General features: G+C 59.5%; 109 protein-coding genes and 10 pseudogenes (1 of these 119 only partly in view). 55 read left to right on the top strand and 64 right to left on the bottom strand.

The window, feature by feature from the left end; all coding sequences use genetic code 11:
• Nucleotides 1–413: 413 nt before the first annotated feature.
• Together ISN39_RS36745 and ISN39_RS24915 are read right to left on the bottom strand one after the other, a co-directional pair.
• Nucleotides 414–604: pseudogene (locus ISN39_RS36745) on the bottom strand (iron ABC transporter permease); the annotation flags it as partial.
• Nucleotides 605–626: 22 nt separating this feature from the next.
• Nucleotides 627–1594, bottom strand: a pseudogene (locus ISN39_RS24915) (ABC transporter substrate-binding protein).
• Between the two features lie 448 nt (nt 1595–2042).
• Here ISN39_RS24915 and ISN39_RS24910 point away from each other — a divergent pair.
• From ISN39_RS24910 to ISN39_RS24890, 5 genes are all read left to right on the top strand, one after another.
• Nucleotides 2043–3299, top strand: a complete 1257-nt coding sequence (locus tag ISN39_RS24910; protein WP_194730873.1) for an MFS transporter — start codon at nt 2043–2045, stop codon at nt 3297–3299.
• A 784-nt stretch (nt 3300–4083) separates the two neighbouring features.
• A complete protein-coding gene (locus ISN39_RS24905; RefSeq protein WP_246763501.1) occupies nt 4084–4908 on the top strand; it encodes an N-formylglutamate amidohydrolase in 825 nt (274 codons plus the stop codon).
• A complete protein-coding gene (locus ISN39_RS24900; protein ID WP_194730872.1) occupies nt 4905–6791 on the top strand; it encodes a flavohemoglobin expression-modulating QEGLA motif protein in 1887 nt (628 codons plus the stop codon). The genes ISN39_RS24905 and ISN39_RS24900 overlap by 4 nt, the downstream gene beginning before the upstream one ends.
• Complete coding sequence (locus tag ISN39_RS24895) at nt 6792–7835, top strand: glutathione synthetase (protein ID WP_194730871.1); 1044 nt, start codon at nt 6792–6794, stop codon at nt 7833–7835.
• 181 nt (nt 7836–8016) lie between these two features.
• A complete protein-coding gene (locus ISN39_RS24890; protein ID WP_194731913.1) occupies nt 8017–8925 on the top strand; it encodes a LysR family transcriptional regulator in 909 nt (302 codons plus the stop codon).
• Nucleotides 8926–9323: 398 nt separating this feature from the next.
• On the opposite strand, the gene ISN39_RS24885 is transcribed toward ISN39_RS24890, so the two are convergent.
• Nucleotides 9324–9545, bottom strand: a complete 222-nt coding sequence (locus ISN39_RS24885) for a DUF2798 domain-containing protein (protein ID WP_194730870.1) — start codon at nt 9543–9545, stop codon at nt 9324–9326.
• 210 nt (nt 9546–9755) lie between these two features.
• On the opposite strand from ISN39_RS24885, the gene ISN39_RS24880 reads away from it, so the two are divergent.
• The 4 genes and pseudogenes from ISN39_RS24880 (at nt 9756) to ISN39_RS24865 (ending at nt 12466) form a co-directional block, all read left to right on the top strand.
• Entirely contained in the window at nt 9756–10547 is a 792-nt protein-coding gene (locus ISN39_RS24880; protein ID WP_194730869.1) for an SDR family NAD(P)-dependent oxidoreductase, read from the top strand.
• 141 nt (nt 10548–10688) lie between these two features.
• A complete protein-coding gene (locus tag ISN39_RS24875) occupies nt 10689–11483 on the top strand; it encodes an SDR family oxidoreductase (RefSeq protein WP_194730868.1) in 795 nt (264 codons plus the stop codon).
• A gap of 22 nt (nt 11484–11505) precedes the next feature.
• A pseudogene (locus ISN39_RS24870) lies at nt 11506–11911 on the top strand (organic hydroperoxide resistance protein).
• 96 nt (nt 11912–12007) lie between these two features.
• Nucleotides 12008–12466 carry a DUF6130 family protein gene (locus ISN39_RS24865; protein ID WP_246763422.1) on the top strand — a complete coding sequence of 153 codons (459 nt, stop codon included), beginning with the start codon at nt 12008–12010 and terminating at the stop codon, nt 12464–12466.
• Nucleotides 12467–12662: 196 nt separating this feature from the next.
• Here the strand turns inward: ISN39_RS24865 and ISN39_RS24860 are convergent, their stop codons facing one another.
• Entirely contained in the window at nt 12663–13553 is an 891-nt protein-coding gene (locus ISN39_RS24860; RefSeq protein ID WP_194730867.1) for a LysR family transcriptional regulator, read from the bottom strand.
• A 95-nt stretch (nt 13554–13648) separates the two neighbouring features.
• Here ISN39_RS24860 and ISN39_RS24855 point away from each other — a divergent pair, with 95 nt between their 5' ends.
• Nucleotides 13649–14644 (top strand): aldo/keto reductase, encoded by a 996-nt coding sequence (locus tag ISN39_RS24855; RefSeq protein ID WP_194730866.1) that lies wholly within the window; start codon nt 13649–13651, stop codon nt 14642–14644.
• Nucleotides 14645–14705: 61 nt separating this feature from the next.
• On the opposite strand, the gene ISN39_RS24850 is transcribed toward ISN39_RS24855, so the two are convergent.
• Entirely contained in the window at nt 14706–15476 is a 771-nt protein-coding gene (locus ISN39_RS24850) for a glucose 1-dehydrogenase (RefSeq protein ID WP_194731911.1), read from the bottom strand.
• A 266-nt stretch (nt 15477–15742) separates the two neighbouring features.
• Here ISN39_RS24850 and ISN39_RS36740 point away from each other — a divergent pair.
• Nucleotides 15743–15863, top strand: a pseudogene (locus tag ISN39_RS36740) (dihydrofolate reductase); the annotation flags it as partial.
• Nucleotides 15864–15902: 39 nt separating this feature from the next.
• Here ISN39_RS36740 and ISN39_RS24845 read toward each other — a convergent pair.
• Entirely contained in the window at nt 15903–16277 is a 375-nt protein-coding gene (locus ISN39_RS24845; RefSeq protein WP_194730865.1) for a hypothetical protein, read from the bottom strand.
• 238 nt (nt 16278–16515) lie between these two features.
• A complete protein-coding gene (locus tag ISN39_RS24840) occupies nt 16516–17007 on the bottom strand; it encodes an Lrp/AsnC ligand binding domain-containing protein (RefSeq protein WP_074072277.1) in 492 nt (163 codons plus the stop codon).
• A 586-nt stretch (nt 17008–17593) separates the two neighbouring features.
• Here ISN39_RS24840 and putA point away from each other — a divergent pair.
• Nucleotides 17594–21301: a trifunctional transcriptional regulator/proline dehydrogenase/L-glutamate gamma-semialdehyde dehydrogenase gene (gene putA, locus ISN39_RS24835; RefSeq protein ID WP_194730864.1), complete on the top strand. Its 3708-nt coding sequence runs from the start codon at nt 17594–17596 to the stop codon at nt 21299–21301.
• Nucleotides 21302–21379: 78 nt separating this feature from the next.
• Nucleotides 21380–21571 carry a hypothetical protein gene (locus tag ISN39_RS24830; protein ID WP_194730863.1) on the top strand — a complete coding sequence of 64 codons (192 nt, stop codon included), beginning with the start codon at nt 21380–21382 and terminating at the stop codon, nt 21569–21571.
• A 98-nt stretch (nt 21572–21669) separates the two neighbouring features.
• On the opposite strand, the gene ISN39_RS24825 is transcribed toward ISN39_RS24830, so the two are convergent.
• Entirely contained in the window at nt 21670–22560 is an 891-nt protein-coding gene (locus ISN39_RS24825; protein WP_246763421.1) for a LysR substrate-binding domain-containing protein, read from the bottom strand.
• Between the two features lie 201 nt (nt 22561–22761).
• Between ISN39_RS24825 and ISN39_RS36735 the strand changes: the two genes are divergently transcribed.
• Entirely contained in the window at nt 22762–23586 is an 825-nt protein-coding gene (locus tag ISN39_RS36735; protein WP_246763420.1) for a hypothetical protein, read from the top strand.
• On the opposite strand, the gene ISN39_RS24815 is transcribed toward ISN39_RS36735, so the two are convergent.
• From ISN39_RS24815 to ISN39_RS24775, 9 genes are all read right to left on the bottom strand, one after another.
• The gene (locus ISN39_RS24815) at nt 23583–24593 is read right to left on the bottom strand and encodes a GlxA family transcriptional regulator (RefSeq protein WP_194731910.1); all 1011 of its coding nucleotides are present in this window, start codon (nt 24591–24593) and stop codon (nt 23583–23585) included. The genes ISN39_RS36735 and ISN39_RS24815 overlap by 4 nt on opposite strands.
• Nucleotides 24594–24692: 99 nt before the next feature.
• Nucleotides 24693–25544 carry an ABC transporter permease subunit gene (locus tag ISN39_RS24810; RefSeq protein WP_194730860.1) on the bottom strand — a complete coding sequence of 284 codons (852 nt, stop codon included), beginning with the start codon at nt 25542–25544 and terminating at the stop codon, nt 24693–24695.
• Nucleotides 25541–26389 carry an ABC transporter permease subunit gene (locus ISN39_RS24805; RefSeq protein ID WP_194730859.1) on the bottom strand — a complete coding sequence of 283 codons (849 nt, stop codon included), beginning with the start codon at nt 26387–26389 and terminating at the stop codon, nt 25541–25543. Before ISN39_RS24805 ends, ISN39_RS24810 begins: the two co-directional genes overlap by 4 nt.
• 23 nt (nt 26390–26412) lie before the next feature.
• Nucleotides 26413–27504 carry a glycine betaine/L-proline ABC transporter ATP-binding protein gene (locus ISN39_RS24800; protein WP_194730858.1) on the bottom strand — a complete coding sequence of 364 codons (1092 nt, stop codon included), beginning with the start codon at nt 27502–27504 and terminating at the stop codon, nt 26413–26415.
• Nucleotides 27505–27591: 87 nt separating this feature from the next.
• Entirely contained in the window at nt 27592–28443 is an 852-nt protein-coding gene (locus ISN39_RS24795; protein WP_194730857.1) for a glycine betaine ABC transporter substrate-binding protein, read from the bottom strand.
• Nucleotides 28444–28522: 79 nt separating this feature from the next.
• Nucleotides 28523–29869, bottom strand: a complete 1347-nt coding sequence (locus tag ISN39_RS24790; protein WP_194730856.1) for an FAD-binding oxidoreductase — start codon at nt 29867–29869, stop codon at nt 28523–28525.
• Nucleotides 29866–31383, bottom strand: a complete 1518-nt coding sequence (locus ISN39_RS24785; RefSeq protein WP_194730855.1) for an aldehyde dehydrogenase — start codon at nt 31381–31383, stop codon at nt 29866–29868. The genes ISN39_RS24790 and ISN39_RS24785 overlap by 4 nt, the downstream gene beginning before the upstream one ends.
• On the bottom strand, nt 31376–32287 hold the full coding sequence (locus ISN39_RS24780) for a dihydrodipicolinate synthase family protein (RefSeq protein ID WP_194730854.1): 912 nt from the start codon (nt 32285–32287) through the stop codon (nt 31376–31378). The genes ISN39_RS24785 and ISN39_RS24780 overlap by 8 nt, the downstream gene beginning before the upstream one ends.
• Nucleotides 32284–33000, bottom strand: coding sequence for a GntR family transcriptional regulator (locus tag ISN39_RS24775; protein WP_183926676.1), 717 nt, complete (start codon nt 32998–33000; stop codon nt 32284–32286). The genes ISN39_RS24780 and ISN39_RS24775 overlap by 4 nt, the downstream gene beginning before the upstream one ends.
• Nucleotides 33001–33269: 269 nt before the next feature.
• Here ISN39_RS24775 and ISN39_RS24770 point away from each other — a divergent pair, with 269 nt between their 5' ends.
• From ISN39_RS24770 to ISN39_RS36730, 3 genes and pseudogenes are all read left to right on the top strand, one after another.
• Complete coding sequence (locus tag ISN39_RS24770) at nt 33270–34523, top strand: aromatic ring-hydroxylating dioxygenase subunit alpha (protein ID WP_194730853.1); 1254 nt, start codon at nt 33270–33272, stop codon at nt 34521–34523.
• Nucleotides 34513–35601, top strand: a complete 1089-nt coding sequence (locus ISN39_RS24765; RefSeq protein ID WP_194730852.1) for a hybrid-cluster NAD(P)-dependent oxidoreductase — start codon at nt 34513–34515, stop codon at nt 35599–35601. Before ISN39_RS24770 ends, ISN39_RS24765 begins: the two co-directional genes overlap by 11 nt.
• Nucleotides 35602–35683: 82 nt before the next feature.
• Nucleotides 35684–35947, top strand: a pseudogene (locus ISN39_RS36730) (hypothetical protein); the annotation flags it as partial.
• Between the two features lie 94 nt (nt 35948–36041).
• Here ISN39_RS36730 and ISN39_RS24760 read toward each other — a convergent pair.
• Nucleotides 36042–36647 (bottom strand): XRE family transcriptional regulator, encoded by a 606-nt coding sequence (locus ISN39_RS24760; RefSeq protein WP_194730851.1) that lies wholly within the window; start codon nt 36645–36647, stop codon nt 36042–36044.
• 204 nt (nt 36648–36851) lie between these two features.
• On the opposite strand from ISN39_RS24760, the gene ISN39_RS24755 reads away from it, so the two are divergent.
• Entirely contained in the window at nt 36852–37757 is a 906-nt protein-coding gene (locus tag ISN39_RS24755) for a pyridoxal-phosphate dependent enzyme (RefSeq protein WP_246763500.1), read from the top strand.
• Between the two features lie 411 nt (nt 37758–38168).
• Here the strand turns inward: ISN39_RS24755 and ISN39_RS24750 are convergent, their stop codons facing one another.
• A complete protein-coding gene (locus tag ISN39_RS24750) occupies nt 38169–38720 on the bottom strand; it encodes a MarR family transcriptional regulator (protein ID WP_246763419.1) in 552 nt (183 codons plus the stop codon).
• 174 nt (nt 38721–38894) lie between these two features.
• On the opposite strand from ISN39_RS24750, the gene ISN39_RS24745 reads away from it, so the two are divergent.
• The 3 genes from ISN39_RS24745 to ampC all read left to right on the top strand — a co-directional run bounded on the left by ISN39_RS24745 (nt 38895) and on the right by ampC (nt 41093).
• Entirely contained in the window at nt 38895–39230 is a 336-nt protein-coding gene (locus tag ISN39_RS24745; protein WP_194730849.1) for a cupin domain-containing protein, read from the top strand.
• Between the two features lie 21 nt (nt 39231–39251).
• Nucleotides 39252–39656: a VOC family protein gene (locus tag ISN39_RS24740; RefSeq protein ID WP_194730848.1), complete on the top strand. Its 405-nt coding sequence runs from the start codon at nt 39252–39254 to the stop codon at nt 39654–39656.
• A 354-nt stretch (nt 39657–40010) separates the two neighbouring features.
• On the top strand, nt 40011–41093 hold the full coding sequence (gene ampC / locus ISN39_RS24735) for a class C beta-lactamase (protein WP_246763418.1): 1083 nt from the start codon (nt 40011–40013) through the stop codon (nt 41091–41093).
• 92 nt (nt 41094–41185) lie between these two features.
• Here ampC and ISN39_RS24730 read toward each other — a convergent pair whose 3' ends face one another.
• From ISN39_RS24730 to ISN39_RS24710, 5 genes are all read right to left on the bottom strand, one after another.
• A complete protein-coding gene (locus tag ISN39_RS24730) occupies nt 41186–42313 on the bottom strand; it encodes an S-(hydroxymethyl)glutathione dehydrogenase/class III alcohol dehydrogenase (protein ID WP_194730846.1) in 1128 nt (375 codons plus the stop codon).
• Nucleotides 42314–42374: 61 nt separating this feature from the next.
• A complete protein-coding gene (locus ISN39_RS24725) occupies nt 42375–43070 on the bottom strand; it encodes a dimethylsulfonioproprionate lyase family protein (protein ID WP_074072299.1) in 696 nt (231 codons plus the stop codon).
• 93 nt (nt 43071–43163) lie between these two features.
• Nucleotides 43164–44093: an electron transfer flavoprotein subunit alpha/FixB family protein gene (locus tag ISN39_RS24720; protein ID WP_194730845.1), complete on the bottom strand. Its 930-nt coding sequence runs from the start codon at nt 44091–44093 to the stop codon at nt 43164–43166.
• Nucleotides 44094–44114: 21 nt separating this feature from the next.
• The gene (locus ISN39_RS24715) at nt 44115–44864 is read right to left on the bottom strand and encodes an electron transfer flavoprotein subunit beta/FixA family protein (RefSeq protein ID WP_194730844.1); all 750 of its coding nucleotides are present in this window, start codon (nt 44862–44864) and stop codon (nt 44115–44117) included.
• A gap of 199 nt (nt 44865–45063) precedes the next feature.
• Nucleotides 45064–47100, bottom strand: coding sequence for an NADH:flavin oxidoreductase (locus tag ISN39_RS24710; protein ID WP_194730843.1), 2037 nt, complete (start codon nt 47098–47100; stop codon nt 45064–45066).
• 147 nt (nt 47101–47247) lie between these two features.
• On the opposite strand from ISN39_RS24710, the gene ISN39_RS24705 reads away from it, so the two are divergent.
• From ISN39_RS24705 to ISN39_RS24680, 6 genes and pseudogenes are all read left to right on the top strand, one after another.
• Complete coding sequence (locus ISN39_RS24705; protein WP_194730842.1) at nt 47248–47877, top strand: TetR/AcrR family transcriptional regulator; 630 nt, start codon at nt 47248–47250, stop codon at nt 47875–47877.
• A 10-nt stretch (nt 47878–47887) separates the two neighbouring features.
• Nucleotides 47888–48597: pseudogene (locus ISN39_RS24700) on the top strand (pyrroline-5-carboxylate reductase dimerization domain-containing protein).
• A gap of 66 nt (nt 48598–48663) precedes the next feature.
• Nucleotides 48664–49665: an ABC transporter substrate-binding protein gene (locus ISN39_RS24695; protein ID WP_194730841.1), complete on the top strand. Its 1002-nt coding sequence runs from the start codon at nt 48664–48666 to the stop codon at nt 49663–49665.
• Nucleotides 49666–49759: 94 nt separating this feature from the next.
• Complete coding sequence (locus tag ISN39_RS24690) at nt 49760–50647, top strand: proline/glycine betaine ABC transporter permease (protein ID WP_194730840.1); 888 nt, start codon at nt 49760–49762, stop codon at nt 50645–50647.
• The gene (locus ISN39_RS24685; RefSeq protein ID WP_194730839.1) at nt 50640–51683 is read left to right on the top strand and encodes a glycine betaine/L-proline ABC transporter ATP-binding protein; all 1044 of its coding nucleotides are present in this window, start codon (nt 50640–50642) and stop codon (nt 51681–51683) included. The genes ISN39_RS24690 and ISN39_RS24685 overlap by 8 nt, the downstream gene beginning before the upstream one ends.
• Nucleotides 51684–51722: 39 nt before the next feature.
• On the top strand, nt 51723–51956 hold the full coding sequence (locus tag ISN39_RS24680) for a DUF3422 family protein (protein ID WP_348651988.1): 234 nt from the start codon (nt 51723–51725) through the stop codon (nt 51954–51956).
• A 184-nt stretch (nt 51957–52140) separates the two neighbouring features.
• On the opposite strand, the gene ISN39_RS24675 is transcribed toward ISN39_RS24680, so the two are convergent.
• From ISN39_RS24675 to ISN39_RS24665, 3 genes are all read right to left on the bottom strand, one after another.
• The gene (locus ISN39_RS24675; protein ID WP_074072308.1) at nt 52141–52809 is read right to left on the bottom strand and encodes a DUF2161 domain-containing phosphodiesterase; all 669 of its coding nucleotides are present in this window, start codon (nt 52807–52809) and stop codon (nt 52141–52143) included.
• Nucleotides 52810–52876: 67 nt separating this feature from the next.
• On the bottom strand, nt 52877–53977 hold the full coding sequence (locus ISN39_RS24670) for an S-adenosylmethionine:tRNA ribosyltransferase-isomerase (protein WP_194730837.1): 1101 nt from the start codon (nt 53975–53977) through the stop codon (nt 52877–52879).
• On the bottom strand, nt 53974–54696 hold the full coding sequence (locus ISN39_RS24665) for an SDR family oxidoreductase (RefSeq protein ID WP_194730836.1): 723 nt from the start codon (nt 54694–54696) through the stop codon (nt 53974–53976). The genes ISN39_RS24670 and ISN39_RS24665 overlap by 4 nt, the downstream gene beginning before the upstream one ends.
• 86 nt (nt 54697–54782) lie before the next feature.
• Between ISN39_RS24665 and soxR the strand changes: the two genes are divergently transcribed.
• Both soxR and ISN39_RS24655 read left to right on the top strand, forming a co-directional pair.
• On the top strand, nt 54783–55217 hold the full coding sequence (gene soxR / locus ISN39_RS24660; protein ID WP_194730835.1) for a redox-sensitive transcriptional activator SoxR: 435 nt from the start codon (nt 54783–54785) through the stop codon (nt 55215–55217).
• Nucleotides 55218–55775: 558 nt separating this feature from the next.
• Nucleotides 55776–56418 (top strand): annotated as a pseudogene (locus ISN39_RS24655) (recombinase family protein); the annotation flags it as partial.
• Between the two features lie 15 nt (nt 56419–56433).
• Here ISN39_RS24655 and ISN39_RS24650 read toward each other — a convergent pair.
• The 3 genes from ISN39_RS24650 to ISN39_RS24640 all read right to left on the bottom strand — a co-directional run bounded on the left by ISN39_RS24650 (nt 56434) and on the right by ISN39_RS24640 (nt 58294).
• Nucleotides 56434–56952 (bottom strand): RES family NAD+ phosphorylase, encoded by a 519-nt coding sequence (locus ISN39_RS24650; protein WP_194730834.1) that lies wholly within the window; start codon nt 56950–56952, stop codon nt 56434–56436.
• Nucleotides 56949–57338 (bottom strand): antitoxin Xre/MbcA/ParS toxin-binding domain-containing protein, encoded by a 390-nt coding sequence (locus tag ISN39_RS24645; protein WP_194730833.1) that lies wholly within the window; start codon nt 57336–57338, stop codon nt 56949–56951. Before ISN39_RS24645 ends, ISN39_RS24650 begins: the two co-directional genes overlap by 4 nt.
• A gap of 305 nt (nt 57339–57643) precedes the next feature.
• Nucleotides 57644–58294 (bottom strand): GntR family transcriptional regulator, encoded by a 651-nt coding sequence (locus tag ISN39_RS24640; RefSeq protein ID WP_194731908.1) that lies wholly within the window; start codon nt 58292–58294, stop codon nt 57644–57646.
• A gap of 160 nt (nt 58295–58454) precedes the next feature.
• Here ISN39_RS24640 and ISN39_RS24635 point away from each other — a divergent pair.
• The 3 genes and pseudogenes from ISN39_RS24635 to ISN39_RS24625 form a co-directional block, all read left to right on the top strand.
• Nucleotides 58455–59839, top strand: a pseudogene (locus ISN39_RS24635) (malonyl-CoA decarboxylase); the annotation flags it as partial.
• A gap of 24 nt (nt 59840–59863) precedes the next feature.
• The gene (locus tag ISN39_RS24630; protein ID WP_194730831.1) at nt 59864–61378 is read left to right on the top strand and encodes a malonyl-CoA synthase; all 1515 of its coding nucleotides are present in this window, start codon (nt 59864–59866) and stop codon (nt 61376–61378) included.
• A 96-nt stretch (nt 61379–61474) separates the two neighbouring features.
• On the top strand, nt 61475–62821 hold the full coding sequence (locus ISN39_RS24625; RefSeq protein ID WP_194730830.1) for an SLC13 family permease: 1347 nt from the start codon (nt 61475–61477) through the stop codon (nt 62819–62821).
• A gap of 352 nt (nt 62822–63173) precedes the next feature.
• Here ISN39_RS24625 and ISN39_RS24620 read toward each other — a convergent pair whose 3' ends face one another.
• The 3 genes from ISN39_RS24620 to ISN39_RS24610 form a co-directional block, all read right to left on the bottom strand.
• A complete protein-coding gene (locus ISN39_RS24620; protein ID WP_194730829.1) occupies nt 63174–64064 on the bottom strand; it encodes a dihydrodipicolinate synthase family protein in 891 nt (296 codons plus the stop codon).
• 17 nt (nt 64065–64081) lie between these two features.
• A complete protein-coding gene (locus tag ISN39_RS24615) occupies nt 64082–64720 on the bottom strand; it encodes a LysE family translocator (protein WP_194730828.1) in 639 nt (212 codons plus the stop codon).
• Nucleotides 64721–64897: 177 nt separating this feature from the next.
• Complete coding sequence (locus tag ISN39_RS24610) at nt 64898–65506, bottom strand: LysE/ArgO family amino acid transporter (protein WP_194731907.1); 609 nt, start codon at nt 65504–65506, stop codon at nt 64898–64900.
• 97 nt (nt 65507–65603) lie between these two features.
• Here ISN39_RS24610 and ISN39_RS24605 point away from each other — a divergent pair, with 97 nt between their 5' ends.
• From ISN39_RS24605 to ISN39_RS36725, 3 genes and pseudogenes are all read left to right on the top strand, one after another.
• A complete protein-coding gene (locus ISN39_RS24605) occupies nt 65604–66503 on the top strand; it encodes a LysR family transcriptional regulator ArgP (RefSeq protein ID WP_194730827.1) in 900 nt (299 codons plus the stop codon).
• A gap of 222 nt (nt 66504–66725) precedes the next feature.
• Entirely contained in the window at nt 66726–67025 is a 300-nt protein-coding gene (locus ISN39_RS24600; RefSeq protein ID WP_194730826.1) for a type II toxin-antitoxin system RelB/DinJ family antitoxin, read from the top strand.
• Nucleotides 67025–67315: pseudogene (locus ISN39_RS36725) on the top strand (type II toxin-antitoxin system RelE/ParE family toxin). Before ISN39_RS24600 ends, ISN39_RS36725 begins: the two are co-directional and overlap by 1 nt.
• Before the next feature lie 4 nt (nt 67316–67319).
• On the opposite strand, the gene ISN39_RS24595 reads toward ISN39_RS36725, so the two are convergent.
• The 5 genes from ISN39_RS24595 to ISN39_RS24575 all read right to left on the bottom strand — a co-directional run bounded on the left by ISN39_RS24595 (nt 67320) and on the right by ISN39_RS24575 (nt 72953).
• The gene (locus ISN39_RS24595; protein ID WP_194730825.1) at nt 67320–68729 is read right to left on the bottom strand and encodes a flagellar biosynthesis protein FlgA; all 1410 of its coding nucleotides are present in this window, start codon (nt 68727–68729) and stop codon (nt 67320–67322) included.
• Between the two features lie 38 nt (nt 68730–68767).
• Nucleotides 68768–70282, bottom strand: a complete 1515-nt coding sequence (locus ISN39_RS24590; protein WP_074072324.1) for a tripartite tricarboxylate transporter permease — start codon at nt 70280–70282, stop codon at nt 68768–68770.
• A 17-nt stretch (nt 70283–70299) separates the two neighbouring features.
• Nucleotides 70300–70794: a tripartite tricarboxylate transporter TctB family protein gene (locus ISN39_RS24585; RefSeq protein WP_194730824.1), complete on the bottom strand. Its 495-nt coding sequence runs from the start codon at nt 70792–70794 to the stop codon at nt 70300–70302.
• A 57-nt stretch (nt 70795–70851) separates the two neighbouring features.
• Complete coding sequence (locus ISN39_RS24580) at nt 70852–71844, bottom strand: tripartite tricarboxylate transporter substrate-binding protein (RefSeq protein ID WP_246763417.1); 993 nt, start codon at nt 71842–71844, stop codon at nt 70852–70854.
• Nucleotides 71845–71915: 71 nt separating this feature from the next.
• Nucleotides 71916–72953, bottom strand: coding sequence for a 4-hydroxythreonine-4-phosphate dehydrogenase PdxA (locus ISN39_RS24575; protein WP_194730823.1), 1038 nt, complete (start codon nt 72951–72953; stop codon nt 71916–71918).
• Nucleotides 72954–73117: 164 nt separating this feature from the next.
• Here ISN39_RS24575 and ISN39_RS24570 point away from each other — a divergent pair, with 164 nt between their 5' ends.
• A complete protein-coding gene (locus tag ISN39_RS24570; protein ID WP_074072327.1) occupies nt 73118–73801 on the top strand; it encodes a GntR family transcriptional regulator in 684 nt (227 codons plus the stop codon).
• Between the two features lie 86 nt (nt 73802–73887).
• Here ISN39_RS24570 and ISN39_RS24565 read toward each other — a convergent pair whose 3' ends face one another.
• The 3 genes from ISN39_RS24565 to ISN39_RS24555 are packed head-to-tail and all read right to left on the bottom strand — an operon-like array spanning nt 73888 to nt 76425.
• Nucleotides 73888–75150, bottom strand: a complete 1263-nt coding sequence (locus ISN39_RS24565) for a HAMP domain-containing sensor histidine kinase (protein ID WP_194730822.1) — start codon at nt 75148–75150, stop codon at nt 73888–73890.
• A 2-nt stretch (nt 75151–75152) separates the two neighbouring features.
• The gene (locus tag ISN39_RS24560) at nt 75153–75851 is read right to left on the bottom strand and encodes a response regulator transcription factor (RefSeq protein WP_194730821.1); all 699 of its coding nucleotides are present in this window, start codon (nt 75849–75851) and stop codon (nt 75153–75155) included.
• Between the two features lie 37 nt (nt 75852–75888).
• A complete protein-coding gene (locus tag ISN39_RS24555) occupies nt 75889–76425 on the bottom strand; it encodes a Spy/CpxP family protein refolding chaperone (protein ID WP_194730820.1) in 537 nt (178 codons plus the stop codon).
• A gap of 310 nt (nt 76426–76735) precedes the next feature.
• Here ISN39_RS24555 and ISN39_RS24550 point away from each other — a divergent pair, with 310 nt between their 5' ends.
• The 7 genes from ISN39_RS24550 to ISN39_RS24520 all read left to right on the top strand — a co-directional run bounded on the left by ISN39_RS24550 (nt 76736) and on the right by ISN39_RS24520 (nt 82532).
• Entirely contained in the window at nt 76736–76942 is a 207-nt protein-coding gene (locus ISN39_RS24550) for a hypothetical protein (RefSeq protein WP_074072331.1), read from the top strand.
• Nucleotides 76943–77773: 831 nt separating this feature from the next.
• Entirely contained in the window at nt 77774–78034 is a 261-nt protein-coding gene (locus ISN39_RS24545) for a hypothetical protein (protein WP_040115879.1), read from the top strand.
• A gap of 468 nt (nt 78035–78502) precedes the next feature.
• A complete protein-coding gene (locus ISN39_RS24540; protein WP_194730819.1) occupies nt 78503–79048 on the top strand; it encodes a GXWXG domain-containing protein in 546 nt (181 codons plus the stop codon).
• A gap of 78 nt (nt 79049–79126) precedes the next feature.
• Nucleotides 79127–79888: a hypothetical protein gene (locus ISN39_RS24535; protein WP_194730818.1), complete on the top strand. Its 762-nt coding sequence runs from the start codon at nt 79127–79129 to the stop codon at nt 79886–79888.
• Between the two features lie 308 nt (nt 79889–80196).
• Nucleotides 80197–80640: a PPC domain-containing DNA-binding protein gene (locus ISN39_RS24530; RefSeq protein ID WP_074072335.1), complete on the top strand. Its 444-nt coding sequence runs from the start codon at nt 80197–80199 to the stop codon at nt 80638–80640.
• A gap of 586 nt (nt 80641–81226) precedes the next feature.
• The gene (locus ISN39_RS24525) at nt 81227–81619 is read left to right on the top strand and encodes a DUF1236 domain-containing protein (protein ID WP_194730817.1); all 393 of its coding nucleotides are present in this window, start codon (nt 81227–81229) and stop codon (nt 81617–81619) included.
• 121 nt (nt 81620–81740) lie between these two features.
• Nucleotides 81741–82532, top strand: a complete 792-nt coding sequence (locus tag ISN39_RS24520) for a DUF1236 domain-containing protein (protein WP_194730816.1) — start codon at nt 81741–81743, stop codon at nt 82530–82532.
• A gap of 355 nt (nt 82533–82887) precedes the next feature.
• Here ISN39_RS24520 and ISN39_RS24515 read toward each other — a convergent pair whose 3' ends face one another.
• The 5 genes from ISN39_RS24515 to ISN39_RS24495 form a co-directional block, all read right to left on the bottom strand.
• Nucleotides 82888–83127 carry a hypothetical protein gene (locus tag ISN39_RS24515; RefSeq protein WP_194730815.1) on the bottom strand — a complete coding sequence of 80 codons (240 nt, stop codon included), beginning with the start codon at nt 83125–83127 and terminating at the stop codon, nt 82888–82890.
• A 73-nt stretch (nt 83128–83200) separates the two neighbouring features.
• The gene (locus tag ISN39_RS24510; RefSeq protein WP_074072339.1) at nt 83201–83509 is read right to left on the bottom strand and encodes a hypothetical protein; all 309 of its coding nucleotides are present in this window, start codon (nt 83507–83509) and stop codon (nt 83201–83203) included.
• Nucleotides 83510–83854: 345 nt separating this feature from the next.
• Entirely contained in the window at nt 83855–84766 is a 912-nt protein-coding gene (locus ISN39_RS24505) for an ABC transporter substrate-binding protein (protein WP_194730814.1), read from the bottom strand.
• A gap of 31 nt (nt 84767–84797) precedes the next feature.
• A complete protein-coding gene (locus ISN39_RS24500; protein WP_194730813.1) occupies nt 84798–85823 on the bottom strand; it encodes an amidohydrolase family protein in 1026 nt (341 codons plus the stop codon).
• The gene (locus tag ISN39_RS24495; RefSeq protein WP_194730812.1) at nt 85823–87013 is read right to left on the bottom strand and encodes a cytochrome P450; all 1191 of its coding nucleotides are present in this window, start codon (nt 87011–87013) and stop codon (nt 85823–85825) included. Before ISN39_RS24495 ends, ISN39_RS24500 begins: the two co-directional genes overlap by 1 nt.
• Before the next feature lie 257 nt (nt 87014–87270).
• On the opposite strand from ISN39_RS24495, the gene ISN39_RS24490 reads away from it, so the two are divergent.
• Nucleotides 87271–88380: an alcohol dehydrogenase catalytic domain-containing protein gene (locus ISN39_RS24490; protein WP_194730811.1), complete on the top strand. Its 1110-nt coding sequence runs from the start codon at nt 87271–87273 to the stop codon at nt 88378–88380.
• 311 nt (nt 88381–88691) lie between these two features.
• On the opposite strand, the pseudogene ISN39_RS36720 reads toward ISN39_RS24490, so the two are convergent.
• From ISN39_RS36720 to ISN39_RS24430, 13 genes and pseudogenes are all read right to left on the bottom strand, one after another.
• Nucleotides 88692–88978: pseudogene (locus ISN39_RS36720) on the bottom strand (adenylate/guanylate cyclase domain-containing protein); the annotation flags it as partial.
• Nucleotides 88979–89178: 200 nt separating this feature from the next.
• Entirely contained in the window at nt 89179–90573 is a 1395-nt protein-coding gene (locus ISN39_RS24485; protein WP_194730810.1) for an NAD(P)(+) transhydrogenase (Re/Si-specific) subunit beta, read from the bottom strand.
• 10 nt (nt 90574–90583) lie between these two features.
• The gene (locus tag ISN39_RS24480; RefSeq protein ID WP_022715897.1) at nt 90584–90982 is read right to left on the bottom strand and encodes a proton-translocating transhydrogenase family protein; all 399 of its coding nucleotides are present in this window, start codon (nt 90980–90982) and stop codon (nt 90584–90586) included.
• Nucleotides 90972–92129, bottom strand: coding sequence for a Re/Si-specific NAD(P)(+) transhydrogenase subunit alpha (locus tag ISN39_RS24475; RefSeq protein ID WP_194730809.1), 1158 nt, complete (start codon nt 92127–92129; stop codon nt 90972–90974). Before ISN39_RS24475 ends, ISN39_RS24480 begins: the two co-directional genes overlap by 11 nt.
• A gap of 54 nt (nt 92130–92183) precedes the next feature.
• Nucleotides 92184–92501: a 2Fe-2S iron-sulfur cluster-binding protein gene (locus ISN39_RS24470; RefSeq protein WP_194730808.1), complete on the bottom strand. Its 318-nt coding sequence runs from the start codon at nt 92499–92501 to the stop codon at nt 92184–92186.
• Between the two features lie 27 nt (nt 92502–92528).
• The gene (locus tag ISN39_RS24465) at nt 92529–93740 is read right to left on the bottom strand and encodes an FAD-dependent oxidoreductase (RefSeq protein ID WP_194730807.1); all 1212 of its coding nucleotides are present in this window, start codon (nt 93738–93740) and stop codon (nt 92529–92531) included.
• Between the two features lie 73 nt (nt 93741–93813).
• A complete protein-coding gene (locus ISN39_RS24460; protein WP_194730806.1) occupies nt 93814–94371 on the bottom strand; it encodes a cupin domain-containing protein in 558 nt (185 codons plus the stop codon).
• Nucleotides 94361–95035: a 4-carboxy-4-hydroxy-2-oxoadipate aldolase/oxaloacetate decarboxylase gene (locus ISN39_RS24455; protein WP_194730805.1), complete on the bottom strand. Its 675-nt coding sequence runs from the start codon at nt 95033–95035 to the stop codon at nt 94361–94363. The genes ISN39_RS24460 and ISN39_RS24455 overlap by 11 nt, the downstream gene beginning before the upstream one ends.
• A gap of 199 nt (nt 95036–95234) precedes the next feature.
• Nucleotides 95235–96476 (bottom strand): ABC transporter substrate-binding protein, encoded by a 1242-nt coding sequence (locus tag ISN39_RS24450; RefSeq protein WP_194730804.1) that lies wholly within the window; start codon nt 96474–96476, stop codon nt 95235–95237.
• 1 nt (nt 96477) lies between these two features.
• Nucleotides 96478–97488 (bottom strand): branched-chain amino acid ABC transporter permease, encoded by a 1011-nt coding sequence (locus ISN39_RS24445; protein ID WP_194730803.1) that lies wholly within the window; start codon nt 97486–97488, stop codon nt 96478–96480.
• Nucleotides 97485–98366 (bottom strand): branched-chain amino acid ABC transporter permease, encoded by an 882-nt coding sequence (locus tag ISN39_RS24440; protein WP_194730802.1) that lies wholly within the window; start codon nt 98364–98366, stop codon nt 97485–97487. Before ISN39_RS24440 ends, ISN39_RS24445 begins: the two co-directional genes overlap by 4 nt.
• Before the next feature lies 1 nt (nt 98367).
• Nucleotides 98368–99078 carry an ABC transporter ATP-binding protein gene (locus ISN39_RS24435; protein WP_194730801.1) on the bottom strand — a complete coding sequence of 237 codons (711 nt, stop codon included), beginning with the start codon at nt 99076–99078 and terminating at the stop codon, nt 98368–98370.
• Entirely contained in the window at nt 99075–99872 is a 798-nt protein-coding gene (locus ISN39_RS24430) for an ABC transporter ATP-binding protein (RefSeq protein ID WP_194730800.1), read from the bottom strand. The genes ISN39_RS24435 and ISN39_RS24430 overlap by 4 nt, the downstream gene beginning before the upstream one ends.
• A gap of 395 nt (nt 99873–100267) precedes the next feature.
• Between ISN39_RS24430 and ISN39_RS24425 the strand changes: the two genes are divergently transcribed.
• On the top strand, nt 100268–100684 hold the full coding sequence (locus ISN39_RS24425) for a DoxX family protein (RefSeq protein WP_194730799.1): 417 nt from the start codon (nt 100268–100270) through the stop codon (nt 100682–100684).
• A gap of 186 nt (nt 100685–100870) precedes the next feature.
• On the opposite strand, the gene ISN39_RS24420 is transcribed toward ISN39_RS24425, so the two are convergent.
• Nucleotides 100871–101473 carry a TetR/AcrR family transcriptional regulator gene (locus tag ISN39_RS24420; RefSeq protein WP_194730798.1) on the bottom strand — a complete coding sequence of 201 codons (603 nt, stop codon included), beginning with the start codon at nt 101471–101473 and terminating at the stop codon, nt 100871–100873.
• Between the two features lie 63 nt (nt 101474–101536).
• Entirely contained in the window at nt 101537–101893 is a 357-nt protein-coding gene (locus tag ISN39_RS24415; protein WP_194730797.1) for a DoxX family protein, read from the bottom strand.
• A 370-nt stretch (nt 101894–102263) separates the two neighbouring features.
• On the opposite strand from ISN39_RS24415, the gene ISN39_RS24410 reads away from it, so the two are divergent.
• The 6 genes from ISN39_RS24410 (at nt 102264) to ISN39_RS24385 (ending at nt 105909) form a co-directional block, all read left to right on the top strand.
• Nucleotides 102264–103376, top strand: coding sequence for an S-(hydroxymethyl)glutathione dehydrogenase/class III alcohol dehydrogenase (locus ISN39_RS24410; RefSeq protein WP_194730796.1), 1113 nt, complete (start codon nt 102264–102266; stop codon nt 103374–103376).
• A 22-nt stretch (nt 103377–103398) separates the two neighbouring features.
• A complete protein-coding gene (locus tag ISN39_RS24405; RefSeq protein WP_074072340.1) occupies nt 103399–103710 on the top strand; it encodes a DUF3861 family protein in 312 nt (103 codons plus the stop codon).
• A 400-nt stretch (nt 103711–104110) separates the two neighbouring features.
• Nucleotides 104111–104413: a BrnT family toxin gene (locus ISN39_RS24400; RefSeq protein WP_074072341.1), complete on the top strand. Its 303-nt coding sequence runs from the start codon at nt 104111–104113 to the stop codon at nt 104411–104413.
• Nucleotides 104397–104675 carry a BrnA antitoxin family protein gene (locus ISN39_RS24395; RefSeq protein WP_074072342.1) on the top strand — a complete coding sequence of 93 codons (279 nt, stop codon included), beginning with the start codon at nt 104397–104399 and terminating at the stop codon, nt 104673–104675. The genes ISN39_RS24400 and ISN39_RS24395 overlap by 17 nt, the downstream gene beginning before the upstream one ends.
• 211 nt (nt 104676–104886) lie before the next feature.
• Entirely contained in the window at nt 104887–105693 is an 807-nt protein-coding gene (locus tag ISN39_RS24390) for an MBL fold metallo-hydrolase (RefSeq protein WP_194730795.1), read from the top strand.
• Between the two features lie 33 nt (nt 105694–105726).
• Entirely contained in the window at nt 105727–105909 is a 183-nt protein-coding gene (locus ISN39_RS24385) for a hypothetical protein (protein ID WP_194730794.1), read from the top strand.
• 6 nt (nt 105910–105915) lie between these two features.
• Here the strand turns inward: ISN39_RS24385 and ISN39_RS24380 are convergent, their stop codons facing one another.
• Genes ISN39_RS24380 through ISN39_RS24370 form a run of 3 tightly spaced genes read right to left on the bottom strand, consistent with a single transcriptional unit; the run spans nt 105916 to nt 109009 of the window.
• Entirely contained in the window at nt 105916–107016 is a 1101-nt protein-coding gene (locus ISN39_RS24380) for a D-TA family PLP-dependent enzyme (RefSeq protein WP_194730793.1), read from the bottom strand.
• A complete protein-coding gene (locus ISN39_RS24375) occupies nt 107017–108492 on the bottom strand; it encodes a M81 family metallopeptidase (protein ID WP_194730792.1) in 1476 nt (491 codons plus the stop codon).
• A gap of 31 nt (nt 108493–108523) precedes the next feature.
• On the bottom strand, nt 108524–109009 hold the full coding sequence (locus ISN39_RS24370; protein ID WP_194730791.1) for a hypothetical protein: 486 nt from the start codon (nt 109007–109009) through the stop codon (nt 108524–108526).
• A gap of 109 nt (nt 109010–109118) precedes the next feature.
• On the opposite strand from ISN39_RS24370, the gene ISN39_RS24365 reads away from it, so the two are divergent.
• The 4 genes in view from ISN39_RS24365 to ISN39_RS24350 are tightly spaced (at most 29 nt apart) and all read left to right on the top strand, a layout consistent with a single transcriptional unit that may run on beyond the window.
• The gene (locus tag ISN39_RS24365) at nt 109119–109508 is read left to right on the top strand and encodes a RidA family protein (RefSeq protein ID WP_074072347.1); all 390 of its coding nucleotides are present in this window, start codon (nt 109119–109121) and stop codon (nt 109506–109508) included.
• 24 nt (nt 109509–109532) lie between these two features.
• Complete coding sequence (locus tag ISN39_RS24360) at nt 109533–110396, top strand: MurR/RpiR family transcriptional regulator (RefSeq protein ID WP_194730790.1); 864 nt, start codon at nt 109533–109535, stop codon at nt 110394–110396.
• A gap of 25 nt (nt 110397–110421) precedes the next feature.
• Nucleotides 110422–111198 carry an SDR family oxidoreductase gene (locus ISN39_RS24355; protein ID WP_194730789.1) on the top strand — a complete coding sequence of 259 codons (777 nt, stop codon included), beginning with the start codon at nt 110422–110424 and terminating at the stop codon, nt 111196–111198.
• 29 nt (nt 111199–111227) lie between these two features.
• Nucleotides 111228–111938, top strand: the beginning of a protein-coding gene (locus ISN39_RS24350; protein WP_194730788.1) for a beta-N-acetylhexosaminidase. Its footprint extends 1206 nt past the window's final position; the window shows 711 of its 1917 coding nt (coding positions 1–711); its start codon is at nt 111228–111230; its stop codon lies off the right edge, out of view.

The raw sequence follows: 111938 nt of genomic DNA, 5'->3' as shown, positions 1-111938 counted from the left end.
ACAGCCCGAAAACACCCGCGTGGCACGCTCCCACCTGCAAACCTCAAAATGGGAGACTGAAGATGGCTAATACGGAAACTCGCGCTGGCGGCAGCGCGTCGAAAACACAGTTGTTTGGATCCACGCTGAAGTGCGCCGCAACCATAATCGCTGCCTTGCAGGGGTGGCGGCGGACCGTCGCTAGACGGACGGCGCTGGCAGACTTGACGCCCGATCAGCTGAAGGACATAGGTCATCCGGAGGCCAATCGGCCCGTGCTCGTAATTAGAGCAGGTCTGATCACGAACTTAACGTCGATGCGGTAGTCAGCAAAATTCAGCCGCGCGGAAGCGTCAGTTGCTGGTCAAAAATGAGAGGACCCAAACAACCGGTGCGGCGCTAATGTGCGTTCCTGCTCAAGCGGCTGCTTGTCGAAGGCTTCGCGGCAGCCTCAGGGTCCAGACAAGACAAGGATCGAGTCGATCTTGCCGTCAGGAGCCCAAAGCACGCGCAGGACGCTCTCGAGAGATAGCATTTTCGCGCCTGGCAGCAGCCCCAAGACGATGATCAACAAAGTCGCGGCGACGACGAACCCAATGACTATTGAGGATTTCCGTGCGTCCATCGTCGTCGCGATCATCAGCCTTTTAGTTCTGGGCTTCACCCGGAATGATCTTCGTAGCTTCCGCCCTCACGTCGACGGCAGAAAACGCATCGGGATAGAGATAGTGGGCAGCCTCACGAAGGACGATCTCGCGGGCGATCGGACCGTTCGTCTCACCCACTGGTCGCCGACGTAGAAGACCCGCTTGTTCTTCACGGCGGTGAGCTCCTGCCAAATCGGGTTGTTCTCATGCGGCCGGTCTGGACCTGAGTCGTAGATGAAGAGAACTTCGGGATCCTTCTCGAGCATGGTCTCCGGGCTCAAATCGATGCCGAACTCCCCGCCCGGCGTCATGTTTCCGGCGATGTTGTCGCCGCCGACCGCAGTAACGATGGAGGCAGCCGTATTTTCGGTGTGAAACGCAAAGGGTGTTTCGCCACCCCACATGATCGCGAACCGGGGGCGCACGTCCTTGGGTGCCTTTGCCGCAAAATCGACAAGATGCGCGCGGAACTCCTTGTTGAGATGGATGCCGCGCTCAGGGTTGCCGAGGATTTTTGAAAGCTCTGCGATCTCGCGGTCGCTCGCGTCCAGGAACTCCATGTTAAAGGCGACGAAGGGAGCAATCTTTTAGAGTTGCGGTGCGTTGCCGACCGTGTAGCGGCGGATCGCGACGATCAGGTCGGGCTTAGCCTCCGACAAAAGCTCGAGATTGGGCTTGGCGCGCTGGCCGACCTGCTTCATACCCGCAGTCGTGCCAAGAAGAAAGTCAGGTTCGCGGCCAGCTGTCATGTAGGGGCTGGCGACGGGCTTGATTCCCAATGCGAGCGCTACGTCATCCGCAAAATACGAGATCGAAGCAATTCGCTTCGGTTGAAATGGAACCTCGACTTTAACCCCGCGGCCATCGGTAACTGAAAGGGTCTTGCCGTCCTGGGCATAGACAGTGCTGCCCGTCATCATAGTCAGCAGACCAAGAAGTGTGACGATTTTACGTGCGTTGTTCGTCATTGCGATATCCCCCCAGAATGTGCGACATCGCTTTAGCCGCTAAACTGCAATCCACTTTGATGCGATGCGCGCCGTGGCAGTAAAGTGTTTTGCCAGGAGCGGGAGCTCGGCGAGCTCAGCACATAATTCTGGTTCCTCTATGCGGTCGGACCTATTGCGGGCATAAGCGAGTGGCCGCAAGCAATCATCGCCATACGTGGCCTGGGCGTTTCCTGCACTGAAAGGACGATGCATTGACGACGTGCAAATTCCTGTCTAGCTGTATCGTCATGAAGATCGCAATGGTTCTCGTCGTGGTGATAGGGCGCATGGGCAGGATGGTATAGCCATCCGGCGAAAGCACCCATGCGCGGTAAGCAGGCTCCTGACGGGGCCTTTTTTTATGCCCGGAGATTGGGCCGCGCCTCGTCAGACTTCCGCAATCACTCCTGACAAGACGGACAAAACCATGACGAGCGAAAATCCCATTCAGACGTCGTGCACCCAAGTGACCGGCAAAACGGATATCACCCTGACGACTGCCCCGCCCCGGCTAGCGACCCTCATCTTGCTTTCGGCGCTTGCGGTGCTGCCGGTGAACATGATCTTGCCGTCGCTTCCGAACATTGCAGCCACGTTCCAAGCTGATTTCGGGCTCGTCAATCTTTCGGTTGCGGGCTATGCAACCGTATCGGCGCTGACAACGGTCATCGCAGGGGCGATGACGGATCGATATGGGCGCAGGCCGGTCGTATTAATGGCTGTCTCCATCTTCATTGTCGCGTCCGTTGGCTGTGCACTGGCGACCAATATTGGCGTTTTCCTTCTGTTTCGAGCAATGCAGGCGTCCATTGCTGCGTGTTTTTCCGTGGCCCTCGTCCTGATCAAGGAGACATCGGGCGAGCGCGAAACCGCAAGCAAAATCGGTTACGCCGCCGTGGGATGGGCACTTGCGCCGATGCTCGGTCCGATGTTTGGCGGGACGGTGGACGAGTTGTTCGGATGGCGGGCGAGCTTTGTTGTCTTTGCGGTCCTTGGTTCAGCAATGCTCGCTTTGGCCCTTTGTGATTTAAGGGAAACGACCGCGCGCTCACAGAGACCGCATGGGAACTATCTTGCCGCCTATGGACAGCTCCTGAGTTCGGCGCGGTTCTGGGCCTACACCCTGTGTATGGCCTGGTCCATGGGGACGCTTTACATCTTCCTGGGCGGAGCACCATTGGCCGTCGGTCAGACGCTCGGCGGCTCAAGTGCGAAACTGGGCTTGTACATGGGGTTGGTCCCGGCGGGCTTCATCCTGGGTAGCTATTTGGCTGGCCGCTACGCCTCCAAGCACGCGCTGGGCGCTACCCTCATTGTCGGGCGCCTCATAACGTGCATGGGGCTGGTGGTTGGCCTGATCCTATCGATGTTGGCGACAGCCCACGTTCTTGCGTTCTTTGGGCCTTGCATGCTCATCGGCATCGGCAATGGACTGACCATGCCCGCCGCCAACACAGGCGTGCTGTCGGTGCGCGCCGATCTCGCCGGTACCGCGGCGGGGCTGGCCGCTGCAATGACAACCGCTGGCGGAGCGCTCATAGCCTCAATCGCCGGCTTGTTCCTTGTGAAGTCAGGTGCAACCCATGTACTGCTCGGTATGATGCTGATATCGGCATCACTCGCATTGCTGGCAGCACTTTTGGCCGCTTTTGTCGATTGGCGTGCCTCCAAGATGGTTTCCTAGGGAGTGGCTGATTTCTATCAACCCTTGCTCAGTCCACTTTAAGCCTTGGGGTTTCTTCTCGCAAAAACATGCTCGTCTTCTGGCTCGCGCGCACTCTTTCGCGAGCCCTGGTCGGCCAATCGTCTGGCGATCTGGCCCTGCAACTGGTCCTTTTTCCGACACCAGCGCGCGCCAAATGACCGCTAAGATCAGTGACGGCCGAATGCGGTGCCCGCGTGCCGGAGCAACCACCGACGATCAGATAGCGAGCATATTCCACCTGCCGGCGCGCATAGCCAATGCGCCCTCGCTCAACATGCGCTGTCCATCTAGCTCCTGAACCTGCCCAAAACGCATCTCCTCACATCAAAACCTGACCGGGCTTGGCTGTTCCATAAATTTCGCAGCCAAGGTCGCGAACCTCAAGTTTTCAAGATGATCAATCCGTCGGTGTTCAGGCAGGCTTTGTATCCTCGACATCAATGCCCGCCCGTCGAAGTGTTCGTGCCCTCCTGCAAATGCCTCGATGCCTCCCACCTTGATCAAGGTGAACGCCGATCTACCTTCTTCTCTAAGAGGCGAGAGCCCTGCAATCGGTAGATAATATGTGTCCGGAAACCTCCTGCAACCATCGACCAGTCGTCCCTCCATTGAAGGATCGTCCCGCCATCGTTGGTCCTGATTGTGATCCACTCTCTTTCAGATCGCCAAAAGGCAGAGGCAACCAAGGAGCGCCGGCGTGTCCGGCTGGCGGAAAAGCAATCCCGACAACTTTAGGCAGGGCTTAGTTCAGAAAGGTCGATCACTGACAAACCAAATCGAGGTTCCAAACAGCGCGTGTTCCGACACCGGTTCTTTATGGAGCGTCAGGAGGGGCCAATCTCCGGTCATCGCGACGGCAATCCATGACGGTCGGCTTATGCGGCAGGACTTGCTGCCGCTTTGTGCTTTGAGCGAGTCCGAGCGTCTTCGTGAGGAAGACCCCTTCACAGCCTTCCTGATCAGTGGCGTGCCGAACCAGGTCGTCTTTCATCGTTCTCGTTTTGAGATCGATCTCAACCGGAGTCGCGAACAGGCGGTCTATTTCCGTCCTGAGCAGGCTTGGGGGCTAACCGTCTGGAAAAATGGCCTTCCCGCCTCCGAACACTTGGCCTCGCTGATGGTTTACGATGACTACTATGAGATGCTTGGCTCCTTTCTAAGGGGTATCGAGCGAAACCACGGGGAGTTCGTCCTTCTCGACGTCCACAGCTATAACCATCGCCGCGCCGGTCCCGACATCCGGACCGATCCCGAGCAAGCCCCAGATATCAACATCGGTACCTTCTCGATGGACCGCGATCGCTGGGCGCATGTCGTTGATCCGTTGATGGAGCACTTCCGAGCCGTCAAGACCGGAGACAAGCCGCTGGCTGTGAGCGAGAATATCGCCTTCCAGGGCAAGGGAGAGCAAACCCGGTTTATCCATGAGCAGTTCCCCAAGACGGGATGTGCCATCGCCATCGAGTTCAAGAAGATATTCATGGACGAGTGGACCGGGCAGCCGGACAACGCCGTACTCGGCAAGCTTCGCGACGCGGTAACGGCGGCGGTTCCGCTTCTGGAACGCATTGTGGGGCAGCCTCGATGATGCGACAGACGTCGGCAGTTCAGGAGAGTTGGCTGGAGGAGGTCACACAGTGTCTGCGTGATGATAAGCCGATCCGCAAGGAGCTGCCGGAAGGCGGGCGACTTCATATTGATCGACTGCTGCCCTTCCTCTTCATTTACGTTGAGACCCGCAAGACCGAAGAGGTTGCCCGGTCGGTAACACAGTCAAACGCTTCGTATCTTCTCGCATCGACTCCAAAGCAGGTCATGCCTGTCATCCAGGCTCTTAGCGCCATCGCGGTCGAACGATTTGGATCATTCCTGGTCATCAGAATCGGAGAGCTCGGGCGCGACAAGTTCCTTACCGATGACGCGCCCTATCTACCGCCCTTCGAGGTTTCGGTCTGGTCAACCGAGAATGCCGTTGTAGCCAAGGAGACATTCTCGCAGGCGGTCATGGCGAGCGAGGCTCGGTTTCGCACGCCAAGGGTCGAGGAACGAGGCGCTCCGCCATCGATAATCGACGAGGAAATTTCTGCTTTATCCGGTTGCGCCGTCCTATCGGCCGAGTTTGCTCCGATTTACCGCGCGCCCGAGTCCGCAGAGATATACCCAGAGCTTCGAGATCAGCTGATTGCAACCCTGTTCGATGCCGGGCTACGGGCATGTGCCGCATTCATTGGCTCTCGTGGCATCTTGAAACTGACATCGCATCGATCCTTGGGTCGACGCGCCTTTGTTGATGCCGTGAGCCGTGTTGACCGGGGCATCGATGAAATTGCGTCGGCCTTTGACGTGCTCCTTGCGGTTACGCCCATCAACGCTCAGCAGGCGTTTCAACAGTTCAAGTCGAACAGTTTCAGAGGCGAACCCGCCTTCCTCTACCGCCCTTTGACCATCCAGGTCGAAAGCGCAAAGCAGCACCTCTTTTCGGTTTCCTTTGATCATATGGAAGACCCGGTTCTCTACGATCTCTATCGGGAAAAGCAACGCGAAGTGGATTTGCAGCTTTCCTTGATCGCGTCGCGCCAGGCAGCCAGCTTCATAGAGTTCGGAAGAGCGCTATACGGGCCTGTCGAACCGTCTCTCCTTGCCGAAGCCGAAAGCATTCTCGGCACGCTTTCGAACGGCGGCCCGGCTGATTTTGACGACCGGGTTTCCGAGGCGCCGAATGCGGACGCCAACTATGTTTCGCGACGGGCACAGGCGATGATCGCTATGTATCGGCGGGCGTGGCCGGACTTCAAAGTCGATATCGAACTTCGCGATGATCTTCCATCAGGGTTGATGGTGACCAATCATCGCCTTCTGATATCAAAGACGACCAATATGGATCGACGGCGCGTGGAGCCACTTCTTTCCCATGAGATCGGCGTCCACCTGCTCACCTACTTCAACGGATCGTCGCAAGGCCTGCGGCTCTTTCGCTCTGGCCTTTCTGGCTATGAAGGGATGCAGGAAGGCCTTGCGGTTTTCGCCGAATACCTCTCGGGCGGTATGACCGTGGAACGGCTGAAGTTGATTGCTGCCCGCGTCGTCGCATGCGCCGACATGCTTGCGGGAGTGCCCTTTGAACATACGTTCTATCGTCTGGTCCAGGATTACAAATTCACCCACTTCGGGGCATTCAATCTTGCGCTGCGGATTTACCGAGGCGGCGGTCTCGCCAAAGATGCGATCTACCTGAGAGGACTGCTTCAGCTCCTGGATCACCTCAAGCGCGGCGGTGCGCTTGAACCCTTCTGGATGGGAAAGATCGCCTCTTCTCATTTTGGCGTCATGGAGGAGCTTGCAGCACGCGGGTTGCTGAAGCAACCGTCTGTCTATCCGCTGTTTCTCGCCACCGGTGAAGGGCGCGAAAGGCTCGACAGGGCCAGACAGGGAATGCGGCCCATCGACATGGTCCAACCAAAGGAAAGCTAGATGCGCATTGCGTTCTTCGTGAACTCCATCGAGGGCGAGGCTCCGTCCTATACGACGACCTCTCTGGCGATTGCGGCGATGGCCCGTGGCCATGATATCTGCTACGTCACGCCCGATGGTTTTGTGCTTCGACCGGATGACAGTCTCTCTATGCGGGCGATCATTCCGGGTGTTGGAAAACCCAAGAACGCCGAAGCATTCATCGCGATCCTTAATGAGAAAACCTCGACCGAAACGATTGACGTGGTGGATGTCGATGTTCTCTTCCTGCGCAACGACCCATCCCTGGACGCCGATGAACGGCCTTGGGCAGCGCATGTCGGGGCAATGTTCGGACGGCTTGCGGTTGAGCGCGGCGTGATCGCCGTCAATGATCCCGACGCCTTGGCGAAGGCGCAGAACAAGCTCTATTTTCAAGACTTCCCCGAGGTCATACGGCCGACTACTCTTATTTCCAAGAGCCTGGACGAGATCAGGGCCTTCATCGACAGCCAGAAGCGTGGCGTCGTCCTCAAGCCGCTTCAAGGATCGGGCGGCCGGCACGTGTTCAAGATCAAATCAAGCAAGGAATCCAATCTTAATCAGATATTCGAAGCAGTCAGCGGCGAGGGATACCTGATCGCCCAGGGCTATCTTCCCGATGCCGTCGAAGGCGATATTCGATTGTTTCTCATGAACGGCAGGCCGCTGGAAAAGGATGGTTCTTATGCGGCATTTCGCAGGGTCCCGGCAAAGGGCGAGGTCCGCTCCAACATCAGCGCGGCTGGAACTGCAGCCGCAGTGATGATCACGCCAGAAATCCTTGAGGTCGCCGAAATCGTAAGACCGAAGCTCGTCGCCGATGGCATGTTCTTGGTCGGTCTCGATATCATTGGTTCCAAGATATTGGAGATCAACGTATTCACGCCGGGAGGGCTCCAAAACATTGAGCGGCTCTACGGCGTGGATTTCTCCTCCGTGGTGATCGAAGCGCTGGAAAAGAAGGTGAGCACGCGTGCGAATTACGGCAGCCGGTTGTCGAACGCAGTCCTGGCGACATTGTGATCGGCCAATCGTGCGAATGTCAAATGTCACGCCAAGACCGGTCGGCCCCAGAGCGTATAGATGACCTGCACGAGCCAGTCCGGTACAAGTGCTCGCGGCAACGATTGCCGCCGAGGCCGCCATCTAGGCACCGGACGTGATTTCGGCTACCTTTGAACGGTCATTCCAGTCGTTGGGGCCTATGGATCGATTTGATGCGATGCGGGTACTGCTTGCGGTCGTCGACGCCGGCAGCTTGTCGGCTGGCAGCCGCAGGCTGAATGCTCCCCTGCCCAGCGTCAGCCGCAAGGTCGCTGATCTTGAACGGCACCTCGGCGCAAGTCTCATCATCCGAACAAGTCGCAATCTGCAGCTTACCGACGCCGGGCGCGACTATGTCGAAGCCGCACGCAAGATTATGGCAGACCTCGAAGAGGTTGAACGCCGAGCCTCCGGCGAATATCAAACGCCGCGTGGAATGCTCACGATCACAATGCCAGTGGAGTTCGGAAGTCGGTACGTGTTGCCTATTGCGCTGGACTTCATGAAAGAGCACCCGGAAGTGACGTTGAACCTCCTGTCGCTCGACCGTTCAGTTCATCTTGTGAATGAGCAGGTGGATGTTGCCTTTCGGCTTGGCGAACTCGCCGACAGTTCCCTCTATGCGGTCAAGGCCGGCGAATTTCGCCTGCTGACATGTGCCAGCCCAGCCTATCTGGAGCGGCATGGCGTTCCTCAACATCCCACCGATTTGTCGAACCATGAGGGCATCATGTTCAACAACCGGTCATTCTTCTGGGGATTCGAAGTCGAAGGCAAACCAATCGAAGCGGTGCCGCGAAGCCGCATCGAGGTCAACACCGCGGCCAACTGTGTTGCCGCGGCGTTAAGCGGAGTCGGGATCGCCCGCCTCTTCGACTACCAGGTTCCCGACGAATTATCCTCTGGCGCGCTTGTGCCGATCCTGAAAGGCAACGGTAGCGAGCCGAGGCCGATCCATATCGTCTATTCGCGTCAAGGGCTTCTTGCCTTGAAGGTGCGCACATTCATCGACTGGGCTTTGCCACGGTTCCGCGCGACGTGCAGTAACTATGGTGGCATTGCGCACTGACCGCAATGACGCGCGGACGTCGTCGATTGTCCGCTCCGGGTCTTGAAGATGGGGGGAGTGCCCGATGCCGGGAAGGAGCGAGAATTCCGCATTGACCCTTTCGGCAAGCTCGATTCCCATTTCTTTCTTGATATAAGAGTCTTTCCTACCCCAGACCACCTTCACCGCTGTTTGTGAGCCGGCCGAGATTCGCCTCGACGTAATCCTGGTCCTTGTAAAATGCGCGTAGTCACTGGAGAAAGCATCTGCCGTGGTCATGTGGTCATGGCTCCATCCGCGGGGCATGTCTTGTTTGAACTCCCGGGAAACCTCGAATTGAGCTTGCCTGGCCAGTCCTCTCCGTGATGAGTCTTCTCAAAGACCATTGTCATGTCGGTGATCCTTTCCCCTCGACCGGATCATCGGACCAGTCGATCGACGTGCACCTGAAGTCGCGGTCCGATCAGCAGGACGGCGGGAATGACGATTAGATACCCGATGCTCCACGAGCGCAGCCATGTCAGGACAAATCCCTTTGAGGAGCCGAGGTTGAGCGCAAGAAGGACGAAGGAGATAATTCCGGTTGTGATGATGCCCATCGACAGGGCGAAGGCGATCTTCCGTTTCAATTGCGTGTTCATGTTCTTCTCCAATGAAGGTTCAAAGCCTCGATATGACCGCTTTGCACTGATCGAACCGGGCGGTCACGATCTGGTTGATGATCGGCGCCGAGAAATCGAGCATTGCCACCCGGGGCGGTAGAGCAAGAATGCGAGAGGCAGCCTCTTGAATCCGGCAAGTCCCAAACGGTGGGGAACGGACTACATCTGTCGCGAAAGGACCGAAACGTCATGTCGCGAACTCACCCCAAGGCTCTCGTCACCTACGCGTCCTGCGCGATCGGCTTGCTATATGCCGACCGCCTTGCTCGCCGCGGATATGATCTCGTGTTGCTCGCAAATAACCCTGACCGGCCAATTGCCCTTGCGCGCATTTTGCAAGCTGAGACCGATGTGGCGGTCGAGGTGGTCGCTGTCGACCTTTCGACGGATCAAGGCCTCCAAGACGTGGAGGCTAGGTTCGTGGAGGAGAAGGGCTTTGACCTTGTCGTCAACAATCTCGACTTGCCAGCCGGCAAACCGCTTCTGGAAGACCGGGCGCTCAACCTCGACCGCCTGATCGGAATGAACGTTAAGGCATATGCACGCCTCGCAGCAGTGGCCGCACATGGCATGGCTCGGCGACGTCAGGGTGCCATCATAAACGTGGCATCCGCAATTGCCTTTGCGCCAGAAGTTGCGACGGGTGTCTACGGCGCGAGCAAATCCTTCCTTGTCGCCCTGACCCGCACGATGCAGGCCGAACTGACGCATCAAAACGTCTATGTTCAGCTCGTTCTGACCGGCGCGGTGCGCACCGATGTCTGGCCGTTCCCCGCTTGCGTGCCTGAAGCAATACCCGGAATGATGACGGCTGCCGATCTCGTCAATGCCGCGATGGTGGGTTTCGACCGTCGCGAGGCCATCACCATCCCCTCGCTGGTAAAGACCGGCCGCTGGGCGAGTTATGAGCGCGCGCGCAAGGCGCTGCTTGACGACCTCATGAACAGTGAGCCGGCACCTCGGTATCTACGCCAACGCTGATCAAGTCTGTCAAACGAGAGGCTGGCTCTCATTTTTGCTCGCTACCGGGCCAACTTTACCGAGCTCATATTCTTACCCATCGCAGTCGACAAGTCGCAACTGACGCTTGGCTGTGTCCACGACAACCCGAAAGGAAATGCCATGCAGGAAACGTTAGGAATCGCCGTCGTTACCGGCGCATCGGGCGGCATCGGCGCCCTTTATGCAGATCGACTTGCCCGGCAGGGCTATGACTTGATGCTCGTTGCGCGAAACGGCGACCGGCTGCAACGAGTAGCGGCTGCTATCCGCGAACAGACGGGCCGCACCGTCTTGATCGTCACTGCCGACCTCACGACAACGGACGACGTAGCCCGGGTCGCAGCGCTGATCGCTGAGGACCCGCGGATCACGATGCTGGTCAACAATGCCGGTGTCGGGGCGACCGCGCCGCTCGTCCAGTCCGACGTCAACGCCATGAGCGCGATGATTGCGCTCAATGTCGATGCGCTGATGCGGCTCACTTACGCCGCCGTCCCTGCGTTTGTCGAGCGGGACCGGGGTACGATCATCAACATTGCTTCGATCGTGGCGGTCGCGCCGGAAAGATTGAACGGCGTCTACGGCGGCACGAAAGCCTTTGTTCTCGCCTTCAGCCAGAGCCTGCGCCAGGAACTGGCCGACAGCAACGTCCACGTACAGGTCGTTCTCCCAGGTGCCACCGCGACTGACTTCTGGGATGTCGCAGGGCTTCCGGTTCAGCACTTGCCGCAAGAAATGGTCATGCCGGCTCAAGACCTGGTCGACGCTGCCCTACTGGGGCTTTCGCGCAAGGAGTTCGTCACCATCCCGAGCCTTCACGATGCCGGCCAATGGGATGCCTTCGACGGCGCCCGGCAGGCGATGGCGGGAAATTTGTCCACCAACAAGCCAGCAGCCCGCTATCAGGCCGGCTGACATCCGATCAGGAGCAAATGAAATGTCGAAAGTCGTCTACACGGGTAAAACCCACACCACCGGCGGGCGCGACGGCGCCTCGCAGCTTAGACGGGCGTCTTGATATCAAGCTGTCGCCACCCGGATCGACGGGCGCTGGCACCAATCCCGAGCAGCTCTTTGCGGCGGGTTGGTCCGCATGTTTCCTCGGCGCGGTCGGAAAGGCAGCCGGCGAGCGCCACCTCCGCCTGCACGCCGATGCTTCAATCAATACCGAGGTCGACCTCGTCTTGGGTGATGATGGCTATTTGCTACGCGCGCGGCTGAGTGTGAGCCTGCCGGGCATCGCGCCTGAACTTGCGACCACCCTCGTCGAACGGGCGCACCAGCTTTGCCCTTACTCGAAGGCCACCCGCGGCAACATCGAAGTCGAGCTCAGCGTGGCTTGATCGGCATCTCGGTTATTTCCTTCAACCAGACATCGCGCCGGCGATCGGAAATCTCCCGGTCTCGACCGGCGCGGCTATCACGGGATGATATTTGTCATGATCACGACCATTAGAGCCCTCGGCCTTGCTGCAACCGCCCTTCTGACTGTAGCGACCGCGACTGCCCAAGCCCAAACGCCAGGCAGTGTCCAGACTCAGTTTTTACCTGTCAAGGATGAGCCCGAGCCGAAACTTCTTGTCGATCAGCCCCTTGCAGAACCACTCACCACGCGAGGGGTGGCCATTATTCCATATCGGACGGAGAATTTTCGCATCCTGCCGATTTTCGGTCCCGGTGCAAGCGACGTATCGCCACGGGTGGGCCACCTGCACGTCAACGTCGACGATCTGCCGTGGCGCTGGGCGGACGCAGGCGGCACAGGTGCAATTGTTCTGACCGGACTGCCGGCTGGCAAACATAAAGTGCTGATCGAAATTGTCACGCCTGAACACCGTGTGATTGGCGGTCAGGCCGTTTCGTTCACTGTTCCGGCGATCCATGGCCAGCATCATTAGAAAGGCCATCGCTCCTGAGTTCGGATCAGATGAACGCGCAACGCCTTGTGGAATAGTCTGATCAATGTTGCCGGCCAGATCGCGCCATGGGTCGGTGTCCACACCTCCAACGTCATCCCGCAAGGCTGGGAGGCTCCCCCCGTTTGCAGGCAAAACGGTCCAGGGCAACTTGCGCATTTGCACCTTGCATGACCTGTCAGCCTGCATGCTTGAAGAACTCGATGAAGGCGCGCAGTGCTGGGCGCATCTGACGCCGGCTTGGGTAGTAAAGATAGACACCGGGAAACGGCGCGCACCAATCGGCAAGAACCCGGCGCAGCCGCCCTTCATCAATGGCGGCGTTCGCCATGTTTTCTAGCAGGAACGCGATACCGGCGCCGTCTAGCGCGGCCTCGATCACCAACCGGTCGTCGCCTAGAATAAGCGGTCCATCGACATCAAGGACCAGCTCTTCGCCATCTTTTTCGAATTCCCATCTATAGACCTGTCCGCTGGCAAATCGCCGCCGAATGCAAGCGTGATCCATCAGCTGACGCGGATGGACCGGCACGGTCTTTTGCTCGAAATAAGAGGGTGAAGCAACGACGCTTGCCCGTATAGGAGCGCTCATTGCGACGGCGATCATGTCCGGCTCCAGACTCTCTCCGAGGCGCATGCCGCCATCAAGGCCCGCAGCGACGATGTCGTTGAACGGCTCCTCGACCCGGATTTCCAGAACGACGCCCGGGTAAGCCCTGCTGAAAGCCGCAAGGCGTGGCGCCAGAAGCCAATGCGCCGCAAAGGGCGGCACGCTGAGTCGAAGATTGCCGGCTACACGATTGTTGATTTCCTTTACCGCATCAAGCGCCAGGTCGATCTCGCCCAGCGCCGGCCCCAGCCGTTTGAGAAGCAGTGCGCCCTCTTCCGTTACCGCGATGCTTCGGGTCGTACGAGAAAAGAGTCTAACTCCCAGACCAGCCTCCAGGCTCGAGACGGCGTGGCTTACAGCAGAAGGCGCTATGCCCAGCTCCTTGGCCGCCCCCCGAAATCCCCCGCATGCGGCCACGGTAGCGAAGATTGCAAGTTGAGGTAGGCGACTTCTGTCCATTGTTCCATTCTATAGAACAGCGTGTGAATTTCCAGGCGAATTAACGAACAACCTTCCTTGTCCTATCTTCCATTCATCACAGAAGGAGATCAGTGATGAAAAAACGGAAGCTCGGAAACGAACTCAACGTCTCGGCGGTAGGCCTCGGATGCATGGGCATGACGTTCGCCTATGGCGGTCAGGATGAGGCAGACGCCATTCGCACGCTGCACCGCGCTGTCGAGATCGGCGTAACCTTCTTCGATACCGCAGAGGTCTACGGTCCTTTCGATAATGAAATTCTGGTGGGCAAGGCTTTGAAGCCGCACCGGGATCGCGTCGTGATCGCAACCAAGTTCGGCTTCAAGATCACCGATGAGGGCGAAGGGCCGTCGCGCATGGTCGGCGTCGACAGCCGCCCTGAACATGTAAAGGCAGTAGCCGAAGCCTCTCTCGGACGGCTCGGCATCGAGCAGATCGACCTCTTCTACCAGCACCGCGTCGACCCCAACGTGCCGATTGAGGAAACTGTCGGAGCCATGGCGGACCTCGTCAAGGAAGGCAAAGTGAAAGCGCTCGGCCTTTCGGAGGCAAGCGCTGCCACGATAAGGCGCGCTCATAATGTGCACCCAATTGCGGCGGTGCAGAGCGAATACTCGCTGTGGAGCCGGGATCCGGAGCAGGAGGTCTTGGCGGTGTGCCGCGAGCTTGGCATCGGCTTTGTCCCTTACAGTCCGCTCGGTCGTGGTCTCTTGACCGGCACAATCAATAAGCCCGATGAACTTGGTGCCGATGACTGGCGCAAGAACCTGCCTCGCTTTCAAGCTGATGCCATGGCCGCGAACGCTGCCCTTGTCGCAACGTTGAAGGACATGGCGCAGGCAAAGGAGGTAACGGCGGCGCAACTTGCACTGGCCTGGGTGCTGCATCAGGGCGACTTCATCGTGCCGATTCCCGGCGCGCGCAAGCTCAAGCATCTGGAAGAAAATGCTGCGGCAGCCGACATCACGTTGTCGGACAATGAGCTTAAACAGATCGGCGAGGCGCTCGCTCCGGCAAAGGTCACCGGCAGCCGTTACCGCGAGCAGGAGCTTGCCCTTGTGAACGGGTAGACTTTTTACGCCTCAGCGTTCGACAAGGCGTTCCTTCCACTACGTCTTGACATCCTCGGCCTCAGGCGACGGACCATCCACCGTCCACCAGCAGGTTCGCGCCGGTGATTAAGCTCGCAGCCGGTGATGCAAGGAAGACTACGGCACCCACCACATCATCGGTCTCACCGATCCGGCCAAGTGGAATGTGAGCGAGCGTCGCTTTGCGATTGTCGGCATCGGATAGAAAAGGTTCGGTACCATCCGTGTGGATGAACGTCGGCGATACGGTATTTACGGTGACATCATAGCGTGCCCATTCGGCTGCAAGGCAGCGCGTGAGGTGATTAATTGCCGCCTTGCTCATGCAATAGATTGCCTCGCCGCGCAGTGCCACGGTACCGGCCTGCGAGCTGATGTTGATGATCCGGCCCCCATTGCGCTTGATCATGTGACGGCCTACTGCCTGCGTCATCAGAAAGGTGCCCTTGATGTTGACATCGAGTATCTCGTCAAGGTCCTTCTCCTCAACGAGTTCCGCGAGATTGCCCGGAGCCACGCCGACGTTGTTGACAAGGACGTCGATCCGACCGAACGTAGTAAGCGCCGCGTCGACGGCTTGTGCGATATGGGCCTTATTGGGAATGTCCAGTTTAACAGGCAGAACTTTTCGTCCCGCGCCCTCGAGTTCGGCAACCAGGCCCGCCGACGCTGCGACATCGCGGACCCCCAAAACAATATCGGAGCCTGCTGCGGCACAGGCAAGTGCGCAAGCTCGCCCGATGCCACGGCTCGCGCCCGTCACCAAAGTCACCTTGCCCTCAAGGCTGAAGTCCGGCGCATTCTTCTGCATCATGATGCCTCCCTCGATGAAGCTCATTTATGGCAGCGTCGGCGTGCGGATGCCAGATGTTCTGTGCATGCCGAGGAGCGTTCCTTTGACCAATGGGCGATCCCGCAGCGTCTCTAGAGCCAGATTGACCGGGCAGCCCGAGCATTGCGCGTTCACGCGCAGTCCAAAACCAATTGCGACATAAAATCAGTCCAGCTATTTTAAAACTGATTGCATAACGCAATTAGAACGGCGGTGGCGCGGGCGCTTAGGAGGAGAAAGAGGGCATGGCCAAGCTCGTCTTCGCAATGATGCAATCGTTAGGCGGTTGCGCCAGGCCCTGCGCTCTTGCGCCACTTCATCGAGGAAGTGCGCGGCCTGACCGGTTGCGTGTACGGTTGCCGCATGTTGGCAAAGCCTGGATGAAATCCGCGGCAGCGGACCTTACTACCAACGATCGCGATGAATGCGGGCCGGAATCATCGAAACCGCGGGATTGCCTGGCGCATCCTGGCGGAGATGAAGCACCCATCGTCCGAGCACGATCGCGGCAAGTACCGCTACCCCCATGCGAAGCCACGGAAAGGCGCCGACACGGTTCCCCGCCACGGTTTTGAGCTGACCAGGGAACAGGGCCAGCTGCTCACACAGGTCGGCAACGTCCTTCCGGAGCCAGGCAACTTCCCGCAGGGCCGATTGCAGCTCATCCTCGCCGGGTATGTCTTCGGCCAGATCGTCGGCCGGGGCGCCTTCCTCCACGTCCGCAAGGTGTTCACGAAGCTGGGTTGGACTGTCAAAGCCCTTGAAACGGATGTTCGTCATTGCCTTTGCCTCAGTGCGTTTTCGCTGTCGTCGTCCTCTCCCTTGCATTTGCGGCGACTAGCGGCGGAGGGAGCGGAGGTTTTGTCGCTTGGCACGTAGCGCTTGCCCGTACCGATACCGGTGAATTCCCGCCTGGCCATGGTGCGTCTGCTTGCTGTGCGTGGGGAACGCTTCAGGCCGCAAAAAGATGCATCGGCGGCGATCGGAGGCGCAGGTCGATTGCTGCCTTAGAAGGCGGCTAGCTTGCGTAGCTGGACCCGCTCCAGTTTTCTTTCACCGTTTCCATGGCGACATTCGTCGATGTGCTCGCCACAAACGGCAAGTTTGAAATCCGTTCGCCAAGTACATGTCTATAGCGGCGTATGTCACGCGTCCTGATCTTGAGCAAATAATCAAAGCGTCCGGCAATCATGTGACATTCCTCGACTTCCTTGATCTTCTTGACTGCCGCATTGAAGGCGCGAAGCGCATCTTCCTGCGTGTTTGAGAGTTTGACCTCCGCAAAGGCAATATGCTCCAGATTCAGTTTCGAGGGGTTGATGACGGCTTTGAACCCTTCAATGTAGCCGTCAGCAATGAGCCGTTTAAAACGCAGCTGGCAGGGCGTTTTAGAAAGCCCGACGCGCGCCGCAAGATCGGTGATCGACATTCTTCCGTCGTCGGAGAGCGCTTCGAGAATTTTCCTGTCGAATAGGTCAAGTTCACTAAACTCATGCTCGTCTTTAGTCATTTCATACAGCTCCGCTCGCAGCAATAAATCCATACAGACTATAAACCAGGAAAATCAAGTCTGAATGCCTTGATTGCGCGTGCTAGAGTGGGCTGCTTGCTGAGGAGGAACGCCACCCTGACCATCCCCGTTAGGATCGAGGATCCGCAACCACAGAGATTGTCGTTTCCGGAGAGTGTCGAGACTTACATGGACCGTGCGCGCGCCAGCTTTCCTCTGCCCGAAGGTTCGCCTGAACGCATCCAGGCGTACAATTCGACGTATTGGGCTTGTTTCGGCATCCGACTGGCCGGGCGGATTTTTGATTCGCGATTCCTTTCGTGAATGCAAGTGGCGTTATCTTGTCGTATTTTGAAGAGGTAAAGAACGTGATGCATATACGACTTCCTGACGGCAGCAGCGAGATCGTTCCCCTCCGCTCTCGCACGATTGACGTTATGCGCGGCGCTTACGACCGCATGGCGCCGCTGCACGCCTCTCCGGAGATCAAGGACTTCCGAACGGGCGGGTATCATACCCCTCCAACCGCATCACTAACGCTTAAAACGCAATCGGCATCCAACACAGGGAACTGAAAGGCACCAAAATGTCGAGCCAATCCAACAAAATCCACAAGGACAACACTTTGCCGGACCCGATGCCTTTTTCGCTGTTTGCACCACCAATCAGAGCACAAACGCCTTTGCGGCAGGCAATCACCGCAGCGTATCGTCGTCCCGAGCCCGAATGCCTTCCTCCCCTCGTCGAAGCGGCACGGGCGCCTTCCTCGGCGAAGGCCGATGCGGCTAAGACCGCGCGCAGGCTCATCGAAGCCCTGCGTGCCAAGCACAAGGGTACCGGGGTCGAGGGGCTTGTGCATGAATATTCTCTCTCAAGCCAGGAGGGTGTCGCCCTCATGTGCCTTGCCGAAGCCCTGCTGCGCATCCCCGACGCTGAAACCCGCGACGCGCTGATCCGCGACAAGATCGCCGAGGGAGACTGGAAGTCGCATCTGGGGGGCACGAAGTCGATGTTTGTGAATGCCGCGACCTGGGGCCTGGTGGTCACCGGTAAGCTGACGTCCACCGTCAACGACCGCAGCCTGGCTGCAGCGCTTACCCGTCTCATCGCGCGTGCCGGCGAGCCTGTGATCCGCCGTGGCGTCGACATGGCGATGCGCATGATGGGCGAACAGTTCGTCACCGGCGAGACGATCGACGAGGCGCTGAAGCGCGCCCGGCCGCTCGAAGCCCGCGGCTTCCGCTACTCCTACGACATGCTCGGAGAAGCTGCCACAACTGCTGTAGATGCAGAACGCTATTATCGCGACTACGAGGCAGCGATCCGTGCGATCGGCAAGGCCTCCAATGGCCGCGGCATATATGAAGGGCCTGGAATATCCATCAAACTCTCGGCGCTGCATCCACGTTACGCCCGCGCGCAGGCGGACCGCGTGATGGGCGAATTGCTGCCGCGGGTAAAGCAGCTCGCGCTCCTGGCAAAGAAGTACGACATCGGTCTCAACATCGACGCCGAGGAGGCCGACAGGCTCGAACTCTCTCTCGACCTGCTCGAAGAATTGAGCCTCGACCAGGATCTCAGCGGCTGGAACGGCCTCGGTTTCGTGGTGCAGGCCTATGGCAAGCGCTGCCCCTTCGTCCTCGACTACATCATTGATCTTGCCCGCCGTTCCGGTCGCCGGATAATGGTGCGGCTGGTCAAGGGCGCCTACTGGGATGCCGAAATCAAACGCGCTCAGCTCGACGGCCTTGAAGACTTTCCCGTCTTCACCCGCAAGGTTCATACCGACGTTTCCTACATTGCCTGTGCGCGCAAGCTGCTCGCTGCCGTCGATTTCGTCTTCCCGCAGTTTGCCACCCACAACGCGCAAACGCTTGCGACGATATATCATCTGGCCGGTCCGGAGTTTCAGGTTGGAAAATACGAGTTCCAATGCCTGCACGGCATGGGCGAGCCGCTCTATGACGAGGTCGTAGGCAAGGCCAAGCTTAATCGTCCGTGCCGCATCTATGCGCCAGTCGGCACGCATGAGACCTTGCTCGCCTATCTCGTCCGCCGCCTTCTCGAAAACGGCGCAAACTCATCGTTCGTAAACCGCATCTCTGATCCAAACGTCTCGGTCGATGAGCTTGTTGCAGACCCTGTGGACGTCGTCGAAGCCATGCCCGTCGTCGGCATGCCGCATGACCAGATCGCACTTCCGGCTGCGCTTTTCGGAAAGGACCGGCTCAATTCGAAGGGGATTGACCTTTCGAATGAAGCAGCCTTGGCGGAGCTTTCCGCTAATCTCGCCACCACCCTTTCCCGAAACTTCCATGCCGTGCCGTTACTCGCCGACGGCTCGCAGGACGGTGAGACACGGCCGATCGCCAATCCGGCCGATCACTCCGATATCGTGGGTCACGTTACGGAGCTCAAGGTTGACGATGCGCCCAGGGTTGCACGTATGGCTGCCGATGGTGTCGCAGAATGGGCTGCGTTGTCGCCTCGTGAGCGAGCAGCCTGCCTTGATAGAGCAGCCGACATAATGCAGGCCCGCATCGAGATACTGATGGCCATCGCCATGCGAGAAGCAGGCAAGTCAGCCGCCAACGCGGTCGGCGAAGTCCGCGAAGCGATCGACTTCCTGCGCTATTATGCCGACCAGGCACGCAAGACGCTCGGTCCAGCGCATCCACCGCTCGGCGCGATCGTCTGCATCAGCCCCTGGAATTTCCCGCTGGCGATCTTCACGGGCCAGGTGGCGGCCGCCCTCGTTGCCGGCAATTCGGTGATGGCAAAACCCGCGGGCGTCACCCCGATCATCGCGTTTGAAAGCGTGAAAATCCTGCATGAAGCCGGCGTGCCGCGCGGCGCGCTGCAGTTCGTGCCCGGCAGCGGCCGCCTGGGAGCCGCACTGGTGGCGGCCCCGGAAACGGCAGGGGTCATGTTCACCGGCTCGACCGAGGTCGCCCGTCAAATCCAGGCCCAGCTAAGTGAGCGCCTCTCGCCGGCCGGAAAACCAATACCGCTGATTGCGGAAACGGGCGGACAGAATGGGATGATCGTGGATTCGTCGGCGCTCGCCGAGCAGGTCGTTGCCGACGTGATTGCCTCCGCCTTCGACAGCGCCGGCCAGCGTTGCTCGGCTTTGCGCGTGCTTTGCCTCCAGGATGATGTCGCCGACAGGACGCTCGCCATGTTGAAGGGGGCGTTGAAGGAGCTCAGGATCGGGCGCACCGACCGGCTCAACATCGACGTCGGACCGGTGATTTCCGAGCAGGCAAAGGCCGAGATCGACCAACACATCGAACGGATGCGCTCGCTCGGCTGCAAGGTGGAGCAATTGCCGCTTCCCGACACTGCCGCTCTTGGCACCTTCGTTCCGCCGACGATCATCGAACTGAAGCAGATGTCAGACCTGACTCGCGAAGTGTTCGGACCTGTACTGCATGTCATCCGCTATCGCCGCGAAGATCTCGATCGCTTGATCGACGATATCAACAATTCCGGTTACGGCCTCACTTTCGGGCTCCATACGCGACTGGACGAGACAATCGAGCACGTTACGGGACGGGTGAAGGCGGGCAATCTCTACGTCAACCGCAACATCATCGGCGCGGTGGTCGGCGTCCAGCCCTTCGGCGGACGGGGCTTGTCCGGCACGGGACCCAAGGCAGGCGGGCCACTCTACATCGGCCGTCTCGTACAGCGCGCGCCCGTCCCGCCGCAACACAGTTCGGTCCATACCGACCCTGCGCTTCGCGATTTTGCATCCTGGCTGGGCCGGAAAGGCCACAACGCCGAAGCGGAAGCAGCGCGCGAGCTTGCCGCGATTTCCGCGCTCGGGCTCGAAAAGGAACTGGCGGGACCTGTGGGCGAACGAAACCTCTATGCCCTTCATCCAAGGGGGAGGATCCTCCTTGCGCCGGCAACGGCAACGGGCCTTTTCCGTCAGCTTGCGGCGGCATTGGCCACCGGAAACCAGATTGTGATCGATCGTGCGTCAAACCTTGAGATCGCCCTCACCGCGCTTCCAGCGTCCGTTTTGGCCAGGGTCTCCTGGAGTTCGAATTGGGAATCCGACGGACCATTCTCCGGCGCCCTGGTCGAAGGGGATACCGAACGCACAGGCTCGATCAACAAAAGGATTGCCGCCTTGAAGGGTCCTCTTGTCCTCGTTCAGTCGGCCACGACCGATGAACTCGCAAAAGATCACGAGGCATATTGCCTCAATTGGCTGCTGGAAGAGGTTTCGATTTCGATCAACACGGCTGCGGCCGGCGGCAATGCAAGCCTTATGACGATCGGCTGACAGGGGAAGTGCCGCGCGTGTCCGGATCAGACCGCGCGGCCGCTTCCGCCACCGCAACTTTGAAAGTTGAGAACGACCATGTCCACTGAACCGAAATCCGAAGAACGTTCTGACGAACTTCTGGAGCATTACCGCCCTATCGCACTGAGGGCGGTATTGGCAGCATGCGCGGTAGAAGGCGAGCACAAGAAGCCGGCGACGGTTCAAGATCTTGAAATATTCGGCGCCCTACCCGAAGGCTTTCACATGCCGCACGATCTCGAGAGCTGAGGGTCTTCCCGCGGCTCTCCTGACGGCCAGCCAATGGCTCAAATTGCGCTGACCTGCGCGGTCCGAAAAGCGCCACTTAGCGGTGGCTCGTCTAGGTGCTACCGGTCCGGTTCGCAGTCGCGCGCTTCATGTTTCAGCCACTCGACAAACTGTGCGACGCGAGCATTCTTGGCGCTGCGCGACGGCTCGATGACGAAATAGCCGTTTCGCGTTGTGATCGAATCCTCGGTCAGCCTCACCAGAGCCTTCTGATCCAACAGGTTTTGGACAAGACGCTTCCACCCCAGCGCGATGCCCTGACCGTTCAAGGCTGCGTAGATGGCTTCCGTATAAAAGCTGCATCGCAGTCCCGACGGCCGCCTTGGGGCCTGGATTGCAAAGGCGGCGAACCACTCGTCCCATCCGGTCCAGCTTGGATCTTCAGTATCAGAGCTGATGAGAGGATGCCGCGTTAGGTCGTGCAGGTCTGCAAACCCCTCCAGCTTCTCCTGGTAGTCCGGGCTGCAGACTGGGAAAATCTCGTCCTCGAAGAGTAGCTCGGCTCTACCGTCTGACCACATCCCATTTCCGTACCGGATCGCCAAATCGACATCGCCTCCATCGAGGCTTACAGCATTGTCCTGAGAGATGATCCGTAGCGGGATCTCAGGGTGCTTTCTGGAAAATGAGGCGATCTTCGGCAATAACCAGAAATGGGAGAAGGCGACGCTAGCCGAGATTGTAAGGCCTTCGTGGCTCTCGTCCCTCTTTATCTCCGCGATTGTGTCGGCCATGAGGTTAAAGGCCGTTGTTGCAGCCGCAGAGAGCGAGCGACCTTTGTCTGTGGCTTCGATCTTTCGATGCAAGCGCCGGAAGAGCGGAAATCCAAGGCTTTCTTCCAGCAGATGGATCTGACGGCTGACGGCTGCTTGCGTGACGCCCAATTCGCGCGCCGCCTTCGTGAAGCTCCCTAACCGGGCAACAGCCTCAAATGCTGTCAATCCGGTCAAAGGCGGAAGCTTTCTTCGCAAACTCACCAAGACAGCCTGACCTCCGATGATCTTGTCCGCCAGCCTTGCTAGCATTACATTCGTTTATGTCAAGTTGCGTTGAAAATGCCTCCGCAGAACCCGCTTTTCGGGGTTCACCACGATCAAAACATGACCCTTAATTATGGCACGGCGTAAAAGCTCAAAGCGTCGCAGCAGCTGTTGGAAAGCCTTTCCCGCACCTTTCGCCTAAGCAGCTCACATAAAAGCGCTGACCCTTGCCGTGCCGGGCGGCGGTTGCAAGCCTTAAACAAGGACGGCGTCGCCCACGCTCAAAGTGCCCCTATCACTGGGCCGGCAATAGACGCCCATGTTCCGGTTGCCATGCCGCATGACATTCCTGAGTATTTCGGGATCATTCTCAAGGCCTTCCTGAGCGATAATTGTAAATCCACATCGTTTTGTCGGGGCAACGACGGTGCTCGGGACGGCTCCCAGGTGGAGCGGCCGGCCGACCCAGTCCAGCTCGGCAAAGCCTTTGATGTCGGCGTCAGATTTCACGAATATATTAGGCCTGAATCTCTTTCGGTCCGGATCGCCGTCGGGATGGATGGACTTGAGGTGTTCCACAGAAGCGCTCGTCAGCAGATGGAGTGGCGCGACGTCATATCGATTGACGGCAAAATCCGTTTCGGCCGTAGCGTTTCCGGAACGTTGATACGGTCTTACAGCCACTGCGAAACCGAAGAATGCAGACAAAAGTTGGGCGAGATACGGTGCACCGGTCGCAAGCCAATCTTCGTCCGGCACTTGGATTTCCACTTCGCCGGCAGCCGTCGTTCTGGATTTGACGAATGCGGCTTTATGCCAACGCTGATCGCGTTCGGGATGTGCAACAATTCCCGTCGCTACCTCCACAAGGGCAAAGCGTCGATCACCGATCAATCCATCGATGGAAACCTCGGCATGATCCAGCCTCTCTCCTGCGAGAGAACTTACCGGATAGCGCCAAAGTTCATTGATCTTTCCTATTTGGCGCACGTTTAGTGAACGCCCACGGTCGTCGCGCGAAGCTGGGAGGGAGTCTGTCCGAATATGCGCTTGAACGTTCTGGTGAAATGCGACGCGTTTTCGAAACCGACGTCGAGGGCAATCTCGATCATCGGCAGTCTTGAATGGGCCAGCAATGACTTTGCACGCTCCATGCGCACACGGGTATAGGCCTGGGCCGGCGACATTCCCGTCTTCTCAAGAAATACGCGCTCGAGTTGGCGCCGCGACAGTCCCACCGACGCCGCCAGCGCCGGGATCGAGATCCCGTCTTCCAGATGCTGTTCCATCGTGATCATCGCGGCCCTCACGCGCGCATCGTCATAGTTCTCATGGAGCGGCCGGCGGGGCTGCACATCTGCAGGAGACCGAGCCCTTTCGATCTGCAGAACCTCCAAGGCGTTTCGCTCCGCCTCCCGGCTGATATAGCGCCGCACGAGCAAGGCGGCCATGTCGGCGGCGCTACTTCCGCCTACGCAAGATCCGCGCTGGCGATCGAGATTGAAAAGCCGATCCGACCGCACCGGAAGATCGGGAAAACTCTCCCGGAAACTCTTGGCATGCAGCCAGCTTACGCACGTCTCGTGACGTGTCATCAGTCCCGCGTCCGCAAGAATGAACGTACCGGTGCAAAGCCCAATCAGCGGTACCTTCTGGACGGAGGCCCGCTTCAGGAAGGCAACCGTGTCCTGGTCAACAGGCCGTTCCACGCGAAGCAGCCCGCCAACCACGACGATGTAGTCGAAACGGGACGGATCGACGAAGTCCGACGTGGGAGCGACCTGGACACCGCAGCTCGATGTAATCAGATGTCTGGTACTTCCCAGGACTTGCCAGTCGGCAAGGACCCTTCCGGAACGATCAGCTTCGTCACTCGCCAGGCGCAAGGTATCGACGAACAGCGCAAAGGCCGAAAGCGTAAACGATCGAGCCAGAACGAAGCCCACCTTGAGACGCTTAGGTGGCTCGGTCGCATCGCCGGGTCGGAAATCTTCTGGTCGCATCATCTTGTCTCCTTGGTACAGTTGCTCGCTGGAGCAGACGTTCATTCGATCCGAAAACCGCGAGCAAGCGGGGTGCATCAATGCAGAAGAAGCTCTTTCTCATCCCGCCTTTGAAAGGCTGTTGCGATTAAACAAGCCACGGGACAACCGGTCCAGCAGCAGCGCGACGGCGACGATTGCCAGGCCGGCTCGCAACCCAAGCCCCATCTCCATACGTGTCAAACCGCGCGTCACCTCTGCGCCGAGACCACCTGCTCCCACGAGACCAGCCAACACGACCATCGCCAGAGACAGAAGAATGCACTGGTTGAGCCCGACAAGAAGCGTCTGCTTGGCCAGGGGGATCTCGATCTTCCAAAGCACCGATCGCGGATGGGCGCCGATGGCGCTGCCAAGCTCCATGAACTCCTTCGGCACCTGGTTGAATGCCAGTGTCGTCAAACGCAGCATTGGCGGAATGCCATAGACGATGGTGGCGATAATTGCCGGCACCCGTCCGAGGCTGAAGATCATGACCGCCGGGATGAGATAGACCCACGGCGGAACCGTCTGCATCACGTCGAGAACCGGACGAACCATTGCCTCCAAGGTCTTGTGGCGCGAGCATAGCACGCCGATCGGAAACGCGATGAGAACGGATATCAACACGGCAACGGTAACCAGAGCGACTGTCTGCATCGAGGCCGTCCACAGCCCCACGAGCAGGCAGAAGCCGAGGCAAAGGCCCGCAAGGATTGCGGCACGGAGGCCGACCGCCACGAATGCCAAAACGATGACAGTCGCAATCAAAGCATAGGGCGGCACGAAAAGGAGTGCGGCCTCTATTGAAGACAGAACCGCTTCGACAACGTAGCTGATCGCAGCGAACAAAGGATGAAGGTTGGCGTTGAGCCAATCGACTGCTGGGGCCAGGAAGGCGCCAGGCGAAAACTGAAAGGTTGAAGGGTTCATGACGTCCTCCCCGCACCGAGGCGTGCTGCGCTCTGGGTTATCCGGTCAAGCACCATGGTGAGAACCACGATGGCGATCGCCCCGTTGATCGAGGTTGCGATATCGAGCGTTCGGATCGCGCCGTAGATCGTTTCCCCGAGCCCGCCGGATCCGACGATACCTGCGATGACGACCATGCCGAATGCCATCATCAGGCTTTGATTGATCCCTGCCATGATGCTGGGAAGCGCAAACGGAAGGCGGATCTTGAAGAACATCTTGGCTGGCGTGATGCCGCTTGCCTCGCCGAGCTCGATGAACTCCCTGGGCGTCATTCGGATGCCAAGAGACGTCAGCCGGATGGCAGGAGGCATGGCGACGACGACGGTCGCAATCAGCGCCGTGGCCGGCCCGTAGCCGAGAAGCGCGATCGCCGGCAGCAGGTAGATGTATGGCGGAAGCGTCTGGATCAAATCCAGGCCAGGCTCCATGAAGCGATCCAGGGCGGTGAAGAACCCGGCCGCAATGCCTGTCGGAATTCCGATTGCCAACGCAAGTACGGTCGCTGTCAGCACCAGAGCCAAGGTGCTCATCGTCTCCGGCCAAAGGCCCATGAAAAAGCAGAGCGCGAGTGCAGCGCCACTCAATATGGCAAACCAGGCATTGACCAGCCGCCAGCCGACAAGCGCTATGACGAGAGCAACCACGTAGAAGGGTGGAAACTCCAGGAGCCACAGGATCGCGTCGTAGAGCCCTTCGAGAACCCATCGAACGCAATCGAACAGGAACTCTCCGTTGTCACTCACCCACTCGAGCGCGGAGTCCGTCCATTCGTCAAAAATATCGGTGAAGCCTGAACTGTCCATGTCACTGAGCTCCAAGTTAGGGGTCACGCAGCCGCGAGATCGTTTGTGGACGTACCCTTGACGCCCATCAGCAGGCTCCGTGGCGTGACCACGCCGACGACCTGATCGTTGTCTACGACGGCGATGGCATCGCGCTCCGACTGCATCGTCAACGTGATGAGTTCGTCGATGTCGGCATCGGGCGTGGTGCGCGCCAGAGACGAAATGTCGGAGTTCGGCTCGCTTCGCTGGAAATCGGTGACGCTGCGCATGACAGAATGTGCCTTGATCAGATGAAGGCGGGATATGCCGGCGACGAATTCGGCGACGTAAGCATCGGCGGGATTGAGAATGATCTCCTCGGCCGTGCCGGTCTGGATGATCACACCATCCTTCATGATGGCGATGCGATCGCCGATACGGATGGCCTCGTCCAGATCATGAGTGATGAAAACCGCGGACTTGCCCAGGGCTTTGGTGAGTTGTCTGAACTCATCCTGAAGCTGGCGCCGGATAAGGGGATCGAGCGCGCTGAACGGCTCGTCCATGAGGATGATTTCGGGGTCGGCCGCAAGCGCGCGGGCAAGACCGACGCGTTGCTGCATGCCGCCGGAAAGTTCTCTGGGATAGCGGTTCACCCAGTCGGCAAGGCCGACCTTCTCCAAAGCCGCACTCGCCGTGGCGTTTCGCTCGGGCTTGGCAATTCCCTGCACCTCAAGGCCGAAGGCCGCGTTCTCCAGGACCGTCCTGTGCGGCAGGAGCGCCACACTCTGAAAAACCATTCCGATATTGCGGGCGCGCATCTGCCTGAGATCAACAGGTGACAAGGCAGCCAAGTCCCGTCCCTTCACCAGGACCTTTCCCGCACTGGGCGTGATCAGCTTGTTGAGGAGACGGATGAGCGTCGACTTTCCGCTCCCCGACAGTCCCATGACGCAGAAGATTTCACCGCGCCGCACCTGGATGCTCGCATCGGATACGCCGACAACGCAGTTGAATTCCTTCAGGACCTGTTTTTTGTTGAGACCGCGCTCGGCGATGGACTTCATCGCGGCAGAGGACTTGTCTCCGAAGACCTTCCAGAGGGATTGGCAGTCAATCAGGACTTCATTGGTATCGACATTTGCGGTTTTCATAGCGATCCCCTTTGAGCCAATTGGCGCTGGCTTTTCTCGTTGGGCGTCGGGGTGGCCGCCCGACAAGATCGGACGGCCACGACGCGGTTAGTATTTCTTGATGTTTTCCCAGCGCTTGATCAGATTGGCATGGGCGCCGATCCAGTCCTGGACAGCCTGGTCCATCGTCTTGCCATCCTTGACCTCGCCATTGATGGTGGTGATGTCGGCGAGTGGAACGTAGACGCTGGCCATCACTTCACGTGCATGCGGGTTCTCTTCCGAAAAGCCCTTTTGACCGATCCAGTAGTAGCTCTGCGGTGGCGGGAAGACGCCCTTGGGGTCCTTCAGGTACTTCACCTCATACTTCTGGACCATCCACGACGGTTCCCAAATCGTCACCGCGACCCATTCCTTGCGGTCGTAGGCGGATTTCAGCGCCGCCGTCATCGCCGCCGTGCTGCCTTCGACAAGCTGCAGCTTGATATCGTAGTCCTTGACCGCGTTCGACGTGTCGCGCATGAGGCCGGAGCCCGGTTCGATCCCGATGATCTTGCCGCCGAACTTATCGGCGTTTTCGTTGAGCTGTTCGAGCGAATCGATCGGGACATATTTAGGAACGGCAACGCCCTGGTAGAGACCGTGCGAGACGGGCGAAATCTTTTCCAGACGGTTCTTGTTCTTGTCCCAGTAGTCCTGGGCGACGTAGTCCGTCTGAGAGGCGAGCACCTGGATGTCGCCCTTGGCAAGAGCGGCATAGGCAATGCCCCATTCGGAGAACTCGGTCACCTTCACGGTGTAGCCGGCGTCCTCAAGAACCTTCTTTGTTATTCCGGTGATGGGCGTCAGGTCTTCCCACGACAGCGTGCCCATGTTGATCGTCTTTTTTTCCGCATGCGCTGGAAGCATGCTCATTGCGATCATCGCAGCGGCGCAGAGCGCCTTCCACAAAGCCTTCATTGTTCTTACTCCTAGTTCTCGTTCCCATTCTCATTGAAGTCCTGCGGGCGGCGCAGTCTTCATATTGCGCGGCGACGGATCATCCCTCGCGGCCTGCACGCAATTCCTGAAAGCGGATGACCGAATTGACACCCAGCCACGCGACGGGCTCGGGGGGCAGTCTGCTCGGTTCCGGTTGATTCTTGTATTTGTCGAGTTCGGGGCTAGCAGCGCCGGTCGCCAGATCGGCCGCCATCATGCCCGCAAGCGTGCTCTTGACGGTGCCGAGACCATTCTCGCAGCACGCCGAAAAAAGGCCCTCTTCCACCTCGCCGAATGCCGGCACATGGTTCCGGCTGAGGCACAGCGCACCGGCCCAGCTATATTCCATCGGCAGGCTTTCCAGTGCGGGGAAACGGGCATCGAACGACCGGCGCTGCTCGGCAGCCACGCCGGCAACCCGCCTCTCCGACACCTTGAGACCTGGGTCGTATGTGAACCTCGTCCTGATGACGATCCTCGAACGGCCATCGGTGGTGATCTTGCGAACGGTCGCCCCCATGGGATCTGCCGGCAGCAGCGCCCATCGATCGGCGCCGGTAACGTCGCCTGCGAATTCGTTCTGGGAGAACGCGGCGGTCATCGACGCGTAGGTGAAGATATGCATCAGCCGTCCACGGAAGTGGCCGAAGCTTTCGACGTGGCCGTTCACCCCTAAAATGACCTTCGGCGCAGAGACGGATCCGTGGTTGGAAATCGCCTTCCAAGACTTGCCTTCGCGTGAAAGTTCCAGCACCGGCGAATGTTCGTAGATGGTAACCTTCGATCGAAGCCCGCGCGCCAGCCCGCGGATATAATCGGCGGGCTGGATCATCACGGCACCTGGCGTGTAAAGCCCTCCGCGATAATAGCGCGAGCCCGTCATTTCCAGCATCTGGTCGGCATCGAGAACGCGATGCTCTTCACCGATCTTCTCAAGAGATTTGCGGTAATTGTCGTTGAGGCCGAGCCCTCGGTCCGAGGCCGCGGCATTGACCTTGCCTGACGGATCGAACGTGTCCCTGGACAGGTCGTATTCGGCCGCGACGTCCGCCGCAAAAGCGATCGCCAAACGGTTCTGTCTGATCTCGTTTCTGGTTGCCTGCTCGTCTGCCACCGAGTACTCGCCTGCCGACAGGTTGTGGGGCACGTCGATCATGAAGCCGGAGTTCCTCCCGGCCGGTCCCTTCGCAAGTTCACGAGCCTCCAGGACGATAATCTTGTCTTGGGGGCGCAATCGCGAGAGGCGCCGCGCCGCCGACAGGCCGGCAAATCCAGCGCCGATGATAAGCCAGTCAGCCGTAGCGTCTCGATCAAGCGCCGTTGCGGGAAAGGCGCGTTCGCTGATCGCCTCCCATCCCGAAGTGCCGGTGTCGATCGGCAGACGCTTGATCACATGCCGGGTCATCGGATCGTCTCGTCGACAGATCGGTCCGAGACGTCGATCCAGATCGTCTTGAGTTCGCAATAGTTGTCGTGGGCAAAGACCGACTTGTCGCGGCCGCCGAATCCCGACTCCTTGTAGCCGCCGAACGGCGTGGTCGCGTCCCCTTCGCCAAAGCAGTTGACGGTGACGACCCCGGCACGGATTTCCCGCGAAAGCTTGATGGCGTTTCTCAGGCTTGCGGTATAGACGGACGCCGTAAGGCCGTAGTTGGTGTCATTGGCAAGAGCGATGGCTTCGCTGAGCGTATTGAAGGTCGTGACCGAGAGGACCGGCCCGAAGATCTCTTCCTGGAACAGACGGCTGGAAGGCGTTACACCCTCGACCACCGTCGGCTCGATGAAGATGCCGCCATGCGTGTCGCCGCCGTGGGCGACTGAGAGCTTCTCCTTCTTCGCGTCGTCGAGAAAGGATTTCACCTTCTCAAAGTGGGTCTTGCTGACGAGCGCGCCGATGCGGTTTTCGGGATCGAGCGGATCGCCCGTCTTCCATTCGCGCATGTAGGCTCCGATGCGCTGCAGCAGCTCGTCCTTGACCCTGGCATGGACGATAAGCCGCGATGTGGCCGAGCAGTTCTCACCCATGTTCCAGAAGGCGCCGTTGACCACCTGCTCGGCCACAAGGTCGAGGTCTTCGGCGTCATCGAGAACGACCGCGGGGTTCTTGCCGCCGCATTCGAGCACGACACGCTTGAGGTTGGAGTCGGCGGCATAGCGCAGGAAGCGGCGGCCGGTAGGCGTCGATCCGGTAAATGCCACCATGTCGACGTCCATGTGCATGCCGATCGGTTCGCCGACCTCCTTGCCGCCGCCGGTCACGACGTTGAAGACGCCCGCAGGGATCCCTGCTTCATGTGCAAGTTCGGCGACACGCAGTGTGGTGAGCGTCGTTTCCTGCGCGGGCTTCACGATCACCGAGCAGCCGGCTGCAAGGGCCGGACCGATCTTCCAGGCCAGCATCAGCAGCGGGAAGTTCCACGGAAGCACACATCCGACGACGCCGACAGGTTCGCGGACGATCATTGTCAGCGCACTTGCTCCGACAGGTGCAGTGTTGTCGTATAGCTTGTCGATCAGTTCGGCATGCCAGCGAATGGTATGGATGGTATCGGGAACGTCGACCGTCTGACATTCGCGGATCGGCTTGCCACTGTCCAGGCTTTCCATAACAGCGAGTTCATGACGATTGCGCTCGAGCAACTTGGCGAGCTTGAGGAGCACGGCCTTGCGCTCGCCAGGCGAACACAACCGCCAGCGGCCGTCGTCGAAGGCTTGCTTGGCCTTGATCACGGCATAATCGACATCGGTGGCGTCGCACGCGGCGATTTCGGCAAGAACGTCGCCCGTGGCAGGGTTCGTAGACGTGAAAGTCCGGCCGGAATGCGCCGGACGGAAGGCGCCGTCAATGAACGCATTCGTCGGGAACTGAAGGCCTGCGGCGATCGCCTTGTATTCGGCAGCGGTCAAGGGTTCATGCATGATTTGCTCCCGACGTGATCTGGGCAACCGTGCGCTTCAACGTGGCGACGACGGTCTGAAGGGTTCGCTTTTCTTCGGAATTCAGCGGACGCAGCGGTGCGCGGACCGGCCCGGCGCTCAGGCCGATCAACTCGCATCCATGCTTGATCGACTGGACGAACTTCCCGCATTCCAGGAAATCCATAAGCGGCAGCATCGCGGTCATGATCGCGCGGCCCTTGTCGAAGTTCTTTTCCAGCACACAGGCTTCGTAAAGCGCGACGTGCTCGCGCGGAAGGAAGTTGGAGCCGGCGCATACCCAGCTCTTTGCGCCCCATGCGAAAAATTCGAGAGCCTGGTCGTCCCAGCCGCAAGAGAGCGAGATATGCGGATACTTGCGCGCGAGACGATGAAGATTGCCCATGTCGCCGGAACTTTCCTTGATGGCGACCACATTTTTGGATTTACCGACCCGGGAAAAATACTCCTCGCCCATCATCACGCCCATGCGGGCCGGATAGTTGTAGAGCATGATCGGCAGGTTGGCCGCACGGTCCACCGTGAGCGCGTGGACCGCATTCTCCCGTTCCGTCGGCAATGCGTAGGGCGGCGAGGACACGAGGATCGCGTCCGCGCCGATTTCTTTTGCCGCCTTCGCGTACTCGACCGAGTCTTCGGTTCTCGTTGCGCCCGTTCCAATGACGAGCGGCAGCCGGGTGCCGATGACGTCCTTGGCATAGGCCGCAAGTTCGAAGCGCTCCTGGCTGCTGTGGGCATAGTACTCGCCCGTCGAGCCGCCGACGATGATGCCATGCACGCCCGCATCGATGAGCTGTTCGATGACGGCGCAAAACGCCACGCGGTCTATCTGCCCATCCCGGTCGAGCGGCGTCACCGCCGGCGTATAGATCCCCTCAAACTTCACGGTGATTTCTCCAATGATTGCGTGGTTGGAGCGCCGATCAGGGCGTCCGCCTTAAGTCCGTGCGGCGCGATGAACATTTCCATGTTTTCGCGGGACAACTCCCAGTGCTCGAAGACAAGATCGACCACAGCGTCCTCGTCATGAATGCTGAGCGCCTCGATGAAGCTGTCGTGGTGCTCGACAGCCAACTGCAGCCGCCGCTTCATGTCCGCGTTCCTGGGTCGGAAGAAGGTGTGACCGATGCGCGCGTGGTCGATGAGGAGCCGGCCCAGGCTGGGTTGCAGGTAGACGTTGGCCGACATCTCCCCGAAGATCTCGTGGAAACGGTTGTTCTCGAGGACCATCGCAAGCGCGTCCATGTTCTCGCTGGCGGCGCGGAAGCGCTCCTGGGTCTGCTTCAGGTCCGAGAGTTGCGAAGGCTTGAAGTTCTGCACTGCAAGGCGGCCAATCGCCGCGTAGATCATCGGCGCAACAAGAAAGAAGTTCCGCAGAGTCGCGTGGTTCATCGGGATGACCCGCGCCCCCCTGTTCTCGCGAATATCGACGTAGCCCTCACCCGCCAGGCGGCGGAAAATATCGCGAACCGGCGTTCGCGACAGGCCGTACCGCTCGCTGAGACTGGCCTCGTCCAGGTCGGCGTCGGGGTCCAGCTCCATCGTCAGGATCTGACGTTTCAGGTCATCGTAGAGATTGCTCTTGACGCTCTTCGCCATCGTATCTCAGCCCTCTTTTTTCATCTGACAGCCCCATGATCGCATGGCTTGGCGCACGAGTCAAATTTTGTGTACTTTGTGTACACAATAGATATTGAGAGAAAATACAATTCAGCCCCGCCGGCACGCTGTCCCGGCTGACCGGGCAGCTTCTATGTCGACGTTTCCGCATTGCATTACATCTGGTTATGTGATGACGGCCGATTTGTGCCGTTGAACCATGTGAAGATGAAGCGGATGATTTGCCCATCCAATCATGAGGTAGAATTATGCTTCAGACCGTCGCTTCGTCGATTTCATCGCTTCTCGGTTCAAGGGCGGACGGCCATTCGCTTCCCGCCGGGCTCTACAGCCGCGAGGATGTTTTCGAGGCCGACGTCGACGTATTCTTTCGCAAACACTGGATCTGCATCGGTCTGGAATGCGATGTTCCAGAACCGGGAGACGCCAACGTTATCGATATTGGCAACAGCAGCCTCATCATTCTTCGCGGCGACGACAATCAGATCCGCGTCGTGCACAACGTATGCCGTCATCGCGGCTCGCGGATCCTTGACGCGGGATCGAGCGTGGTCTCCAAGCTCGTCTGTCCATACCACCAGTGGACCTACGAGCTTGACGGCGAACTCGCCTACGCGCCTCACATGGGCGCCGATTTCGACAAGAGCTGCAAGAGCCTCAGGCCGGTCAATTTCAAATCGATCGGTGGTCTCATTTACGCCTGCCTCTCCGACAATCCACCGGCCGACATCGACCGCCTTGAAGAGGTCATGACGGAACGGCTCGCGCCCTACGATATCCGCAACACAAAGGTGGCTTTTCAGGCTGACGTGGTCGAACACGGCAACTGGAAGCTGACGATGGAAAACAATCGCGAATGCTATCACTGCTCTGCGAACCATCCGGAGCTCTGCGTATCGTTCGTCGATCTGGATTTCGGATTCGATCCGGAAAGCCTGAGCCCGGAAGACCGGGAGCAGGCAGAACAGCATGAAGCTCTCTACGCAGAGAAAACCAAGAGCTGGGAGGCCTTCGGCTATCCTTCCGCCGCCGTCGAACAGCTCGTCGATTGCGAGACAAACTTCAGAACACAGCGGCTGATCATTTCGGGTGCCGGTGAATCGCAGACGCCTGACGCGACCGCGGCTTCGTCGAAGCTTCTCGGCACCATGACCAGGAAAGACCTGGGTGACACGCATCTGTGGGGACACAATAGCTGGAACCACTTCATGGGCGACCATGCGGTCGTTGCAATCGTCATCCCGCTTTCGGCTGACAAGACCCTCGTGCGCACGAAATGGCTTGTTCACAAGTATGCCGTGGAAGGCGTCGACTACGATCTCGAAAAGTTGACGAACGTTTGGGTTGCGACGACCGACCAGGACGCGGAGCTTGTCGCGCGATCTCACGCAGGCGTCCTCGACCCCGCCTATGTCCCGGGTCCCTACTCGCGCTTCTCCGAAACGAATCTCGACAAGTTCGCGACCTGGTACATCGACCGGATGCGAGCTCATGGATATTAAGACCTTGACGAGCGCTTCGAACGCGCCGACGGACGTCTGGGATCCAGAACTGGACGATACCCTTGTCTGTATCGACGTGCATCAAGAGACGCACGACGTGAAAAGCTTCACGTTCGCGTCTCCCCAGGGCAAACGGTTCGCGTTCCAGGCCGGTCAGTATTTTCTCTTCGACTTCCCACTTGGCGCAGATGCCGAACCCCGTTGCTACAGCATATCCTCCTCACCGCAGAGACCGAATGCCTTCACAGTCACCGTGAAGCGGGCGCCGGACGGACGGGTCTCCAACTGGCTGCACGACAATCTGAAGTCCGGTGCGACCGTGAAGGCGCAAGGTCCGCTTGGACATTTCATCCGTCCCTCCGGACGCGGCAAGAAGCTGCTGCTGTCAGGCGGATCTGGCATCACGCCTGTGATGTCGATTGTCCGTGATCTGGCCGACACCTGCGACCCGACAGACGTCGTGTTCATCCATGCTGCGAGGACGCCGCTCGACCTCATTTTCCGGGACGAGCTGTCCACGCTTACAACGAAGATGAAGGGGCTGAGGCTCCATTTTCTTCCGGAAAATCTCACGGGTGAACGCTGGTGGCCTGGCATCACGGGACGAATAACGCCCGAGTACATAACGATGGCGGTACCGGATATAGCCGAGAGGATCGTCATGTGCTGCGGCCCGGCGCCGTTCATGGCCGCGGCCAGGAAGATATCTGCCGACCTGGGGGTACCGACGTCGAACTACATTGAGGAAAGTTTCGACGCGGCCATGCCTGATGAATCCGAACTGCCTATCGGCGAGGCGGCGCCGGTCGTCGCGAAGACCTTCCAAGTGCAATTCCTGAAGCAGGCTCGTACCATCGAGGTTGCATCGGAACAGACGGTTCTCGGCTGTGCCAAGAAGGCTCGTCTGAGGCTTCCGTCATCGTGTGCCAATGGCGTTTGCGGAACGTGCAAGTCCAAGCTCGTCTCGGGATCAGTCGAGATGAAGCATAACGGCGGCATTCGCCAGAGGGAGGTCGATGCCGGTCTGTTCCTGCCTTGCTGTTCAAAGCCGCTGAGCGATCTGGTCATCGACCGCTGATCATCCCTGAATGACCGACACGCTCCTCGGGCTGACACGCGGCCGTTTATGCACGAACTGTGTTCGAGAGGATCCCGACCCAATGAATGAGAACGTCATCGCCCCAGGAGGCCCAGCGGGGTCGACCGTTTTCAAAGACGAAAGGAAGAAGGCCTATCTCAATCCAGAGGGAGCGGATCGGCCGCTCAAAAGTCCCCTTCCCTCCGCCACTCTGGATAGGGCTCGCCGATATCGACTCGGCAGACTGCGGGCCACGATGCAGGAATGGGACTGCGGCGCACTCCTTCTCTATGATCCCGTTAACATTCGATATGCGTTCGACTCATCGAACATGAGCATCTGGACCCGAGCTGGGCGCCCAGGGATGGATCGCTCACTTCACAGGCGTTTGGCCCCGCTATCTGAGGGAAGATGCAGGTCGCGACGTCGGAACGCCTCGATCAAGAACCCGCTTGCGTTTTGCGACCCGCGATATTCTGCGGAACGAACCGATAGTGGATTAAATCCATGACAACAGTCTCACTTTGCGTCCGATTGCGGTAGCCATGGCGGCGGTCGGCAGGAAACCTCAGGGACTGCCCTTGCTCGACCCGTCTCCACTCTTCCTCCACCAGCAATTCGATCTCCCCGCGCAGGACGGTCACATGCTCCACAACCCCGATGTCATGCGGCTCTGAGATACTCTCGAAGTCGGGCGCAAAGGTCAGTTCATAGAGTTCGAAGCCGAACCGGGTCTCATAAGGGAACAACAATGCGCGTTGCATGCCTTCCTCCGACGGGCGCACCCGGAGACAACTGGCGTCACGCAAAAGCAACACATCGCCTACTTCGCGATCTGGCTCAAGCAGGGTGGTCATCGGAACCCGCAAGCCCGTCGCGATCTTCCAAAGCGTCGCAACCGTCGGCGTGGATTCGCCACGCTCGATCTGGCCCAGCATCGCCTTGCTCACTCCAGTACGCTCTGCAGTCTTGTCGAGGCTCCATCCAAGGTCGTGCCTGATCGATTTCAGTAGATTCCCCGTGTCAACGGGACTGATGGACTTCATTTCTGACTGACCTCGCATTTGTGCGTTATAGCGCACACTTCGAACGTGCGCTATAACGCACAAATGCGCAACTGCAACAACAGCGTCGGAGGATGTCACATGCAGCCTGTCAGTGAAAGACCCGCAGCATCCCGGGAAGCCGGGCAACCAGACACCAGGCTCGACCTCGGGCGCATCTTTGAGGCGAGGGAACATATCTCACGGATGTTTCGCGACACGCCCCAATTCGGCTGCCCATCTCTTGGCAATCGTCTAGGCTGCGAACTCGTCATCAAACTTGAGACCGCAAACCCGATCCGATGCTTCAAGGGACGTGGGACCGAGGTCGTAATGTCCCGCCTCGCAAGAAGCGCTGATCGGAAGGCCGCGGTCTGCGCCAGCGCCGGCAATCTCGGGCAGGCACTCGCATATAGTGGGCGGGAACGCGGTATTGGCGTGACAGTGGTCGCCGCCACAAGCGCCAATGCCGCGAAGATCGATCATATTCGCCGGCTCGGAGCTGCCGTCGAACTTGTCGAGGGCGACATCGAGGACGCGCGAAAGCGCGCTCGCGAGATCGCGGCCAGCGGCAACGCTTTACTCGTCGAGGACAGCGAAAACCTCGACACCTGCGAAGGCGCGGGCACGATCGGGCTGGAGCTTGTCGAAGGGTTCGACCGCATCGACACGATGCTGCTCGCGCTCGGCGGCGGTGCGCTCGCCACCGGCGTTGGCCACGTTTTCAAGTGCCTGTCGCCCGCAACGGAGGTGGTGTGCATCCAGCCGAGCGGGGCGCCCGCCATGGCCCTGTCCTGGCGGGCGCGATCGGTCGTCACCACCGATCGCACCGATACCATCGCCGACGGTGTCGCCGGCCGGTTCCCAATCGCGGCGGTCCTTCAGGACCTGCTCGCCGTCGCCAATCACGTGCCGCTGGTTGAGGAGGCAAGCATCAAGGCAGGCATGCGCCTGCTCCATCGGCACGCCGGCCTCGTGGTCGAGCCATCGGCCGCCCTTGGCGTTGCCGCGATCCTGGAAGAACCCTCGCGATACTGCGGCAAGCGTGTGGTCACGGTGATCTGCGGGTCGAACGTACTGCCCGAGGCGTTTTCGGCGTGGACACAGGACTAGGGTAAAGCGCAACCGCTTCCAGTGAAGGATCGTGATGACGATCGGGTTGAGCGCCGATGTCCGGACCGACAGGTGTCCGTTACGCGCAATCACCACATCTTGCATTCATCGGCGGCTGCCATCGTCCGATCGGCCAAATCGCTCGAACGCAAGCCTCTCCTTTTCGTTGAAGCTCTTGTCGTCAGGTGTATTCGTCCTTGAGGAACGTCAGACTCTCGCCCACCTGGGCAGGTGTGAGCGACGAGGTGCTGTCTGAGGCCGACGGGTCGCGAAGAACGCGGACGTCATCAGGAAGCAGAGGAGGCGATGAGATTTCTCCCGGCTTACATCTGAATCGCCTTCATATCGCACCTGGTCAGCGACGGCGCTCAATGCTGAGAGTGAGTTTCTTATGCTGGCGCGACATCGAGATCACGAGGTTGCTTTATCGCTCGGGCCTGCCTCTATACTCATGACAAGCTTGCGCAGCAGGGCGGCCAGAGCCGCGCGCTCTTCGACATCCAAACCTTCCAGGAACAAGAGTTCACTGGCCATATCCGCGCGAAACGCCTTTTCGGCTAGCGCGATGCCCGTTGCGGTCAGGCAAACGACAACACTTCGCCCGTCGTGGGCCGATTTCTCGCGCACAATCAGACCAGCCTTTTCCAGCCGATCAAGGCGGTGCGTCAGTCCGCCGGAAGACAGCATAAGCGTCGTATACATTGCCGTCGGCGTCAGCTGGTAGGGTGGTCCAGATCTGCGCAGGGTCGCGATGACGTCGAACTCGCCGCGATCGAGACCGAACTTGGCAAAGGTCTCCTCGATGGAGGGCGCCACCAGATTTGTTAGCCGTTTCGCGCGTCCCAAAATCGCCATCGGCTCGGTGTCGAGGTCCGGCAATTCGCAGGCCCATTGCGCGCGGAGCCGGTCGACATGGTCTTCGACAGCGCCCTCCTTTGAGCCGCGGTTGTTGTCTGGCGCCACCCGCATGATCCTCGTTTGCTTCGTCGTGCCCCACATTTGCGTGGTGCTGTTCCATACACCATGGGGCCCCAGCCGCAAAGATATCTTTGTGCGAAGATATTTATCTTGACGAGAAGATAGTTTGACAATATGTCTTCTTGTGAAGATAACTGCGAACAGTTGGAGGAGATCAGGATGTTTTCGGTTTATCGCTATCAGCATCCCGAACCCGGCACGAGCCGTACTGTCCGCTTCGAAGGTCGTCACTTCGGCAGCGAGGTATCGGTTTTTATCGTGGACGCGGATCCGGGCCGCGGCCCGGCGCTGCATGTTCATCCCTATGCCGAGACCTGGGTGGTTCGAAAGGGGGAGGCCGAGTTCACGGTTGGCAATGATAAGACGCGCGGCTCTGCCGGCGACATCATTGTTGGCCCGGCCAACGTTCCTCATCGTTTCGAAAATGTCGGCACCGGCCGGCTGGAGATCGTCTGCATCCATCCGAGCCAGACGTTCGAGCAGACCTTTGTTTAAGCCATCTCTGAGAGCAAGATAATGACTAAAATGATCTTTCTGAACCTGCCGGTGAAGGATCTGGCAACCGCGACGGCTTTCTACGAGGCCATCGGCTGCGTCAAGAACGAGCAGTTCTCCAATGAAAATGCGAGCTCGATGGTGTGGTCAGAAACGATCACGTTCCAGCTTCTGCAACATGGCTATTATCAGACGTTCACAGCAAAGCCGATCGCTGACGCGCACGCGACGAGCGGTATGCTGATCGCTCTGTCTCGCGACAGCCGCGAGGAGGTCGATGCCATGGTGGAGGCCGCCGCCAGATCAGGCGGCCAGGCGGATGTCCGCGAGCCGCAGGATTTGGGATTCATGTACCTGCGCAGCTTTGCTGATCCGGACGGACACGTTTTCGAACCGGCTTACATGGATATGGGCAGCGCCAGTTGAAATCGGAGGGTTACCTGAGCTTCAACAGCCATCGGCAGACCTAGATTTTCTTATGCCTAAGGCGAGATTTTGTCGTTTGCTCAAGGCGCGGACGACGGCCTATACAGTGTCGCGCCTGCGGGCGGCCGCGTGTGCCTTGGCGGTACTGCGTGTGACCGCAGCTGCAGGCCCGTCACACCGCGCAGGCCCGCTTCCGGGAGTGCGGGCGGCCCCATTGAAGCGAGGATACCAGGAGCTATGAGGACAATATCCAGCAGGACATATGCGGTTTGCGCCGGTGCCTGTTTTTCCCTTTTCGGCGCCTTTCTTGCCTGCCGTGCAGAGGCAGACGTTATTGAAGGCAGGATCAGGCCCGTGGTCGACCGGACCGTCAAGGCGTTGATGACCGAAAACGGCGTAGCCGGCATGGCGGTGGGCATCTCTGTTGATGGCCGCCGGTTTATTTTCAACTATGGTCTCGCCGACAAGGAAAAGGCAACCCCCGTCACCGCTGACACGCTGTTCGAGATCGGCTCCGTCAGCAAAACCTTTACCGCCACGCTCGGCGCCTATGCTGAGGCCAAAGGAGCGCTCGCCTTCTCCGATGCTGCGAGCGAGCATATGCGGGAGCTGGCAGGCAGCGCCTTCGATCATATCACCGTGCTCGAACTGGGTACCTATACGGCGGGAGGTCTGCCGCTGCAGTTTCCCGACGAGGTCGTCAACAACAGCACGCTCACGCGTTATTTCCGCGGATGGCGCCCTGGCTATGAACCCGGCACGTATCGCGTTTACTCCAATCCCAGCATTGGTCTGTTCGGAACCCTCGCAGCTGCGAGCCTCAGAAAGCCCTTCCCCGAGCTCATGGAGGGCACCCTCTTTCCTGCACTTGGTCTCACCAACAGCTATATCCGAATCCCAGAGGCGGAAATGGGAGATTACGCCTTCGGCTACAACAAGCAAAACAATCCCGTGCGAGTGAGCCCGGGAGCGCTCGATGCACAGGCCTACGGGGTCAAGACGACTGCGGCCGACCTGTTGCGCTTCGTCGAGGCGAATATAGATCCCTCTGGGCTTGAACCTTCGCTGCAGAAAGCGATTGGCGCAACCCAGACCGGCTACTATCGGATAGGCGATACGTTCCAGTCCCTGGGGTGGGAGCTCTATGCCTGGCCGGCAGGACTGGATACACTCCTCGCTGGCAACTCATCCGACATGGCGATGAAGCCTCACGCGGTGGCCCCGCTCGTGCCGCCACAAAAGCCAGCCCAGGACGTGTTTTTCAATAAGACGGGTTCCACCGGTGGCTTTGGAGCCTATGCCGCGTTCGTGCCAACGCGCCGGATCGGCGTAATACTGCTTGCCAACCGTAACTATCCCATCCCTGAGCGGGTTAAGGCCGCCTACTCGATCCTCGGGATGCTCGAAGCCGTATCGCAGGACGAGAGGCATCGGTGAGTTGACCGATGCCTCGCGAAGAGAAAGGAGTGGCGGGCGGCCGGCTGCCTCGAACCGAGTGCCGGTGTTCAGGCGCCGCCCCGTCGGCAGGATCAGTAGACAACCACGCCGCGGATGCTTTGACCGGAATGCATGAGTTCGAAGCCCTTGTTGATGTCTTCGAGCGGCATCGTATGGGTGATCATCGGATCGATCTCAATCTTGCCTTCCATGTACCAGTCGACGATCTTCGGCACGTCGGTGCGGCCACGCGCGCCACCAAAGGCGGTGCCCATCCAGCTACGGCCGGTGACCAGCTGGAACGGGCGGGTGGAGATTTCCTGGCCGGCACCGGCCACCCCGATGACGACCGACTTGCCCCAGCCGCGATGGCTGGCTTCCAGCGCCTGGCGCATCACCTTGGTGTTGCCGGTGCAGTCGAAGGTGTAGTCGGCGCCGCCGATCTGGTCGGCGCCGCGCTTCGTCATGTTGACGAGATAGGGCACGATGTCGTCGCCGACCTCCTTCGGATTGACGAAATGCGTCATGCCAAACTTTTCGCCCCACACCTTGCGGTCATTGTTGATGTCGACACCGATGATCATGTCGGCGCCGGCAAGCTTCAGGCCCTGGATGACGTTGAGGCCGATGCCGCCGAGGCCAAAGACGATCGCCGTTGCGCCGATCTCCACCTTGGCGGTGTTGATGACGGCGCCGATGCCGGTGGTGACGCCGCAGCCGATGTAGCAGATCTTGTCGAAGGGGGCGTCCGCATTGACCTTGGCAACGGCGATCTCGGGCAGCACCGTGTAATTGGCAAAGGTCGAGCAGCCCATGTAGTGATGGATCTTGTCCTTGCCGATCGAAAAGCGCGACGTGCCGTCCGGCATCAGGCCCTGGCCCTGGGTGGCGCGGATCGCCGTGCAGAGATTGGTCTTGCGCGACAGGCAGGACGGGCATTCACGGCATTCCGGCGTATAGAGCGGAATGACGTGGTCGCCCTTCTTGACCGAAGTGACGCCCGGTCCGACATCGACGACGATGCCGGCACCCTCATGGCCGAGGATTGCCGGAAACAGGCCCTCCGGATCGGCGCCAGACAGCGTGAAATCGTCCGTGTGGCAGATGCCGGTCGCCTTGACCTCGATCAGAACCTCGCCGGCCCGCGGGCCTTCCAGCTGCACGGTCATGACTTCCAGCGGTTTTCCAGCCTGAACGGCAATGGCAGCGCGCACATCCATGGGTTTGCTTCCTTCCTGATTTCGTTTCGCAATTCACATATTCGGTAAATCATCGCGTCGATCAAAGAGACGTGTCTTCGACGTGGCACCAGACTGCCAATAAGGGCTCAGCAGTGCATCGCATCGCGAACTTCTTGCCAGCTTCATTGAAGAAGACGGTCCCTGCAGTGGCACGGAACCAATTGCTGTCGTCGAGGCAAACTTCGCCACCGGACAGAAGCAAGAATACACGTGAATGGAATTGCACGTGATCTGGAAAACGGCTGTAAGGGGCCATCAAGGTCAGTCCGAGGCGCACGTCACTGCGTTCCTCAAGGCCGTGAGGTCCGACGACGATCGCATGAGCGTGAGATTGCTCGAACCTGAGGCTTGCAAATGGGCCGGTCCGGCCGCTTCGCCAGGACAGTTGCTCGTTCAATTCCGCCAAGCCTGTTGCGCCGCCAGCAAACCGGGGCAGAGAGGCATGCAGATTAGAGAGAGCGCGGTCAAAATGCTCAGGTTTCAACGGTGTGGCGGTATCGATGCGTCTGGCCACACCCCTTTTTTCGAGCCTCTGGTATATTTTGCCCGCAATGTAACTTGCCATGACAGGAGCCTGGGACGACAAGAGGGCGTCGCCAATTGCGTTGAGAACCTCCTGCAAAGCTCGGGGACGAAAACCTCCGCCAAGCACGGAGACCTGTCGTCGTATTGGCGCGCTGTCGTCATTGAGTAGCAGGTCCGCGCTCCGCTTGAGTGGTGTCGAGACTTGCGACATGTTTTTCTCCGCCGTGGATGAAACCGGACTGCGACTGAGGCAGCACGTTCATGGATTAGATCGGCGCGCCTGTTAACACGGAAATAACAGCGATCAAATTGAACTCTGCAGTTCCGGCAGGGCCTCGAAGAGATCGGCGACGAGGCCGTAGTCTGCGACCTGGAAGATCGGGGCCTCCTCGTCCTTGTTGATGGCGACGATGACCTTCGAGTCCTTCATGCCGGCAAGGTGCTGGATGGCACCGGAAATGCCGCAGGCGATGTAGAGTTCCGGGGCGACGACCTTGCCGGTCTGGCCGACCTGCCAGTCGTTCGGCGCATAGCCGGCATCGACGGCCGCACGGCTTGCGCCGACGGCGGCTCCCAGCTTGTCGGCGAGCGGCAGGATGACTTGCCTGAACTTCTCGGCCGAGCCGAGTGCGCGGCCGCCGGAGATGATGATCTTTGCCGACGTCAGCTCCGGGCGGTCGGAAGCCGACAGCGCGTCCTTGACGAAGGTCGAAAGACCCGGATCGGAAACGGCCGGGATTGCCTCGACCGGAGCCGAACCGCCGGTCTCGGCAACAGCGAAGGAGGCGGTGCGCACGGTGATGACTTGTCTGGCGTCGGTTGCCTGCACCGTCTGGATGGCGTTGCCGGCATAGATCGGCCGCTTGAAGGTGTCGGGCGCGACGACTTCGATGATTTCCGACACCTGCGCCACGTCGAGAAGGGCTGCAACGCGCGGAGCGACGTTCTTGCCGGTCGAGGTCGCAGCCGCAATGATCGTGTCGTAGCTGCCGGCGAGCGAAACGATCAGGTCGGCCAGCGGCTCGGCCAGATTGTTGGCAAGCGTGTCGCTTTCGGCCAGCAGCACCTTGGAAACGCCGGAAAGCTTGGCAGCGGCATCGGCGGCAGCCTTGGCACCCTTGCCGGCAACCAGCACGGTGACATCGCCGCCGATCTGGCGAGCAGCGGTCAGCGCCTTGGCGGTCTGGTCGGAAAGGCTTGCATTGTCGTGGTCAGCCAGAAGCAGAATGGCCATGGTCGTATTTCCTTTCTCGCCTTAGAGGACGCCGGCTTCGTTCTTGAGTTTCTCGACGAGCTCGGCGACCGACTTGACCTTGACGCCCGCCTTGCGGCCACTTGGCTCTTCGGTCTTCAGCACCTTCAGGCGCGGAGCGGTGGAAACGCCGAAGTCGGAAGGCGCTTGTCTGTCGAGCGGCTTCTTCTTCGCCTTCATGATGTTCGGCAGCGAAGCATAGCGTGGTTCGTTCAAGCGCAGGTCGGTGGTGACGACGGCCGGCAGCTTGATGTCGATCGTCTGCAAGCCGCCATCGACTTCGCGGGTGACGGTCGCTTTACCGTCGGTAATCTCGATCTTCGAGGCGAAGGTTGCCTGGGCAGAGCCCAAGAGCGCGGCGAGCATCTGGCCGGTCTGATTGCTGTCGTCGTCGATCGCCTGCTTGCCGACGATGATCAGGCCCGGCTTCTCGGCGTCTGCCACGCCCTTGAGGATCTTGGCAACGGCAAGCGGCTCGAGCGTCTCGTCGGTCTCGACCAGGATCGCCCGGTCGGCACCCATGGCAAGCGCCGTCCTCAGCGTCTCTTCGGCCTTGGCCGGACCGATCGACACGACGACCACTTCCGCAGCCTTGCCGGCTTCCTTCAGCCGCAGCGCCTCTTCCACCGAGATCTCGTCGAACGGGTTCATCGACATCTTGACGTTGGCAAGCTCGACGCCCGTGCCATCCGGCTTGACGCGGATCTTCACATTGTAATCAACCACCCGCTTCACGGGGACGAGAATTTTCATGGGGTCCTTCCTTTTTCACGTCATCTCCGGCCGCTTGAGCGCGGAGAATATTTGAAGAATTGAGCCGTGCGAGCATGGCGCATGGGTGACTGATCAGATGCTGCAAACGCCGTATCCACAAACCATCCAGGCTTCGACTGCCCCTGCCCGACGTCACTGCGTGAAGGTTGGCTGTCCGACATGTCGGACCGCCTTTTCGTCAGATATCCTTGGCGATCCGCAACCCATCGTAGATGGCAGCATGGGTGTTGCGAGCGGCCACAGCATCACCGATCCGGAAGAGCTGGAATTTCCCTTCAGGATTGCGCACGACAGTCTGGGGTTCGCCGGCGACCAATTGCTGCTGCGAAATTTCGCCGAGATTGGTGGAAAAGGGTTTCAGCTCGAAATAAAGTTCATCGAGCGGGATTGTCCCATGGTTGATGACGACCTGGTCGACCGTGCGCTGCTTCGCAACACCGCCGTAATCGCTGCCGACATGGGCAATGAGGTGATTGCCGTCCTTTTCGACCGCTTCAAGCCTGAAGGTCACGGTGAAGGTGACGTCGAGGTTCTGCAGCGAACGCATATAGGGCACGAGGTTCATCGCCATGACTTCCGGGGCGAAGGAACGGTCAGGTGTCATGATTTCCACCTTGGCGCCCGCCGTGGCAATGAACTCGGCAGCCTGCAGCCCTGCGTGGTCGCCCGCGTCATCGAAGATAAGAACGTTCGTTCCTGGTTTCACGTCACCTGAAATGATGTCCCAGGCCGAGACGACCAGTTCATTACCCGTGGAGAGGACGTCTGTATGCGGTATGCCACCGGTGGCAATGATCACCACGTCGGGCCTTTCCGCCTCCACCGTGTCGGCTTCCGCCCAGGTGTTGAAACGGAAGACCACACCGTACTTCTCGCACTGGTTCATCCGCCAGTCGATGATGCTGATCATTTCCCTGCGGCGCTCGCTTTGGGCCGTCAAGCGGATTTGGCCGCCGGGATCGTTGGCCGCCTCGAATACGACGACGTCATGGCCGCGCTCGGCTGCAACCCTTGCGGCTTCCAGCCCCCCCGGGCCTGCGCCGACGACAACAACTTTCTTACGAACGTCCGCCTTTTTGACCACATGCGGCATCGTCAGCTCGCGGCCGGTCGCGGCATTGTGGATGCAATAGGCCGCCCCACCCTGGTAAATGCGGTCCAAACAGTAGTTGGCGCCGACGCAGGGACGGATGTCCTCTTCGCGCTTCTCCATGATTTTGCGAACGATGTGCGGGTCCGTCATATGAGCGCGGGTCATGCCGATCATATCGACCTTGCCCGACGCAATCGCATGGCGGGCAGTTGCAACATCCGGGATTTTGGCCGCGTGGAAGGTGGGGAAATCCGTCGCGGCGCGAATCTCACCCGCAAAATCGAGATGCGGGGAGTTCGCCATACCCTGGATCGGGATGACATCTGTAAGGCCGGCGTCGGTGTCGATATGACCGCGGATCACATTCAAGTAGTCAATAAGGCCGCTTTCTTTGAGGCGCTTGGAAATTTCGAGGCCGTCAGCCTTGCCGGTGCCGCCGGGAAGACATTCATCAGCGGTGTAGCGTATTCCCAGAATGAAGTCCTCTCCGACCCGTTTCCGGATCGCCTTCAGAACATCCAGACAGAAACGCATGCGATTGTCGAGCGAACCACCGTAAGGACCTTCGAGTTCGTTTGTCAGCGGGGACGCGAACTGGTCAAGCAGGTGTCCATAGGCCTCCAGTTCGACGCCATCCATGCCCCCGGCCTTCATGCGTTCTGCAGCGTCGGCAAAGTCCTTTATGATGCGCTCGATGTCCCAATCTTCGATCTTCTTGGGGAAAGCCCGGTGTGAGGCCTCGCGCTGATGCGACGGTGCGACAACGGGAAGCCAGTCGCCCTTGTCCCAGCGCGTGCGACGGCCGAGGTGCGTGAGCTGGATCATGATCGCCGCCCCTTCCTCATGGACCGCATCGGTCATTGCCTTCAGCCACGGCACGATCTCGTCCTTGTAGGCGAGCAGGTTGTTGAAGACGGGCGGGCTGTCTTTCGAAACAGCCGCAGAGCCGGCCGTCATCGTCATGGCGACACCGCCCTTTGCCCTTTCAACGGTGTAGGCGAGATAGCGCTCCTTGGGCATACCATCTTCAGGGTATGCCGGCTCGTGCGACGTTACGATGATGCGGTTGCGAAGCTTCAGGTGCTTGAGCTGATAAGGCTGAAGGAGAGGATCGTTCGACATCTGTCGGGCTCCGGACTAGGACAGTTGTGCTAGACGCTATGCGGAAATGTACATACGTGTCAACAGACAAAACACTAAAGTCGTTTTTGTCGACATAGGTGTTCATTTTTCTTGTGTCGGGTTTCGTTTTTTGTTAGGAGGTCAATCATGGAGCAGGCTTTGAACGATACCGGTTGGCGCGGATCGCAGGAGGGATGGCTGGAAGCGGCCTACGAATCTCTGCTGGAGTCGGGCGTTGATTCAGTGAAAATTCTCCCCTTGGCCAAGAAACTCAACCTTTCTCGGACGAGCTTCTATTGGTTCTTCAAGGATCGCGAAGAATTGCTTGCCGGCCTGATTGCGCGCTGGCGAGAGAAAAACACAGGAAACATAATAAAGCAGAGCGAAGCCTACGCGGAATCACTTGCCGAGGCCATGCTTAACGTTTTTGATTGCTGGCTCGATCAGAACTTGTTTGACTCCAAGTTCGAATTTGCAGTGCGCAGTTGGGCGCTGCAATCGGAAGAGATTCTTTTCGAGGTCCAAAAGGCAGATCAAGTTCGGCTTGAGGCGCTCAAGCGAATGTTCGTGCGCTTTGGATACGAGGAAACACCAGCCGACGTCCGAGCCCGGACGACCTATCTCGTTCAGATCGGCTACATCTCGATGCAGTCCCGCGAAGAGGTCGCGGTGCGAATGAAGCGTATTCCCGAATATATCGCGATCTACACCGGCCAGATACCCCAGCAAAGAGAGCTTGACCGCTTCTTTGCCAGGCATGGCCATAAACCGAAATGAGAAGAATCGGATGCAGGACTCAATAAGGATCGGCGTGATTGGTGGCGGAGGGTGGCTTGGGAAAACCCTTGCCAGCGCAATACTCAACAAGGGCGTTGTTGAGCACGAAGGACTGACACTCTCCTATCGGCATGAGAGGCCCGCGTCTTTTCCGAACGTTCACTGCACGCAAGACAACCAGGAGCCGTCTCTGTCGGTCGACGCCCACGGCAAACTCGTCATCTCTGTCATGGCGGGCATCCGCCTGGACCAGCTTGCGGCACATCATCAAACGGGCCGCGTTGTCCGCGCCCTACCCAATGCCGCGGCTGAAGTTAGCAGATCCTATACGCCCTGGATTGCATCAGGTGACATGGACGAGGCCGATCGAAGCATCGCACGTCGTATCTTTCGTGCTTTTGGCGTTGAAGACGAAGTGAATTGCGAAAGCGATATTGACTATTTGACCGGCTTGTCCGGGTCCGCGTTTCCGGCGCTGTTTGCCACGGCCTTCCCCCAGATATTGCACGGCGCGCCGTGAACACCGTGCTGATAGGGGCCGGGGCCCTGCTTGAGCATCAAGATCACTGTCCGAACAACGTCGTCAATTCGTTTCTCGACTATCGGGGTACGACCGCAGCGGCGATCGAGGCGATGCGCGCTTTTGGCCTGGAAGCCACCGTTTCGGAAGGACTTTCGGCAGCATTCAAAAAATCGGTGAGTATGGGAGACGCCTCCTGACGACCGCATGAGCGGGCTAACGCAGCGCCCCGCTTCAAAAAGCGCCGCTCAACAAAGGGAACGATAATGAACAAACTCCTTGCATCAACATGCCTGATGTTCGGCCTTCTCGGCGGAACATCGCTTGTCAGCGCCGCAGAATGTGGAAGCGTGACGATCGCCAGCATGAACTGGCAAAGCGCAGAGGTTCTTTCAAACCTCGACAAGATTGTTCTGAATGAAGGCTATGGATGTAGTGCCGACATCACCGTTGGTGACACGGTTCCGACCATCACTTCGATGGCGGAGAAGGGCCAGCCGGATATCGCGCCCGAAGCTTGGATCGACCTTCTCCCGGATGTCGTGAAGAAAGGAACGGAAGAAGGTCAGATCATTCAAGTGGGCTCCCCTCTTCCCGATGGCGGCGTTCAAGGCTGGTGGATTCCCAAGTATCTTGCCGAGGCTCATCCCGACCTCAAGACGATCCCCGACATGCTGAAACACCCCGAACTTGTCCCCGATGCGGAGGATAAGAAGAAGGGCGCGATTTTCAACGGCCCCCAGGGTTGGGGAGGAACGATCGTCACTTCGCAGCTCTACAAGGCTTTCGACGCTGACAAGGCGGGCTTCACCCTTGTTGACACTGGTTCGGCTGCCGGCCTCGATGGGGCGATTGCAAAAGCCTATGAGCGCCAGCAGGGCTTTGCGACATATTACTGGGCTCCCACTGCGCTTCTGGGCAAGTATGAGATGGTAAAGCTGGATGCCGGTGTGCCCCATGATGCGGCCGAGTGGAAGCGCTGCAACACCGTGGCCGATTGCCCTGATCCGAAGCCGAACGCCTGGCCTGTCGACAAGGTCGTAACCCTGGTGGCGAAACCATTCTCGGAAAAGGTCGGTCCTGAGGTCATGAGCTATCTCGAAAAGCGCTCCTGGAGCAACGACACGGTCGGCAAGCTGATGGCCTGGATGACTGAAAATCAAGCGTCCGGCGAAGATGGTGCGAAACACTTCCTGAAAGAAAACAAGGGCCTCTGGACCAAGTGGGTCTCGCCTGAAGCAGCAGAGAAAATCGAAGCTTCTCTGTAGATCCTTTGTGCGGTGCGTATCCATGCGCACCGCACACGTAAACGCCGAAAATAAGAAGAATTTGGCCGGCTCTTTTTAAGAAAAGGGGAACCGCATGGAATGGTTTTACAAATTCCCGCACATGGATGATGACGCTCTTCGCAATCTCAAGAAGGCGATAGACGACGGATTTAGATCGTTCACCCGCGCTTACGGTGAAGGTATCGAAACCATGTTCTCGCCGCTGCAGCACTTCCTGATGGCCGCAGAGCGTTTCATGACGCAGACGCCATGGCCGATTATTACGCTGATGATTTTAGCCATCGCGTGGGCCGGCAGCCGAAGCGTCAAGGTGGTCTTGGGCTGTCTTCTGACATTGCTGGCAATCGGCTACCTCGACATGTGGGACGACACCATGCGGACCATCTCGATGATCCTCGTCTGCACCATCTTGTCCATCGCGATCGGAATTCCGATTGGAATCCTCATGTCGCGGTCGGACCGGGTCCAGAGAGTGATCAATCCACTCCTTGACGTGATGCAGACGATGCCCAGCTTCGTATACCTGATACCTGTGGTCATGCTGCTTGGCATCGGACGCGTGCCAGGACTTATCGCAGTCGTTATCTATGCGATACCTCCGATGATCCGATTGACCAACCTTGGCATCCGCCTCGTTGACAAGGATGTCCTGGAGGCGGCCGATGCTTTTGGCTCCTCAAGCTGGCAAAAGCTGAGAAATGTTCAACTCCCTCTGGCGCTCCCGACGATCATGGCCGGAATCAACCAGACGATCATGATGGCGCTTGCCATGGTGGTTATCGCCTCGATGATCGGGGTGCAGGGCCTAGGTCAGCCTGTTCTCAAGGCCATCGCCAATCAGTATTTTACATTGGGGATCTTCAATGGACTCGCCATCGTGGGCATCGCAATCATCTTCGACCGGGTCAGCCAGGCATACGGACACCGCCTGCAGAAGCACCGGGAGGTGGTCCATGGTTGATAAAAAACGCTTCGAAGGGATAAAAATACGCAACCTTTACAAGATCTTCGGGCCTAACGGCGCTGCCTATGTCGACGCCGTCCGGAACGGTCTGAGCAAAGCCGAACTGAACGAAAAGCACGGGCACGTGCTTGGTCTGAAAGATATCAACATCGAGATGCCGGCTGGTTGCATTCAGGTGATCATGGGCCTGTCGGGCTCCGGGAAATCCACGCTGATCAGGCATATCAACCGTTTGATCGATCCGACCGCAGGCGAGGTCCTGGTGAAGGGTGTCGACGTAGTCAAGATGAACCCCGCAGAACTGCAGGAGTTTCGTCGCCACCAGACGGCAATGGTGTTTCAGAAATTTGCGCTGCTTCCGCATCGCAACGTGCTTGAAAACGCGATCTACGGATTGGAAGTCCAAGGTGTCCCTCGCGCCAAAGGCGTCGAGACCGCCATGCAATGGATCGAGCGCGTCGGACTGAAGGGATTCGAACAGAAATATCCCAATCAGCTTTCAGGTGGCATGCAGCAACGCGTTGGCCTTGCCCGCGCGCTCGCCAACGACGCGCCGGTCCTGCTGATGGACGAAGCTTACTCGGCACTCGATCCGCTGATCAGGATGGACATGCAGACCGTCCTGCTGGACCTGCAAAAGGAGATCAAAAAGACGATCGTATTCATCACTCACGATCTCGATGAGGCCCTCCGCCTGGGTGACCAGATAGCCATTCTGCGGGACGGCGAGGTCATTCAGCAAGGCACCAGCCAGGACATCGTCCTTAGACCGGCCGACGAATACATCGCCAACTTCGTGAAGGAGGTCAATCGGGGACGGGTCATCCACGTGGATGCGGTTATGACGCCGGCCGAACCCGGACACCGGCTGAACGGCACGAACATAGCATCGGGAACGACAATCGAAGATGCAATGAGGATATTGACCGATCGACGCGCGGATGAGGACGCCGCCGTGACGGATTCGACGGGAGCGGCCGTCGGCACCCTTAACCTTCGACAACTGGCCTTGGCGATCGTCACTCCTCATTGAACTGGCCGCGCCGGACGGCGCGGCCCCAAATAGCGCAGATTGAAGGCCTTGAACAAAGACGCCTACCTCGGAACGGACCATCATCTTCGTCGCGAATTGCACGACGAGTTGCATGCTCGACCTTCGCTCTACTTCGATAGCGATACCAACGTTTGGTACGTCGCGATCGCTGGCGGAAAGCCGCCTTCTCCGACGGCCATCGAATCCATGAACGATCTGACGCGAAGTCCTGACGGCAGGCGTGGCATCAGAAAAACAGCACCGGTCGTCTGAAATGTGAAATCACGCTGAATTCGTAACCTTGACCTACGCAGAGAGCGTGTACCGCCTCTGGACGATATGGATCAGGTGACGCCACGGATGTGGACGCGGGAGAATTCGTCGCCGGCTTCATTCACGATCTCAGCCATCAGCATCGTAATATTGATTTATAGAACTGGCGGCCACAGCGGCATGGCTACTGCGCCGCCTGCATCTCCCACTGCGGCCATCGCTTCAGTGCTTCCCGTCCGTCATCCGTCAAGCCGTAGACGCCTCTGTCGAGCCGCTCAAACCACCCGTAGACATTGGAAAGCAGGATCTTCCCGGCCTCCGGTACACCACGCCTGATATCCCGCACACGCAGGGGGCCGGATGCCAATGCGGCTGCGCAGCCGAGCGCCTGCTGGCGATATGCCGTCATGACCGGCGTGCGCGTGCTGCCGCCGAGGGCTGGATCGCCGCGCCGTTCCTGATGCTCGCGCATCAGTCTTGAACGTCGCTTCGGATTGGTCCGCGGCATCGGTGATACTGAGCCGACGATGATGCTGACGTCGCCGGCATCTGAAATGCCGAGCATGCCGATGCCGAGCCTGCGGCAGAGATCGCGAAAGCGCTTATCTGCCTCGCGGCCTTTGCCCTTGCGCGAAACTCGGGCCGCGATCCAGACCTCGTCCGAAACGGCGGCCCGGTCGACGGCCTGCAGGATGAGCTCGAGATTGAAGCTCATCTTTAGTTCGCAGACCACGACAACAGGCGGATCGTCATCGCTCACGCCCACGAGATCGCAGCCGCCGACTTCACCCTTGACGACGTATCCTGCCTTTTCCAGAAAGCCTTTGACCGGCTGATAAAGCGAAGTTTCCATTGGCCTGCGGATCAAAACGGAGAATCGTTCGATAAGCTACATCGATTTGCCAGCGCGGACACCACATCTAATGCCAGCGCTCCGATTGGTTAGGCAAAGGACTATGCACCTCGACGAGCTCCGCTGATCGCATCGATAAAAGCAGCGGCGAGCAGTTCAGCAGCACAGAATCGCCGAATTCATGCGCGCGGTAGCCGCACGCGGTGAGCGCTGCGGAGGCCTTGGCGAGCAAGTTATCATCGGCGAAGGCGCGCAGGAGCTCGAAGTGGCTTTCGCCGGGCTGGTGGACGCCCGTGAGAATCGCATCGACCACGCGAAGCGCAGTGTCCCGCGCTATGCGCCCTGTCGCAATGCCATTTCCGGCGCGCACGCTGCCATCGGGATTAACGGTTGCCTCGAGCGCGCGCACGACGCTCGTGCCGATCGCGATGATGCGGCTGCCGCGGAGCTTTGCCCGCGCGACCTGCGCTGCGGTGCGCTCAGAGATGCAATATGGCTCATCGAAGGGAAGGCGCGAGTCGAGCGCCGGATCGCCGGTGGAAGAAACGCCCGCGGCATGCGTGAGTGTTGCGAAGCCAACGTCGCGCCGGCGCCAGGCGTTGAGCGTGCGCCAGTCGAGCGCGAAGCCTGCCGACGGCGCCTCGAACGCGAACGGCCGGGCGGCAATCTTCGTCCAAACATCCCACAATGCCAACGGCTCAGGAACATTCGCGTATTGGATTGGCCGGCCGTGCTGCGCCATTCCTGCAAGCACCGCTGCGCGGTTGCCTGAAAAGCACAGCTCGAGTAGTCGAGGATGGTCGAGAAGACGCTCGACGACCCCTTCAAGTGGGCCGAGCCGGAGGCGGTGGCCTGCTGCCAGCGTCGGCGGAGGCAACCGGTCTTCCGTGCGCGTGCGGTGATCGCCCGAGCCGAAGGCAATCGCCACGAAGCGGGTGGGACCGGGAAGTGATAGCCAGCCTGCCAGGCGGATCTCGATCGCCTTGCCCGTTGGGACATGCGTGCCGTGCAAGCTAGCAGGCAAGGTTGCGGCGTCATTGGCGACGACCAGATCGCCGGGATTGAAAAGCGTCGCGAGCCCGACGCGCGGCAGATCCCGCATCGTGCCGTCCGCCTCGACGACGAGCAGCCTGGCGGAGTGCCGATCGGGGCGGTCGGCGGCGATCATGCATGTTCTCCGGCGTGAAGCCCAGCCCAGACCGGCAACGCGTCGAGCATCTTTTCAATGATCTCGGCAGCGGCCAGTTCGGGACGCTTCAATGCCGATGGATCGGCGTCAGGAACCGCCAGCGCGTGTAGCGTGGTGTCCATATCGCCGGGGTCGAGCGCGAGGATCCTTATACCATCGTCTTTCGCCTCCTCGTCCCAGATCGCCGTCAAATGGGCAAGAGCGGCCTTGCTCGCACCATACGCGCCCCAGCCGGGATAGGCAGTCACCGCCGCGTCGCTGGAGATGTTGACCACCACCGCGCCGCGGCCCTCGCGAGCGGACGCGGCAAGCGCGCCGAACAGGGCTTTCGTCAGCCGGAACGCGCCGAGGAGGTTGACTGCAAGCGCTGCTTCCAGCTCCTCACACTCTGTATCGGCCAGAAGCGCCAGAGGGACAGGACCGAGGTTCGACGCATTGTTGATCAGGACGTCGACTCCGCCAAGGATGGCGTTGACCTGCATGGCCATCGGGTAAATGTCGTCCTTCTTGCCGATATCGGCGACAATGCCGTGCGCGCCAGTCTCGTCTGCTATGCGTTCGACATTCGCTGCGGTGCGGGCGACGAAGGCGACGCGCGCACCCCTTTCGGCAAGCTGCCGCACAAGCGCCAGTCCGAGGCCAGACGTGCCGCCGGTGACGGCCACACGCAGTCCCTGAAGATCGATATTCGTCTGCATAGCCGGTGCTCCTTCAATCCGCAAAGGTATTTGCTACAAGTTCAAGTTAACTTGAAGTCAAGCGAGAATCGTGCTCTCGTTTATGCATGGATTCGATGCTGACCATCACAGAAGTGTCGCGTCGTAGCGGCGTCGCCTCGTCAGCCCTGCGTTTTTACGAGGAGCGTGGGCTGATAGCGTCCGAGCGGGCCGGGTCGGGGCATAGGCGCTATCACCGGTCCGTGTTGCGCCGGATCGCCTTCGTCATTTTCGCGCAGCGCATTGGGTTGACGCTTGAGGAGATCGGCGCCGAGCTCGCCAAGTTGCCAGCCGAACGCGTGCCCTCGCGTCGGGATTGGTCGCGATTGTCGGGGGAGTGGGCAAAGCGCATCGACCAGCGCATAGCCGAGTTGCAGCGCCTGCGGACCGGGCTTACCGAGTGCATCGGCTGTGGCTGCCTGTCGATCGACCGCTGTAGCCTGGCCAACCCTGCTGATGTAGCAGGACGCAAGGGGCCGGGGCCGAGGTATTGGACAGGATGAACTGCTCTCCGGCAGGAGGATGACGATCTCAGCGCCTTCGACCGCTCTTATATTGCGCGTCGCCCTGACCAAGCATGGTGGCAGGCATTGTTTCGGCTCCCCTCCGCGATTCAGCACAAAAAGGTTGACCCCGCCGATATCCGGCGACGGTCTGGAAGTACTGCAGAAACAGAAAAAACAGCGGGGTCGCGATCGGCGCACCGGTCGCGGCCCCGCTTTAGGTCGAGGGTTTAGGGAGATTGCACGTCGCATCCAGGTATCGACTCGGTCCTGATTCACAGCGAGGCATCCAACGGCTTCAGCGGTCGTGGGCATCATTCCGTCACGAGTCCAATGCGCTGTTTACGTGCAACGAGTCGAACCTCCGGGCGTTCGTCGGGGAAATTCATGACGTCGAGGAGCAGCGCAGTGTCGATAGGCTTTAGCCAAACCTTGTAGATTGCGGCCGGCGCAGGCAACTCCTCATCATCATTCCCCACCTAGCAAACGGTATGGCTAGGAACGTCACCAGCTTTCTTTCAAATAGCTCAAATATTCCAGAGCAGCAGTCGAAAGGCGATCGATACTTCCACACCGCAGGGCATGTTTTCCTTGCAAGTGCTCGGCGCTGTCGCCCAGCTCGAGCGCGCCCTTATTGCGGAGCGCACGAAGGCCGATATGAAGGCCGCCAAGGCAGGCTGGCCGACTTGCCGGCAACCCCGGCCCTCGCGAACGTCGCCCGGAGGCAATCCGTGCCGTTTCAGCGGCTCGCGAACGAGCCTACCTGAACGAACTGATCTCGTCGGCGCAGACATGACTGCCCACCGTACGGCCGCAGCACAGTTGGGACAATGTCATGCGAATCCTCAATAGCCGAGGTCACGACTGGACGGCCGAACGACTTCACCGGGCGATCCATCGGATGGTACGCGAAAAGCTTGTGGAACCAGAACTGCTTGCCCGGTCGCCGCGGCGGCCCCCTGAGGCTCATCTGATGAAACTGGTCGCCGGGATCGCAATTGCCGATCCTGATCTTTCGTTGCGCGACATTGCAGCTCAGTTGGACCAGATGCGTGGGCCGCCGGCGCGTGGGGGCCGTAAATGGCAACCGTCCTCCGTCAGGGCCCTCCTGGACGAGGCCCGTCTGCCTGAAGCTTGTCAGCCCGTTGCTTCAACGAAGGAGCCCTTCGATAGTGAAATTCGATTGGACCCACCACCCTAAGAGCATCCCGTCGCCTCAGCGCCAGGACAGCTGGTCTTTCGGCATCCGACCGCTTGGATCGACCACCGTTACCTTGTGCGGAAGCGCCGCGCCCCAGTCCCAGAGCACGAGATTCTTGTCATCGCCCTCGGCCCCGGGCGCGAAGCTCGGAACAAGAATACCTGAAACGCCTTGAGGTCGCAGGCGATCGTAAATCGCCCACGACGCCGGCCGATCTCCAATACTAAGAGCCGTAGCCCATGCGCAGGCCATATCCACCAATGCGACGGAAAATCCTCCCCTTCCCTCTTCTACCGTCAGATCCACGATATGGTCGCAATCGACCTCGTAGGAGCAGAGCACACACGGATCGATCCGATGAGCAAAGCCTTGATTGGCCTCCTTCACTGCCGTCATGATGCTCAGGCCCAGATAGAGCGCTGGCACACCCTTGGGATTGAAACGCGCACCCCTGATCGCCGCTCCATCACCGGAGACCGGCTTGAAGGCCCAACGAGGATCATGCGCCCGATAGCAGGTTCCGACGAACCTCAAGCAAAACCGCCGAGGGCCATATGATCGAGGTATTCGCGAACGGCAGCTGCCTTGCCGTCTTTCACGAGCGATTCGGCGGTGCGCCCGCCGAATGCCGGAAGCGGCTGGGCCCGATACCAGGCCATGGCCTGCTCTTTACCGCCCGCCCAATCTGTAACGCGGCTGATGATCTCGAGCATTTCACGCAGGCGACCTTGCGTTTTGGCCGTGCCGCTGCGCTCCACCCGATACAGCGTCTCTCGTGCAAGCCCTGCGGTTTCTGCGAGCTGGGTCTTGGACATGCCGAACCCGTCCACGAGCCGATCGACTACGATCCTGCCAGACCTATCCATATACGATAGAACCAGCGGCCCATTCTGCCTTGCAATCTTCATGGCCTCAGCCATCGCTATCACCTCGCCACATCTGATGCCTTATATTTCGTACAGAATATATGACCTCTCCGTGCGCAATGCAATCTCCAAAACCATTGCCGGCAGAGCATCTGCTTCTGAAAGCATGCTTGAAGGATTATCTCCATCTGAGTGCAAAGATGAATTCGATCACTAGCGCCAAATCCGACACTAGGACGCCCGACCCATGCCAGGCGAAATGGCCGACGAACCTGCGCTCATATCCTTTTCAGGTTACGCTGGGATTCCAGAACGCACAGAAATGCCGGTGGCGCCAGCTTGCTACCTTCGACCTGCGCTCACCTTGTCGTCATGCTGGCTACCAGATCGCTGAACCTCTCGCCTTGTATTCCGACATGTACCCGCAACAGGCGGCGAGCCTCCTCGCCGTTTCCGGCGAAAATTGCATCGACAATGGTGCAATGTTCGGAAAAGGACGTCGACAGGCGGTTACGCACACGCAGCTGAAGTCGCCGATAAGGGCGCAAGCGCCGATGCAGTTGCAGGCACTGCTCCTCAAGGAACTCGCTGCGGCTTGCTGCGTAGATGGCCTTATGGAATTCCTCGTTGTCGTAATAATAGGCGTCGCTGTCGCCGGCCCCGGCTGACAGCTCACAGCGCCTGTGGGCAGCCGTGATTGCCGCGCGAGATTCGTCGTCCAGCCGGCGGGCGGCGAGCGATCCGGCCAGGCCTTCGAGCTCCGCCATGACCTCAAACATCTCGAAAATTCTGTGCGGCGCCGGATCGATGACGATAGCCCCCCGGCGCGGGCGAATTTCGATAAGCCCAATCGCATTGAGTTGCATCAGCGCCTCGCGGACGGGTGTCCGCGATACACCGAACCGGGTGGCGAGCACCATCTCGTCCAACCGTTCGCCGGGCGCGAACTCATTGGAAAGAATGGCATTTTCAATCTCGTCTCGAAGCCACCTGCCAACATTTTCAGACATGCGTTCCACCTTCATAATACTCAAATCAGTTTCTTGTATACACAATCATTGACATTGTACGCGATATGCGCCAATTTAAATACTATACCGCGAAGCCTTAGAAATGAGAACGGTGGCGACGGGGACGCCTTTATCGCCGCGAAGCAGGGAGGAGAATGGCATGCCTGGAACCTCATTTTTCAGCGACATGCTGCAAAACATCACGGATCGCGGACGCAAGCTTTTGTTTGCGGATTCGCGTACGCCGGCGGATGCAACAAAAGTCGATTTCGAAACCCTCTGTGAAATGCTGATGTCGAGCCGCGGCGAGGCGTCCGGGATGGCCATCGCTGCCGAGATCCTCGATCGGTGGAGCAAACTCGAAGCAAACGGCGTGCAACAGTTTCTGCAAATGCTCTATGACAGGTTCGGGCCAGACACGGCCAAACTCGATCAGGCGATCGAAACGTATCGTGCTCAAAAGAACTCCGCGACGATCACGGCGCTCCATCAGGCAGCTGAACCACGGCGCCAGGAACTCCTGCGCCGATTGAACCAAGCGCCCAATGGTACGGCCAAGCTGGTCCAGATGCGTCAGCAACTTCTAGCTTTAGCCGCGCAAGCGGACGAATATCGCGCCATCGACACTGACTTTGCCCACCTCTTCGGCTCCTGGTTCAATCGCGGCTTTCTCACACTTCGGCCAATCGACTGGTCGACGCCGGCTCACATTCTCGAAAAGATCATCAAATACGAAGCCGTGCACGAGATCGCCAGTTGGGAGGAGTTGCGCCGCCGCCTGGCGCCAGCCGACCGTCGCTGCTTTGCCTTTTTCCATCCTCGCCTCGCAGACGAACCGCTTGTCTTCGTCGAGGTGGCACTCACGCGGTCGGTACCAAACACCATCGCGGACGTGCTCGACGAAGGCAGAGAGCAGATCAACGCCGACGAGGCGACGACGGCTGTCTTCTATTCGATCTCCAATTGCCAGGACGGCCTCCGCGGAATCTCCTTCGGCAACTTTCTGATCAAGCAGGTCGTCGAGGACCTGCGGCGAGACCTGCCCGGATTGAAGAATTTTGTGACGCTCTCGCCCGTTCCAGGCTTTGCCCGCTGGCTTGCCAAAGCGCGTGCCTCGGCAGCCAGCCCGGTGCCGTCGGATGCCGATCGCAAAACCCTGGCGCTACTTGACGACCCGAGATGGGCAGACGACAGGGCCAAGGCGGTTGAGGTGGAGCGCGTGTTGCTGCCGCTTGCGGCGCGGTATTTTTTGATCGAACGCACGCCGCAGGGTCGCCCGCTTGATCCTGTCGCCCGTTTCCATCTGGGCAACGGGGCGCGACTGGAAAGATTGAATTTTCTGGCCGACCACTCGGCCAGGGCGATGACGCAGGCGCACGGCCTGATGGTCAACTATCTCTACAAGCTCGACGACATCGTAGCCAACCACGAGGCCCTTGCGCAGCGTGGCGAAGTTGCAGCCTCACCGGCTGTCAAAAATCTCCTCGGCCGCAACGGGGACGCCACAAAAGTCGTCAGGCTTCGCGGACTTTCGCGCGAGTCGTAAAACAGCAATTGGAGGAGGGCGACATGAGCAACCATCTTTTCGACGCCATACGGGCTGCCGCACCCGGCAATGCGCCATTCATCCGCATCAATGGCGGACGGATCTGGACCTACGACGAGGCGCTGGACCTTTCAGGCCGTATCGCCAGTGCGATCGACGCCCTCGGTATTCGTCCCGGCGATCGGGTTGCCGTGCAGGTGGAAAAGAGCGCCGAAGCCCTGATCCTCTACCTGGCCTGCCTTCGCTGTGGCGCTGTCTATCTGCCACTGAATACAGCCTACACGCTCGCCGAACTCGACTACTTCATTGGCGATGCCGAGCCGCGCCTGGTTGTGGTCTCGCCAGTTCAGCGTGAGGCGGTCGCAACAATTGCGAAGGCTCATGGCGCAATCGTCGAAACGCTCGACGCAGACGGTACGGGCTCGTTGCTCGATCTTGCGAGGGACGAACCACTTGATTTCGTGGATGCGTCATGTTCGGCAGATGATCTGGCAGCGATCCTTTACACCTCAGGAACCACGGGCCGCTCCAAGGGGGCGATGCTCACGCATGGAAATCTTCTTTCAAACGCCACGACCTTGCGCGATTGCTGGCGCGTTACATCCGGCGATCGTCTGATCCACGCATTGCCCATCTTCCACACGCACGGGCTGTTCGTTGCCACCAACGTCACTTTACTTGCCGGTGCCTCGATGTTCCTGCTGTCGAAGTTCGATGCAGACGAGGTCGTGGCGCTGATGCCGCAGGCGACCATGCTGATGGGTGTCCCGACCTTTTACGTGCGCCTCCTGCAGAGCCGCCGCCTCGACAAGCAGGCGGTCGCGAATATGCGCCTCTTCGTTTCTGGTTCGGCGCCCCTGCTTGCCGAAACGCATGTCGAGTTCGAAAAGCGCACCGGTCATGCCATCCTTGAGCGCTACGGGATGACCGAAACCAACATGAATACGTCCAATCCCTACGACGGAGCGCGGATCGCCGGAACAGTCGGCTTGCCCCTTCCTGGAGTGACGGTGCGCGTTACGGATCCGGCCACCGGCGCCGTGCTGCCGCCCGATGAAACCGGGATGATCGAAATCAAGGGGCCGAACGTCTTCAAGGGCTACTGGCGAATGCCGGAAAAGACGGCAGCCGAATTCACCTCCGACGGGTTCTTCATCAGCGGCGACCTCGGCAAGATCGACACGGACGGCTATGTCCACATTGTCGGTCGTAGCAAGGACCTGGTGATTTCCGGCGGATACAACATCTACCCCAAGGAGGTCGAAGGCGAGATCGACCAACTCGATGGCGTCGCCGAAAGTGCCGTCATCGGAGTTCCTCATCCCGATTTCGGAGAGGGCGTCACGGCCATCGTGGTGCGCAAAGCCAATACGGTGCTTGACGAAGGCGCCATTCTTCATGCGCTCCACGACCGGCTCGCACGGTACAAGCAGCCGAAGCGCATCATCTTCGCCGAGGACTTGCCGCGCAATGCCATGGGCAAGGTGCAAAAGAACGTTCTTCGGCAGAAATACGCCGACCTTTACGCAAGGACCTGATCCGCCTGTGCGCCCTCTGGGAGGACGGCGCGCAGACATTTTCAATTGTTACAAACGAAAAGCTGCCGGCGCGAGAGCGCCGGAGGGAGGGGAATCATGAGCATCGAAATACTGTCCATACTCTTGTTGATCGGCATGTTTGTCGTCGCAACGATCCAGCCAATCAACATGGGCGCACTTGCTTTCGCCTGCACGTTCCTGCTCGGCACGCTCATCATCGGTATGAAAGCCACCGATATCTTCGCAGGTTTTCCGAGCGATCTATTCCTGACTCTGGTCGCCGTGACCTATCTTTTTGCAATCGCGCAGATCAACGGCACCATCGACTGGCTTGTTGAATGCGCCGTCCGCCTGGTCCGAGGGCATGTCGCATGGATTCCCTGGGTGATGTTCCTGGTCGCTGCGGTCATCACCGGCTTTGGGGCGCTGGGGCCGGCAGCCGTGGCTATCCTTGCGCCGGTGGCGCTGAGCTTTGCCGTGCAATACAGGATCCACCCGGTGATGATGGGCCTGATGGTCATCCATGGCGCACAGGCCGGCGGCTTTTCGCCGATCAGTGTCTATGGCGGCATTACCAATCAGATCGTCGCAAAGGCAGGGCTGCCTTTGGCTCCGACATCGCTGTTCCTTTCCAGCTTCTTCTTCAATCTGGCGATTGCCGTACTGGTGTTCTTCGTTTTTGGCGGTGCGCGAGTAATGAAGCAGCAATCGGTATTGTTCGGCCCCTTGCCCGATCTGCACCCTGAAGGCGTATCGGCATCGATCAGAGGCCATGGGGGTACACCCGCAAAGCCGATCAGAGAGCATGCTTACGGCACGGCCGCCGACACAGCTGCAACATTCCGCCTCACCAGCGAGCGGATATCCACCTTGATCGGCTTGACGGCTCTCGGCATCGGTGCCCTGGTCTTCAAGTTCAATGTGGGTCTGGTCGCCATGACTGTCGCAGTCGCTCTCGCGCTGCTGTCACCGAAAACTCAAAAGGCGGCAATCGACAAGGTAAGCTGGTCGACCGTGCTGCTGATTGCAGGCATCATTACCTATGTCGGCGTCATGGAAAAGGCCGGCACGGTCGACTATGTCGCGCACGGCATTTCAAGTCTCGGCATGCCGCTCTTGGTTGCGCTGCTGCTCTGCTTCACGGGCGCCATCGTCTCGGCCTTTGCATCCTCGACAGCGCTCCTTGGCGCCATCATTCCCTTGGCGGTGCCATTCCTGCTGCAAGGTCATATCAGCGCCGTCGGCGTGGTAGCGGCAATCGCGATCTCGACAACGATCGTCGATACCAGCCCGTTTTCCACCAATGGCGCACTCGTCGTTGCCAACGCCCCGGATGACAAACGCGAGAAAGTGCTGCGTCAACTGCTGATTTATAGCGCCCTGATCGCGATCATCGGGCCGCTGGTTGCCTGGTTGGTCTTCGTCGTGCCTGGGCTCGTCTGACGCAGCATGCCGCAGCCGAACGCAACCGCCTGCCGACGATGAAATTACCGGCGCCCATCAGATCCCATGGGCGCCGGCGCAAGCAGATGGGCACCCGCTCCAGTGCAGCGATCGGCAGCCCACCCTCGATGCGCGATATCACCCGAACTGCGACCGAAGAGCCGCCTCCTTGGCAGGAATGCCGAGTACGTTCGCAACGTCTTCAAAGGCCAACATAATTCAATCCTCGCTCCAGATGAGGCTAAATGTAGCCTCAGATGACGCACCACAAGACCACTCTTGCGGATATTGGCACTCCGGCCGCGGAGCCAAAACGCCACCTTGGCCAGGTCTCAAATGCGCCCATGTGCGGTCAGATCAAGATACGATCGAGTGCGTCTTTCACTCTTGGCATGTCTGATGGCGGCAAGGGCAGTATTGGCCGTGGTGGCGCGGCGCGGCAAAGGCCAAGGGCGTCAGCTATCGCGTACATTACGCGGAAGCTGCCAAACTCCTTGAAGAGCCTCCACAAGGGTTGAAAGGCCTGATCGAGGCCCTCGACCTCGCAGGCGTCTCCTGCTTGGGCTGCTCGCGTGAGAGCAACGGCTTCGGAAGGCAACAGGCCAGCGATCACGCCGTACCAGGCGTCGCAGCCCGCCAGCAGTGCGTCGGCCGCGCCCCAATCGCCACTGTAGCCGATTGCGAAGTCGTCCGGCGTGCGCCTTCGCAAACGCGTAAGTTCAGCCTTAACATCCCCATGGGTGGGAAGTGGCATTTTCACGGCGACAATGTTCGGTGCGCTCGCCAGACGGACGATCAGATCGTCGGTGAAGGTGAAGCGGGTGGTGCTCGGGTTGTTGTAGATGCACAAGGGCAGCTCACCCGCTTCCGCAACGGCCAAAATATGCTGAAAAACCTCCTCTTCCGTCAGGGGAGTATAGGACATGGGAGCCAACAGAAGACCATTCGCTCCCGCCTTCCTCGCATCACGGGCATGCGCCTGAGCCTCGTCGGTTCTCAGCGCGCCGACACCGACGATGACAGGTATCTTCCCGCCAACGCACGCCATTGCCGCCTCGACGGCACGCTGTCGCTCGTGTCTCGAAAGAAAAGCGTAACCGCCGGTGCTTCCCAGCAGTCCGATCGAGTCGGCGCGGGCCGCAGCAATGCGTTCGAGGAGGCGCGCAAGCGCGGCCGTGTCGACACATCCGGAGGCATCCGTGGGCGTGATGGAAAAGGCCGAGAGGCCCGCGAAGAGCTTCATGATGCTTCTCCCATACCTTACGCGCGCGCCAGTAGCAGCCGGAGACCGGCAACGCCGAAAAACAGGGCCAGTACTCCTTCGATCCAGCGCCTCGCGCGACGGTACAGGCGCACCATGGGTGCGGTCGAGAAAATGACCGCATAGCCGCAAAAGATGGTCACGCTCAACACCGCGCAACCGCCAAGGATCGCCGCAAGCGTGTGCCATGACGAGTTCGGGCCAAGGCCCAGCGTCACCAAGGCGATCCACGCAAGGATCGATTTCGGATTGCTGAGGTGCATGAGTAAGCCGCGCCGGTAGAGATCTGTTCCCGACACTGCGGCGCCATTCGGCCCCGTATGCGACACAGCCTGATCGCCCGAAGCAAGTGCGGCTTTGCCCGCCTTGAAGGCGAGATAAAGAAGATAAAGACCACCGAAGATTTTGAGTACGATCAGCGCTTCCGCATAGCGGGTCAGGATTGCTGAGACACCTGTTGCAGCCATCGCACCCCAGAAGATCGAACCGCTGACCACGCCGGCAGCGAGTATGAGGGCTGCACGCCGCCCGTTATGCATCGCCACCCCCATGATCCGCATATTGCTGGGGCCGGGGCTTCCGGCTGCGATCACATAGGCGGTGTAGACAATCAGGAGATGGTGGAGTTCGGCAGACAATCTGAGGCCCAATCATGCTGTTGGTTATTACGGTAGGTCGATCGAAACGTAACGTAACGTGCAAACCGGGCGCCTGTCTCCATCTTTGGGCGCCACGATCGACTTTTTATGACGTCGCCGAAAGCGGGATAGCGGGCGGTGCTCCCGACCCATGCGGACATCCCGGCAGATCGGCGGCTACATTTCCCTCAATAGGTTAAAGGCAATCATCCACATCGTAAAAGTAATGAGCGTTTCCAGAATTCGCCACGATGCCGGCTTCGAGAAGATCGGCCGTAGCCAGGTCGCACCGTAGCCAAGCGAAAAGAAGAACAGAAACGAGCCGGTTGCGGCTCCCGCCGCGAACGATACCTCGTATCCCGGAAACCGGGTCGAGATGGTGCCAAGCAGCACGACCGTATCGAGGTAGACGTGCGGGTTGAGCCAGGTAAGAGCAAGACAGGTGGTAAGGGTCGCTCGAAAATTCGATAGACCCGCCTCCTGCACCGCCAGCGCTCCCGTCGAGCGGAAGGCGGAATAAAGGCTTTTTGCGCCGTACCAGATCAAGAACGCCGCTCCTCCATAGCGCATTGCCGGATCGAGCCAGGGCAGCAACGCGCTGATCTGCCGGAAACTGGTCACGCCCAGCGTGATGAGCACAGCGTCCGACAAACCACATGCGAGGCAGACGGCCAATACATGCTCGTTGCGCAGGCCCTGGCGCAGCACGAACGCGTTCTGCGCGCCAATCGCAACAATCAGGCTGAGCCCCATCATGAGGCCGGTCCCAAAAACCGGAAAATTCACCATAAACCGCTCCCCGAAATATCGAGACTTTCCGCTATCGCATCCCGTCGACTTAGGATAGTTAATGTTGCTAACCCTGATTAAGCAAAACTAACTCATGATCGACTATTCCGCTCTCCGCGCCGTATCGGCGGTCGTTCAAGCAGGTAGCTTCGAAAAGGCCGCCGGCATTCTCAACGTGACGCCCTCGGCTGTCTCGCAGCGGGTGAAACAGCTTGAGGAACGTCTTGGCATCGTTCTGGTCGCGCGGGGCAGTCCCTGCACTGCAACGGAGAAGGGAGAATGGCTCTGCCGGCACATGGAGAATGTCGGCATGCTCGAAGCCGATCTGTTCGAGCATCTGCCCGCCCTTGTCGATCCGGCCAAACCCGAGCCGAGGGTGACGCTGCACATTGCGACGAATGCCGACAGTCTTGGAACATGGTTCCTGACGGCCATGTCAACCTTCGCCAGACGCTCTGCGTATCTGCTCAACATTGCGATCGATGACGAGGATCATACCGCCGAATGGCTGCGGCGTGGGCAGGTGGTCGCTGCCGTCTCCAGCCTGGAAAAGCCGGTTCAGGGCTGCCGGCGCATGTTTCTCGGCGCGCTCCGCTATCATGCAACGGCGAGCCCCGATTTCGTTACCCGGCATTTCCCGCAGGGCGTAACGGCAGAGGCTATCGGCAATGCGCCCGCCTTGACCTTCAATCAAAAGGACAGGCTCCAGAGCCGGTGGATACATCAGGTGCTCGGAGAAGACCTCAGCCCTCCGACCCATTGGCTGCCTTCGACGCAGGCTTTCATCGAGGCCAGCCTTTCCGGCATGGGATGGGGCATGAACCCGGCCCCCCTCGTGCGCGAGCACTTGGACTCCGGGCGTCTGGTGGAACTGATCCCGGAAACGCCACTGGACGTTCCTCTGTACTGGCAAATGAACCGTCTAGCGGCGGAACGGCTGGTTGACCTGACGCGCGAGGTCATGGCCGTAGCCAAGCATCACCTGTTGGGCTGAAAGAAGCGCAACTGTCATCCCTGATCGAAGACGACTATATATATTTCGTTATCTATGGGTCGACGCCTTACAGATCATCCTTGCCAGGGAAGCAAGTTGCCGACGTTCGCCGCGAAACACGCCTACCCGCTTCGTCGAGAAGGAATGACAGAAGGTATGGTGGCTCTGGTGTATGTCATGCAAATGCATTACACTTTCAACATCCAAAAGGGAGATTAGCGTATGGCTTCAAACGCGCTGGTTCAGACTCGGATTGACGCCGCCGTCAAGGAGCGCGCAACGGCGGTGCTGGAGAACATGGGACTGACGGTTTCAGATGCTGTCCGCATCCTATTGACCCGAACCGCAAACGAAGGCGCCTTGCCATTGGAGCTTGTCAGCAATAGCGACGTCCACGATGCCTGGTTCCGTGCTAAAGTACTGGAAGCGCTCGAGGATACGCGCGCCGACATCGAAGACGCCGACGCCGATAAGCATTTCAGTGCACGCCGGTCAGCAGCACTGCTTAAGGCAAGCGACTGATGAGACTAGTCTGGTCGCAATACGCTCTTGATGATCGCCACAGTATCTTCAGCTATATCGAAGCAGAAAACCCGCGCGCGGCGGTTCATGTCGATGAAGAGGTCGTTCGCGCGCCGCGCGTCGTCTCCTTGAGTTTCCTGAAAGCGGACGTCCCGGCCGGATTGCTGGAACACGCGAACTTGTTATCCCGCGCGCACCTTATATTGCGGCCTATGCGGTGATGCAGGATTCATATCCTGCGTATCTTGCATGGCGCCCAAATATCGCCTGCTGAGATAGAAGATAAGTAGGCTTTTAACCGACTGCGATCGCGCCGTTGTCATGCGAAAATATGCGGTCTTGCTCCTGTCGCAGCCTCAACAGCTCGGAACTTCCATCGATTTCGACGTCACCACATAGGATCGGATTTCCCGCCGATACCGGCCGAACCAGCCTGCGGTTGGCGGCGAGATAAAAAGGCACCGGACTTTCGGCCGACATCGCCTGCGCCGGCACCATTCTGCCCGAAACATTGGTGATCGAATGATGATGACCGCTTGCCGCAAGTAGCGTTCCCGCCGACAGGTCGGCATCGGCATGGGCGATGAGGTCAATGACCGGCTTCGGCGCCTCGGCCCCGCTCGACACGCCCTTGAGGCCGACTTCCAGGATGCTGCTTGCCGCTTCGACTCCCAGGAGGTGGCGCGGTAGATAGAGCATTGCGGTACGACCCGACCGGCTGACCACGTGGCCCTTTTCAGCAAGCATGGCCCATGTTTCCGCATCGTTGCATTCGACTGTAACGAAGACGCCACCGGCGAAGCTGACTTCGCCAGGGAGACGGAGGCAATGAAACACGTCTAGAGTTGATTTGCGAGTGAGCAGACCACCCTCCTCCACCGCAGAGAAGAAGTCTGCCACTTCGCCGATCCGTGCGATGGGGGCGTGCAGATCCAACCGATCCACCGTGAAGCCGGTCGCATTGGCAACAAGGGTCAGCTCGCAAAGATCGGGCACCGTCCTCTGAGGCAGCGCCGCTGCCGCCTGCGCCCTGCCCGCGGCGACATCCGGGGCAGCCAGGCTGCCCAGCTCGAGCCATGCGGCAAACTCCGGAGCATAGAGCGACGTGCCGTTGCAGGTCAGCATGTTTTCGGCCGGATCAAAGACGAAGTCGTATTCGCTGGATTTGCCGGCAGCGATGATATTTAGACCGAGAACCTGGGCCCAGCTGATGAGCCCCATGAGAAGGCTTGGCTGGTCGCCATCGACAGGTGTTACCAGCACATTGTTGCGGCGTGCCCGCGCAGCGAGACCAGGGCCTACCACGCTGTCGACCTCCTTTGACACGAGCGCCACATGCTTGCTGGCATCGATGGCGAGGCGCGCATGCCGCGCGCCGGCTTCGGGATGGCCAGTCGCCTCTACAACCACGGTAAACGGTAGAGCGAGCACTGTCTCAAGGTTGTCCGTTGCGATGAACCGATGCTCGACCCAGGCAGCCGCGGCCTCCTCTTTTGTCCGGCAAAGGGCGATTTCATCGGCAGGTACCCCGATCGAACGGAGTGCGGCCACTGCAGTTTTCGCGGAAAGATCGACCGCGACACGCGTGCTGACGAGCGGCGTTCTGCGGCTCTGACCGAGGAAGCTGCGCCCGAACGCACCGGTGCCGACGATGCAGCATTCAACGGGGGCGGCGCCTTTGGGGAAGTAGCTATGGTAGTTCATGATGACTCCAACCTCGTAAGAAAAAGCGGCGGCCGGCCCTAGTGGGCCGAGCCTGCCGCACCCCGCCGCCGCAACCGGGAGAGCAGTTTGACGGCCTGGGGAACGACGACGAGCGCCAGCGCCAGCGTGGTGATGGTCCCGACAAGCGGATTAGAGAAGAAGACGCCAAGGGAGCCGTCCGAGATGATCATCGATTGATGGAAGGCATTTTCAGCCTTATGGCCAAGCACCATGGCAAGCACCAGCGGGGCAATCGGGAATTCAAGCTTGTTGAAGACGAAGCCTAGGACGCCGAAGACGAGCACCAGCCAGAGGTCGAACGTCTCGCTGGAGACAGTGTAAGCGCCGACGAAGCAGATCGCGACGATGACTGGCCCGATGATCGAAAACGGAATGCGCAGGAGCGCTGCGAACATTGGCACCGTGGCAAGGACTAAAATTACGCCGACGATGTTCGACACATACATGCTGGCGATCAAGCCCCAGACGAAATCGGGCTTGGTTGTGAAGAGCATCGGTCCGGGCGTGAGGCCCCAGATCATCAGTCCTCCCATCATTACGGCAGCTGTCGCCGAACTCGGCAAGCCGAGCGCCAGCATCGGCAGCATCGCGCACGTTCCCGCCGAATGATCGGCCGTTTCTGGTGCGACGATACCTTCCGCACGCCCGCTGCCAAAGGCCTGGCCCGGCTTGGAGCATTGCCGTGCGATGCCATAGCTCATGAATGACGCCGCAGTTGGACCACCCGGAGTGATGCCCATCCAGATCCCGACCGCGCAGGAGCGGATGACTGTGGTGAGGTATCTGGGCAGTTCAGCGATCGTGCGGAGCACGTCGCGCAGATCGATCCTTGACGAGAGGCCGCGAAATTTGTGGCCGTCCTGGACCGTCGCGAGGATTTCTCCAATTCCGAAAAGTCCGATGACGACCACAAGGAAGCTGATGCCGCCAATGAGCACGTCAAGCCCGAATGTCAGACGAAGCGATCCGGTGACGGTATCCATGCCAACTGTCGAGAAGAGAAGACCAAGTCCCAACGAAACCACCGTTTTCAACGGAGCAGCGCTGCCCATCCCTACGAAAGCGCAGAAGGCAAGGAAATAGACGGCGAAATATTCCGGTGCGCCGAAACGCAAGGCGAAGCTTGCTGCCCACGAAGATAGAAGCGTAATGACAACAACCCCGGCAAGCGCACCGATGCCCGCCGACATGAAGGCAAGTGTCAGCGCGCGCGTGGGCTGGCCTGCGCGGGCCATCGGATAGCCATCAAACGTCGTGGCGACCGAACTCGGCTCACCGGGAATGTTGAAGAGGATGGAGGTAGTCGATCCCCCGAACAGGGCACCCCAGTACATCGACGCGAGCAGGATGATGGCCGACACCGGATCCATCGAGAACGTCAGCGGAATGAGCAACGACACGCCATTCGGCGCGCCAAGGCCCGGCAGTACGCCGACGATCAAGCCAAGCATCACGCCCACCACCATGAGCATGATGTGGTAGGGCGTTAAAGCGATCTGGAATCCGTCCAGCAGCAGCCCAAAATTTCCCATCGAAGCCTCCCTGTCGTTCAGTAAACGCCGAACATGTTTTCGAGCGGACCCTTGTGCAGCGGGATCTGGAAGACGATCTCGAAAATCAGATAAAGTGCCACGGCAAATCCGAGACCAAGGGAAACGGCTGCAAGGGGGTGATATTTGCCCTGTCTCCACGAGACGTAGAAGAGATAGAGCGCGCTGCCGACGTAAAGGCCAAGCTGGATGGCAACGACCACGAAAACCGCCATCGGCAAGAAAAAGGAGGCCAGACGGCTGACCTGTTCGGCCTCCAAGAAGATCTCACGGCGCTTTTCTCCGTGCCGTCGGAGTGCAAAAAGCGTCTGAGCGGCGGAGGCGACGCTCGCCAGGAGCACAATCAGCCCGACATAGAAGGGAAAATAACCAGGTTGCGGGCCAGAGCTTTCCCAACCGACTCCTAGATCGAGCGAGCCCGTCGCAGCAAGAAGTCCGATCCCTGCGGTCAGTGTCGCGGCGACCAGCTCCATGTGGATGCGTTTAATGTGCATTTGCTATCCTCCCTATGAGAAAGAACCGGTCCGGCGGCGCCCGCCGGACCGATCATCTCACTGGACGAGCCAGCCTTCGGTCTTGAAGACCTTGACGGCATTCGTCTCGCTGGTCGCGATGAATTCGCCGAGCGCCTTGCCGGTCAGGAAATCACCGGTCTGCGACGTCTTGCGTACATACTCTTTCCATTCGGAGGTTTCGCTCACCTTACGAAGAACCTCGGTGTAGTAGGCGAGTGCATCCTCCGGAACATCGGCTGCAGTCCAGACAGTGCGCGGCATCTTGTAGGATTCGATCGGAATCCCGGCCTCGATGCAGGTCGGAATATCCTGCCAGCCCTTGCCGTCATGGATCGGCTCGCTTTTTGCCATTTGCGTGGACGAGAAGACACAGAGAGGTTTCACGGCGCCAGCTTGCCACTGGCCGACATTCTCGTTCGGGTTGTTGACGTTTGCAGCCACATGACCACCGGCCAGCTGCACGCCGACTTCGCCGCCGCCGTTGAACGGCACGTACTTGAAGCTCGCGCCAGTCTGCTGTTCAATCAGGGCGACAAGCGTCTCGTCCGTATCCTTGGACTGGCTGCCGGCAAAGGCAACCGTTCCAGGCTTTGCCTTGGCGGCCTCAACAAGGTCCGTAGGCTTCCCATATGGGGAATCGGACTTTACCCAGATCAGGAATTCGTCAAACGCAAGAGCTGCAATGGGCGTCAGATCCTCGGTCGAGTAGGCCATCTTCGCCACATGGGGCAGCAGATAGGCGTTGTTCGTTCCGAAATAGAGCTTGTTCGCGTCGCCCTTGTTCTGCCTTGCATAGAGAAACGCTTCCGCGCCGCTCCCGCCACCCTTGTTCAGGACGACCATCGACTGATCCATCAACTTGTACTTCGTAATGATGGACTGGATGGTGCGAGCGAAGTTGTCGGTGCCGCCGCCGGCGCCCGAGGCGACGACGAACTCGACCGGGCGGTTCGGCTCGAATGCGAATGCCTGGGTAGCCGCGCTTAGCGCCGCCAGGATAGTGCATGCAATGGAAAAAGGCTTCTTCATCGTTACTCCTCCTTTGAACTCATCCGGCACGAACCCTCCTCCGTGCCGGGCGATCCTGCAGATTTCTGAAGTCAGGCCGCAGCAGACAGTGCTGCAGCCCTCCTGGCCATGCGCGCCGCCAGAAGCAGCGCCTCGCGGCTGGCGCCTACATCGGCGATGCCCTTTCCAGCGATGTCATAGGCCGTGCCGTGGGCCGGCGTGCACAGCGGGAACGGCAGGCCACCTATCATGGTCACGCCCTTGTCGAAACCGATCAGTTTCATCGCGATCTGACCCTGATCGTGATACATGGTCAGGACGGCGTGAAACTCTTCCTTGAGTGCGCGCAGAAAGACGGTGTCGGCAGGGAACGGGCCTGCGACGTCGAGACCGGCCTTTTGCGCGGCTGCCACGGCCGGTTCGATGATCTCAATCTCTTCCGTCCCAAAGTTGCCGCCATCACCAGCATGCGGGTTGAGGCCCGCGACGATGATCCTCGGATTTTCGTGACCGGCGCTCTTCAGGCATGCCTGCGTCAAAGCGAGCTCGGCGACAATCCCCTCCACCGACAGAGCCGACGCAACCTCCGCCAGTGGTATGTGCGAAGTCACACGTGCGTTCCAGACGCGTTCGAGAACATTGAATTCGCGCGCCTTGCCAGTGAAACCGATGACGTCGGCAACAAAACGGATTTCGTCGTCGTAGCCCGAATAAGCGTAACGCATCGCCTTCTTGTTGAAGGGGGTAAAGCACACGGCATGCGCTCGGCCACTGTCAGCAAGCTTCAGCGCAGTGCGGAAGTTCGTCGTGGCGAAAGTGCCGCCTGCAAGTGTCGCCTCGCCGCGTACCACGTCGGCAGGATTGAGATGCGCAAGGTCGATGAAGACGTGGCGATCCTTACCCGCCTGCTCGAAATTGTCGAGCGGCGCGCTGGCAAGGTTCAAGTCGAGGCCCGCTTCCTTGGCTCCGCCCTCGAGAATACGACGGTCGCCGATCACGACAAGATGCGCCGCCGCGCGGATTTCCGGAAGGGCGATGATGCGCGCGGTAAGTTCGGGACTGATGCCGGCCGGATCACCCATCGCAAGGGCGATTACTGGACGCGTTTCGGTTGCGCCATCTTTGATCATGAACCTCTCCACATGTTTCTCCTCGAAGAAGCAGATACACCGGTTTGGCATTCAATATCAAGAGTACTGCATGCTGTATGCAGAATATTTCATTGACTTGATCGCCGCGGAGTTTCATTAGGTGACCTCAGCGAGCGCCCTCATGGAGAATCAGCGTGGTCCGGATGAACTCAGTCAACGTGGGTACGGGTGATGTCAGCAGCGTTGCGCCGCTGCAACGGACAGCCTTGCACGACACGCTTGTGAACCACCTGCGCGACATGATCATCGAGGGTAATCTCGCGCCGGGAAGCCGTATCCATGAAGGCCAGCTCGGTGAGCAGCTTGGCGTTTCAAGGACCCCGTTGCGTGAGGCAATCAAGTATCTGGCGAGCGAAGGGCTCGTCGAGCTCGTCCCCAGTCGCGGAGCAGTCGTGAAGCGCTTCAGTCCGAAGGATGTGGAGGACATGCTGACGGTGTTGCAATCAATGGAGGAGCTAGCCGGACGGCTCGCATGCGAGGTCGGCTCCGCCGAGGAAATCGCCCATGTTCGCGCTCTTCACGATGAGATGCTGGACAAATACAGGTCGGGCGACCGGCTGAACTACTACAAGCTCAACCAGGCCATCCATACGGCAATCGTCCAGATGGCGCACAACGCAACGCTCTCGAACATGCATACGACGTTGCAAACGAGGCTGAAGCGCATCCGTTTCGTCGGTCATGAAGGCCCTGAGAAATGGGCTGCCGCAGTTGCCGAGCATGAAGAGATGATCGTCGCCCTGGAACAGCGCAATAAGCCGGCATTGTCGGAGGCGCTTGGACGGCATCTGAAAAATGCGTGGGAGCGCGTCAAGGACGGTGTGTGAACCACGTTATGCCGGCGCTCTAGGATCGTCATTCAATCGCCGGTATCAAGTTCGCTGCCGTGGCGCCACGCGGCATTGCGGACACATCAGTTGATCTTTCGGGCGGCCCGATGCGCTGGAAGTGTCACGACGAAGCAGGCGCCGCCGCCCGACGGGGATTCGTAACGGACTGCACCGCCATGGCGCTCGGCGATCTGGCGCACCAGCGCCAATCCCAGGCCCCAGCCGCCCGTGGCCTCGCTTCGCCCCGAGGGCCGGTAAAACGGCTCGAACACGCGGACGCTCTCGCTATCCGGTATGCCCGGGCCCTGGTCACGGATTTTGAGTTCCACCGCACTGTCTACCTGCTGAACACTGGCCGTGACGGGAGGGACGCCGTGGCGCAACGCGTTCTGCATGAGATTGCGCACGAGCCTGCCGAGCAGGCGCGCATCGCCTATGACAGTCGCGGGCGTGCCAACGACCTCGACGCCGTGGCGCGCCCCTTCTTCCGAGACAAGAGCCAAGAGGTCGATCGACTCGGGCGCATCGAGCTTTTCGACATGGTCGAGCCTACTCGCCAGCAGAATCTCCTCGACGAGCGTGTCCAGTTCGGCGAGGTTGCGCACGATCTCCTCCTTGCGGTTCTCGTCCGGCGCCTGCTCATAGAGATCGATCGCCATGCGAAGGCGCGCAAGCGGCGAGCGCAATTCGTGGCTGGCATTGGCGAGCAGAGCGCGGTTTGACTTGATCAATCGCTCGACATGATCGGCGGCCTTGTTGAAGCTCTTCGCGACCGCCGCGACCTCATCGCTGCCGTCCGCTGGTACACGCGCCACGAAGTCGCCCCTCCCCCAGGCATCCACGCCCCTGCGTAACCGCTCCAATCGGCTGGTCAGGTGGCGCACCACCGGATAGGCGGCAAGCCCAATGACGCCGGCGATCAACGCCAGATAGGTTAGCGGATTGCGTCCGGACGGACGGAAGGGCCGCGCCATGCGCGCTGCCACCGCGCGCCCGTCGGGCAACTCCGTCACCATGGTGTGAAAGCTGCCTCTGCCGTGGCGCCAGCGCCCCTCGAGAACGTCGCGCGGAAGCGGCTGGCCGGCGCTCGCGATCAGCCTACCGCGCGGATCGTAAACTGCAATGTCAGCGTCGAATGCGCGTGAAAACCGCTCCAGCGTCGCCTCGATCGACTGCAGGTCCATGTCGGGCGGAATCAGTGCGGCGACGAACCGCGCGCGTTGGCTCTGCCAGCTGGACTCCTCCTCTCCCTGCCCCAGCCACACGAAGGCCGCACTGGCGAGCGCGACCGCTGCAAGGCTCGCCAGCAGCGTCAGGTAAATTTTTAGGAACAGCCGGCTGCGCATCGCTATCTCTCTTCGTCCTGGAAACGGGCGAAGACATAGCCGGCGCCGCGCACGGTGATGATGCGCCTCGGATGCTTGGGATCGCTTTCGATGGCCGCCCTGATGCGCGATATATGGACGTCGATGGAGCGGTCGAACGCATCCAACTCCTCGCCCTTGACCGTGTCCATCAACCGTTCGCGCGACAGCGTGCGCCCGGCATTTTCGGCAAGCGCCACAAGCAGGTCGAACTGGTAGCTGGTCAGGACACATTCATCGCCGTCGATCCTGACCGAGCGGGATCCCGGATCGATCTCCAACCGTCCGAAGCGCAGGACGCGCGAGACCGCTGCGCTCCCGTTGCGGCGACGCAGGATCGCCTTCAGACGCGCCAGCAATTCGCGCGGATTGAAAGGCTTGGGCAGATAGTCGTCGGCTCCAAGCTCCAGCCCGACGATACGGTCTGTCTCTTCACCTTTGGCCGTGAGCATCAAGATCGGCACGTCCGATACCGCGCGCATGCGCCGGCAGGTCTCGAAGCCGTCAAGGTCCGGCAGCATGACATCGAGGATCACGACATCCGGCATAAGGCGGCCAAGGTCGGTAAGGCCCACCGCGGCCGTCGCCGCGGCGTGGACGGTGTAACCGTTGCCGGAGAGATAGTCAGCGAGCATGGCGGAGAGGCGCGTATCGTCGTCAACAATCAAGACCCGTTGCGCCATTACTTGCCCTCCGTTCAGTCGCTCGGCCCACTTAGCCTTACCACCGGCCGCGACCCCTGCGCTCTTTCAAATGCTCGACGAGCTTAACGCGCTGCTCCGGCGTCAAAACTGCGGCGGCGTCGAGCAGAGCAGTCGTCATCTTGCGCGAGGCCGCGTCGATGGCCGCGACGCGCTCACTGCGCAGCTTTTCGGCGGCCGCCCGGTCTATAGAAGGAGCACCGAGGAGTTCGATAACCTGCTCACGCGTCTCGCGAAAGTCCCGGAAAGTCGGCCCGATCTCATCGCGCGCCTTGTCGATGATCTCCCAAATCTTGTCTTCCTGCTCGGATGTCACATCGATTTCGTCAAGCACGGAGCCGATTCGGTGTTCCATAAAGCCGCCACCTCCCATATGTGCGTGCATCATGTGGCCGCCCATCCCGAAGCCGAAAACATCGCTCCGCGCGGCTGCAAAACCGGCCGCGCCGACTAAAGCGACGGCTACCACGCCGCCAATCGCGGCGCGCCGCCCCCATCCTTTCGAGGCTGGTTCGCCGAAAGTCGGGCTCGCCAAATTCTTGTCCTCGTTTTCCATCGTTAGTCTCCTTCACTGCGCAGCACCTGCTGCAATGAAGGTACGCTAACAGGGCAACGTTTCGAGTGTTCTGGGCAAATGTAAAGGAATGTAAAGCCAGAGCGCGCCGTCGCGGACAGTCTGGGCCGCAGCGATGTTTACGTCGGCCGTCATGCCACTCGGTAAAAAATTCCTGCGCCCAAACAGACAGTTACAGCGTCAAAACGTTAAAGTATGCCGAAGTGTATTTTCGAGAAAGAAACATTAGACTAAAGTCATACGCGCTGGGGTCAACAGCAGGTAAAAGTACTATTTTTTGGGAGGAAATAGAATGTCACACAAAGTGGCCTTGAAGAAACGCGTGCTGTCTTCAAACGATCTAGACATGCTGGACGGTTTGCTCAAGGAATGGTGCGACAGTCGCCACTACGACATTTTGAACTTGGAGTCCCAAGAGGCTGCAAGGGAGTTGGTGATGTGGTTTGAGTTCGGCGTCGATAAACCCCATCAACTTCGGGAGTTGCTTGCGACGCGTTAATCAAGATGCCCGTCTGGCATTAAGCGCCAGATGGGCACATCAATCCGGCGCATGGCGTAATTCCAGTTTCCGCCCCGCAGATACTGACTGAATGAATGTCGTCGGCGGATCCGTGAGCCGTCGGCCTGTAATGGATCCAACTGGCGTCTTCCATGCTGCTCGCCAATTGAGCGAAGGGAGCTGCGGCAGCTATCGGTTCAAACAAACGTTCGGCTTCATCGAGCCGGATGATCCTGCAAGATCAGCGGACGAGATCGTCGTCTTCCGGGAACCTACGCGTCCTCTGCGGCATTAGAAGCAGGTTGTCGCAATTTGTTTCAAGGGAGGCCGAGACGTCAGGAAAGAAGAAGAGCGTCCGCTCCAGCGCCGCTCCCGTTCGGCCACATCGCCTTCGCCCGAAGCGAGGGGCACGATTCCGCGTGTTCGAAAAAGCCAATCGCCAAGCCATGAAGATTGCCTGGCTTGTCGTTATCACTTTTGTTGCCGCCATCGCATTGCATGCCTTGTTGACATGATCAACATTGGTTGCACATGCCATCGAGCCGTTATGCTGGTTGGTAACACGTCCATCCCAGATCAAAGAAATGCCCCGATGCAGGTGGATGCGGGTGGAATAGCGTCTCACGCAAGTGCCTCGGCTAAAGTCCTAACTTTCCCAGATAAGTGATTGAGATCAGAATATTTTGTCGGATCAGGTCGATGCAAGAAGCGCGGCCAACTTCCCCAATTCCGACGGTTCGGGTCTCATTGTACAAAAGAAGGTCAGACTCCTCCCACTGGCGATTTTATGGCAGTATTAGCGATACCTTAAATGAAAGGGAGGAAACACTCGTGTCTCTGATAACAAAACTGCCAGCAGGCCAAACTGTCCTTGAGTTCGAGGGGCACAAGTTCTGGGTTGATATTACGGAGAAACCGAAATTTGAAATGAGAGTTGGGATGGTGCCAGAAGGTGATGATCCAGAACTGGTAGTGAAACTCATGGCCGCTCTGGAGGAAGGGAGTAAATGGAAGAAGAATAAAGACGGTTCTTGGAAGTGCGTCGATGAAAGTGGGTCGGCAACTGACGGCATGCACAGAACGAAGCACTGAAAAAAAGGCAACCGCCCGCCTTGGCGAGATGGGCGTCCGAAAGTACGTCCTCGGCCAGAAAATCAGCAGCATCAGGGTGATGATATCGGCGAATTATTGGCATTCCCTATTGCATCAGAACCACTGCATGGCGTCCGTTCCTTCGATTGATACCGAAGGACGAGCCCGTTGTGATCCAAGACATACGTTTTCCTTCTGGCGAACCGTCGCGAGGCATTCGAATGTCGCCTATTCGTAGCATTCTCTCCCGGGGCAGCAGGTTTAACCGACCATGGTCCCGGTGGTTGGTGCAGATTGAAGTCCGTGTCGGGGTCGGACAACCCATGTCAGGAGACAAGTCGAAGAGCTGCTGCGCGATCAGGTGCGCGACCGCCCCTTCCCTCTGGGCCGTTGCGTGGGCGCTCCACCTTGAAGTGCGCGAGGCTCCATGAATGTGGAACTTCCGGACCTTCTTCTCATTTGATCGAGATGAGCATCCGAGAACGAGATTCCATGCGAGGCGACCAGCAGCAGGAAATGGCCTCCTGGTTGCGGTCACTGGAGCCTGTCCAACCGAAGGACATGATCGGACTTTGGAAAGGCGTCGGCCTTCCGTCGGGACATCCGCTGGACGGCGTCCTCGAGAACTTGCACTGGTTCGGAAAGCGCTTCCATGCCGACATGCGGGCGGACGCTTTGCTCTTCCAACGGCGGCCCGGACGGCTTGTGTCGATTGATCCCCGCTATATCCCCATCGGGCTCGCGATCAAGGCGGCACCGTTGGGACGAACGGCTGTTGCTCGGAAGATGTTTTTGCACCTTCAGCAGGCGTTGCGCGCAAAAGGTACGACAGCTTCGATAACGCTCCAAATATTCGAACACGTCGAAAGCGCGGCAATGATCTACGACAAGCAGCCCATCGTGGACCACTTCCGGCTTGTAAGACATGATGAACTAGTCGGGATGATGTGCGTGCGCGGCGTTTCGTGCCGGTATTTCTTCAGGCTTCGGAAAGTGAACGAGGCAGGCATGTAACGCACGGCTTGGACTGCGCCGTCTGGAACATTGTCGGGCTCGGACCGTTCGCAGGAAGAGCAGCAATCGGAGGATCACATGAGCAATCTTTACAATGAAAGCGACCCCGCGGTCTCGGGCGAACCGGCAAAAAGCATGCTGACTGCGTTCTTTGACTCTCGAAGCGAAGCGGAGGATGCCGTCGAGCGCCTCAAAGAGGCAGGCGTCGCCCACGTCCGGCTGATGCCGGGATACGAAGCCGATGCCGAGAAGGCTAATGTCGAAAGCGACGATCGCGGAGGTTTCTGGCCTCAACTCGGAGACTGGCTCCTTCCGGACGAGGACCGTGTCGTCTATGCCGAAGGACTTCGACGCGGTGGCTTCCTGGTGTCCGCTTCGGTGGACGAGGCCACCTACGACACGGCCCATGACATACTCGACGATGAAGGAGCAATCGACATGGACGAGCGCGCCGACCTTTGGCGCAGCGAAGGCTGGAACGTCCTGAAGCCGAACGAGACATATGTCGAGGCGAGATATGATCGGAACCGTCTCGGGGAAGCGAATCGCGACCAGCAGGTCTCCGGCTCTCGCGACGATGTGTTCGAAGCCGACGCCGCCGCGGGGTCTGCTACGGTCGCAGGTCACTACATGAGAAGCGGCGAACCTACGCCTTCGCGCGTGCGCGCCTATGAGCTCGATGAGGAAGTTCGCGTGGACGAACATATGCGCGACGACATCCTTCCGACCGGTCATCCGCGAACGGTCGCCGAGGGACAGGATCCAGCCGACCGCGAACTTCGTCAGAGCCAGGACATGGACGGCCTGCGTCAGGAGCAAAGCTTCCCACGCAGCCGATAAGCGCGGACGAGATGATCGACGCTGGTCGGCGCAGGTCGGTGCCGTCGGAGACGCCACAGAGGCCGGACGTTTGTCCCTCCCTCCTTCATTTTATGAGCTGGTCACTGGCGTCCATACGGCGTCGACGGCTACGGGCATCGCGACCCCCTGACGCTATCACATGTGCAGCGGATAGAAGATGCTTCAGCCACTGCCGAGACCTCGACATCTTGAGGCATTGGTCACTATGCAGCTCGTTAAGGAGCGCGACGCGGAGCGTGTTCGTGACCGACATTGACGAAACCCTCATTCTTCAAAGGAGAATCCCAATGAAGAGCAAGGAACTTGACGAAAGTGATCCGTGGCGCGAGCGCAACTTCGTGCTGGTCCTGGACGACGGCGAAGAGGCGTTCGAAGCAATCACGCGCTTCGCCGAGGAGCAAAAGGTCGGCGGCGCGTCGCTAACCGCCATCGGGGCCTTCCGTAGCGCCACGCTCGGCTTCTTCGAGTTCGCGACGAAGAACTACAAGGAGATTCCGGTTGAGGAACAGACCGAGGTCCTAAGTGCTATTGGAGACATTGCTATCGGCGACGACGGCAAGGCCAGCCTCCACATGCATGTGGTCCTCGGCCGGTCAGACGGAGCCACCCGGGGCGGCCATTTTATCAAGGGCACCGTTCATCCTACCCTCGAGATCATCATCCGCGAAAGCGCAGTCGGCTTCCGCCGCCGAAAGCGCGAAGACCTCGGTATCGCGCTGATCGACCTGTAGACGGTGGTCTGGAGTAGCCGATCACGAGCAGGGGCTTTTTCTTTTGTCTCGGAACTTTATCTTCGCCTGGATGTTTATGGCGATCACGCTTTTCATATACCCACCAGTCGCTGAATCTGCGTGATCTGCAGTGCTGCGGGCATGACCCTTGGCACTCAGCTGATGGTTGGACTCGCATTCGACCTCTCATTAGACGAGCCCTTGTCGCAATATGTTTCGTGAAATGCTTGCCCCCGCTTCGGCGGGTTTTTTGTTGAGTCTCAGGGGTGTTGGAGAACCAACCATGCTGAGCTTGCTTAACCCCGCCGCAATACACCCGAAAGCCGTCGCTCAAACACCTTGATGGAACCCTCGCCATGAAGATTGTGGTTGCTCTGAAAAGATACATCTCCCTGGCATCAATAACTTGCGTGTCCGCTAAACTTGATCGCAGGTGATGGAGACCAACCAGCTGCCGCAAATGAACTCAATCAGACCAAAGTCTTGAGTGCTTCAGGCCAATGGTCTGATGGAGGGAACTGCTGCGTTGTGCTGTCGTTTGCTCACCTGTGAGGCTGCCAAGACAGCCACGGAAATGGAGAAGAAAATGTTTAGCAAGATTCTCGTCTCTACCACTGCGATCGCCCTCATGTCGGGTGCTGCCTTTGCAGGATCCTCGACGGTTAACGGCGCGGTTGGCGGTGCAGCCACAGGCGCAATCGTCGGCGGTCCCGCCGGCGCCGCAATCGGTGGCGCAGCAGGTGCGGTCGTCGGGACTCTACTCGATCCGCCGCCGAAGGTTGTGACCTATGTGCGCGAAGCGCCTCCTCCGTCAGGCACCGTCGTCATAAAGGAGAAGGTTGTCGTCGGACAGCCGCTGCCTGAGGCCGTCGTAGTCACTCCGGTGCCCGATGACCCAACATACGCCTACGCTGTGGTCAACGACCAGCGTGTGATCGTGGAGCCTTCCTCGCGCAAGGTCATCCAGATCGTCAACTGACGACAAGGTTGGACCCGGCATGCCGGGTCCAACCTGCAAACTCAAACCAAATCGACACCACAAGGACGTCGTGCTGCGACGCCCTCTGGCGCAGCACGTCCTCGGCCAGGGAGTTAAAGCTATGAACCGCAAGATCCTACCTGTCCTGATCGCCTCGCTCGCGCTCGGCGCGTCGCCAGTTGGTCTGCTTTCCGCAGCCGCGCAGGATGCAACTCCGATATTGCCCAAGAAGGGCACGACGCAAGGCGAGCAGCCGCAATCCGGCACATCGCAGCAGCCGTCAGGCGCAGAAGCGCCAAGCAACGGTTCGGGTCAAGAAGCCCCGTCCGGAGGAACGGGCGACGCCACAACCGTCCAACCCGATAGCGGAGGAACGGGAACATCCGGCTCATCTTCGCAAGGTACTGATCAGCCTACCACTCAACAGCAAGACACAACGAAACCTGCCGACGGATCCACTTCGCAGCAGGCGCCTGCATCCGGCAGCGAGAGCGGAAAGAGTTCGACGAAGAGCTCCGGTGAAACAACTTCGCCTGATGGAAAAGCCACATCCGATAAGCCGTCTGACGCCACAGGATCGGGCGACGCTGGCACGACGGGTGGGGGCACGTCGACGGGAACGTCCGGTCAATCCACTTCCACTAAGACTGAAACCGATGTCAACATCTCTGTCGAACAGAAGACTGAAATCCAGCAGGTCGTGAAGGAAGTCAATGTCGAGCCGGTTCGCGAAGTCGACTTCACGGTTGAAGTTGGCACAGCCATCCCAAAGACGATCCGACTTGAGCCGCTGCCGCCGCGGATCGTCAAGATCGTCCCGCAATATGAAGGCTATCGCTTCTTCATCCTGGCAGATGGCAGGATCATCATCGTCGAACCCTCGACGTTCAAGATCGTCTACATCATTGTCTGAATGGCCCCGACTTCCCCCGGCGGCAAGTCCGCCGGGGGCAAGAGAAGACCATCTTATGCGACGAAGCAAAGGCTAGTGATATGGGATTTCCACTCGCGGTGATCGCAGCGGCCATCGCAGCTATCGCTCTTGCACTAATGGTGCTCGGTGATCCGGCAGAGAAGGCGCCGAGCCGTGTCTTTGTGCAACAGGCTCTGCATCATCAAGTGACGCGCTCTCCGTGACGCTTAGGGGCTTGGACGCCTCAGCTTCTGCTGCTCGCCAGGCCGTCCAGAACTCGCGAGGTCGGCCATAGCCCTAAAATGGAGATCGCGTCGCTTGGTTTGAGTCCGCGTCCGCCAGCTCGGCTTCGGCATCAATGGCGAAAGGGCGAACCGTCCTCAGCGGCAACATCAGGATAAAGTTGGCGCCGGAGCGTCTCCAGTGCTCTGACCTTTGGAAGCTCGCGCTGCACAGTCTCGGCCGTAACATCGCGCCAGGCTGTGCCATCCGGCTGGTCCCATACCCTTCCGCCGGATGCCAGAAATTCGCAAAAGGCCTGCGCCGAGCGAAGGCGGCTGCTAAGTTCGACATAGTGGTTAGTGTAGGCGTCCATGAGAACTCCGTCAGCATAACGCGCGCGCCTATAAAAACGACGTCCCCGTCATTCGCTGCGCTGACACTTCGCCTTAGTGCAGCACAGTCGGCGGCAGGCGAACGATGCTCGTAATCGTCTCGAGCAGCTCAACGAACTGGTCGAGGACCATTCCAAAATTCTTGTCATCCATCCGCGCTATCTCCGGGATCGTGTCGTAAGTGCGCGCAACAAGGTAATCGAGGCCCGTGCTGCTGGCAAACGGGCTGTCGGAAAAGTCGCTCGTTCGAACCGCGTGCAGTTCATCCACAATCCGGCGAACAAGACGCTCGCGATCCTTGATTGAAAGGCTCAACAGTTCTTTCCGCGCATCGCGAATTTCGGTGATAATACCGTGGGACATGAGCCTCCCCGATCTAAACGTGGCGGCAGCGCGCCTTGCGTGTAGCCGCACTGTAGCAGCTCCTTCGCGACTAGACGTCGGACCTTGGTCTGATCGCACCCTTCGCTTAAGACCTAAGTCCTGGCTCGAGCCCCGCCTTGTCCGCAGGGCCAGCTGCTTTGGAAGCCATGTGAGCCCGAGGGACTGATCGCCGCTCTCTCGCGCTGCTATCCGCTCGTTTGAACGTCCATCCAGGGCGGCACGACACGTACAGACTAGTGCTTCATAATGGTGGCGAGACCTTCGGTCGCAGAAGAGAAACGATCGTTTCTTTCGCCTCAGCGACTGAGAGGCCCCACCCACGCGTCACGCCAGCGCCTCTTGGAGGTAAGAATTATCAAAGACACCAACGGCCGACATCCGTGTGCCTTCGTCTAGCAAGCCCGCTTGGATCATCAGGTCGATCGTGGTTTCAATTGCCCTTTCGGGAATGCCCAGGCCGTTCGGCCACATGCCCATGTCACGCATGTAGCGCAGCCCGCGACGGGCAAGATCGGCGTCATCCGGCACCGTGATGCGCTGGAAGATCGGCAACGCAATTTCTTCCTCCTGCGAGGGATCGTTGGTAATCAGATAGGCTTCGGCCAAAGCCTTCAAGAGCTTCCCGACAGTCTCGCTATTCAATTCGAGCCAACTTTTCTTCGCGATAAGCGCGGCAAACAGGATTTCCGGTATGACGTCGTTGATCTCTCCGATCAGATTGTACCCGGCGCTTTCAGCGATGAAGTTCCAGGGGGCGGGTTGCGGTGCGCAATCAATGTCGCCAGCCTGAAGCGCCGCCCAGCGCGTCGTATGAACGCCGGCAAGAACAAATTCATAGTCACCTGGGTACTTGAGTCCTTCGCGGGAAAGCAGCATCTGCGTGTAGACCGCTGTGCCCTCGGTCAGTGACGAGGTGCCGATTTTCTTTCCCTTCAGTCCCCCGATCGATTTGATCGAAGGAGCTGCCACGATCGACATCGGAAGGCGGTTGGAATTCGACGCCACAATGCGCAGTTCACCGCCTTTGGCATAATTCGAGACAGCTCCTTCCGGTGGCGTGATCGCCAACTCGGCTTCGCCTTCGGCCACTGCGATCGTCGCCTTGTCGACGCTGCCAAGGCGCAGATATTCAATTTTCAGTCCGTGTTTCTCGAACAGTCCCTCCTGTTCGGCGACGAAGACCGGCAGCCAATTGAACCCTTGGGCGCCACCCGCCAATCTAACTGTAATTGCCATGAATATTCCTCTCCCAGATTTCGGCGTCGAATTAGCGGTTCTGTGTCTTGAGCCTTTTGTCGAGCAAGGGATAGACCCGCCGCGCATTGCCTTCGAAGACCGCGTGCCTGTCTTCCGCACTGAGATCGAGCGCGTCGATGTAGCGTTTGGTATCGTCGAAGCTATGCCCGGTTTCGGGATCGACGGCCTTGACGGCGCCGAGCATTTCGGAGCCGAAAAGGATGTTTTTCTTGTCTACCACCCGGAACAGCGTATCGATTCCCGCCTGATGATAGACGCAAGTATCGAAGAACAGGTTGTTCATGAGGTGCTCGGTAATGGGCGGCTTCTCCAGCATCATCGACAGCCCTCGGTACCGTCCCCAGTGATAAGGCGCCGCACCGCCGCCATGCGGAATGATCAGCCGTAGTTTGGGATGACGTTCGAACAGGTCGCCCTGTATGAGCTGCATGAAAACGGCCGTATCGGCGTTGATGTAGTGAGCGCCGGTCGTGTGCAGGCAGCGCTCGCATGAGCCAGACACATGGATCATTGCCGGCACGTCGTATGCCGCCAAGGCCTCCCACATCGGATCCCACCAACGGTCATAGATCGGCGGCGCGCTCCACCGGCCTCCGGAAGGATCCGGATTGAGATTGCAGCCGATAAACCCGTCGTCGGCGCAACGCTCAAGTTCGGCGATCACGGGATCGAGATCTCCATCGATCGTCTGCGGCAACTGGCAAACGCCCGCGAAATTCTCCGGGAACATCTCAACGACGCGCTTGATGTTGTCGTTAGAGATGCGCGCCCACTCGGTCGCGACATCCGCGCCACCGATGTGGTGACCCATGCCGGAGGCGCGCGGGCTAATGATCGTCAGATTCGAGCCGCGCTCCTTCTGGAGCCGCAACTGGTTGGCCTTAATGATCGCAAACAATTCCTCGTCGGAAATGCCTGGATAGATCGGCCTTGCGCTCGCCTTACCTTCTGCAAAGGCGACTTGCGCCTTGCGGAAGTCGTGATGTTTCTGCGGTTCGGTGGTGAAGTGTCCGTGACAATCGATAATCAGTGTCATCACGCGTCCCACTTGGCCGGAAGCACGTTCACGCCGCGGAAGCGCCAGCCTTTGGCCTTGATCTCCTGCTCAGGATCGAGGCGCAGATTCGGCAATTGCCGGAAGGCTTCTTGAAGAGCGATCTCGCCCATGGCTCGCGACAGGAAATGTCCAGAGCAGAAATGCGGGCGGAAACCGAACGATACGTGCTGCTTCTTCTTGCGGAACATGTCGAACTGGTCCGGCCTCTCGAAGCGCGCTTCATCGCGGTTTGCAGATCCCATGACGATGGCCACGGAAGAGCCGGCGGGGATTACAGTCCCGGCGATCTCGAAATCTTCAAGGGCGACACGCGGGGTCACTCCAATCGGCGCTATCCAGCGCAGCCCCTCGTCAAAAGCCCTGAGCGCATGCGCGGACGGGTCCTCCGCCATGATTTTGGCCTGCTCGGGGCTGGAAAGCAGGCCCGCACAAGCATTTGCGGCCGCGTGTCCAGGCTCCTGCAGACCGCCCAGGATGATAACGCGCATAGTCGGCGAAATTTCCTCCAGGCTGCGCGCTGCGCCCTCCGGCATGCCGCCATACATCACATGGCTCATCAGCGTGTTGTTCGGCTTCGACAATGCAGCGTCATAAAGCGCGCCAAGCTGGTGATCGATGTCTGCGAGCGCGGCGTCGAGCCGGTCCCAGACCGCCCGGTCGTTGGAGACGTTTTGCAGCCCAAGGGCCATGGCGTGAAACCACTCCACGAGATTGTCATTCGAGGTCTCTGTCAAACCGATCACGTCGCCGATGCAGCGCACCGAGATCGGCTCGAAGAGCTCCGTCGTCAGGTTCGCCTCGCCCTTGGGCTTGAGCTCGTCAAGGAAGCGCTGCACCACTGGCCGCGTTAGACGCTCGACATAAGAGCGCACGCGCTCCTGTGTCAGATTGAGGTCGATGCCTTCGCGCAGGCATGAATGCTCTTCGCCCGACATGGTCAGGACGTTCGGCATTCCCATAACGCGTGCCTCGGGCCGGTTGGCAGCGCCAGACGGTCCGAAGGCTCGGTCGGTCGCACCAACTGTGCGACAATCGTCGTAGCGGGTAATGAAATACTCTTTGGTCCCCTCGAAAAGGGCAACCGGAGCTTGCCGGCGCAACCTCGCATAGACCGGGTAAGGGTCTCTATAAAGGTTCTCGCCCGTCAATGCTGACGCGTCATCTATCATTTTCTTCCTCCCACGAAAATCGTCGGACGACCGGCGCAAATCCGGCATCCTTCGTCCAGACCGGCTTTCACCGTCATTTGAGCTCGGCGTGGAGCTCAGGCACTCTTTTACGCATACCACATAGATTTCCGATACCAGTTAGTATCTGAATGCGACCATGGTGTCAATGATGAGCTGCAGGCGCTTGCGCTTTTGAATACTGTTTGGTATTTGAAAACTTTCCAGTATCTGGTGACATTCATTAGGGAGGAATTTTAATGACGCAGATGATGCGCGCAGCGCGGCTGCACGCCGTCGGAGAACCGATGAGAATGGATCTGGTGGCGAGCCCCGTGGCCACCGGAACCGACGTCGTTGTCGAGGTCAAGGCCTGCGGAATGGTCCCGAATCTCGCCAATGTCCTTGCGAACTGGGAGAGCTGGTATCCGCAGATGCCATTACCGCCCCGCCCCGCAATCCATGGCCTCGATCCTTCAGGTATCGTCCATCAGGTCGGCGAGCAGGTCGTGTCGCTCAAGCCGGGCGACCGGGTCTATGTCAATCCCGGCCGCTTCTGCGGAGCCTGCCACGCATGTTCATCGGGACACCCGCAAGCCTGCCAGCATTGGACACTCGGCGGTTATTTCGGCTACAATCCGAACAGCCTTGAGATGTTCAAACGCTACCCCTATGGCGGCTTTTGTGAATATATGCTGGCGCCGCAGGCGCAGGTCGTGAAAATTCCCGACAACATGTCCTTCGTCCAGGGGTCGCGCATGGGCTACCTCGGTACGTCCTACGCCGCCCTGAAAAAGTGCGGGCCGCTGATGGGGCGCAAGCTGATTATCAACGGCGCTAGCGGAACCCTCGGCATCGGCGCGACTCTTTTCGCGCTGGCCATGGGCGTCGGCAAGATCTATGCAGTCGCCCGTGGCGACGAATTGCTGGCCCGCCTGAAGGCGCTTGCGCCGGACAGGATTGAAATCTTCTCGAACCGGACCGGCTCGAGCGGCGATTTCATCAAGGCCAGAACGGGCGGCGTCGGTGCCGACCTGATGCTCGACACGCTCGGCGCCAAGGCGCCGCTCGAATCCATGCTCGATGCCATGAAGGGTGTGCGCAGAGGCGGCCGCATCGTCAATATCGGCGGTACTGCGGGTAATTTGCCCCTCGACGTAAAGTGGTGGATGGATGAGCAGATGGAGTTGATCGGCTCGGTATGGTTCACCGCCGCTGAAGGTATGGAAATCGCCTCCATGGTCGAAAACGAAGTTGTCGACATCTCCGTCATGAAGCCGATGGTTTGGCCGCTCGAGAGCATCAATGAAGCGATTTCCGGCGTTGCCTCAGGCGATGGCGGCTTCACCTACTACGCCGTCACTATCTAGATCGAGAGCCGCAGCGGCTCACTGGAGAGGAAGACGCCCTCCGCCCCGTCCGGGTGGAAGGCGTCTTCTGTTATCCCGCCAGGCGATGTTCTCAACAGTCTGGCAAAGCCGAACGCGGCTCTTGATGGCAAACGTTTATTCGGCCCGATACTCTGTACCCTCAGCAGGTGGCCTAATTCATGGATGTCCTTCCATTCGGGAAGCGGCACACATAGGCCGCTTAACTGCCGGAAAAGAATGGCAGCCTGCGCTCAAATTCTGATTACAATCGACACACATCCCTATCGGCCGCCTGTGTTCAGGCATGCGCCGAAGACGCTAACGATGTCGCTCAGAACGGCCGGGTTTCGTCCGTTCGGGCAGATGAGGGTAGCCCCTGATGTCGGCGAACAGTTGCCGTGCCGGAAGTATGCCGCTGCTTCTTGATGCGACGGAAGGCACGTCTGCAGATCGTGTAGATGTTCGGCTTCATCTTATTCTACGTGATGCCGCAGACGCGGAACGGGATCGCCAACGGACCCCGAATAGGAATTGGCATTTTCATCTGGTCCCAACAGCCACGGCAGATGCGAGTGTGGTCGCGTGCGGTTGACCCCATCTGATATGAACCGTTGGGCCGACATCCATCTCCCGGCCGCGTCGCTGAAGCTTGGGCCAAAGACCTAGACTGTCGCTTCCCACGGCTTTTGGGCAGTTGTCGGCGCTCCAGACGTGCCGGCAACAGGTGAGGCGCGTCGATGGGCAAAAAATACCGGACGAGGGATCCCGGCCGGCAGCAAACGATGCTGTTTATCCTGCTCAGTGGCCGATCGCTTTGTTGATCTCCTCGGTGACCTTCTTTGCATCGCCGAGCAGCATCATCGTGCCATCCTTGTAGAACAGCGTATTGTCGATGCCCGCATAGCCGGAGCCGAGCGAACGCTTGACGAAGAGGCAGGTCTTGGCCTTGTCGACATCGAGGATCGGCATGCCGTAGATCGGCGAGGTCTTGTCATCGCGCGCCGCTGGATTGGTGACGTCGTTGGCACCGATGACATAAGCGACATCGGCTTGGCCGAAGTCGGAGTTGATGTCTTCGAGTTCGAAGACCTCGTCATAAGGCACGTTCGCTTCGGCCAGCAGCACGTTCATGTGGCCGGGCATGCGGCCGGCGACCGGATGAATTGCGTATTTGACCTCGACGCCGGCCTTCTTGAGATTGTCGGCCAGCTCGCGAAGCGCGTGCTGCGCCTGGGCAACCGCCATGCCGTAGCCCGGCACGATAATGACCTTGGAAGCGTTCGCCATCAGATAGGCGGCATCCTCTGCCGAGCCGAGCTTGACGGTCTTGTCGGAATTGTCCGCAGCCCCTGCAGAGGTCTCGCCACCGAAGCCGCCGAGAATGACGGATATGAACGAGCGGTTCATGCCCTTGCACATGATGTAGGACAGGATCGCACCCGAAGAGCCGACCAGCGCACCGGTGATGATCAGAGCGAGATTGCCGAGCGTGAAACCGATACCGGCTGCCGCCCACCCCGAATAGGAGTTCAGCATGGAGACGACGACCGGCATGTCGGCGCCCCCGATCGGCACGATCAGCAGCACGCCGAGCGCCAGCGAAAGCGCCACGACCGCCCAGAAATCGAAATGGCTTTCGGTTGCCGCGAGCCCGATGATGAAGAAGACGATCAGCACCAAAAGCGCGATGTTGATGATATGCCGGAAGGCAAGCAGGATCGGCTTGCCGGACATGCGCCCGTCAAGCTTCAAAAAAGCGATGATCGAGCCGGTAAAGGTAAGCGCCCCGATCGCGGCGCCGATCGCCATCTCGATACGCGCCTCGCCATGGATCGAGCCGATATCGCCGATGCCGAAGGAGGCCGGTGTATAAAGCGCGGAGGCGGCAACCAGCACGGCGGCCAGGCCGACCAACGAGTGGAAGCCCGCCACCAGCTGCGGCATCGAGGTCATCGGGATGACGCGGGCGATATAGGCGCCCGCCCCGCCGCCGATCGCCAGTCCGAGCACGATCAGCACGAAGCCGGCAAAAGAAGGCGTTGCCAGCACCAGCGTCGTGAGGATCGCCATCCCCATGCCGATCATGCCGTAGAGATTGCCCTTGCGGCTGGTGGCCGGATGGGAGAGGCCGCGCAGTGCCAGGATGAAAAGCACGCCGGAGACGAGGTAGAGGAAAGCTGCGATATTGGTCATTCGTCCGGCCTCACTTGTCCTTCTTGCGGTACATCGCCAGCATGCGCTGCGTGACGAGGAAACCGCCGAAGATGTTGACCGAGACGAGAACGAGCGCGACGAAGCCGAAACCGGTCGCAAGCCCGCTTGCCGAAATGCCCACTGCAAGCAGCGCGCCGACGACGATGACTGAAGAGATGGCGTTGGTGACGGCCATCAGCGGCGTATGCAGCGCCGGCGTCACCGACCAGACGACGTAATAACCGACGAAGATCGCCAGCACGAAGATCGCGAACTGGAAAATGAAGGGATCGATCGCCCCGCCCGTTGCCGCACTTGCCGCTTCCGGTGCCTGCGCGGCCGCCGCCACGACTGCGTTGACCGCCTGGTCAAGCTGCTCCAGCGCCTTGTCCATTGCTTCACTGGCCATCAGCTATCCCCTTCTTCGTCCCGGCGAATGCCGGATGCACGACATCGCCTGCATAGGTCAGCATGGTCGCTTTGATGAGTTCGTCGTCGAGGTTGAGGACGACGCTCTTCGTCTCCTTGTTGAGCATGGTCTCGAGGAAGGTGACGAGGTTCTTGGCATAGAGCGCCGAAGCGCTGGCGGCCACCCGGCCCGGCAGGTTGGCGAAACCGATCACCTTGACGTCTTCGACATCGACGACCTCGTCTGCAACCACGCCCTCGATATTGCCGCCACGCTCGACCGCAAGATCGACGGCAACGGCGCCGGGCTTCATCGAAGCCAGCATCTGGCGCGATACGAGCTTCGGCGCAGGGCGTCCGGGGATCAGTGCCGTGGTGATGACGATGTCCTGCTTGGCGATGTGCTCGGCAACGAGGGCTGCCTGCTTCGCCTGGTATTCCTTGGACATTTCCTTGGCGTAGCCGCCCGCCGTCTCGGCTGCCTTGAACTCCTCGTCTTCAACGGCGATGAACTTGGCGCCGAGTGAGGCGACCTGTTCCTTGGCGGCGGGGCGAACGTCGGTGGCCGAGACCGCAGCGCCGAGGCGGCGCGCCGTCGCAATCGCCTGGAGGCCTGCCACACCTGCACCCATCACGAAGACCTTGGCGGCCGGAACGGTGCCGGCGGCCGTCATCATCATCGGCAGGGCGCGATCATAGACAGACGCCGCTTCAATGACGGCCTGATAGCCGGCGAGATTTGCCTGTGAGGAAAGAACATCCATGGACTGGGCGCGCGTAATGCGCGGCATCAGTTCCATCGCGAAGGCTGAAAGCCCTGCCTTCGCCATCGCGGCAATCGCCTCATCGTTTCCATAGGGATCCATGATCGCGATGACGACCGCGCCGCTCTTGTAGCCGGCAATCTCCGCCTCCGTCGGGCGGCGCACTTTCAGCACCACATCCGCGGTTGCCGCATCGCCAGCCGAGCCGATCCGCGCCCCTGCAGCCTCGAATTCGCTGTCCGGTATGCGCGATAAAACCCCAGCACCTGCCTCGACCACGATGTCGAAGCCGAGGTTCCCCATCTTCTTTACAGTTTCGGCAGACGCCGCAACGCGCCCTTCGTCGGACCTACTTTCCCTTGCTATGTACACACTCACATCCAATGCCACGTTCCTCCGGCCGGTTCTGGGCCTCTGGTTTGAGAGATACGCCTGCGATCAGTCTTCCGGTGCCAGCGTAACGATCATCCCCTGAAGCTCCGGGGTGAAGCGGATCTGGCAAGAGAGCCGGGATTGCGGCCGCCGATGATCCGAACCGTCGAGCAGATCATCTTCGTCGATGGTGAGCGCCGGTAGATGCTCATGAAAGGCGTCGTCGACATAGACGTGGCAAGTGGCGCAAGAACAGCAGCCGCCGCAGAGCGCCAGCAATTCGTCCACTCCCGCATCGCGAATATTTTCCATCACCGAGATGCCCGCTCGCCCTTCGACGGAGAAGACCTCCCCGATTCGTGAGATCACCGTAAAATTCGACATTTTCACCCTCCCATTCCTTCTGCGCACTCACACAATCAAAGATTTCAACCTGATGCTGGTGTCTGCCAGGACTTGCACGTCGATGCGCGTGCGCCTTTCGACGAGCATCCGGCCTTCGACATAGTCCCTGACGCAATTGATGCAGTCCAAGGCGATCACCGTGCCATCACGGAGATAGACGACGCTGAAGCTGCGGCTGTTGGGATCGCCTCTGACGACGGTGTCATCGAAGCCTGCGGAAAGGCCGACCGTCTGCAGGCGAAGGTCATATTGGTTCGACCAGAACCAGGGCGTTGCGCTGTAGGACGTCAGCTCACCGCAAAGCGTCTTTGCCACGGCAGTGGCTTGATCATGAGCGTTCTGCACGGACTCGATCCGCAGACCGTGCGCGCTCCTGATCCGGGCGCAGTCCCCGATGGCAAAGACCTGCGGGAGATTGGTCCGGCAAAACTCGTCGACATCGACACCGTCATTTCCCGCCGCTCCGGCCTCAATCAACGGCTCGACACAGGGCACGATTCCGATGCCGACGATTGCGATATCCGCGGGAAGCGTCGCGCCATCCTGCAACATCACGCCAGTCAGGTGCCCGTCGCTTCCAATGAAGCTCTCGACGCCGGTTTCCAGTCGAACATCGACCCCGTGGTCGCGATGCTCCCTCTCGTAGAAGCGGGAGAGCGGTTCTGCCGCGACGCGGGCAAGCACCCTGTTCATCGCTTCGACCACAGTCACCGTTTTTCCAAGGTTGGAAAGCGCCGCCGCGGCCTCGAGCCCGATGTAACCGCCGCCAACGATCACCACCTTTTCTGCTTTGACGAGGTCTTCGTTGAGTCGATCCACGTCCGACCGGGTCCGGACCGCGTGGATGCCCTGAAGATCATGGCCGGGGCAGGACATGCGGCGCGGGCGTCCTCCCGCGGACCAGACAAGATGACCATAGCTGACCGTTGCGCCGTTCGCGCAAAGGACCTGCCTTTCGCTTGCGTCAACCCTGACGACTTTGTTGCCGAGCAAGAGGTCGATATTGCGCGACGCCCAGAAGTCCGTCGGCCGGATGAGAATGCGATCGAAAGTCTTGCTGCCAAGGAGATAGTCCTTGGACAAGGGCGGACGTTCATAAGGCGCATCGGGGTCCTCGCTGAGGACTCCGATCGATCCTTGAAAATCGTGCTGACGGAGCGAAGTCGCCGCCTGGGCTCCGCCGTGTCCGCTTCCGATGATGAGGCAATCGTAATGCATCGCGCCCTCCTCCGGCCGCGTGAATTGCAAAGGCATGTTTCCCGGATGAATCTTCCGCGCGCCTGAACGGCGCTCAGGAGCGCGCCGCTCCGATCAGAACGAAGGCCATCGTGGCCGGCGACGATCCCCTGTTTCGCCAGGCATGGCGCGTGCCGCACTGGATCGCGACGTCGCCCTGGCGGAGATGCACCTCCGCCCCATCATCGAGCTCAAGCCAGATCTCGCCCTTAAGCACGATGTCGTAGTCGATCGAGTCCGTCATGTGCATACCCGGATTTTCGTGCTCGAAGAGTTCTGCCAGCCCCGGCAGATGCAGGCGCTGCTCCGCATCCGCCGCTTCCGGGTCGAAGGACGGATCCGCCATCACCGAGTCCGGTGGAAAGCGAACGATCATCAGGCGTGTCTCGCCGACCGAAGGGGTAATGCGGATCCCGGGCAAGGCGGGCTCCGAACCATTCAGCTGCAACTTTGGGCGTGCCTGCGTTGCCCAGCAGACCGACGTCATGAAACCCGGGATCGATTCATGCAGATGCGCATTTGGCACGAGGCCATCGCTGATGAAGACGGATCGGCCATTTCGGATGCCCGTCACGACCCGCCGCGGCAAGGCTGATTTGCTCTCAGTCGACATAGACAAGGCCCTTCTGCACGAGTTTCGGGCGCATGTCGTTCACGTCGAGACTGAGTTCGCCCGCCGCATACCGCAACCGCTTCTCCTCCTCCATCCGCTCCCGCGCACGCCCCTTCTCGAGCACCATCGCTGCGTTCTCGCCCGGAACGACACAAACACCGTCGTCGTCGGCGACAATGACATCCCCCGGGTTGACCAGACAGCCGGCACAGACGATCGGCACCTGGACATTGGCCAGGGTCTCCTTCACGGTTCCCTGCGCTGAGATGGCTTTCGACCAGACCGGGAATTGCACCTCCGTAAGCGTGGCAATGTCACGAACGCCGGCATCGATGATGAGGCCGCGGATGCCGATCGCCTTGGCGGACGTCGCCAGGAGATCGCCGAAATAACCGTCGTCGCAGGGCGATGTCGGTGTGACGACAAGAATATCTCCCGGGCGCGCCTCACCCAGCGCTACGTGGATCATCCAGTTGTCGCCCGGAGCCACCTCGCAAGTGAGCGCGTTGCCTGCGATACGGGCGGGCCGGTAGATCGGCCGCAGATGAGGCGCTAGAAGACCTCGCCTGTCTTGCGCTTCGTGCACGGTTGCGACACCGAGCGCGCCCAGCCCACGGACAACCGCGTCATCCGTTCGTTTTATATTTCGCATCACCTTCGCCATGACGCCCTCCCGCGGCGGCCCTTCCCGGCGACACCCACAAGCCTTGCTGCCTTGGTCTTCGCCGTCTTAGGATACCCGTTAGTATCCAAATTCCTATTAGAATGTCAATACTAAATCTGCACGCCGCTGAACCTGGTTCTGCGAGCAAGGCAGAAAAAAGGGGCGCCTGAGCGCCCCTCGGCAAAGCTGTCGGTCACAGTCAATGCGACGGCGTCTTTCCTTCAAAAGAGATCATCGAACCGACGGGCTGGTAGGCCGCACCGTCGAACTGGAAGAGCTGCAGCGACTCGATCGGATAGACGTCCTCCCCGCTTTTCGTGTTCAGTGTGATGCCGGGCAAAAGAAGATCCAATTGAACGCCCCCGAGATTTCGAGCGGTCTCCATCATCGCCGCACGGGTCGGGTCCTTCATCGATTCGAGTACCTTCACGAGCGCCTCGCCGGTCGCATATCCGACCTGACCGAGCGCATCATCGATGGCGAAGCTGGCCCTCGCGGCTTCATGGTCGGCAATGTAACGCTTCACGCCCGCGTCCTCGCCGGGCGCCGCTGCATTCACCTGCTTCAGGTACTGGCTCGTGATCACGCCTTTCGCATTTTCGAGGCCCGCCGGTTTCAGTGAAGCGACGGAGGCCGCGATGTTCGACACGAGCGTCGTTGGCTTCCAGCCGCTTTCCGTGGCGAAGCGCACCGCTTCGGCGCCCTGCTTCGGACCTGTGATCACAACCAACGTATCAGCACCCGACGCCTTCAGCGTCGAAAGCTGGGTTTCGACGGTTGGGTCGGCCGATGTTACGGGCTGGGAGGCGATGATCTTGATGTTGGACGTGCTCACTGCATCCTCCAGTGCCTTCTGGAAGGTTTGCCCCGTCTCGGTGTTCAGATAGAGAAGGGCGATCTTCGCTTCGGGCTTGGTGTCCAGCAGATAGCGCGCGAATGCCGCAGCTTCCGTGGTGAAGGACGGAACAAGCCCGATCTCCCACTCGGGCCCGGCGAGCTCGTGGACGCCCGAATACATGAAGAGATTCGGCACCTCGCGTTGCGTCACATACCGGCCGATCGCCTGGTTGTTCGGCGTTCCCGCAGTTGCCAGGACGGCGAACACCTCCTCGCGCTCGACGAGCTTGCGTACGTTGGTGAGCGTGCGTTGCGGATCAAGTCCGTCATCCTCCACGATCAGTTCGATCTTTCGCGTCTTGTCATCACCCATCTTGACGCCGCCCGCTGCATTGATCGCATCGACCTTTGTCTTGATCCCTTCGGCAATCGCCCCGATCGCAGCGACAGGGCCGGTCAGCGGACCTGAGATGCCAATCCTCACCGCATCATCCGTGATGCCTGGTGATGCAGTCTCCTGCGCCCTCGGCGTTGCGGCTATAAGCCCCGTGAAGGCGAGCGCCCCCAGCATCATGGAAACTCCTCGTAGTACGCGTCTCGGCATTTCATTCTCCTCCCAATTGACCGGGAACAGGCCCCGGAATCCGCGACAGAACCTTGAACTTGAATATGCGCAAGACTGCCTTCTTGAGCTCCTCGACCCGGAACCCGGCGATGCCGCGGCGCGCGACCATCATCATGGCGATCAGGCAGAGGCCGTAGATCAGCCCACCGAGCGCAGGATTGATGTCGGTCGTGAAGCCCGGCACGAAGACGACGAAGATGGCCCCGATGAAGGCACCGGGAATGCTGATGATCCCGCCGACGATACCGCCTATCAGGATGTCGATCGATTTCATCGGCAGGAAAGACTGCGGGCTGATGAAGCCATTCAGGACGCAAAAGAGCCCTCCGCCGAGACCCGCGAGCGCGGAACTCACGGCAAAGGCTGCCAGTCGGCCCATCGTCAGGTTGACGCCCAGTGCCTCGGCGATCACCGGATTGTCACGCAGGGCGCGCAACATGCGACCGGTATCGCCGCGGAGGAGCCGGGTGACCACGATGATTGAAATGGCAGCACAGATCAGCGACAACCCGTAAAGCCAAATCTCCTGGCTTCCCGGGAACCATATCGGCGCCATCGGCTGATCTGTCGCAAGCCCGGTGACGCCGCCGGTGAGCGTGTCCATTTTCAACAGGAGCTGCGGAAATGCCGACGCGACACCGAAGGTGATGATTGCGAGCTGCAGCCCTTGCAGCCTCAAGCCAGGGAGCCCGACGACGACGCCAATCAGGCCAGCGACGATGGCCGCAAATGGCAGTGTCGCTAAGGGATCCCAGCCGAAGCTGACATTGAGAATGGCAGTCGTGTAGGCCCCCACCCCGAACAGCGCACCTTGGGCCAGGCAGATCTGTCCCGTGAAGCCGAGGAGAAGATTCAAGCCGAGAATCGCAATTCCATATGAGACGGCGATGCTGAATTCGAACAGCAGGAAGTTCGGAACGACGAGAGGCAGACTGAGCGCAGCAATCGAGCCAAGAGCCGCGGGGGCAAATCGAAGACGTAGCATGTTCATAGCTTGATCACCGTGCGAGTACCAAAAAGACCGACCGGCCGAACGAGCAGGACCACGAGAGTGACGATGATTGGGATCACCACGCGCAGGTCCGCACCGATGAAGGGCAGGAATGTTGCGCCAAGGCTTTCGGCGACGCCGACGATCAGGCCGCCGATCATAGCCCCGAGCGGACTATCCCAGCCGCCAAGGGTGGCCGACGCCAAGGCGTAGAGCAGGATCGGCATCATCATCGTCGGGCTCAGGAACAACCGTGGCCCGACCAGCAAGGCCGCGACGAACCCAATCAGCGCCGCAAGACCCCAGCCGAGCATCAGCATTCGCTCGACCGGGATGCCGACGAGAAGGCTCTTCTCGCCGTCATAGGCGGAAGCTCGCATGCCAAGGCCAAGCCTTGTGAACCGAAAGATCGCCCCCGCGGCCACGGCGAGACAGAGCAGAGCGGCAACGATGCCGACCGCGCTGGTCGTCACGCGCACGCCAAGGAGATCCCAGCCGACATTCGGGAACATCGAAGGAAAGGCGCGCTGATCGGAGCCCCAGAGCCACAAGGACAGCGCCTGGAAGACGACGAAGAGCCCGAGGGTCACGACGACGGCAGCTTCGACCGGAGCCCTGGAAACCGGCCTGATGACGAAACGGAAAACGCCGATGCCGAGCAAAAACGCCAAGGCACCGACGACAAGAAAGGAAAGCAACATCGGCATGCCCCATTCGCAGAGCTGCCAAGCACAGTAGGCGGAGAAGGTGGCCATCTCGCCCTGACCGAAATTGACGATCCGCGTTGCTCGAAAGATCAGAACCAGTGCCAGCGCCAGCGAAGCGTAGATAGCGCCGGAAGCCAGGCCATCGACAACAAGTTGGAAGAACAATTCCATCTTACACCCCCAGATAGGATTGCTGGACGGCTTCGTTGCCCAAAAGATCCCGCGCCGCTCCGCTCACCGTGAAGGATCCGGACTCTAGGACGTGAGCCATGTCCGCGAATTGGAGGGTGAGGTCGGCGTTCTGCTCGACGATGAGAAGTGTCATGCCGTGCTCCCGATTGAGTGACTTGAATATCTCGAAGATTTCTTCGGTAATCGCTGGCGCAAGGCCGAGCGAAGGCTCGTCGCACATCAGGAGCTTCGGGCGCGACATGAGAGCCCGGGCAATTGCCAGCATCTGCTGCTCGCCGCCGCTGAGGCTACCGGCCTGCTGCCGCCGGCGTTCAGCGAGCCTTGGAAAGGCCGAGTACCACCGCTGCATGTCGGCAGCGATCTGCTGCCTGTCGCCGATCGTGTACGCGCCAGCCGCAAGGTTCTCTTCGACGGTGAAGTCACCGAAGGTTCCGCGGCCCTGCGGTATGTGCGCAAGACCAAGCGCCACCCTTTGTGCCGCATTGCAGCGGTTAAGATTCGCGCCGCAAAAATCGATCGTCCCCCGCGCCGATATGAGCCCGGACAGCGCTCTGAGGATCGTCGTCTTTCCGGCGCCGTTCGATCCAAGTAGCGCCACGATGGTGCCTTGCTCGACGGAAAAGTCGATGCCATGCAGAACATCGGCTGCGCCATATCCGGCAGATAGCCCCTTCACCTGCAGCATCGTCATTGTGTCCTCCCCAGATAGGCATCGATGACCGCCGGATTGGCCTTCACCTGCGCGGGCGTGCCGCTCGCCAAATTGCGACCGAGATGGAAAACCTCGATACGGTCGCAGAGGGTCATGACCAGCCCCATATGATGCTCGATCAGGATGACCGTGACGCCATGATCGTCGCGGACGCGCGATACGAGCTCACCGAATTCGGCGACCTCGCCGTGGGTAAGGCCGCCCGCCGGCTCGTCGAGGAGGAGTACGGTGGGACACGAGGCAAGCGCTCGGGCGATCTCCATGCGCTTTTGGGTCGCGTAGGGCAGCGAGCCCGCCGCCTTGTCGGCAACGCCGGAGAGGTTTAGTTCATCAAGGATCGCCCGGCAACGCTGTCTGGTCTCGCTTTCCCTGTGATGGGCGCGCCCGGGTCGAAGCATCGCTTCGACAATGCGACCGCCCATCAAATGGTGAGCGCCGAGCATGACGTTTTCCAGAACCGTCATTCCGCCGTAGATGCCGAGGTTCTGAAACGTGCGCGCTATACCCAGACGGATGATCTGGCGCGCGGGCACGGCTTCAATCGTTCGACCGCAGAGGCGAACGGAACCGGCAGTCACCGCGCTGAGCCGGGTAATGGAGTTGAACAGCGTCGTTTTTCCGGCGCCGTTCGGGCCAATCAGCCCGCATATCTCGCCTGCATTCACGCTGAGCGAGACGCCCTTAAGCGCGTGTATGCCGCCAAAGCGAACGTCGATATTTTCGACGGAAAGCACGGGGCAGCCGCTGCCGGTAGCTTGCAGATCCACAGCCATCCTATCCTCCCTGGGGCTGTTCACTCACTCCCGAGTTGCCCGCGCCGTATCTCCTCAGTGGCGCCGCTTGACAATCCTCAAGATACCATAAAGTATCTGAAGTCCGGCTGGTATGTCAATGCACAGTTTGAAGTGTAATGAAAACCGTCGGATGCAGTGATGTGAGGCGGCCGTTGGCGGGTGCTCCGGGCATCTGCAAACCCGGGGCGAGCGGTTGGGGGACCAAATGGAAGAGCGATCATTTGTACGCCGGCCGGTCGCCGGTCCGAGCGAGACCCTCGCCTTCCCGGTCAACGGCGACACCGTTGCAAACATCGAAGATCGCCAGAAGCCTTGCCGGGCTCAGGACCGGACGGATGCTGCGCCAATCCACCAGACCAACAGGAGACACATAAATGATAGATACACGCACCGCCCCTTACGCCATCCTCATGCTGCGGGTGACACTCGGGCTTCTTTTTCTCGCCCATGCCGGCTTGAAGGTTTTCGTTTTCACGCCGTCCGGAACTGCGCAGTTCTTTGTAAGCCTCGGCCTGCCCCCTGCCCTCGCATACCTGACGATAGCACTCGAGACTTTGGGGGGCCTTGCCCTAGTCGCAGGCTTCTTTGCCCGCGTGGCAGCGCTAGTGCTGATTCCGGTGTTGCTCGGCGCAATCATCACAGTCCATGCCGCGGCCGGATTCTTCTTCACCAACCCGAATGGCGGATGGGAGTTCTTGGCACTGTGGATCGTCGGTTTGGCCGCGGTTGTTCTCGCAGGCGACGGGGCGCTTGCAGTGCGCCCGACCTTCGGCAGAAAGGCAGGCGGCTGATCAGTACCCGCCCGCGGCCAACATGTGTCGCGGGCTCTGCTTGTTCGAAAATCGTCGCCCCGACGATCCTATATCGGCCGGAAAAACGTAGCCCCCAAGCAACCAATCGAATCGTCATTGCAGCGCCGCCACTCCCGGAGATCGTGCGAGGCCGGAGAGGTTGTGTTTGAATGCTGATGCGGAGGCTCAGCTCACCATTGCTTTGATACCATAGGCCTCGTGCATCGACATTAGGGTGACTTTCACAAGCTCGCCAACCGTCGGGCCGTTGGTGAAGCTCGAGGCAGCGCCATAGGTGAGTTCGAAGACGATGCCGCCGAGCGCTGTCGGTCCGGCGGGCGCCTTGCCTTCCGGGAACAGTCGGAGCAGGATCTTGCCGAGTCCTTCCCATTGCGCGCGGAACAGATTCGAATGACGCTCTCCGAAGGTCGCGTTGCGCCTTGCGTGGCGAAAGAGCTCCAATGCCAGCATCCCCCAGCTCGGGTCGCTGGAGCGTTCCTGCGCCCAGTTGCTCAACCTGTCGATCAACTCTCGCGCGTCTTCTATCGGCCCAAGAAGTTTCTGCAGCTCGATCACGTCTTCGCCTGCATGCGTTTCGAGCAGATAAAGGAAGATATCTTCCTTGCCATTGAAGTTGGAGTAGAAGGCCCCTTTGCTGAAGCCCGCTTCCTCTGCAATGCGTTCAATGGTTGCGCCCTCGTAGCCTTCGCGGGCGACGACCTCGCGCGCCGACGCCAGCAGCTTTGCTTTCGTCCGCGCCTGGCTCTGTTCTCGTGTCAATCGCGCCAAGATTGCTCTCCCTGATTGCTATTGCACTCGGATACCCCCCAGTATCTCTAAAACATTCGAGCGTCAATCAAGCACGGCCAGGACGCAAGCGACCGACCAGAAGATCATGAATTCCGGCCCCTGCTTCTGCCAGCGCCAGTTCCATCCGTTTATCCGCAGGACGGCATAGCTGGCGCCGAGCAGAACGACGACAGCCAGGCCGGCGGAGAGCCTCGGAAGGATATTGAGAACCAGTCCTGCGCCGGCAATCAGTTCCACGATGATGGTAGTGATCACGAATGCGGCGGCTGGATGGAATCCCGCCTTCGCGAATGTTGCCGAGGCCGGCCCGATATTGCGCATCTTGCCTATGCAGTGGGGAACGAACCAAAGGCCACATAGCACCCGGAGAATTGACGTCGGTTCAACGAAGAGTTCCATTGCCAGTCCTCCTAAGCTGCGTTCGGCGCTTCGACAAGGCGCTGGCCTCTGGCCGCCGCTGCGGAACCACGCGATTGATCGCCGGCTTCTTTTGGGTCCTTGGCGGCGCCGACCGCAAGTCCGCATGTTTTCATTTTATTCCACCCGCTGCTCGGCAGCTGCACTGCGGCCATGTCAAACATTCAGACCTCCCGATCTCTTCTCGATTAGAGCGTGATCCGCGCTGTTGCCCGCCAGCCTGCGCCACCGGACAGATCATGTGAACACAACTCGAAACTGCGTCTTGCAATTTCAGATACTCGATAGTATCTACAAACCAATACGAACGTCAATGCCGGGAAACGGCTTGCCCCGAGGGAGGATCTCCTTAATGAAATCGCGTGCTGCAGTCGCCTGGGCGGCCAACAAACCATTGTCGATCGAGACCATCGATATCGGCGGCCCAAAGGCCGGGGAAGTCCTCATCGAAATCATGGCGACGGGGGTCTGCCATACAGACGCCTATACGCTTTCCGGGCTCGATTCCGAAGGCAAGTTCCCGGCAATCCTTGGTCATGAGGGCGCCGGCATTGTTCGTGAGGTGGGCCTGGGCGTGACATCGCTGCGCGTTGGGGATCATGTTATTCCGCTCTACACGCCGGAATGCCGGGAGTGCAAAACCTGTCTTTCCCGGCGCTCCAACCTCTGCACGTCAATCCGCGGGACGCAGGGGCTGGGACTGATGCCGGACAAGACCACACGCTTCTCCTGCGACGGTGGAGAAATCTTCCACTATATGGGCTGCTCGACCTTCTCGAATTTCACGGTGTTGCCGGAGATCGCTGTCGCCAAGATCCGCGAAGACGCGCCTTTCGACAAGATTTGCTACATCGGCTGCGGCGTGACGACCGGCATCGGCGCTGTCATCTACACGGCGAAAGTCTGGCCTGGTGCGAATGTCGCAGTCTTCGGTCTCGGCGGTATCGGCCTCAACGTGATCCAGGGCGCCCGCATGGTCGGCGCGGACCGGATCATCGGTGTCGATCTCAACCCCGCCAAGGCGGAGATGGCGCGCCGTTTCGGCATGACCGACTTCATCAATCCGAACGAAGTAGGCAACGACAAGGTCATCGGGGCCATCCAGGATCTGACCGGCGGGGGTGTGGATTTCTCTTTCGATGCCACTGGCAACACAGCGGTCATGCGCCAGGCACTTGAATGCTGCCATCGCGGCTGGGGCGAATCGATCGTCATCGGCGTTGCTGAGGCTGGCAAGGAGATCTCGACAAGGCCGTTCCAGCTGGTGACCGGGCGTGTGTGGAAGGGTACGGCCTTCGGTGGCGCCCGTGGCCGGACCGACGTCCCGAAGATCGTCGACTGGTACATGGAAGGGAAAATCAACATCGACGATCTGATCACCCACACCATGCCGCTCGACGAGATCAACACGGCCTTCGACCTGATGCATGAGGGCAAGTCGATCCGTTCCGTCGTCATCTTTTGAGTAAGGCAGTAAAGGGAAAATCATGGCATCTTCAAGCTACACCTACGAAGTATCCCTGAGATTGGTGCGAGGACGTGACGACAGCGCTCCCGTGGAGCCCTCCTCACTGGTATTCGAACATGTCAACCATGATGACATCATCGACATAGTGGAGCGCATGCGCCGCACCACCGGCCTCGATCCGAATGCTGCAGCCGCTGCCGCTATCGGACTAAAACTGCTTGGAGAGGTGATGTTGCGGGAAAAGGGCAATGAGCTGTTCGATCCGCTTCGAACCGGTTTTCGAGAATTCATCACATCGCTGAAGAGTCGTGCTGCGATCGAGCGATCCTGATATCTCGCCTCGTTGCCCTGCAGGTGCATCAGCCATGAAGCTCCTGGGGGCCACAGCCGCCGTTAACGTAGTGGTCGTGAATCCAGATTGGCTCGAATTCTTGAACCTATATGACCGGCCGGGTACGTTGTGCTATCTCGACCCGGTTATTTTCGGCGGTGAGGGAGACTACCCCTCGTCACGTACCAGAACCTGGAAGCGGCATTTGGGGTAATCGGAGGACGACCGCGGGTCCCCTTATGGCATATCGCTATATCACCCCGTCGTGTTGAGCCCCCGTGCGGGTAATGCGAGCGGATTTCTCTCTCTCTCTCTCTCTCTCTCTCTCTCTCTCCTTGTCATGCGCTTTTCCCCTTCGCCTCGCCCTTGAAATCAGTGTATATTATGGCAATATACATTGATGATTGATTGGGAGCGGATAACGGGCTTCGACTGGGACGCGGGAAACGCCCGCAAGAGCGCTGAAAAGCACAGCGTGGGCCAGGCAGAAGCGGAGCAGGTGTTTTTCAACGAGCCACTGCTGATGGTTCCTGACGCAAGGCATAGCGCCGAAGAGCAACGCATCCACGCTCTTGGGCGCACCGACGACGGAAGGCTGCTTCATGTCACCTTCACGCTTCGGCAGAACGCGACGAAGATACGGGTGATCTCGGCCCGGGATATGAGCCGCAAGGAGCGGAGCTATTATGAGCAAGACGCTTAAGCCAGTACCGGAATTCAAGACGGAGGCGGAAGAACGGGCCTTCTGGGAAAGCCAGGATTCCGATGATCATATCGACTGGAGCAAGGCGGAGCGCGTGCGCTTGCCGAACCTGAAGCCGTCCTCGACATCGATCTCGCTGCGGCTACCGAACGCGCTTCTTGAGCGCATAAAGGTCGCGGCCGGCAAACGCGACGTACCCTATCAGTCGCTCATCAAGATCTGGCTCGCAGAGAAGGTCGACACTTCGGGTGGGCAACGCTGACGTCCGCGGATCGACGCAAGCGCTGCACCGTGGGGCGCCCCTTCGTCATGATCAATCGGGCAGTAGCAGCCTCGCCACGGTATAATCCACACTGTGGCAGTTCTTACGCGACCATAGGTCGGACCTCGCTCTGATCGCACCGAGGCTCAGGGCCGTGCCATAGTTTGCGAGGGCCGGGAAAATCCAACCAAGCGCCTCGAGGTATTCGAGAATGACATGTTTTATCTGTGCCGCCTGCGGCACGCAGTTCAACGATGGTTCAGAGCCATCGCGAACTTGCCCTGTCTGCGAAGACGACCGCCAGTTCGTGCCTCAGTCGGGGCAAGAGTGGACAGAAATGACGGCGCTCGGCCGGACGCATAATGTGGTCTGGAACAAGGAAGCTTTAGGCATACACAGTCTGCAGATCTCGCCCGACTTCGCGATTGGCCATCGCGCTTTCCTCATCGAAGGACCGGACGGCAACATTCTGTGGGACTGCCTCAGCCTTGTTGACAAGACCAGTATTGCCCGAATTGCCGCGATGGGTGGTCTCTTAGCAATCGCCATTTCGCACCCGCACTTTTACTCTTCGATGATTGAATGGAGCGCGGCGTGCGGAGGCGTGCCAATTCATGTCCACGCCGATGACGGCGAGTGGATTCAAAGATTTGGCCCGGCGCTGCGCCCATGGAAGGATGAAACTCTCCAGCTGGGTCAGGCCACTTTGATCCGGTGCGGTGGTCATTTCGCAGGCAGCTCCGTGCTCCACTGTCCCTGGCTGGAGAATGGTCGGGGCGCTCTGTTTGTGGGCGACACGATGCAAGTCACCCTCGATCGTCAATATGTGAGCTTCATGCGGAGCTATCCGAACCTTATCCCGCTCGACGCCGGCACGGTAAGAGGAATATCCGAGGCGGTCCGGCCATATCGATTTGAGGCGATTTACGGTGCGTTCACCGGCAGAACAATCAAAAGAGACGGCTCTCGCGTCGTCGAACGGTCTATCGAACGATATCTAAAAGCCATCGAAAGCTGACATACGACGGATCGCGTATCGTTGGCCAATATCATGCGTAAACAGATCTCAAAGACGGCCAAACATTCATTGAAGACGGCTGCTCGCTCACGTGACGTCGCTCGTGAGAATTCTTCAGCCCAAAGTATTGGCGAGTGCCAAAAAGGCTTCATTGAAGTGGTGGGCGGCCATCCGTCCGATCAGACCAATCATTCACATGGTCAGTTGCTTCGATGATGGTGCCTACCAGACGAGGCCGCGCGCAGCGACCTCTTCGACCCGTGAGACGGCGCCGTTTCGATGAAAGACCATGGTGTCGAAAAGGTTCGAAACGACGCAGGTGTGATTGGGAATGATGAAGAGCTTCTCGCCGATCTTCGGCCGATCACCGGTGCAGTTCGAAAGATCGATAACGCCGTGCTCTTCGGAAAGATTGGTTATGCGGGCTTGCGGGTAACCGACGATGGCGCCGAAATCGGCAAATCCGTGAAGATCCGAAGTCAGCGCTTTGGAACCTGCATCGATGACGGCGCGATCGGCTGTCGGCCTCGACTGGACCGTCGAAAGCACATGCATGGCGCAATCGTCTTCGGTGCAATGGCCCATCCGCACCATGGAGCGATCGTTGTAAATATAGGTGCCGGCGCGGTGTTCCGTTGCAGACGTGACGAGGTGTGCTTCAAAGAGGCTCGGCGTGCCGCCATTGCTGACGATCGGGCAAGCAATGCCCTCGGCCTGAAGAAGCGCCAGCGTCTGCGAGATGAAAGCCTCGACGTCCGAAGCCGATTGTGGTTTCGGATAGGTGACCAGTCCCCCGAACACGAGCCCCTTGGCTTCGACGATGCGCTTTGCAAGCAAAGAGGCGGCCTCAGGCATCTGCACGCCGCAGCGTCCGCCGCCGGTATCGCATTCGACCAGGACCGCAAGTGGCTTGCGGTCGGCGAAATGCGCTGAAAGGCCGTCAACGGTCACCGTGCTGTCTGCGACGACCTTCAGGCCGGCGATATTCTCATGGAGTTCCGACAATCGTTCGAGCTTTTGCGGACCGAGAATATTGAAGGTGATGAGGATGTCTTCGAAGCTCGCTGCTGCAAAAACCTCGGCTTCGGAGATCTTCTGGCAATTGATGCCTTTGGCCCCGGCGGTGACCTGCGCTGCGGCAAGCGCCGGGATCTTGTGGGCCTTGATATGCGGACGGAAACGCAGGCCGTTTGCATCCATGTAGGATTGCACCCGACTGATGTTTGCCGCCATCCGGTCTTCATCGACGATCGGTCGCGGCGTCGAAAGATCCGCGATTCTGTCGCCTACCTCGGCGACAACGGCAAACCGGTTTTCCTGCATCTACGCAGCTCCACGTTCATTTCCATGAGGGTGGGCGACCATCGGCCAGATATTTCTCGGTGCCCGGCGATAGGGCGTCTTGGCCGGATTGTTCGGATAAGGCGTCCCCGCGGAACAATAGAGGATCTCGGCGGCGATCTTCGAAAACGACGCGAAGAAGTGGTTCGTAGATTTGATGACCAGGATCCTCTTCTTCGTCGGATCAATGCCCATGACCGTAAAGAGGCTGGCATCAAAGCTCTGGGCACGCGTTGAGTTCAAGATGATGTCGATGCCGTTGAGAACCACATGAGCGGCATCGCCGAAGGGTGCCAGGCTCTCGCCGAACTGCATCTCGGCATCCTTCACAAGCTTGACGACCGTCACGGTACCATCGATTGGATTTCCGGTGCCGGGCGCCGATTTCGCGCCGAAGCGAAGCGGAATTTCAGCGCCCTCGCCTGCCGCAAAACAGATCTGCACCGCCATCGGGTCCCAGATCGTGCCGATCGCCGTATCCGTCGCCCCATGGCTCATCAGTTCTTCGAGGATGACCGTGGCATCGCCTGCGGTACCGCCGCCCGGATTGTCCCAGACATCGGCGATGACAACCGGCCAGGCGGTGGCGGCCAGAGCACGCGCGACCGCCTCCTTCTCGTTTATCTGAGGTGCCATGAAGGTTCCGCGCTTGGAGAACAGCTCAAGCCCCAGGTCGCGGGCAAGTGCTGCCCCCTTTTCCGGCTTGCCATCCGTCACCACCAGCATTTTCGTTCCCATTTCGGGAACGTCGCCGACCATGAAGCCATGGATCACGGAAATCGACAGGACATCCGGGTCGTCCCTTTCGATATCGATGATCTTGTCGACGAAGGAGCGCATGGGTTCGCGCGACGTGGGGAAGACGTCGATCATGCGGCAATCGAAGACGGAAACGGCAGGCTTTACCCTGCCTTCAAGCGTATCGACGGCGATGCGCCACAGATCTTCGGCGCGGTCGACGAAATCCGTGTGCGGGAATTCCTTGAAGTAGACGGCGAAGTCGAGGGCCGCCACGCGCTTGGCGGTCAGATGGCTGTGCGGGTCGAGTTCGGCGCAGACGAGAATATCGGGTCCCACGATCTCGCGGACGCGCGCAAGGATGTCGCCTTCGGTATCTTCGTAGCCCGCCGCCACCATGGCTCCGTGCAGCCCGAGGACCACCGCGTCAACTGGCATTGCAGCGTTAAGCTGAGCCAGTATCTCGTCGCGCAAATCTTCATAGGTGGAACGGTTGACGAGCCCGGCCGGATCCGCCCAGGTTGCCGTCCCTTCAATCAGCTCCCAGCCCTTTGCAGCAGTGACCCGCCTGCCGACGGTGATCGGCGCGGTGCAAAGTGTGGGCGTTTCTGGATGCTGTCCCGGCGGTGCGTAAAGCGAAGCCTCGAAAGCCCGCCGGTCGACACAAATCGGTGAGAAGGTGTTGGTCTCGGTCGCCAGAGCCGCCGTGAAAATGCGCAAATGATTGGCCTTTTATGTTGTCGACACCGCTTCAACCCATCGGATTCGGCAGATAGCCGGTGAACCCGCAGATCTTCCAGCGCCCCTCGTGAAGCCGGCAGTAATAGAGCGTCTGCCACTGCATGACATCGCGGCTGCCGTCGGTCTTGGCGATGCCGCCATCGAATTTCTTGCGCACCAGGGCCGTGTCGCCTTCGATCTCGATATCTTCCAGCGTGGTCGTCGAAAAGATCGCGGTGCGCGCGTCCTCCGCCAGGCTTTCCTTGCCAAATTCCTTGGCCTGCCGCAGCCATTCGTCGCGATAGGCGGCAAGCGTCGGAAAGGCAAGACGCCATTTGTCCGGGCTCACCTGCTTGCGACCATCGATTCCGATGAAACCATCTTCCACGAAGTCGTTTTCAACCATGGACCAATCGGCAGCCAAAAACGCGTCGATATCGCGCGGAACGAGCATCTCCCAGATGGAATGCCGGGCTGTGTCGGACGAAGGGAAGGGATTCTTGAAAGGATCGCGCATGTTCGCCCTTATTTAAATTCTTTTCATAAATTGCGTTTTTCGCTGGCCAAATTCTGCTTTCTATGGTCACTTGTCAACTTATCAAGAAAATAATTTGCAAGGATCCGGAATGTCCATCAAGCGCTATGGCACTGTTCAAACCGGCGCCGGCGGCAAGTCTCTGCCGTTTGCGCGCGCCGTCGAAGCCGATGGCTGGCTTTATGTTTCCGGTCAGGTTGCAATGGAAAGCGGCGAGATCGTCGAGGGCAACATCATCGCCCAGACGCATAAGACAATTGCCAATGTGCTGGCGATCCTCAAAGAGTCCGGTTACGGCGTCGAGGATGTCGTGCGCGTCGGCGTCTGGCTCGACGACCCACGCGATTTCTGGACGTTCAACAAGATCTATCAGGAATATTTCGGCGAGCACCCCCCGGCACGCGCCTGCGTGCAATCTTCAATGATGGTGGATTGCAAGGTGGAGATCGACTGCGTCGCCTATAAGAAAAAAGACCAGTAAGGACGCCATCACCGGGAGGATCGGTTGGATATCTTTTCCACATTGCAGGAAGACAAGGGCCGCCTCTCTCCCTCGGAGAACCGGATTGCCGAAATCATCGTCAACGATTTCGAATTTGCCGTGAACGCCTCCATCATCGAGCTTGCGGAGAAGGCCGAGGTCTCGCCGCCGACCGTCACGCGTTTCTGCCGCCGTCTCGGCTGCGAAAGCTTCTCTGACTTCAAGGTCCAACTCGCCCGCACGGCGCATATCGGCGTCCGTTATCTGAAGCCCGAGTCCAAAAGCAGCGATCCCGCCGACGTTGCGCAGGACATCATCACCAAGGCCCAGAACGCGCTGTTCCTCCTGCACCGTTCGCTTGACATCGCCGCAATCGAACGCGCCGCCGACCGGATCGCCAAGGCGGATATGATCTATGCCTTCGGTTCGGGTGGCAACTCCTCGATGATCGCCGACGAATTCCAGAACCGCCTCTTTCGCCTAGGACTGCGCATCACGGCAAGTTCGGACCACAGCATGCAGCTGATGATGGCGGCGGCAGCGCGCGCGGGCGACGTGCTGATCGGCTCGTCCTTTTCGGGGCGCAATGCCGAGCTCGTTCGCGCTTTCGGGCTGGCGCGCGAAGCCAAAGTCACGACGATTGCACTGACGCAGACCGGAAGCCCGGTGGCAGCGGCGGCCGAGATCTTGGTGCCGATCGACCTGCCGGAAGGAAACAATATATTCCGCCCCACCTCGACCCGCATCGCCTATATCGCAACCGTCGACATCATCGCGAGCCTTGTCGCCTATGCCATCCAGCCGAAGGCGGCGGTAACGCTAAGACGTATCAAGCAACAATTGGTCGCGCACCGCGACGGCGACGACCGTCAGCTCCTCGGAGACTGAGGACGTGCAAAAGGAAGGATGAAGCATGACGCAATCGGTTGCTATCGTGACGGGAGCTGCTGGAGACATCGGCGCTGCAATCGCCGCGAGGCTCGCCGATGACCATGACATCGTCCTGCTTGCCGACATCGACCTGGAGGCGGCCGTAGCCGTTGCCGCCGCGCTTGGTCCGCAAAGCCGCTTCGTTGCCGCCGGATGCGACGTCACCAGCGAGGAGAACGTTTCTCGTCTTGCAAGGCGCTGCGCCGAACTCGGACAGTTGCAGACGCTCGTCAACAATGCCGGCGCGGCACGTGCTGTCAGCCTTCATGATACCACGCCTGCCATCTGGCGCATGGACAATGCCCTCAACCTCGAAGCTGCATTCTTATGCTTTCGCGCCGTCGAGGACATGCTGAAGGCCTCGAAAGGCTCGGTCATCAACATCGCCTCCGTCAACGGCATGAACGTTTTCGGGCATCCGGCCTATAGCGCGGCGAAGGCGGGGCTTCTCCACTTCACGCGGTTGGTGGCCGTCGAATACGGCAAGTTCGGCATCCGCTCCAATGCGGTCGCCCCCGGCACGGTCAGAACCCGGGCCTGGGAAGCGCGCGCGGCTGCCAATCCCAACGTCTTCGAGGAGGCACGGCGATGGTATCCGCTCCAGCGGATCGTCGACCCGAAGGATGTGGCCAATGCCGTTGCCTTTTTAGCCGGACCGCAGGCGGCAGCCATCAGCGGGGTTTGTTTGCCTGTGGATTGCGGCCTGACCGCGGGCCAGGCGGAGCTCGCCCGCACCTTCTCGCAATCCGACCATTACTGAAATCCATAATCAAAAGAGAGGAACAGGACATGAAACCGGTTTACTATCGCTTGGAAAACAGCTGGACCCCAAAGGGCGGGCCAAACGGCCAGTTCACCTTCACGCTCTTAAACCTCTCCGAAAGCCCGCTTTCCGGCTTCAAGCTCGTCTATACGTCCTTGACGCGGGTGAGCGACCCTGAAGCCTGCGAGAACGCCCAGTTCCTGCGCCGGAACGCGAACTTCCACGAATTCTCGCCGCCCCCGGGGTTCTTTCTTGCGCCCGGCCAGAGCTGGATCTTCACGGTTGCCGGCCTTCATCGCAAGGCGCAGCATTGCACGGATGGGGCAAAATCCGCCTATCTGACACTGGCCGACGGCACGCATGCCGAGGTGGCCGTCTCCGATCTGCTTCTTGAAGGCAGCCTGAGCGAGCCGCCGCCGGCGCTGCTGCCGGAGGGCCGCCTTGATCTTCCCTTCGCGCTCCAGCCCTGGCCGGCAGAGATCGATGCCAAGCCGGGCGACAGCTTTCCGGTCGTGCTTTATCCGCAGGGCGCAAGCTCCGACGAGCTTCTTTCGATCTCGACGGTGATTTCCCTTTCGCGCCGGCTCTTTGAGAGCGACCATTCCGTCTTCAGCCTGGCGCCAACGCCGCAGGGCCGGGCACTAGCCTTCGACCGCCAGGCCTCGCTCGATGCGGAGAGTTACCGGCTAACCTTTGCCTCTGACAAGGTCACGCTTTCCTATTGCGATGCGGCAGGG

This window comes from Rhizobium sp. 007 (genome assembly GCF_015353075.1).
Taxonomy (GTDB): Bacteria; Pseudomonadota; Alphaproteobacteria; order Rhizobiales; family Rhizobiaceae; genus Rhizobium.
Note: the sequence above shows the minus strand (reverse complement) of the source record. Positions and strands in the feature narration are given on the sequence as shown.

What these genes read in the sequence shown, in the direction of transcription:
- ISN39_RS24520 (WP_194730816.1), top strand. Translation starts at nt 81,741, where the DNA reads ATGAACCGCAAGATCCTACCTGTCCTGATCGCCTCGCTCGCGCTCGGC.
- ISN39_RS24625 (WP_194730830.1), top strand. Translation starts at nt 61,475, where the DNA reads ATGAGCATCGAAATACTGTCCATACTCTTGTTGATCGGCATGTTTGTC.
- ISN39_RS24900 (WP_194730872.1), top strand. Translation starts at nt 4,905, where the DNA reads ATGATGCGACAGACGTCGGCAGTTCAGGAGAGTTGGCTGGAGGAGGTC.
- ISN39_RS24575 (WP_194730823.1), bottom strand. Translation starts at nt 72,953, where the DNA reads ATGATCAAAGATGGCGCAACCGAAACGCGTCCAGTAATCGCCCTTGCG.
- ISN39_RS24380 (WP_194730793.1), bottom strand. Translation starts at nt 107,016, where the DNA reads ATGCAGGAAAACCGGTTTGCCGTTGTCGCCGAGGTAGGCGACAGAATC.
- ISN39_RS24440 (WP_194730802.1), bottom strand. Translation starts at nt 98,366, where the DNA reads ATGGAATTGTTCTTCCAACTTGTTGTCGATGGCCTGGCTTCCGGCGCT.
- ISN39_RS24480 (WP_022715897.1), bottom strand. Translation starts at nt 90,982, where the DNA reads ATGGCCAGTGAAGCAATGGACAAGGCGCTGGAGCAGCTTGACCAGGCG.
- ISN39_RS24885 (WP_194730870.1), bottom strand. Translation starts at nt 9,545, where the DNA reads ATGAACACGCAATTGAAACGGAAGATCGCCTTCGCCCTGTCGATGGGC.
- ISN39_RS24430 (WP_194730800.1), bottom strand. Translation starts at nt 99,872, where the DNA reads ATGGCTGTGGATCTGCAAGCTACCGGCAGCGGCTGCCCCGTGCTTTCC.
- ISN39_RS24850 (WP_194731911.1), bottom strand. Translation starts at nt 15,476, where the DNA reads ATGCAGAAGAATGCGCCGGACTTCAGCCTTGAGGGCAAGGTGACTTTG.
- ISN39_RS24370 (WP_194730791.1), bottom strand. Translation starts at nt 109,009, where the DNA reads ATGCGCGATCCTTTCAAGAATCCCTTCCCTTCGTCCGACACAGCCCGG.
- ISN39_RS24500 (WP_194730813.1), bottom strand. Translation starts at nt 85,823, where the DNA reads ATGACACTGATTATCGATTGTCACGGACACTTCACCACCGAACCGCAG.
- ISN39_RS24400 (WP_074072341.1), top strand. Translation starts at nt 104,111, where the DNA reads ATGATTGATTGGGAGCGGATAACGGGCTTCGACTGGGACGCGGGAAAC.
- ISN39_RS24710 (WP_194730843.1), bottom strand. Translation starts at nt 47,100, where the DNA reads ATGTCGAACGATCCTCTCCTTCAGCCTTATCAGCTCAAGCACCTGAAG.
- ISN39_RS24365 (WP_074072347.1), top strand. Translation starts at nt 109,119, where the DNA reads ATGTCCATCAAGCGCTATGGCACTGTTCAAACCGGCGCCGGCGGCAAG.
- ISN39_RS24855 (WP_194730866.1), top strand. Translation starts at nt 13,649, where the DNA reads ATGAAAAAACGGAAGCTCGGAAACGAACTCAACGTCTCGGCGGTAGGC.
- ISN39_RS24695 (WP_194730841.1), top strand. Translation starts at nt 48,664, where the DNA reads ATGAACAAACTCCTTGCATCAACATGCCTGATGTTCGGCCTTCTCGGC.
- ISN39_RS24490 (WP_194730811.1), top strand. Translation starts at nt 87,271, where the DNA reads ATGACGCAGATGATGCGCGCAGCGCGGCTGCACGCCGTCGGAGAACCG.
- ISN39_RS24880 (WP_194730869.1), top strand. Translation starts at nt 9,756, where the DNA reads ATGTCGCGAACTCACCCCAAGGCTCTCGTCACCTACGCGTCCTGCGCG.
- ISN39_RS24455 (WP_194730805.1), bottom strand. Translation starts at nt 95,035, where the DNA reads ATGGCGAAGGTGATGCGAAATATAAAACGAACGGATGACGCGGTTGTC.
- ISN39_RS24785 (WP_194730855.1), bottom strand. Translation starts at nt 31,383, where the DNA reads ATGCATGAACCCTTGACCGCTGCCGAATACAAGGCGATCGCCGCAGGC.
- ISN39_RS24505 (WP_194730814.1), bottom strand. Translation starts at nt 84,766, where the DNA reads ATGGCAATTACAGTTAGATTGGCGGGTGGCGCCCAAGGGTTCAATTGG.
- ISN39_RS24495 (WP_194730812.1), bottom strand. Translation starts at nt 87,013, where the DNA reads ATGATAGATGACGCGTCAGCATTGACGGGCGAGAACCTTTATAGAGAC.
- ISN39_RS24460 (WP_194730806.1), bottom strand. Translation starts at nt 94,371, where the DNA reads ATGTCGACTGAGAGCAAATCAGCCTTGCCGCGGCGGGTCGTGACGGGC.
- ISN39_RS24555 (WP_194730820.1), bottom strand. Translation starts at nt 76,425, where the DNA reads ATGGAAAACGAGGACAAGAATTTGGCGAGCCCGACTTTCGGCGAACCA.
- ISN39_RS24765 (WP_194730852.1), top strand. Translation starts at nt 34,513, where the DNA reads ATGGATATTAAGACCTTGACGAGCGCTTCGAACGCGCCGACGGACGTC.
- ISN39_RS24755 (WP_246763500.1), top strand. Translation starts at nt 36,852, where the DNA reads ATGTTTCGCGACACGCCCCAATTCGGCTGCCCATCTCTTGGCAATCGT.
- ISN39_RS24580 (WP_246763417.1), bottom strand. Translation starts at nt 71,844, where the DNA reads ATGAAGAAGCCTTTTTCCATTGCATGCACTATCCTGGCGGCGCTAAGC.
- soxR (WP_194730835.1), top strand. Translation starts at nt 54,783, where the DNA reads ATGGATTCGATGCTGACCATCACAGAAGTGTCGCGTCGTAGCGGCGTC.
- ISN39_RS24355 (WP_194730789.1), top strand. Translation starts at nt 110,422, where the DNA reads ATGACGCAATCGGTTGCTATCGTGACGGGAGCTGCTGGAGACATCGGC.
- ISN39_RS24405 (WP_074072340.1), top strand. Translation starts at nt 103,399, where the DNA reads ATGGCATCTTCAAGCTACACCTACGAAGTATCCCTGAGATTGGTGCGA.
- ISN39_RS24590 (WP_074072324.1), bottom strand. Translation starts at nt 70,282, where the DNA reads ATGGGAAATTTTGGGCTGCTGCTGGACGGATTCCAGATCGCTTTAACG.
- ISN39_RS24450 (WP_194730804.1), bottom strand. Translation starts at nt 96,476, where the DNA reads ATGCCGAGACGCGTACTACGAGGAGTTTCCATGATGCTGGGGGCGCTC.
- ISN39_RS24620 (WP_194730829.1), bottom strand. Translation starts at nt 64,064, where the DNA reads ATGAAGCTCTTCGCGGGCCTCTCGGCCTTTTCCATCACGCCCACGGAT.
- ISN39_RS24740 (WP_194730848.1), top strand. Translation starts at nt 39,252, where the DNA reads ATGACTAAAATGATCTTTCTGAACCTGCCGGTGAAGGATCTGGCAACC.
- ISN39_RS24385 (WP_194730794.1), top strand. Translation starts at nt 105,727, where the DNA reads ATGCGTAAACAGATCTCAAAGACGGCCAAACATTCATTGAAGACGGCT.
- ISN39_RS24465 (WP_194730807.1), bottom strand. Translation starts at nt 93,740, where the DNA reads ATGCATTACGATTGCCTCATCATCGGAAGCGGACACGGCGGAGCCCAG.
- ISN39_RS24515 (WP_194730815.1), bottom strand. Translation starts at nt 83,127, where the DNA reads ATGGACGCCTACACTAACCACTATGTCGAACTTAGCAGCCGCCTTCGC.
- ISN39_RS24630 (WP_194730831.1), top strand. Translation starts at nt 59,864, where the DNA reads ATGAGCAACCATCTTTTCGACGCCATACGGGCTGCCGCACCCGGCAAT.
- ISN39_RS24865 (WP_246763422.1), top strand. Translation starts at nt 12,008, where the DNA reads ATGATCACGACCATTAGAGCCCTCGGCCTTGCTGCAACCGCCCTTCTG.
- ISN39_RS24875 (WP_194730868.1), top strand. Translation starts at nt 10,689, where the DNA reads ATGCAGGAAACGTTAGGAATCGCCGTCGTTACCGGCGCATCGGGCGGC.
- ISN39_RS24605 (WP_194730827.1), top strand. Translation starts at nt 65,604, where the DNA reads ATGATCGACTATTCCGCTCTCCGCGCCGTATCGGCGGTCGTTCAAGCA.
- ISN39_RS24645 (WP_194730833.1), bottom strand. Translation starts at nt 57,338, where the DNA reads ATGGCTGAGGCCATGAAGATTGCAAGGCAGAATGGGCCGCTGGTTCTA.
- ISN39_RS24565 (WP_194730822.1), bottom strand. Translation starts at nt 75,150, where the DNA reads ATGCGCAGCCGGCTGTTCCTAAAAATTTACCTGACGCTGCTGGCGAGC.
- ISN39_RS24910 (WP_194730873.1), top strand. Translation starts at nt 2,043, where the DNA reads ATGACGAGCGAAAATCCCATTCAGACGTCGTGCACCCAAGTGACCGGC.
- ISN39_RS24595 (WP_194730825.1), bottom strand. Translation starts at nt 68,729, where the DNA reads ATGAACTACCATAGCTACTTCCCCAAAGGCGCCGCCCCCGTTGAATGC.
- ISN39_RS24720 (WP_194730845.1), bottom strand. Translation starts at nt 44,093, where the DNA reads ATGGCCATTCTGCTTCTGGCTGACCACGACAATGCAAGCCTTTCCGAC.
- ISN39_RS24795 (WP_194730857.1), bottom strand. Translation starts at nt 28,443, where the DNA reads ATGAAGGCTTTGTGGAAGGCGCTCTGCGCCGCTGCGATGATCGCAATG.
- ISN39_RS24685 (WP_194730839.1), top strand. Translation starts at nt 50,640, where the DNA reads ATGGTTGATAAAAAACGCTTCGAAGGGATAAAAATACGCAACCTTTAC.
- ISN39_RS24800 (WP_194730858.1), bottom strand. Translation starts at nt 27,504, where the DNA reads ATGAAAACCGCAAATGTCGATACCAATGAAGTCCTGATTGACTGCCAA.
- ISN39_RS24760 (WP_194730851.1), bottom strand. Translation starts at nt 36,647, where the DNA reads ATGAAGTCCATCAGTCCCGTTGACACGGGGAATCTACTGAAATCGATC.
- ISN39_RS24560 (WP_194730821.1), bottom strand. Translation starts at nt 75,851, where the DNA reads ATGGCGCAACGGGTCTTGATTGTTGACGACGATACGCGCCTCTCCGCC.
- ISN39_RS24670 (WP_194730837.1), bottom strand. Translation starts at nt 53,977, where the DNA reads ATGATCGCCGCCGACCGCCCCGATCGGCACTCCGCCAGGCTGCTCGTC.
- ISN39_RS24770 (WP_194730853.1), top strand. Translation starts at nt 33,270, where the DNA reads ATGCTTCAGACCGTCGCTTCGTCGATTTCATCGCTTCTCGGTTCAAGG.
- ISN39_RS24705 (WP_194730842.1), top strand. Translation starts at nt 47,248, where the DNA reads ATGGAGCAGGCTTTGAACGATACCGGTTGGCGCGGATCGCAGGAGGGA.
- ISN39_RS24860 (WP_194730867.1), bottom strand. Translation starts at nt 13,553, where the DNA reads ATGGACAGAAGTCGCCTACCTCAACTTGCAATCTTCGCTACCGTGGCC.
- ISN39_RS24510 (WP_074072339.1), bottom strand. Translation starts at nt 83,509, where the DNA reads ATGTCCCACGGTATTATCACCGAAATTCGCGATGCGCGGAAAGAACTG.
- ISN39_RS24470 (WP_194730808.1), bottom strand. Translation starts at nt 92,501, where the DNA reads ATGTCGAATTTTACGGTGATCTCACGAATCGGGGAGGTCTTCTCCGTC.
- ISN39_RS24530 (WP_074072335.1), top strand. Translation starts at nt 80,197, where the DNA reads ATGAAGAGCAAGGAACTTGACGAAAGTGATCCGTGGCGCGAGCGCAAC.
- ISN39_RS24395 (WP_074072342.1), top strand. Translation starts at nt 104,397, where the DNA reads ATGAGCAAGACGCTTAAGCCAGTACCGGAATTCAAGACGGAGGCGGAA.
- ISN39_RS24550 (WP_074072331.1), top strand. Translation starts at nt 76,736, where the DNA reads ATGTCACACAAAGTGGCCTTGAAGAAACGCGTGCTGTCTTCAAACGAT.
- ISN39_RS24445 (WP_194730803.1), bottom strand. Translation starts at nt 97,488, where the DNA reads ATGAACATGCTACGTCTTCGATTTGCCCCCGCGGCTCTTGGCTCGATT.
- ISN39_RS24730 (WP_194730846.1), bottom strand. Translation starts at nt 42,313, where the DNA reads ATGGATGTGCGCGCTGCCATTGCCGTTCAGGCTGGAAAACCGCTGGAA.
- putA (WP_194730864.1), top strand. Translation starts at nt 17,594, where the DNA reads ATGTCGAGCCAATCCAACAAAATCCACAAGGACAACACTTTGCCGGAC.
- ISN39_RS24665 (WP_194730836.1), bottom strand. Translation starts at nt 54,696, where the DNA reads ATGCAGACGAATATCGATCTTCAGGGACTGCGTGTGGCCGTCACCGGC.
- ISN39_RS24845 (WP_194730865.1), bottom strand. Translation starts at nt 16,277, where the DNA reads ATGACGAACATCCGTTTCAAGGGCTTTGACAGTCCAACCCAGCTTCGT.
- ISN39_RS24805 (WP_194730859.1), bottom strand. Translation starts at nt 26,389, where the DNA reads ATGGACAGTTCAGGCTTCACCGATATTTTTGACGAATGGACGGACTCC.
- ISN39_RS24890 (WP_194731913.1), top strand. Translation starts at nt 8,017, where the DNA reads ATGGATCGATTTGATGCGATGCGGGTACTGCTTGCGGTCGTCGACGCC.
- ISN39_RS24425 (WP_194730799.1), top strand. Translation starts at nt 100,268, where the DNA reads ATGATAGATACACGCACCGCCCCTTACGCCATCCTCATGCTGCGGGTG.
- ISN39_RS24435 (WP_194730801.1), bottom strand. Translation starts at nt 99,078, where the DNA reads ATGACGATGCTGCAGGTGAAGGGGCTATCTGCCGGATATGGCGCAGCC.
- ISN39_RS24675 (WP_074072308.1), bottom strand. Translation starts at nt 52,809, where the DNA reads ATGGAAACTTCGCTTTATCAGCCGGTCAAAGGCTTTCTGGAAAAGGCA.
- ISN39_RS24840 (WP_074072277.1), bottom strand. Translation starts at nt 17,007, where the DNA reads ATGACTAAAGACGAGCATGAGTTTAGTGAACTTGACCTATTCGACAGG.
- ISN39_RS24725 (WP_074072299.1), bottom strand. Translation starts at nt 43,070, where the DNA reads ATGTCGCAAGTCTCGACACCACTCAAGCGGAGCGCGGACCTGCTACTC.
- ISN39_RS24570 (WP_074072327.1), top strand. Translation starts at nt 73,118, where the DNA reads ATGAACTCAGTCAACGTGGGTACGGGTGATGTCAGCAGCGTTGCGCCG.
- ISN39_RS24410 (WP_194730796.1), top strand. Translation starts at nt 102,264, where the DNA reads ATGAAATCGCGTGCTGCAGTCGCCTGGGCGGCCAACAAACCATTGTCG.
- ISN39_RS24535 (WP_194730818.1), top strand. Translation starts at nt 79,127, where the DNA reads ATGAGCAATCTTTACAATGAAAGCGACCCCGCGGTCTCGGGCGAACCG.
- ISN39_RS24485 (WP_194730810.1), bottom strand. Translation starts at nt 90,573, where the DNA reads ATGACCAATATCGCAGCTTTCCTCTACCTCGTCTCCGGCGTGCTTTTC.
- ISN39_RS24830 (WP_194730863.1), top strand. Translation starts at nt 21,380, where the DNA reads ATGTCCACTGAACCGAAATCCGAAGAACGTTCTGACGAACTTCTGGAG.
- ISN39_RS24390 (WP_194730795.1), top strand. Translation starts at nt 104,887, where the DNA reads ATGACATGTTTTATCTGTGCCGCCTGCGGCACGCAGTTCAACGATGGT.
- ISN39_RS24585 (WP_194730824.1), bottom strand. Translation starts at nt 70,794, where the DNA reads ATGCACATTAAACGCATCCACATGGAGCTGGTCGCCGCGACACTGACC.
- ISN39_RS24810 (WP_194730860.1), bottom strand. Translation starts at nt 25,544, where the DNA reads ATGAACCCTTCAACCTTTCAGTTTTCGCCTGGCGCCTTCCTGGCCCCA.
- ISN39_RS24745 (WP_194730849.1), top strand. Translation starts at nt 38,895, where the DNA reads ATGTTTTCGGTTTATCGCTATCAGCATCCCGAACCCGGCACGAGCCGT.
- ISN39_RS24640 (WP_194731908.1), bottom strand. Translation starts at nt 58,294, where the DNA reads ATGTCTGAAAATGTTGGCAGGTGGCTTCGAGACGAGATTGAAAATGCC.
- ISN39_RS24415 (WP_194730797.1), bottom strand. Translation starts at nt 101,893, where the DNA reads ATGGAACTCTTCGTTGAACCGACGTCAATTCTCCGGGTGCTATGTGGC.
- ISN39_RS24540 (WP_194730819.1), top strand. Translation starts at nt 78,503, where the DNA reads ATGAGCATCCGAGAACGAGATTCCATGCGAGGCGACCAGCAGCAGGAA.
- ISN39_RS24815 (WP_194731910.1), bottom strand. Translation starts at nt 24,593, where the DNA reads ATGCGACCAGAAGATTTCCGACCCGGCGATGCGACCGAGCCACCTAAG.
- ISN39_RS24790 (WP_194730856.1), bottom strand. Translation starts at nt 29,869, where the DNA reads ATGACCCGGCATGTGATCAAGCGTCTGCCGATCGACACCGGCACTTCG.
- ISN39_RS24715 (WP_194730844.1), bottom strand. Translation starts at nt 44,864, where the DNA reads ATGAAAATTCTCGTCCCCGTGAAGCGGGTGGTTGATTACAATGTGAAG.
- ISN39_RS24895 (WP_194730871.1), top strand. Translation starts at nt 6,792, where the DNA reads ATGCGCATTGCGTTCTTCGTGAACTCCATCGAGGGCGAGGCTCCGTCC.
- ISN39_RS24525 (WP_194730817.1), top strand. Translation starts at nt 81,227, where the DNA reads ATGTTTAGCAAGATTCTCGTCTCTACCACTGCGATCGCCCTCATGTCG.
- ISN39_RS24600 (WP_194730826.1), top strand. Translation starts at nt 66,726, where the DNA reads ATGGCTTCAAACGCGCTGGTTCAGACTCGGATTGACGCCGCCGTCAAG.
- ISN39_RS24775 (WP_183926676.1), bottom strand. Translation starts at nt 33,000, where the DNA reads ATGGCGAAGAGCGTCAAGAGCAATCTCTACGATGACCTGAAACGTCAG.
- ISN39_RS24690 (WP_194730840.1), top strand. Translation starts at nt 49,760, where the DNA reads ATGGAATGGTTTTACAAATTCCCGCACATGGATGATGACGCTCTTCGC.